This is a genomic window from Pseudomonas sp. zbq_18, assembly GCF_043102245.1.
Taxonomy (GTDB): domain Bacteria; phylum Pseudomonadota; class Gammaproteobacteria; order Pseudomonadales; family Pseudomonadaceae; genus Aquipseudomonas.
This window is the reverse complement of record NZ_JBICIT010000013.1, coordinates 336,481-426,806: the sequence shown is the minus strand read 5'-3', so window position 1 is coordinate 426,806 and position 90,326 is coordinate 336,481. Positions and strand designations below refer to the sequence as shown.

Genomic DNA, 90,326 nt, shown 5'->3' with positions numbered 1-90,326 from the left:
GCCATCGCGGGGCTTTTTGCTTTCCATGTGTCGGTGACCACAACGGGCGAACGACTTCAATTACGAATGGTGAGCTCGGCATTGCCTGAATTCGCGGCCGACGCGGGCTAACGGCAAGCAGGAAGGACTGGATGGCACGCCGCCTTGCCCGTGACGCTCTGTACGACCTGAGTCGCGGCCAAGGCCCCTACCGCAGGAGGAACGCTCCCAGACGCTGAGCGGGAGCGGCTTCAGCCGCGATGCAGGCAACACCACAGCTGCCCCTATCGCGGCTGAAGCCGCTTCCACTGTGCGGTACGCCAAGAACACTCTACCGGGACATCGCAACAAAAAGCCCCGCACCAGGCGGGGCTTTTCATGCAGCCGACAGGATCAGATCGCGCCGCGAGCGCGCAGCAGTTCCAGCACCTGTTTGACGCCCTCTTCTACCGGCACCGACTGGGTATCGATCACCAGATCGGCATCCAGCGGGATATCGTAGGGGAAGGATTCGCCCGGGATATTGTCACCACCGGCAGCATACAGGCCCTGTGGATCGCGCTCACGGCAGGCCTGCGGCGAGGCCTGAACGTAAACGGTGATCAGGCGCTCGGCACCGACCACGGCCTTGGCCTGCTCGCGGCCTTCGGCATCCGGGGCAACGAACGCAGCCAGGGTCAGCAGGCCGGCCTCGTTGAACTGCTTGGCCACCTGGGCGGCGCGGCGCCAGTTTTCGGCACGACCGGCACGGTCCTGCGGCAGGCCCTTGTTCAGGTCATGGCGCAGATTCTGGCCATCCAGTACATACACGGCACGGCCCATGTCGAACAGCTTGCGCTCCACGGCGTAGGCCAGAGTGCTCTTACCGGCGCCGGACAGGCCGCTGAACAGCACGGTGGCCGGCTGCTGACCGAAGCGACTGGCACGCTCCTCGGTGGAGACATGGGTCAGCTGGGTGTGATGACCGCCTGCGCCAACCGGCGCCGCGATGATCATGCCGGCGCCGACGGTGCCGTTGGTCAGGCGGTCGATGACGATGAAGGCACCGGTGGTGCGGTTCTGCTCGTAGCCATCCAGCGCAATCGAGGCGTCCAGGGCAACCTTGACCTTGCCGATCTCGTTGAGCTGCAGGCTGCTCGCCGCGCCCTCTTCCAGGGTGTTCACGTCAACCCGGTGAGTAATGCTGGCAATCGAGCCCGGCACGTAGCTGGTGGCGCGCTTGATGTCGTACTTCTTGCCCGGCAGCATCGGCTCTTCGCCCATCCACACCAGCATGGCGTCGAAGCTGTCGACCACCTGCGGGCGGTTGTCGGCGTGTACCAGCATGTCGCCGCGGGAGACGTCGATCTCGTCTTCCAGGGTGATGGTGATCGCCTGGCCGGGGCCGGCCTGCTCCAGCTCGCCTTCATAGGTGACGATGGACTTGACCTTGCTGCCCTTGCCCGACGGCAGCGCGACGACGTCGTCGCCCTTGCGCACGATGCCGCTGGCCAGGGTGCCGGCGAAGCCACGGAAGTTCAGGTTCGGACGGTTGACGTACTGCACCAGGAAGCGCAGGTCGTCGAAGTTGCGGTCGCCAGCGACCTCGACGGTCTCAAGGATTTCCATCAGCGACTGGCCGGTGTACCACGGCGAGCGCTCGGACTTGTTGACCACGTTGTCGCCCTTGAGCGCCGACATCGGCACGAACTCCAGGGTGCTCGGACGCAGGTTGATCTTGTCGGCAAAGGCCAGGTAATCGGCCTTGATCTGCTCGAACACGCCCTGATCGAAGTCCTTGAGGTCCATCTTGTTGACGGCGACGACGATGTGCTTGATGCCCAGCAGGGAGGCAATGAAACTGTGGCGCTTGGTCTGGGTCTGCACACCGTAGCGAGCGTCGATCAGGATGATCGCCAGGTCGCAGGTGGAAGCACCGGTCGCCATGTTGCGGGTGTACTGCTCATGGCCGGGGGTGTCGGCGATGATGAACTTGCGCTTCGAGGTGCTGAAGTAGCGATAGGCCACGTCGATGGTGATGCCCTGCTCGCGCTCGGCCTGCAGGCCGTCGACCAGCAGTGCCAGGTCCACTTCATCGCCGGTGGTACCGACTTTCTTCGAATCCTTGGTGATGGCTTCCAGATGGTCTTCATAGATCATCTTGGAGTCGTGCAGCAGGCGCCCGATCAGGGTGCTCTTGCCGTCGTCGACGTTGCCGCAGGTGAGGAAGCGCAGCAGCTCTTTACGTTCGTGCTGGGCCAGGTAGGCGAGGATGTCCTCGCTGATCAGATCGGATTGATGACTCATGGCGCGAAATCCTTAGAAGTAACCCTGGCGTTTTTTCTCTTCCATCGAGCCGGCCTGATCGTGGTCGATCACGCGGCCCTGGCGCTCGGAAGTACGGGTCAGGAGCATCTCCTGGATGATTTCCGGCAAGGTGGTCGCGGTGGACTCCACGGCGCCGGTCAGCGGGTAGCAGCCGAGGGTACGGAAACGCACCATCTTCTTGGTGATGCGGGCCTTTTCTTCGTCCGACAGGTGCTCAAGGATGCGCTCGTCGTCGATCATGATCAGCGTGCCGTTCTTCTCGATCACTTCGCGCTCGGCGGCGAAGTACAGCGGCACGATTGGGATCTGCTCCAGGTAGATGTACTGCCAGATGTCCAGCTCGGTCCAGTTGGACAGCGGGAACACGCGGATCGACTCGCCCTTCTTGACCTTGCCGTTGTACACGTTCCACAACTCGGGACGCTGGTTCTTCGGGTCCCAGCGGTGCTTGCTGTCACGGAAGGAGTACACGCGCTCCTTGGCGCGGGACTTCTCTTCGTCACGACGCGCGCCACCGAAGGCGGCGTCAAAACCGTACTTGTCCAGCGCCTGCTTGAGACCCTCGGTCTTCATCACGTCGGTGTGCTTGGCGCTGCCGTAGGTGAAGGGGTTCATATCCTGCGCCACGCCATCGGGGTTGATGTGGGTGAGCAGGTCCAGGCCGTAATCGCTGACCATCTTCTCGCGGAAGCGGTACATCTCCTGGAACTTCCAGCGGGTATCAACATGCAGTACCGGGAACGGCAGCTTGCCAGGGAAGAAGGCCTTGCGCGCCAGATGCAGCATCACGGCGGAATCCTTGCCGATGGAATACAGCATCACCGGGTTGTCGAACTCGGCGGCCACTTCACGAATGATGTGGATACTTTCCGCTTCGAGCTGTTTCAGGTGCGTCAGTTTATCGAGCATGGCTAATCACAGTTCTGGGAATGAACGGCCGGCGGGCCGTGGACGAGGGCGCACTCTAGCACAGCACCCGCTTCTAATCAGGACAGCTATTAGACCGAAAAGATCTAGATATATGCCCGGTAGTCAGACCGGGTTGGGGCAGTCGATGAACAGGTGTTCGACGGCGAAACGCCGCGCCAGATAGTCGCCCAGCGCCTGCACACCATAGCGTTCGGTGGCGTGATGACCGGCCGCGATAAAGCTGACGCCGTTCTCGCGGGCGCTGTGGTAGGTCTGTTCGGAAGCCTCGCCGGTGAGGAACAGATCGACGCCGGCGGCAATGGCGTTGTCGATATAGCCCTGGCCACCGCCGGTACACCAGCCAACCTTGCGCACCATGCCCTGACCTTCCACCAGCAGTGGTTCGCGGCCCAGCACATCCTGCACGCGGCGGGCAAAGTCGCGCGGCGACAAGGGTTCATCCAAGGAGCCAAGAAAGCCAACCACCTTGGGATTGTTCGCATCCAGCGGGCCCTCCACGGTGATATCCAACTGGCGGGCCAACTGCACGTTGTTGCCCACCTCGGGGTGCACGTCGAGCGGCAGGTGGTAGGCCAGCAGACTGATGTCGTTGCCCAGCAGGGTCTGCAGGCGACGGCGCTTCATGCCGGTGATGCAGGCATCCTCGCCTTTCCAGAAATAGCCGTGGTGCACCAGCACCACATCGGCCTCGGCCTCCACCGCCGCATCCAGCAACGCCTGACTGGCGGTGACACCGCTGACGATGCGGCGCACCTGCGGCCGGCCTTCGACCTGCAGGCCATTCGGACAGTAGTCGGATATACGGGCGGCGTTGAGGTAGCGATCGGCTTCCTCCACCAGGGTAGTCAGGGCAATGGCCATGGATATTCCTCACAAAGGATTGCGGGCGCTGCCTTCTTGCCGGGCAGCCCTCTATAATGCCGCCACCTTAAGGGCCGATCCCGCCCCTCGCAACTCCAAGGACCGCACCCCGATGCTCAAGGCCCTGCGCGACTTCGGCTGGCCACTGCTGGCCGGCCTGCTGCTGGCACTGCTGCTGATTCAGAGCTTTCCCCAGTGGGTAGGCCTGCCCAGCAATGAAGTACACCTGCAGCAGGCGCCACGCTACGGCATTGCCCAGGAAGGCCCGGTCTCCTACGCCAACGCGGTGAGTCGAGCGGCTCCGTCCGTGGCCAATCTGTACACCACCAAGATGGTCAACAAGGCCTCCGGCCACCCCCTGCTGGAAGACCCGGTGTTCCGTCGCTTCTTCGGCGACAACCTGCCCAGGCAGCGGCGCATGGAGTCGAGCCTGGGCTCGGCGGTGATCATGAGTCCGGAAGGCTATCTGCTGACCAACAACCATGTCGTGGCAGGTGCCGACCAGATCGTGGTGGCGCTCAAGGATGGCCGCGAGACCCTGGCCCGCCTGATCGGCAGCGATCCGGAAACCGACCTGGCAGTGCTCAAGATCGACTTGAAGAACCTGCCGGCCATCACCCTGGGCCGCTCCGACCAGATCGCAATCGGTGACGTCACCCTGGCCATCGGCAATCCCTTCGGCGTCGGCCAGACAGTGACCATGGGCATCATCAGCGCCACCGGACGCAACCAACTGGGTCTCAACACTTACGAAGACTTCATCCAGACCGACGCCGCAATCAACCCCGGCAACTCCGGCGGCGCCCTGGTCGATGCCCACGGCAACCTGATCGGCATCAATACGGCGATCTTCTCCAAATCCGGCGGATCCCAGGGCATCGGCTTCGCCATCCCGGTCAAACTGGCCCGCGACGTGATGAAGGCAATCATCGAGCATGGCCAGGTGATTCGCGGCTGGCTGGGTATCGAAGTGCAGCCGCTGACGCCGGAACTGGCCGAGTCCTTCAACCTGCAGGGTCGCGCCGGCATCCTGGTGGCCGGTATCTATCGCGGCGGCCCGGCGCAAAAAGCCGGCCTGCAACCCGGCGACCTGATCATGAAGATCGGCGATGAAGAGGCTGTCGATGGCCGCCGTTCGATGAACCAGGTAGCACGCGCCAAGCCCGGCGATTCGATCAGCATCGAAGTGCTGCGCAATGGCGAACCACTGACGCTGACGGCCGAGATCGGCGTGCGCCCACCCGCCGAGATTCAGCAGCAGGAATGAAAAAAGGCGCCGCAAGGCGCCTTTTTTATTCAGCCAGCATTACAACACCTGGCCCAAGGCATCCAGCAAGGCCTGATTCTGCTCCGGTGCACCGATGGTAATACGCAGGAACTGGGCAATACGCTGCTGTTTGAAGTGACGCACGATCACCCCATGCTCGCGCAGGGCCGCCGCCAGCTCGCCGGCATCTCGCTGCAGATGGCGGGCGAAGACGAAGTTGGCCGCCGATGGCAGCACCTCGAAGCCCATGGCAGAGAGCGCCGCCACCAGCTGCTCGCGGCTGTCGATGACCTTCTGGCAGGTCTCGCGGAAATAGGCCTCGTCCTCGAAAGCCGCCGCCGCGCCGGCAATCGCCATGCGATCCAGCGGGTAAGAGTTGAAGCTGTTCTTGATTCGCTCCAGGGCCTCAATCAAATCGGGGTGCCCAACCGCGATACCGACCCGCAGGCCCGCCAGCGAGCGCGACTTGGACAGGGTCTGGGTCACCAGCAGGTTCGGATACTGATCCACCAGCCTGATCGCGGTCTCGCCGCCGAAGTCGATATAGGCCTCGTCCACCACGACCACGCTGTCCGGGCTAGCCTTGAGCATCTGCTCGATGGCCTCCAGTGGCAGCAGGCAGCCGGTCGGCGCATTGGGGTTGGGGAAGATGATGCCGCCATTGGGCCGAGCATAGTCCTCGACGCGAATCTGGAACTGCTCGTCCAGCGCCAGCGCCTGGTAGGGGATGCCATACAGCCCGCAGTAGACCGGGTAGAAACTGTAGGTCACGTCCGGGAACAGCAACGGCTTACCGTTCTGGAACAGGCCATGGAAGGCATGTGCAAGAACCTCGTCGGAGCCGTTGCCAACGAACACCTGGCCAGTGCTCACGCCGTAGTAGTCGGCCACCGCCTGCTTGAGGCGGTCACTGTTGGGGTCCGGGTACAGGCGCAGGTTGTCATTCAGTTCCGCCTGCATGGCGGCCACCGCCTTGGGCGATGGGCCGTAGGGGTTCTCATTGGTGTTGAGCTTGACCAGCTTGGCCAGCTTCGGCTGCTCGCCCGGCACATAGGGCACCAGGCTCTTGACGAAGGGGCTCCAGAATTTGCTCATCTGCCCTTCTCTCCTCGATTTGATACTGGATTGAGGCGCGCACGGCACGCCTGCGGAAATCAGTTCTTGATCCGGTACTCGGCGCTGCGCGCGTGGGCAGTCAGCGACTCGCCACGGGCCAGCACCGAAGCGACCTTGCCCAGCTCGGAGGCACCCTCGGCCGAGCAATGGATGATCGACGAGCGCTTCTGGAAGTCGTACACGCCCAGTGGCGAGGAGAAGCGCGCGGTACCGGAGGTCGGCAGCACATGGTTGGGACCGGCGCAGTAGTCGCCCAGGGCCTCGGCGGTGTAGCGGCCCATGAAGATCGCACCGGCATGGCGGATCTGCGGCAGGTACTGCTCGGGATTCTCCACCGACAGCTCCAGGTGCTCCGGCGCGATGCGGTTGGCCACTTCGATGGCCTGGGCCATGTCGGCGACCTGGATCAGCGCGCCACGGCCTTCCATCGAGGTACGAGCGATGACTTCGCGCTCCAGCGTCGGCAGCAGCCTGGCGATGCTCTCGGCAACGCGGTCGAGGAAGGCGGCGTCCGGGCTGACCAGGATCGACTGCGCATCTTCGTCGTGCTCGGCCTGGGAGAACAGGTCCATGGCGATCCAGTCCGGATCGGTCTGGCCATCACAGACCACGAGGATCTCGGACGGGCCGGCGATCATATCGATGCCGACCTTGCCGAACACGTGGCGCTTGGCGGTGGCCACGTAGATATTGCCGGGCCCCACGATTTTATCGACCGGCGGCACGCTCTCGGTGCCATAGGCCAGAGCGGCCACGGCCTGGGCACCACCGATGGTAAACACGCGGTCGACGCCAGCCACACAGGCGGCGGCGAGGACGATCTCGTTGATCTCGCCACGCGGAGTCGGCACGACCATGACCACTTCCGGCACGCCGGCAACCTTGGCCGGAATCGCGTTCATCAGCACCGAGGACGGATACGAGGCCTTGCCGCCCGGCACGTACAGGCCGGCACGATCCAGCGGGGTGACCTTCTGCCCCAGCACGGTGCCATCGGCCTCGGTGTAGGTCCAGGAATCCTGGCGCTGGCGTTCGTGGTACAGGCGCACACGCTCGGCGGCCTTTTCCAGGGCATCGCGCTGCTCGCTGCTGATGCGGGTCATGGCCAGCTCCAGACGCTCGCGCGGCAGGATCAGGTCGGCCATGGACGCGACCTGCAGGCCGTCGAACTTTTCGGTGAACTCGACCAGCGCAGCATCACCGCGGCTACGCACGGCGGCGATGATATCGAGCACACGCTGGTTGACCGCATCGTCCGACACGCTTTCCCAGCTCAGCAGATGATCCAGGTGTCGGGCAAAATCCTGGTCAGCGGCATTGAGTCGGCGGATGGCAACGGGAGCGGTCATAGCGGGCCTCATGTTTGGCTATTGCTCAGGCGCCCGTAGAGTACCAGCCGCTCCGTGCGGGCACCTGAGAATTCTGGCTATGACACGGATAGGCACGTGCGGCACAGAGCCGCACTGGAGGTATCAGCTTTGGTGGTCGAAAAATGCTCCTGCATTTTCGACATTCCCGCCATCCATGCCGGTCATCGCGCTTCGACCGCAGTGCGCAAGGTCTCGATCAGCGCCTGGATGCGGGCGTGCTGCATCTTCATGGAAGCCTTGTTGACGATCAGCCGCGAGCTGATGTGGGCGATCAGCTCCTGTGGCTCCAGACCGTTGGCACGCAGGGTGTTGCCGGTGTCGACCACGTCGATGATCTTGTCGGCCAGGCCGACCAGTGGCGCCAGCTCCATGGAGCCGTACAGTTTGATCACGTCGACCTGACGGCCCTGCTCAGCGTAATAACGCTTGGCCACGTTGACGAACTTGGTGGCCACGCGCAGGCGACCTTTCGGCTCCGGCGCGCCGACCTTGCCTGCGGTCATCAGCTTGCAGTTGGCAATCTGCAGATCCAGCGGTTCGTACAGGCCCTGGCCACCGTACTCCATGAGCACGTCCTTGCCGGCCACGCCGAGGTCGGCCGCGCCATGTTCGACGTAGGTCGGCACATCGGTGGCGCGCACGATCAGGAGCTGCACGTCATCCTGAGTGGTCGGGATGATCAGCTTGCGGCTCTTCTCCGGGTTCTCGGTCGGCTCGATGCCTGCGGCGGCAAGCAACGGCAGGGTGTCGTCGAGGATGCGGCCCTTGGACAGCGCGATGGTCAGCATGAAACAAATTCCTTAGAACAATGGCCAGCCCGCATAGGCTGGCCCTTGGGCAGCGCTGGACTCAGCCCGGCACACGACGAATCTTGGCGCCGAGCAGCTGCAGTTTTTCCTCGATGCACTCGTAGCCACGGTCGATGTGGTAGATGCGGTCGATCAGGGTCTCGCCCTCGGCCACCAGCGCGGCAATCACCAGACTCGCGGAAGCGCGCAGGTCGGTGGCCATCACCGGAGCGCCTTTGAGCGCCGGCACGCCAGTAACAATGGCGGTGTTGCCCTCGACCAGGATCTGCGCGCCCATGCGGTTCATTTCGTAGACGTGCATGAAGCGGTTCTCGAACACCGTCTCGATCACGGTACCAGTGCCTTCGGCAACGGCATTGAGGGAAATGAACTGCGCCTGCATGTCGGTCGGGAAGGCTGGGTACGGCGCGGTGCGCACGTTGACCGCCTTGGGCTTCTTGCCCTTCATGTCCAGCTCGATCCAGTCCTTGCCGGTGGTGATCTCGGCACCCGCTTCCTGCAGCTTGGCCAGCACGGCCTCGAGGATGGTCGGATCAGTATCTTTCAGTTTGACCCGGCCGCCAGTGGCAGCAGCCGCCACCAGGTAGGTGCCGGTCTCGATACGGTCGGGCATCACGCTGTAGCGACCGCCGCCTAGGCGCTCGACGCCGTCGATGATGATGGTGTCGGTCCCGGCGCCACTGACCTTGCCGCCCATGGCGTTGATGAAGTTGGCCAGGTCGACCACTTCCGGCTCACGCGCGGCGTTTTCCAACACGGTGCGCCCCTTGGCCAGGGCCGCAGCCATCATGATGTTCTCGGTACCAGTCACACTGACGATATCGAAGAAGAAATGCGCGCCACGCAGGCCGCCTTCCGGCGCCTTGGCCTTGATGTAGCCACCTTCCACGTCGATCTTGGCACCCATGGCTTCAAGACCACGGATGTGCAGGTCGACCGGACGCGAACCGATGGCGCAGCCACCCGGCAGCGCCACTTCGGCCTCGCCGAAACGGGCAACCATGGGACCGAGCACCAGGATCGAGGCGCGCATGGTCTTCACCAGCTCGTATGGCGCGACCAGGGTCTTGATGGTGCTGGCATCCACTTCGACGCTGAGCTTCTCGTCGATGATCGGCTGCACGCCCATGCGACCAAACAGCTCGATCATGGTGGTGATATCGTGCAGGTGCGGCAGGTTGCACACAGTGACCGGGGTATCGGCCAACAGGGTGGCAGCCAGAATCGGCAGGGCGGAGTTTTTCGCACCGGAAATGCGGATTTCGCCGTCGAGGCGGATACCGCCGGTGATAATCAGTTTGTCCATTCGCAATCTCGCTGCCCGCAGGCTCAGGAACGCTCGGCCCAGGCGGCCTGGCTGAAGAATTTCATGGTCACGGCGTGGATGGCGCCACTGGCGATCCACTCGTTGAGGTGGGCATAGATCTGTTGCTGACGCTTGACCGGGCTGAGCGCGGCCAGCTCGTCGCTGATCAGGTTGAGCTGGAAGTTGCAGCCCTCGCCTTCCACCTCGACGCGAGTGTTGGCCAGCTTGGCCTCCAGGAGGTTCTTAACTTCTACGGCCTGCATGCTCAACCTCGATCAACGCGAAACAATTCATGGGCGAGCCAAGGCTGGCCCGCGGGTCGGCAATCATACAAAAAAGCCCTCCGCCTGCGAAGCCCGGCAGACGGAGGGCCTTGTATGCATCATGCCGAGAGGTCGAGCAGCTCGTGCAGGCCGGACACCTTGGCAATCTCACGCATGTCCTGGGGCAGGCCACGCACGCTCAGGTGCTTGCTCGCCTTGTGTGCATCGCGCAGGTAGGCCAGCAGCAGCGACAACCCGACACTGCTGGACTTTTCCACGGCAGAGCAATCCAGGACCAGTTCGCTTGCCGTATTCGACGAAATCAAACGCCGCCCGGCCTCGCGCAGCGCCGGACCACTGCGATAGTCGAGCACACCGCTGAGCAACAGCTCTCCAGAGGCGCCCGCACGAATGGCCGTATCGCTCATTGACCGCCTGCCTGCTGACCTTCGGCACTGTCCTTGGCCTTGGCTACAACCTCGGCCCAGCCATCGATGGTCTTGTCCAGATCGTTGCCGTTGCGCTGCATGCTGTCGGCGAACTGATCGCGGAACAACTTGCCGATGTTGATGCCGTTGATGATCACGTTGCGCAGCTTCCACTGCCCACCCAGCTGCACCATGGTGTAGGACACCGGATACACGGTGCCCTTGCTGTCCTTGACCTCCATGCCGACGCTGGCACGCTCATCGCCCTCAGCCTTGGCGGGCAGCACACGGATGTCCTGGTTGTCATATTCGAGCAAGGCGTTGCCGTAGAACTGCATCAGGCTGCGCTTGAAGTTGTCTTCAAAACGCTTCATCTGGGCGTCACTGGCACCGCGCGAATACTTAACGGTCATGATGCTGCGCGAGATGCCCTCACTGTCGACCACCGGGCCAAGAATGCGCTCCAGGCTGTCGTAGAACGCCTGCGGGTTCTGTTTGTAGCTTTCTTTGTTCGCCTTGAGATCGCTGAGCAGCTGATCGGTAGTGCCCTTGACCACGTCATGGGCGGACGGGGCAGCCACCGCCAGCATAGGCAGGCTAACCAGAGCGGCCAGCAGGCCGCGACGCAGAATCGTGAAGAGGGTCATTTGCTTTCCTTGTTCACAGAGTTCATCAGGAATTTGCCAATCAGGTCTTCCAGTACCAGTGCAGACTGGGTGTCATGGATGGTCGAGCCCTCCTTGAGCAGGTCTTCCTCACCACCCACGCTGATACCAATGTACTTCTCGCCCAGCAGGCCAGCGGTCAGGATGGACGCAGTGGAGTCCAACGGCAGGTTGTCGACCCGCTTCTCGACCTCCATGGTCACACGCCCGGTATAACTGTCGCGATCCAGATCGATGGCCGTGACCTTGCCAATGGTGACACCGGCCATGGTGACCTTGGCCCTTACGGTAAGACCGGCAATATTGTCGAAGTTCGCGTACAGCTTGTAGGTTTCACCCGAGCTGGCAGGCGACAGCCCGCTTACGCGCAGGGCCAGCAACAGCAGGGCCAGCAATCCAGCCAGCAGGAACAGGCCGACGCCGATTTCCAGGGAGCGGCTTTGCATCAGAGATCTCCAAACATCAGGGCGGTCAGGATAAAGTCGAGGCCGAGTACGGCCAGGGAGGCATAAACCACGGTCTTGGTGGTGGCGCGGCTGATACCTTCCGAAGTGGGCTCGCAGTCGTAGCCCTGGAACACCGCGATCCAGGTTGCCACGAAGGCGAACACCATGCTCTTGATCACACCATTGAGCACGTCTTCGGTGAATTTCACACTGTTCTGCATGTTCGACCAGAACGAGCCTTCGTAAACACCCAGCCAGTCCACGGCAACCATGGCCCCTCCCCAGATGCCGACCACACTGAAAATGGCGGCAAGTAGCGGCATTGAAATGAAGCCGGCCCACAAGCGTGGCGCAATGATGTACTTGAGCGGGTCGACGCCGATCATCTCCAGGCTGGACAACTGCTCGGTGGACTTCATATTGCCGATTTCAGCGGTCAGCGCCGAACCGGCACGCCCGGCGAACAGCAGGCCGGTCACCACTGGCCCCAGCTCACGCAGCAGCGTCAGGGCGACCATCTGCCCCACCGCCTGTTCCGAGCCATAGCTGGTCAGAATGTTGTAGCCCTGCAGCGCCAACACCATGCCAATGAACAGACCGGCGACAACTATGATCGGCAGCGACAGCACACCAACCGAATACAGCTGACGCACCAATAACTGGCCACCATTGCGCAAACCGCTGCGACCAAACAGGGAGCTGAACAGGAACAGGGTCGAGCGCCCCATCGCCTGCACCACATCGATACCGGCCCGCCCGAGCAGAGCAATACGGTCGAAAAGGGACTTCCTACGCATCAGCGCGCTCCCAACAGATCATCGAGATAATCCGGCGCCGGATAATGGAAAGGCACCGGGCCATCCGGAATGCCTTTCATGAATTGCTGGATGCGCGGATTGTCCGAGTTCATCAACTCTTCGGGGGTACCGTGCCCCAGCACCTGACCGTCGCCGACGACATATAGATAGTCGGCAATACTGGCGGTCTCGGCCAGATCGTGGGAAACCACGATGCTGGTGATGCCGAGGGCATCATTGAGCAGGCGAATCAACCGCACTAGCACGCCCATGGCGATGGGGTCCTGACCGACGAACGGCTCGTCGTACATCAGTATCTGCGGATCCAGAGCGATGGCCCGCGCCAGAGCCACACGTCGCTTCATGCCGCCGGACAGCTCGTCCGGCATCAGTTCGACAGCGCCACGCAGACCGACGGCCTGCAGCTTCATCAGCACGATGTCGCGGATCATTTCATCAGGCAGGCGGGTATGGACACGCAGCGGAAAAGCCACGTTCTCGAACACATCGAGATCGGTGAACAGCGCGCCGCTCTGAAACAGCACGCCGAACTGCTTGCGCATGTCGAACAGGTCTGAGCGGGACAGCGTGGGCAGGTTCTGCCCGTTGACCCATACCTCACCGCTGGCTGGCTTTAGCTGTGCAGCGATAAGACGCAGCAAGGTAGTCTTGCCACAGCCGGAAGGCCCCATGATCCCGGTGACTTTGCCGCGCGGAATGCGGATATCGACATTATCGAAGATGTTGCGTGCGCCTCGCTTGAAGGTCAGCCCCTTCAACTCAACGGCATAGGCATTCTCGGCACTCATCCAAACTCCTTGTGGTACGCCCCTTCCCTAGGCAGACGCAGCAGCCCACTACAGGGACACTCACGCCCAGGTCAGGCCGAACAGGGCGCGAAATATAACATTGCACACCCTGCGACCCAAGGCTCTGTACATTTTTCATTACAAGCCCGCAACCCGCGCGCAAGGCCAGGTGAGCCCCGATCGCTTTACCGGTATACTCTCAGCCTTTTTAGCCGAGCACTCTCCGACTGCCATGAATCGAATCAGCGACCTGACCCAGTCCGCGCAACGCACCATTCGCCTGGAAAGCGAAGCGGTATCCAGTCTACTGAGCCGCATTGACGCCGACTTCATTCGCGCCTGCGAGATGATTCTGGCGTGCAAGGGCCGCGTGGTTGTCGTGGGCATGGGCAAGTCCGGCCATATCGGCAACAAGATCGCTGCCACGCTGGCCAGCACAGGTACTCCGGCCTTCTTCGTCCACCCTGCCGAGGCCAGCCACGGCGACATGGGCATGATCACCAAGGACGACGTGGTGCTGGCCCTGTCCAACTCTGGCTCGACTGCCGAGATCGTTACCCTGCTGCCATTGATCAAGCGTCTGGGTATCCAGTTGATCAGCATGACCGGCAACCCCGGCTCTCCCCTCGCCAAAGCTGCGGAGGTCAACCTGGACGCCAGCGTCGCCCAGGAGGCCTGCCCACTCAATCTGGCCCCCACTTCATCCACCACCGTATCGCTGGTGCTGGGCGATGCCCTGGCCATCGCCCTACTGGAAGCTCGCGGCTTCACTGCCGAAGATTTCGCCTTCTCCCATCCGGGCGGAGCGCTCGGCCGCCGCCTGCTGCTCAAGGTGGAAAACGTGATGCATGCCGGTGATCGCCTCCCCCTGGTGGCGCGCGGCACCAGCCTGCGCGAGGCGTTGCTGGAAATGACCCGCAAGGGCCTAGGCATGACCGTCATCATCGAGGCCGACGGCAAACTCGCCGGCATCTTCACTGACGGTGACCTGCGCCGCACCCTGGACAAGGGCATCGACGTGCGCGAGGCCAGCATCGACCAGGTGATGACCGCCCACGGCAAGACCGCCCGTGCCGAGATGCTCGCCGCCGAAGCCCTGAAAATCATGGAAGACCACAAGATCAATGCACTGGTAGTAGTGGATGACGAGGACAAGCCCGTCGGCGCCCTCAACATGCACGACCTGCTGCGCGCCGGAGTTCTCTGATGAAAACTGACCTACTGCAACGCGCCAAAGCCGTGAAACTGGCCATTTTTGATGTGGACGGCGTACTGACCGACGGTCGCCTTTACTTCCTCACCGACGGCAGTGAATTCAAGACGTTCAATACACTGGATGGCCACGGCATCAAGATGCTGATCAACTCCGGTGTACGCACCGCCATCATCAGCGGTCGCAAGACCCCCGTAGTCGAGCGCCGCGCACAGAACCTGGGCATCCAGCACCTCTATCAAGGCCGCGAAGACAAACTGGTCGTGCTGGATGAACTGCTGGGCGAACTAGGCCTAAGCTATGAACAAGTCGCCTATCTGGGCGACGATCTGCCTGATCTACCCGTGATCCGCCGCGTCGGCCTGGGCATGGCCGTGGCCAGTGCCGACAGCTTCGTGCGCCAGCATGCGCACGGCGTGACCAGCGCCCGCGGCGGTGAAGGCGCGGCACGCGAATTCTGCGAGCTGATCATGCACGCCCAGGGCACCCTGGAGGCGGCGCAGGCCGCCTACCTCTAGGAGCACACCTTGAACGGCAAGCTACGCAACTACCTGATCGGCCTGCTGGTCGTCGCTCTGCTGACAGCAGTCGGCTACTGGAATGTTCGCCCGGAAAGCTTCATGGAAAAGAACACCGGCAAAGATAGCGAAAACCCCATCGATTTCTATGTGGTAGGCGCCAGCACCCAGCAGTTTCAGGCAGACGGCAAGCTGCACTACGAGATGACCGCCAGCAAACTGGAGCACCTCAAGGCCAGCGACGTGACCCTGCTGGAAAAACCTGACCTGAACCTCTACCGAGGCACACAGTATCCCTGGCATGTGCGCAGTGACAAAGGCGAAGTGGCCCCTGAAGGCAAGCAGGTCGAACTGATCGACAACGTGCGGGTTGCGCGCACTGACGCCAAGGGGCGTCCGACCGTGATCACCAGCAGCCGCATGACCGTATTCCCCGACGAGGAATATGCGCAGACCCGGCAAGCCGTTAGAATCGAGGCCGCCAATGGGGTGACCACGGCACAGGGAATGAAAGCGTACATGAACGACGGCAAGATCAACTTGCTGTCCAACGTAAGAGGCCAGCATGAGGTTCGTTAAAACCCTCCCCCTACTGCTCTGCCTGGGCAGCGCGCTCGGAAGCGCCAGCGCCTGGGCCCTGCCCAGTGATCGCGACCAGCCGATCCGGGTACAAGCAGACAGCGCAGAACTGGATGATAAGCAAGGCGTAGCGGTCTACCGCGGCGGCGTGGTGATTACCCAAGGAACCCTGAAGATCACTGGCGACACCGTGACCATCACCCAGGATGCCAATGGCGACATCGACGTCTTCACCTCGGTCGGCAAACCGGCCTACTACGAGCAAAAGCCGGCGGCCGACAAGGACATCGTCAAGGCTTATGGCATGACCATCCAGTATTACGCGAGCAACGAGCGCATCGTACTGATCGACCAGGCCAAGGTAATCCAACAGGGCAATGTCTTCGAAGGCGAGAAGATCGTCTACGACACCCAGCGCCAGATCGTCAACGCAGGCCGCGCCACCGGCAGCAACGTATCGACCCCACGCCCGCGGATCGACATGATTCTGCAGCCGCGCAAGAAAGCAGGCCAGCCGGAGCAAGCCCAGTAATGGCCATCCTCAAAGCTCAGCACCTGGCCAAGAGCTACAAGAGCCGCCAGGTGGTTCGTGATGTCAGCCTGTCCATAGAAAGTGGTCAGATCGTCGGCCTGCTCGGGCCCAATGGCGCCGGCAAGACCACCTGCTTCTACATGATCGTCGGCCTGGTACAGGCCGATCAGGGGCGTGTCCTGATCGACAATCAGGACATCAGCCACCAACCCATGCACGGCAGAGCCCGCGCCGGGATTGGCTACCTGCCGCAGGAAGCCTCGATCTTCCGCAAGCTGTCGGTGACCGACAACATCATGGCCATCCTTGAAACCCGCAAGGATCTCGACCGGGCCGGCCGCGAGAAAGCGCTGGAAGCCCTGCTGCAGGAGTTCCACATTAGCCACATCCGCGACAGCCTGGGCATGAGCCTGTCCGGCGGCGAGCGGCGCCGCGTGGAGATTGCCCGCGCGCTGGCCACCGAGCCCAAGTTCATCCTGCTCGACGAACCGTTCGCCGGCGTCGATCCGATTTCGGTCGGCGATATCAAGCAGATCATCCACCACCTCAAGGCCAAGGGTATCGGCGTACTGATCACCGATCACAACGTGCGCGAAACCCTGGATATCTGCGAGACGGCCTATATCGTTAACGACGGGCAGCTGATCGCCGAGGGCGATGCCCAGACCATCCTGGCCAACCAACTGGTCAAGGAAGTCTACCTGGGTCACGAGTTCCGGCTGTAAAGCGCCCAACATGCAGGGGCTTGCGCAAACGGAAGGAATGATTCAAGGTCAGGCATACAAATTGCTTCCAAGGGCGGCCTTCCGCCCTGCAGTGGATGGCGCAGCGCGCCGGCAAGTGAACAAGGTAACCAGCCCCGCACCATGAAACCGTCGCTAGTCCTCAAGATGGGCCAGCAGCTGACGATGACCCCGCAGCTGCAACAGGCCATTCGACTTCTCCAGCTCTCCACTCTGGACCTGCAACAGGAAATCCAGGAAGCGCTGGAATCCAATCCCATGCTTGAGCGCCAGGAGGAAGGAGAAGACTTCGACAACTCCGACCCCATGGCCGACAACGCCGAGCAGGGCAACTCGGTCCAGCAGGACAGCTCCAGCTTCCAGGACAGCACCGTCGCGGTAAACAACAGCGACAACGCAGAAGACGGCGAATGGCACGACCGCATTCCCAGCGAGCTGCCAGTCGACACCGCCTGGGAAGACGTCTACCAGACCAGCGCCAGCAGCCTGCCAAGCAGCGATGATGACGAGTGGGACTTCACCACCCGCACCTCCGCCGGCGAGAGCCTGCAAAGTCACCTGCTGTGGCAGCTCAATCTTGTACCGATGTCCGATACCGACAAACTGATCGGCGTCACCATCATCGACTGCATCAACGATCAGGGCTACCTGGAAGAAAGTATCGAGGAGATCGTCGACTCCTTCGATCCGGAACTGGAAATCGAAGCCGACGAGGTCGAGGCGGTACTGCACCGCATCCAGCACTTCGAGCCAGCCGGCATCGGCGCCCGCGACCTGCGCGAGTGTCTGCTGCTGCAACTGCGCCAGCTGCCTGCCAACACCCCTTGGCTGACCGAGGCACAGCGCCTGGCCAACGATCATCTGGACATACTCGGCAGCCGCGACTACAGCCAGCTGATGCGACGCATGAAGCTCAAGGAAGACGAGCTGCGCCAGATCATCGAGCTGATCCAGAGCCTCAACCCGCGCCCAGGCTCGCAGATCGAAGCCAACGAACCGGAATACGTGGTGCCCGACGTCATCGTACGCAAGCACAACGATCGCTGGCTGGTGGAGCTGAATCAGGAAGCGGTACCGCGCCTGCGGGTCAACGCCCAGTATGCTGGCTTCGTCAAACGCGCCGACTCCAGCGCCGACAACACTTTCATGCGCAACCAGTTGCAGGAGGCGCGCTGGTTCATCAAGAGCCTGCAGAGCCGCAACGAAACCCTGATGAAAGTGGCGACGCAAATCGTCGAACACCAGCGCGGCTTCCTCGACTATGGCGACGAGGCGATGAAACCTCTTGTGCTGCATGACATCGCCGAGGCGGTAGGCATGCACGAGTCGACCATTTCCCGGGTGACCACGCAAAAATTCATGCACACCCCACGCGGCATCTACGAGTTGAAGTATTTCTTCTCCAGCCATGTCAGCACCGCCGAGGGTGGCGAATGCTCGTCCACCGCGATCCGCGCCATCATCAAGAAACTGGTGGCTGCGGAAAACGCGAAAAAGCCGTTGAGCGACAGCAAGATCGCTGGTTTACTGGAGGCACAGGGCATTCAGGTAGCCCGTCGCACAGTCGCCAAATACCGCGAATCTCTCGGCATAGCGCCATCCAGTGAGCGCAAGCGATTGATGTAAACGGCCCTGAACGGGGGATTTCTGCACTAGCGTATCGCGCCAGCCCTGCATCAGGGGAAGCTCGGCCAGTAGTGCATCAAACCTCCGGCCAACGTGTTACGGCGGCAGGCCCGATAGCCTGTCTCTTACACAAGGCAACAAGGAGATGCGTTATGCAAGTCAACATCAGTGGACATCAACTGGATGTGACCGACGCCCTGCGCGACTACGTCGGGGAAAAACTCAGCCGACTGGAGCGTCACTTCGACAGGATCACCAACGTTCAGGTGACCATGGAAGTGGAAAAGCTGAAACAGAAAATCGAAGCGACCCTACATATTGCCGGCGGTGAAGTCGTGGCCAACGCCGAACATGAAGACATGTACGCCGCCATCGACCTGCTCGCTGACAAACTCGACCGCCAACTGATCAAGCACAAGGAAAAGCAGCTGGACCGCATGCAAGGCGCGGCAGCTCGCTGATACTTACCCCTCACATGATCCGACTCGAAACCATACTGACTCCCGCACGTTCCCTGGTGAACGTGCCGGGAGGCAGCAAAAAGCGTGTACTCGAACAGATTGCCAACCTGGTCGCTCGTGATCTACCCGATCTGGATAGCCAGGACATCTTCGAAAACCTTATTGCCCGCGAGAAGCTCGGCTCTACCGGTTTCGGCAACGGCATTGCGATTCCTCACTGCCGCCTGCCCGGCTGCAACGCGCCGATCAGTGCCGTGCTGCACCTGGATGCGGCGGTGGACTTCGACGCCATCGACGGCGCTCCGGTCGACCTGCTGTTCGTTCTGCTGGTACCGGAAGCAGCGACCGACGAGCACCTGGAGCTACTACGCCAGATCGCCAGCATGCTTGACCGCAGCGAGGTACGGGAACGGTTGCGCCAGGCGCCGAGCAACGAAAGCCTGTACCAGGTCGTGGTCGACGTACAGAACGGCCACTAAAAACGGGAGCCAGCGCCATGCGCCTGATCATCGTCAGCGGACGCTCCGGCTCGGGCAAGAGCACGGCTCTCGATGTCCTTGAGGACAATGGTTTCTATTGCATCGACAACCTGCCTGCCGGGCTGCTGCCGGATCTGGCAGAGCGTGCCCTGCTGCAGACCGAACTGCTGCACCCGCAGGTCGCGGTATCGGTCGACGCCCGCAACCTGCCCAGCCAGCTCAAGCGCTTCCCCGAACTTCTCGATGAAGTGCGTAATCGACACATCCAGTGCGATGTGCTGTACCTGGACGCAGACGAAGAGACGCTGCTAAAGCGCTTCTCGGAAACGCGTCGACGCCACCCGCTGACCAACGAGAACCGCTCCCTGGCCGAAGCCATTCGCGATGAGGCCCAGCTACTGACGCCCATTACCGATCTGGCCGACCTGAAGATCGACACCACCCACCTCAACCTTTATCAGCTGCGCGACAGCATCAAGTTGCGCCTGCTCAACCGCCCGAGCCCCGGCACCGCCTTCCTGGTCGAGTCGTTCGGCTTCAAGCGCGGCATGCCGGTGGATGCGGATCTGGTATTCGATGTGCGCTGCCTGCCCAACCCTTACTGGAAACCGGATCTGCGCGACATGTCCGGCCTGGATCAGCCCGTGGCCGACTACCTGGCCGCCCAGCCAGACGTTGAGGAGATGTATCAGGACATCCTCGGCTATCTCAACAAGTGGCTGCCCCGCTTCGCCGCCAGCAATCGCGCCTATGTGACCATCGCCATCGGCTGCACGGGCGGCCACCACCGCTCGGTCTATCTGGCCAATCGCCTCGGCGAGACCCTGAAACCCATCCTGAACAACGTCCAGATACGCCACCGCGACCTGAGCTAAGGAACGCAATGCCCGCCCGCGAAATCACCATCATCAACAAGCTCGGCCTGCACGCGCGAGCGGCTGCCAAATTCGTCGGCGTAGCCAGCGCATTCCCCTGCCAGGTACGGGTCGGGCGCTCTCCGGAAAGCCAGGTAGACGGCAAAAGCATCATGGCGGTGATGATGCTGGCGGCCGGCAAGGGCACCAGCCTGCTCCTGTCCAGCGAGGGGGAACGTGACGAAGAGGCGCTTGATGCCCTGGTCGAACTGATCAACAACAGGTTCGACGAAGGCGAATAGCTCCCCATGAAAAAAGGGCCCTGAGGCCCTTTTTGCATGCCAGCCAAGCTAGCTGCCGGCCACAGTCATTCTCTCGATCAGCACCGAGCCGGTGCGGATATTGCCGCGCAACTCAAGATCGCTGCCTACCGCGACAATCTGCCGGAACATGTCGCGCAGATTACCGGCGATCGTGACCTCCTGCACCGGGAACTGGATCTCGCCGTTCTCTACCCAAAAACCGGCGGCCCCTCGGGAATAGTCACCAGTGACCATGTTCAGGCCATGGCCCATCAACTCGGTCACCAGCAGCCCGCGCCCCATACGGCGCAGCAGTGCCTGTTGATCCTCGTCACCATGACTGACGAAAAGATTGTGCACGCCACCGGAATTGGCCGTACTGGGCATGCCCAGCTTGCGCCCGGAGTAGGTGCCGAGGACGTAGGACACCAGTTCACCGCCGGCGACGAACGGTTTGGCATAGGTGGCAAGGCCATCACCATCGAAGGCCGCGCTGGCCATTGCCCGCGGAATATGAGGGCGCTCATCGAGGCTCAGCCACTCGGGGAACAGCTGCTGGCCCAGAGCCCCCTCCAGAAAGGATGAGTGCCGGTACAGGTTGCCGCCGGAGATGGCCCCCAGGAAGCTGCCGAACAGACCGGTGGCCAGCTCGGCGGCGAACAGCACCGGCACCTCGCAGGTCGGTACCGGGCGTGCCCCCAGACGCGCCACGCTACGCTCGGCAGCCTTGCGCCCGATCAGCACAGGGTCGGCCAGCAGCTCCCCCTGGCGATTGACGTCATACCAGTAATCGCGCTGCATCTGCCCGTCGCCCTCGGCGATCATCACGCAGCTCAGACTGTGCCGCGAGCTGGCGTAGCCGCCGACGAAACCATGACTGTTGCCATATACGCGGCAGCCCAGATGGGTATTGAGCGTGGTGCCATCGGCATTGCTGATGCGCGGATCATGAGCGAAGGCGGCCTCCTCGCAACTCAGCGCCAGCTCCACCGCCCGCTCCGGCGCCAGATCCCAGGGGTGGTACAGATCCAGCTCCGGCAGCTCGCGAGCCATCAGCGCCGCATCGGCCAGGCCCGCACAGTCGTCCTCGGACGCATGCTGAGCAATGGCCAGTGCCGCCGCGACGGTCTCGCGGATAGCCGCTTCGCCGCTGGCCGAGGTACTGGCCGAGCCCTTGCGCTGCCCCACGTAGAGGGTGATGCCGAACCCCTGGTCACGGTTGAACTCGACCGTTTCCACCTCGCCCTGACGCACCGTGGAGGACAAGCCCTGCTCCACCGATACCGCCACCTCGCAGGCGCTGGCGCCCTGACGACGCGCCTCGGCGATGATCGCCTCGACCTGGCCCTGCAATGTCGGCAGAGCCTGAGGCCCTACTGCTTCAATCGAACTCATGTTGCACTCCAAGATCGGGAGGCGCCATTCGGGACAGCCCTCCTCTGACTGGTTATCATGGCGACGTTTCCATCCGGACCGCCCCCATGGCTGATTCTTACGACGAAGACTTCTCCGGCGAGAAGAGCAAAACCCAGATCAAGCGCGAGCTGCATGCCCTGCAGGATCTCGGCGCTCGCCTGACCACCCTCAAACCCGAGCTGATCGCCAAACTGCCGTTGACCGACGGCCTGCGCAAAGCCCTAGCCGACGCGCCCAAGCACACCGCCAACGCGGCCAAGAAGCGCCACGTCCAGTTCATCGGCAAACTCATGCGCGAACAGGACATCGACGCCATCCTGGCCCTGATCGACCAGGTCGACAGCTCCACGCGCGAATACAACGAGCGCTTCCACAATCTCGAACGCTGGCGCGACCGCCTCATCGCGGGCGATGACAGCACCCTCGAAAGCTTCGTCGCCGACTACCCGGACACCGACCGCCAGCACCTGCGCAGCCTGATCCGTCATGCCCAGCACGAAGCGGCGCGGAACAAACCGCCAACCGCTGCGCGCAAAATCTTCAAATACATCCGCGACCTGGACGAAGTACAGCGCGGCCTGCGTTAAATCTTCATCCTCCGTAGGTTGGGCCGGGCCGCGTAGGCCCGGCCGCGCAGGCGAAGCCCAGCCTACCGTCCGCCCCACTTAAGCGCCCGTGCCGCCCACCGTGATCGCATCGATCTTCAGGGTCGGCTGGCCGACGCCGACTGGCACCGACTGACCGTCCTTGCCGCAGGTCCCCACACCGCTGTCCAAAGCCAGGTCGTTGCCAACCATGGACACCCGGCTCATCGCTTCCGGCCCGTTGCCGATCAGGGTGGCCCCCTTGACCGGCGCAGTGATCCTGCCGTCCTCGATCAGATAGGCCTCGCTGGTGGAGAACACGAACTTGCCACTGGTGATGTCCACCTGGCCACCGCCAAGGTTGGCGCAGTAGATGCCCTTCTTCACCGAACGGATGATTTCTTCCGGGTCGCTCTCGCCGGCCAGCATGTAGGTGTTGGTCATGCGCGGCATGGGCAGGTGTGCGTAGGACTCGCGCCGGCCGTTGCCAGTCGGCGCCATGCCCATCAGGCGAGCATTGAGCTTGTCCTGCATGTAGCCCTTGAGCACACCGTTCTCGATCAGCGTGGTGCAGTGAGTCGGCGTGCCTTCGTCGTCCAGGCTCAGCGAGCCACGGCGGCCACTGAGGGTGCCATCGTCGACGATGGTGCACAGGCTCGACGCCACTTTCTGGCCGATCTTGCCACTGTAGGCCGAGCTGCCCTTGCGGTTGAAGTCGCCCTCCAGACCATGACCGACCGCCTCGTGCAGCAGCACACCGGACCAGCCAGCGCCCATCACCACCGGCAGGGTGCCGGCGGGCGCAGGGATCGCTTCCAGGTTGACCAGCGCCTGGCGCAGCGCCTCGCGGGCGTAGGCCATGGCGCGCTCTTCACCACTGCTGTCACGCTCGAGAAAGTAGCGATAGTCGCTGCGTCCGCCGCCACCATGCCCGCCACGCTCACGGCGCCCGTTCTGCTCGACGATCACGCTGACATTGAAACGCACCAGCGGACGAATATCGGCGCCCAGGCTGCCATCGCTGGCCGCCACCAGCACATGGTCCCAGACCCCGGCCAGGCTCACCGTGACCTGTTTGATACGGGGGTCCAGTGCTCGCGTGGCCAGGTCGATGCGTTTGAGCAGCTCGACCTTTTCGGCGCGCTGCAACACTTCCAGCGGGTTATCCTGAGCGTAGAGTGCCGTCACTTGAGGGCTGACGAACGCCTGTACACGGCCCTGCTGGCCGGCACGGGAAATCGAGCGAGCGGCCTGGGCGGCTTGGTTCAGCGCCTCGGCATGAATGGCATTGCTGTAGGCGAAGCCGGTCTTCTCACCAGACTGGGCACGCACGCCCACGCCCTGATCGAGATTGAAACTGCCTTCCTTGACGATGCCATCCTCCAGCACCCAGGTCTCGGAAACCTGGCTCTGGAAATACAGGTCGGCCGCATCGATGCCGGGACCTGCCAAGTTGCCGAGAATCGCCGGTAGCTGCTCGATGCCAAGGTTGCCAGGAGCCAGCAGATGGTTGCTGACCCGGTCGAGGATAGTGCTCATAACTGCTCCGTGGGCGCCGCCCCGGGTTGGGCCGGCGCAATGAATCGTCTGTGTTGAGCCACCGGCATGCGCTGACGAATGGCTGCCTGCTCGCCGGCATCAGGTTCGGCCAGCAGCACCGCCTCGCCGCTGGCCTGTTCGGCCAGCACGCGCCCCCAGGGGTCGATAATGGCCGAGTGGCCGAAGGTCTCGCGCCCACCCGGATGAATGCCACCCTGCCCCGCCGCCAACAGGTAGCACTGGGTCTCGATGGCGCGGGCGCGGGTCAGCACCTGCCAGTGAGCGGCGCCGGTAACGGCAGTGAAGGCGGCCGGGGCCGTGATCAGCTCGGCGCCAGCCTCGCGCAGGCGGCTGTATAGCTCGGGGAAGCGCAGGTCATAGCAGACGCTAAGGCCCAGGCGCCCGAACGGGGTATCGGCCACCACCACCTGCCCGCCGAAGGCATAGTCGTCGGACTCGCGATAGCGACCGCGGGCATCGGCGACATCCACGTCGAACAGGTGCAGCTTGTCGTAACGAGCAACGCGCTGGCCCTGATCGTCAATCAGCAGCGAGCAAGCATGCGCCTTGGCCTGCGGCTGATCGTCGGGGGGCAAGGGAATGGTACCGGCCACCAGCCAGAGGCCAAGATCGCGGGCAGTCTGGCGCAGCCAAGGCAGGATCGGCCCCTCGCCCAGCGCCTCGGCACGCCCCAGGGCGGCCAGGTCGCGCCGCCCCATGGCGGCGAAATTTTCCGGCAACACCGCCAGGCGCGCGCCACGCTCGGCCGCCTGCTGCAGCAGGCGACGAGCAGCACCCAGGTTGGCCAGGACATCGTCCTGGCTGACCATCTGGATCACGGCTAGGGACATGGCTACTTCCGTCCGGTTCATGCCTGCATGCTACCCCATGTGGCCAAGGCAGGCTTCACCGGGGTTTTTCGAAAGGTTTATCAAAGGTGATCTCGGGGTTCATCCAGGGCCCCTGGACCTTGTATTGCACGCTGGCGAAGCGCGCTACACGCTCGCCCAGCAGCTTGTCGACCACGAACAGCGCGCCGCCGATGGCCGGCGCACCGACGATCAGCGCCGCCAGCGGCAAATTGTTGGAGACCGGCAGGGTTACCAAGAGCGTGGCGTCGATACGTTCATCGGCCATGTCCATCGTGCCGTTCAGCTCCAGGGTACTGGAAGGCCCTTCCACCTTGAGCGGCTCCTGGGTCTTGAACACGCCACGGTCACCCACCAGCAACGCCTTGGTGCGATCGTAGCTGAGACCCTTGCCGAGCAGGTCGGAGAAATCCAGGCGCAGACGGCGGCCGATGGAGTTGAAGTTGAGCAGACCGAAGACGCGCAGGGCGGAAGCCGAGCCCTGCACCTCGACGAACTGACCTTTGCGCAGGCTCGCATCGAGAGTGCCGCTGTAGCGTTTGAGGCTGAGCGCGGCCGGTGAGCCAGGCCAGCGCCCGTCGGCATCCAGACGGAAACGTTCGCTGGTGGCGCTGGGCGCAAAGCCCCAGGCCTTGAGCACGTCCGCCAGATTCTCACCTTCTATGCGCCCTTTGTACCGGGTGCTGGCCGCGTTACCCACTCCTTCCCAGGTAGCACTGCCACCCACCCGCAAACCCTTGAGATTCAACGCCAGCTCGCTGAACTGCACCCCCTGAGGTGTCGGCCGGGCCTTGAACGACCAGGCGCCGAACGGGTCATCGCCTTGCAAGACCTGATCGATCTGCACATCCAGCGCCGGAATCTGCCGCGGGTCGACCTGGGCCAGTGGGTCGGGTTTATCTTCTTCACTGGCCGTCACGGGCTGGGCAGCCGGTAAAGTCAGGCGTGCCAGAGATACCCCAATGGGCGCGCCCGCGGCATCCGGCAGACTGACCTGGCCGTCGAGCAGGGCGCTGGCCAACCCCAACTGCCAGCCAGCCGCGTCTCGCGCCAGTTTGACGGCAAGATTGTCGGCCTCGGCGCCAAAGCCCCGGAAACGACCGATGGTGACATCCGCCCCGCGGAAGAACTGGCGACTCTGATCGCCCCCGGCCACGCCGACATAGGGCTTGATGGCCTCCTGCCAGGCGCTCCAGTCCAGCTCTGCAATACGGCCACGCACCAGCAAACCTTTGGCGGCCGGCAACAGGGCCGGATCGCCGCCCAGGCGCAACAGGCCACGCCCCTCGAGCATCTGCCCGGGCGGTGCGGCGAAGGCCAGGCTGGCCAGCTGGGCGTAGTCCAGCCAGTAACGCCGCTCATTACCCTGCAGGGTCATGCGGAAACTGGCCTGGCGCGACTCGTCTGCCTTTTTCGCGAAGGGGGCCGGCAACGCCACAGCCAGCCCCTTGAGATCGGAGTCGACGCGCAGCTGACTGTCAGCCCCGTCCAGGGTCAGGCTGAGTTTGTAGGGCAGCTCTCCAGACAACGGCAGCGGCTGGGTGGCGCCCAGCCAAGCGGTCAGACTGCCCAGTGGCATGCGGCCGCTGGCCTCGATGCGCGTACGCGAATTGCCACGAACACCCTCAGCCAGGGCACGGCCACGTACGGCATGACCGAGCACCTGAGCGCGGATGTCGGGCGAGCTGAGCCCACTGGCCGTATTGAAGCGGAATGCGCCCTTGAGCTGGGTCAGCTCCAGCACCGGATTGACCAGTTTGAGCGTCGCGCCCTCGGTGGCAAAGTCGACCTGCACTTGCGGCGGCGTGCTCTTGGCCAGCGGAATATCGAGCTTCAGCTTGCCACTCAGCGGCCCCTGGCCCTGCCAGCCGGCAAAAGTCTCGGCGGTGCCGATGGGCGCTTCCTGAAGAATCTTCAGGGCATCGACCAGGCTGCTCTCAACGTCGCCTTCCAGGGTCAGGCGCGACACCTGTCCGGCCGGCACGCGGGGGATAGCAGCCTGCACATTGAGCACCCGGCTATCCAGCAAACGTCCCTGGGACACCCGCACATCGACACCGTCGTCCTCGATCAGCACTTCACCCTGTGCCTCACGCAGCACCGGCCAGCCTGGCTGAAAGGCCAGTTCGGCATCACGCACGCGGAAATACAGGCTGATGCTGCGCGCCGCCTCTTCCGCGCCTTTGGCCAGGGAGCCCTGGTACTGAAACCAGCCCTCATCTATACGGCCGCCGTGAATGGCCGTACGCAGCCATTCATCCAGCGCCGGGCTGAAGCCCGGGGAGCGGCTGGGCAGGTACTTGCCGGCCTTGCTCGCATCACCATCGGCCAGGCCGACGCGCAGATCCATGTAGTCCTCTTCCTCCGGGGCCTTGCGCAGGCGTACCAGGAAGTCGCCGGCGATACGCCCCTCTTCACCCACCACTTGCAGGTAGGGGCTATTCAGAGTCAGGTTGCCGTCCTCCAGCTGCCACTCAAGGCGTGCACCGGCCTGGCGGTACTGCCAGGGCTCGGGGAACAGGTTGGGAAAGTGCAGACTGAAGTGCTCGCTGGCGACCAGTGCCTCGCCACCACTCAGATCGCCACGCACGCTGCCACTGGCATTCTCCACGGCAGGAATACCATTCCAGGCACCAATGCCTGCCTGCTGAAGATTGGCGAAAAACTGCAGGCGCGTGCCGTCGGTCAGCTGCGGGCGGTACTCCACACGCAGGTTATGCACGGTGCCATGTGGCGCCAGGGCGGCCAGCGCCTCGTCGGCCTGCGCCGGCAAAGGTGCCAGGGCGCGCACCACAGGCACCAGCGGTGTCAGATCGAGACGGTCGGCATCCAGCTGCCACAGCGCGGGCTGACCGGCGGCATCCAGGCGCTGGCGCACGGCCAGAGCGACCTCGCCCCAGCGGGTCTCGCCCAGGTTCATGGCCAGCCCATTGAGCAACCATTGCTGGCTATCCGCCTTGCGCTCGTAATAGGCCTGCAGACCCAGGTCGGAAATCTGCACCGGCTTTTTCCCGGCATGGCTACCACTGAGCTCTGGCATATGCAGACGTGCCGCACCACGCTGCACCCGCCCCTGGCCCCATACCAGCCACAGCTCACCGCCGGCCTGTGCCTTGTCCAGAGCCCAGGCCCCGGTCAGCTCCCCTGGCAGCCAGGTGGCCCAGTCACTTTGCGGCAGACTCAGATAGACCTCGGCATTGCTCTGCTGCCAGTCCTGTTCATGCAACTTGACGCGCAGGCGCATGGCCAGAGGCTGGCCATCCGGTAAACGCATGCGCAGATCCAGGCGCTGGCGCACCCGACCACTGCGCAAGGTCGTTTCGATGTAGGTGAGGCTGAGCGGTTCACGCCCCTGCAACTCAAGCGTCAGCTGGCTGTCCAGCAGAGATACCTTGCTGACATGCTCAAGCAACCTGATCACCTGCTGTGGCTGCAGAGGCTGCCTGTTTTCCTGCACGGGCAGCCCCTCGACCGCCCACTGACCATTCTCGTCCTGGCGCAGGCTCAGTTGCAGACCTTCCACCTGCAGGTTGGCCAAACGCAACTGGCGCGCCAGCAGGCTGCCGAATACATCCGGGACCAGGCGTACCTGATCCAGGCGCACCGCACTGGCACCTTCGCCCAGCTGCACGTCATGGGCCGTCAGAACAGGATCAAAGCCACTCCAGCCGCCTTCAAGGCTGCCGATGGACAGTGGCATGCCCAGGGCTTCACGCGCCTTGTCCTGCACCTCATCGCGGTACTCCGCCAACAGCGGCGCCAACTGCCGGCCCAGACTGACGTACAGCGCAGCCAGCACCAGCAGCAGGGCACAGAATCCCAGCGCCCAACGCAGCAGCCGCATCAGCAGGCCCATTCAGAGCAGCACCACGTCGTACTGCTCCTGGGAATACATACTCTCGACCTGGAACTTGATGGGGCGGCCGATAAAGGCTTCCAGCTCGCCCACATTGCCCGACTCCTCGTCGAGCAGGCGGTCGATCACCTTCTGGTTGGCAAGCACCAGATAGCCCTCGGCCTGGTAGGCGCGCGCCTCGCGCAGGATTTCACGGAAAATCTCGTAGCAGATGGTTTCCGCGGTGCGCAGCTTGCCGCGCCCCTGGCAGGCCGCGCAGGGCTCGCACAGCACCTGTTCCAGGCTCTCGCGAGTGCGCTTGCGGGTCATCTGCACCAGGCCCAGTTCGGTGATGCCGATGATGTTGGTCTTGGCGTGATCGCGCTCCAGCTGCTTTTCCAGGGTGCGCAGCACCTGGCGCTGGTGCTCTTCATCTTCCATATCGATGAAGTCGATGATGATGATCCCGCCCAGGTTGCGCAGGCGCATCTGCCGGGCGATGGCGGTGGCGGCCTCGAGGTTGGTCTTGAAGATGGTTTCCTCGAGGGTACGGTGGCCGACGAAGGCGCCGGTGTTGACGTCGATGGTGGTCATCGCCTCGGCCGGGTCGACCACCAGGTAACCACCGGACTTGAGCGGCACCTTGCGCTCCATGGCGCGCTGGATTTCGTCCTCGACGCCGTACAGGTCGAAGATCGGCCGTTCGCCAGGGTAATGTTCAAGGCGGTCGGCCACTTCCGGCATCAGCTCGTCGACGAACTGAGTGATCTTGCCGAAGGTTTCCCGCGAGTCGATGCGGATCTTCTCGATCTTCGGGTTGACCAGATCGCGCAGGGTGCGCAGGGCCAGGGACAGGTCTTCGTAGATCACCGAAGGCGTCTTGGCCGTCTGCATCTGCCCGGCAATCTGCTCCCACAGGCGGCGCAGATAGCGGATGTCGGCAAGGATCTCGTCGCTGCCCGCGCCCTCGGCGGCCGTGCGCAGGATGAAGCCACCGGCCTCCTCGATGCCTTCTGCGGCCACACAATCGGCCACCACCTGCTTGAGGCGCTCGCGCTCGGCTTCGTCCTCGATCTTCAAGGAGATACCGACATGCGCGGTTTTCGGCATATACACCAGGTAACGCGAGGGGATAGACAGCTGGGTGGTCAACCGCGCGCCTTTGGTGCCGATCGGGTCCTTGGTCACCTGTACCACCAGGCTCTGCCCCTCGTGCACCAGGGCGCCAATGGGTTCTACCGCGCTGCCTTCACGGCTGGAGATTTCCGCCGCATGGATGAAGGCCGCACGATCCAGGCCGATGTCGATGAACGCCGCCTGCATGCCCGGCAGCACCCGCACCACCTTGCCCTTGTAGATATTGCCGACGATGCCACGCTTCTGCGTGCGCTCGACATGCACTTCCTGCAGTACGCCGTTCTCCACCACGGCCACGCGCGACTCCATCGGCGTGATATTGATCAGGATCTCTTCGCTCATGCGTCCTACTCTGCGCGTCGCGGTAGCTGGCCAGGGGCCGCCACCTCCTATTGTGGGCTGCCAGGCACGGCCTGCCAGCACGGAATCCCGAATGCCTCCAGCATCTGCGCGGTTTCGCACAGGGGCAGTCCGACGACTGCCGAATAACTGCCCTGCAACTGGCTGACGAACACCGCCGCCAGCCCCTGAATACCATAACCGCCGGCCTTGTCTTGGGGCTCGCCACTGGCCCAGTAGGCTTCGGCCTCACCCGCCCGCAGAGCACGGAAAAGTACCCGACTGGTGACCACCTGCGACTCGATGCGCCCGGCCGCGGCCAGCGCCACGGCGGTCAGCACCTGATGCTCGCGCCCCGCCAGGGCAGCCAGCATGCTCAACCCTTCTGCGCGATCCGCAGGCTTGCCCAGGATACGTCCGTCCAGCACCACCGCCGTATCGGCGCCCAGCACCACAGCAGCGCCGGTCTGCTCAAGCGTAGCCAATCCGGCCAGCGCCTTCTCCCGCGCCAGGCGCTCTACATAGCCATGTGCAGGCTCGTCGGGCAAAGGAGTTTCATCTATGGAGGCGATCAGCGGAGTGAAAGAAACACCGATCTGTGCCAGCAGTTCACGCCGGCGGGGGGAACCCGAGGCCAGGTAAAGCGTGGCCATGCAGACATCTCCCTGTCGAGGAATGGAGGAGCGGCCTTGTCAGTTGACCGCAAAGCGTTGCTGCAGCCCACGCAGAATGGCGAACACCCAGGGCCAGAGCAAGGCGCTGATCAGTGCCGGCAACACAAACAGAAGTGTGGGCAGGCGGTTTCCAGTCAGCGCGTTAAGCCACAACTGCACAAGTTGGGCCAAACCGAATACCACCAGCAACACCAGACTCTGCTGCCACATGGGAAACATGCGCAAGCGGCGCTGCAGGGACAGCACCAGGAACACGATCAGGGTCAGGATCAGGGCGTTCTGGCCGAACAAGGAGCCGTACAGCACATCCTCCACCAGGCCCAGCCCCCAGGCACTGACCATGCCCAGGCGGTGCGGCAGAGCCAGCACCCAGTAGCTCAACACCAACGCCAGCCACAGCGGGCGACCGACCTCCATGAACTGCGGCATGGGCGCCACGCTGAGCAGCAGCGCGAGCAACAGACTGCACCAGATTACCCAGCCATTGCGCGAGCGGGCCACCATCACTGACTCTCCTGTGTGGTTGCCGGTACGGCAGGCTCATCACGCCCCGGCACCGGTGCAACTTCACCCGGCGTCACGGCCGGCACTGCAGCATCAATTGCCTCCTGGGCCTCGGCGGCCTCGGTGGCGCGTTCTTCAGGGCTGCGCGCATCGGTGAACACCAGCAGCATGTAGCGGCTGCGATTGAGCGCCGCCGTGGGAATGGCGCGCACAATGGCGAAGGGCTGACCAGAGTCATGAACCACCTCGCTCACCGAGGCCACCGGATAACCGGCCGGGAAACGCTGCCCCATTCCGGAGCTGACCAGCAGATCGCCTTCCTTGATATCCGCCGTGTCGGCCACATGGCGCAGCTCCAGGCGCTCCGGGTTGCCGGTACCAGCAGCGATGGCGCGCAGGCCATTGCGATTCACCTGCACCGGAATGCTGTGGTTGGTATCGGTCAGCAGCAACACGCGCGAGGTGTAGGGCATGACTTCGACCACCTGCCCCATCAGGCCGCGAGCATCGAGCACCGGCTGGCCAAGGAACACGCCATCCTTCTCGCCCTTGTCGATCAGGATACGGTGGGTAAAGGGGTTGGGATCGACGCCGATCAGTTCGGTGACCAGCACCTTCTCATCAACCAGGGCCGCCGAGTTGAGCAACTCGCGCAAGCGCACGTTCTGCTCGGTGAGGGTCGCCAGCTTCTGCAGGCGGCCCTGCATCAGCAGCCCCTCGGCCTTGAGCCTCTCGTTCTCCGCCAGCAGTTCGCTGCGACTGCTGAACTGCTGCGCCACACCTTCCCACAGGGTCAGCGGCAAACGGGCAACCTGATAAGCCGGTGCGGTGATCACACCCAGCTGAGCGCGCAACGGCTGCAGCACATCGAGCCGCGCATCCACCACCATCAGCACGGCCGATAGCACGACCAGCACCAGCAGTCGTACGCCCAGCGAGGGCCCCTTGGCGAATAGCGGTTTGATAGCGCGTCCCCTTATGCAACGGCGGAAAGTGCGACAGCCAGAAAACAGAAAGCCGGAAGAAAGAGCTTCCGGCTTCCACAGCTTACCTCAGGCTCACTCGGTGGAGAGCAGGTCCATGGAATGACGATCCATCATCTCCAGGGCACGGCCACCACCACGGGCGACGCAGGTCAGCGGGTCTTCGGCCACGATCACGGGCAGGCCGGTTTCCTGGGCCAGCAGCTTGTCCAGATCGCGCAGCAGGGCGCCACCACCGGTCAGCACCAGGCCGCGCTCGGCGATGTCGGAGGCCAGCTCCGGCGGAGACTGCTCCAGGGCGCTCTTCACGGCCTGAACGATGGTCGCCAGCGACTCCTGCAGAGCCTCCAGCACCTCGTTGGAGTTCAGGGTGAAGCTGCGCGGCACACCTTCAGCCAGGTTACGACCGCGGACATCGACTTCACGTATTTCGCCGCCGGCATAGGCGGTGCCGATTTCCTGCTTGATGCGCTCGGCAGTGGATTCGCCGATCAGCGAACCGTAATTGCGGCGCACGTAGGTAATGATGGCTTCGTCGAAGCGGTCACCACCGACCCGCACGGATTCGGCGTAGACCACGCCGTTGAGCGAGATCAGGGCGATTTCGGTGGTGCCACCACCGATGTCGACGACCATCGAGCCGCGGGCCTCTTCGACTGGCAGCCCGGCACCGATGGCGGCTGCCATCGGCTCTTCGATCAGGAACACTTCGCGGGCACCGGCGCCCAGCGCGGATTCACGGATGGCACGGCGCTCGACCTGGGTCGACTTGCACGGCACGCAGATCAGCACGCGCGGCGACGGCTGCAGGAAACTGTTCTCGTGAACCTTGTTGATGAAGTACTGCAGCATCTTTTCGCAGACGCTGAAGTCGGCGATCACGCCATCTTTCATCGGGCGGATCGCGGAGATGTTGCCCGGGGTACGACCCAGCATGCGCTTGGCCTCGGTACCCACGGCAACCACGCTCTTCTGGTTGTTGCCGCTGGTACGAATGGCGACCACGGATGGCTCATTGAGGACGATGCCGCGCTCGCGCACATAAATCAGGGTATTGGCAGTGCCCAGATCGATCGACAGATCGCTGGAAAACATGCCACGCAGTTTCTTGAACATGGGGAGAAAACCCTAGACAGAGCGTGGTGAAAAACGCTGGGTAAAAAAGTGCGGCAAACTCTAACAACGAGCAGCCTTTTGGGCAAGGCGGCGGTTGTGCTAAATTGCCCGCTTTTCCGGGCCTTATAGGCCCCAAAATCGCGGCCTTTGACCACCTCAAGCGGCATCCGTTCCCGCCCGCTCCCGCCCGGTCACCGCTCGTCCCTGGAGAATCACGATGGCGCTCGAACGCTCCGACGTGGAAAAAATCGCCCATCTGGCCCGCCTGGGCCTGACCGAGGCGGAAATTCCGCAGACCACCGCCACCCTCAACAACATCCTCGGCCTGATCGACGCCATGCAGGCGGTCGACACCGCGGGGATCGAGCCGCTGGCCCATCCGCTGGAAGCCACCCAGCGCCTGCGTGCCGACACCGTCACCGAGCAGAATCAGCGCGATGCCTACCAGGCCATCGCCCCGGCCGTGGAAAGCGGCCTGTTCCTCGTGCCGAAAGTCATCGAATAAAAGGAAAGGGTTTCCCATGCATCAACTGACCCTGGCCGAGATCGCCCGCGGCCTGAAGGACAAGACCTTCTCTTCCGTCGAGCTGACCGAGAGCCTGCTGGCGCGCATCGCCCAGCTCGACCCACAGCTCAACAGCTTTATCACCGTCACCGAAGAGCTGGCCCGCGAGCAGGCGAAAGCCGCCGACGCTCGCCGCGCGGCGGGTGAAGACGGCGCCCTGCTCGGCGCGCCGATCGGTCACAAGGACCTGTTCTGCACCCAGGGCGTGCTGACCAGTTGCGCCTCGAAGATCCTCACCGGCTTCAAGGCGCCCTACGACGCCACCGTGGTCGACAAGCTGACCGCCGCCGGCAGCGTGACCCTCGGCAAGCTGAACATGGACGAGTTCGCCATGGGCTCGGCCAACGAGTCCAGCCACTACGGCGCGGTAAAGAACCCCTGGGACCTGACCCGCGTACCGGGCGGCTCCTCCGGCGGCAGCGCTGCGGCCGTGGCCGCGCGCCTGCTGCCGGCCGCCACCGGCACCGACACCGGCGGCTCGATTCGCCAGCCAGCGGCGCTGACCAACCTCACCGGGATCAAGCCGACTTACGGCCGCGTCTCCCGCTGGGGCATGATCGCCTACGCCTCCAGCCTCGATCAGGGCGGCCCGTTGGCGCGCACCGCCGAGGACTGCGCGCTGCTGCTCGGTGCCATGGCCGGCTTCGATCCGAAGGATTCGACCAGCGTCGATCAACCGGTCGACGACTACCTGGCCAGCCTGAGCCAGCCGCTGGCCGGCCTGCGCATCGGCCTGCCCAAGGAATACTTCGGTGCCGGCCTGGATGCGCGCATCGGCGAGAAGGTCATGGCCGCGGTCGAGGAACTGAAAAAGCTCGGCGCCACGGTCAAGGACATCAGCCTGCCGAATATGCAGCACGCCATCCCGGCCTACTACGTGATCGCCCCGGCCGAGGCCAGCTCCAACCTGTCGCGCTTCGATGGCGTGCGCTTCGGCTACCGCTGCGAGAACCCGAAAGACCTGCAGGACCTGTACAAGCGCTCGCGCGGCGAAGGCTTCGGCGCGGAGGTGAAGCGGCGCATCATGGTCGGCACCTATGCGCTCTCTGCCGGCTACTACGACGCCTACTACATCAAGGCCCAGCAGATTCGCCGCCTGATCAAGAACGACTTCGTCGCCGCCTTCAACGACGTCGACGTGATCCTCGGCCCGACCACGCCCAATCCGGCCTGGAAGCTCGGCGAGAAGAGCGCCGACCCGGTCTCGGCCTATCTGGAAGACATCTACACCATCACCGCCAACCTGGCCGGCATCCCGGGCCTGTCCATGCCCGCCGGCTTCGTCGACGGCCTGCCGGTCGGCGTGCAGCTGCTGGGTAACTACTTCCAGGAAGCACGCCTGCTCAACGTTGCCCATCAGTACCAGCAGGTCACTGACTGGCACACCCAAGCACCGACTGGTTTCTGAGGAATAGACAGATGCAATGGGAAACCGTGATCGGGCTGGAAATCCACGCCCAGCTCAGCACCCAATCGAAGATCTTCTCCGGCAGCGCCACCACCTTCGGCGCCGAGCCCAACACCCAGGCCAGCCTGGTTGACCTAGGCATGCCCGGCACCCTGCCGGTGCTGAATGCCGAAGCGGTGCGCATGGCCTGCAAGTTCGGCCTGGCCATCGACGCGCATATCGCGCCGAAGAACGTCTTCGCCCGCAAGAACTACTTCTACCCGGACCTGCCCAAGGGCTACCAGACCAGCCAGATGGACGATCCCATCGTCGGCAAGGGCCACCTGGACATCACCCTGGAGGATGGCACCACCAAGCGCATCGGCATCACCCGCGCGCACCTGGAAGAGGACGCCGGCAAGAGCCTGCACGAAGACTTCCACGGCATGAGCGGCATCGACCTGAACCGTGCCGGCACGCCGCTGCTGGAGATCGTCTCCGAGCCGGACATCCGCTCGGCCAAGGAGGCCGTGGCCTATGTGAAGGCCATCCACGCCCTGGTGCGTTACCTCGGCATCTGCGACGGCAACATGGCCGAAGGCTCGCTGCGCTGCGACTGCAACGTCTCGGTACGGCCGAAAGGCCAGGCCGAGTTCGGCACCCGCGCCGAAATCAAGAACGTCAACTCGTTCCGCTTCATCGAGAAAGCCATCAACCATGAAGTGCAGCGCCAGATCGAACTGATCGAGGACGGCGGCAAGGTGGTGCAGGAAACCCGCCTGTACGACCCGAACAAGGACCAGACCCGCTCCATGCGCAGCAAGGAAGAAGCCAACGACTACCGTTACTTCCCCTGCCCCGACCTGCTGCCGGTGGTGATCGAGCAGAGCTTCCTCGACGAAGTGCGCGCCAGCCTGCCGGAGCTGCCGGTGCAGAAGCGCGAGCGCTTCGAGGCGCAGTTCGGCCTGTCCAGCTACGACGCTACCGTCCTGGCCGCCAGCCGCGAGCTGGCCGACTACTTCGAGGCGGTCAATGCCGTGTGCGGCGACGCCAAGCTGGCCGCCAACTGGGTGATGGGCGAGCTGTCCAGCCTGCTCAACAAGGAAGGCCTGGAGATCGAGCAGTCGCCGGTCTCGGCCGAACAGCTGGGCGGCATGATCCTGCGCATCAAGGACAACACCATCAGCGGCAAGATCGCCAAGATGGTGTTCGAGGCCCTGGCCGCCGGCGAAGGTGCAACGGCCGACGAGGTGATCGAGAAGAAGGGCCTCAAGCAGGTCACCGACTCCGGCGCCATCGAGAAGATGCTCGACGAGGTGCTGGCGGCCAACGCCGAGCAGGTCGAGCAATACCGCGCCAGCGACGAAGCCAAGCGCGGCAAGATGTTCGGCTTCTTCGTCGGCCAGGCGATGAAGGCCTCGAAAGGCAAGGCCAACCCCGGTCAGGTGAACGAACTGCTGAAAAAGAAGCTCGAATCCTGAGTCACACACAACGCCGGGCCTGCCCGGCGTTGTGTCATCTACCGCCAGGGAATGCTTATGCACCGTGTTCTGCTACCCCTCGCCATCCTGCTGCTGAGCGGTTGCGCCAGCCAGGGCCAGATCAATCCTCACGGCTACCGCGCCGAAGGCCAGGCCTCCTGGTACGGGGCAAAGCACCAGGGCAAACCGACCGCCAGTGGTGAGCGTTTCGACCAGAACGCCCTGACCGCCGCCCACCGCCAGTTGCCGTTCGGCACACGTGTACAGGTCACCCACCTGGGCAATGGCCGCCAGGTCACGGTACGCATCAACGACCGCGGCCCGTTTACCAAGGGCCGCATCATCGACCTGTCGCGCCGTGCTGCCGAGCAGCTGGGCATGCTGCGCCAGGGTGTAGCCCCCGTGCGCATCGAAGCCCTCGCCGACTGACACAAAGCGATACACCCGGCGCTGGCGCCGCCGGAGCCAATGAATAAGCTATGCCGACTTTTTTGGAGCCTCAGCATGACCCTGATGACCTTTGTCTACCTGATCGCCGGCCTGGTGTTGCTGGTCGCCGGTGCCGAGGTGCTGGTACGTGGCGCCGCCAAGCTGGCCGCGCAGTTCGGCATCCCGCCGCTGATCATCGGCCTCACCGTGGTCGCTTTCGGCACCAGCGCGCCGGAAACCGCAGTCAGCGTCCAGGCAGCCTGGAATGGCAGCGGCGACCTGGCCATTGGCAACGTGATTGGCAGCAACATCGCCAACGTCCTGCTGATCCTCGGTGTCACCGCCCTGGTCGCGCCGCTGCTGGTCTCGCGCCAGCTGATCCGCCTGGACGTACCGATCATGATCGGCGCCAGCCTGGTGACCTATGCCCTGGCCTATGACGGCCAGCTCAGCCGCCTGGACGGCGCCCTGCTGTTCGCTGGCGTGGTGTCCTATACCGCCTTCCTGATCATCAGCAGCCGCCGCGAGAAGAAAGCCGAAGGCGCCGACGAGTTCGAAGACGAGTACGGCCTGCGCGAGCCTGCCAAGCCCCATGCCTGGGTCATCAACCTGGGGCTGGTGATCGCCGGTCTGGTGCTGCTGGTCAGTGGCTCCAACTTTCTGGTTGAAGGTGCGGTGCAGCTGGCACGCGCCCTGGGCATGTCCGAACTGGTCATCGGCCTGACCGTGGTCGCCATCGGCACCTCGTTGCCGGAGCTGGCCACCTCGGTGATGGCTGCGTTCAAGGGCGAGCGAGACATCGCCGTGGGCAACATCGTCGGCAGCAACCTCTTCAACCTGCTCTGCGTCCTGGGCCTCGCCTCGCTGGTGGCGCCCAGCGCGATTCCGGTCGCCGCCAACGCCCTGGCCTTCGACTTCCCGGTGATGATCGCCGTGGCCATCGCCTGCCTGCCGATCTTCTTCAATGGCTACAGCATCAACCGCTGGGAGGGCGCGCTGTTCGTCGTCTACTACGCCATCTACACCACCTACCTGATTGCCAACAGCAATGAAGCGCCCTGGCTCGACGCCTTCCAGCACGCCATGCTGACCTTCGTCCTGCCGCTGACCGCCATCACCCTGATGGTGATCGGTGCCCGCGCCTGGCACAAACAACGCTAAGGAGAACGCCGCATGTCCGACCATGCCAAACAGGGTGAGCAGGTTCGCCGCGAAGTGATGGGCGATGCCTTCGTCGATCGCGCACTCGGCAACGCCACCGAATTCACCCAGCCGCTGCAGGACTTCGTCAACGAACATGCCTGGGGCGGCGTCTGGACGCGCGGCGTGCTGGAACGCAAGACCCGCAGCCTGATCACCCTGGCCGCACTGACTGCGCTGAAGTGCCCACAGGAACTCAAGGGCCATGTACGTGGCGCACTGAACAACGGCTGCAGCGTGGAGGAGATCCGCGAGGCCCTGCTGCACTGCGCCGTATACGCCGGCGTACCGGCCTGCATCGACGCCTTCCGCGCCGCTCAGGAGGTGATCGACGCCTGGCAGGCCGAGCAGGCGTAAACCGCAGGCAAAGTCAGACTTCGCCCGCAAGCGCCTCGCTGTTCTGCGCCGGGCTCGGCAGCTCTAGCCGCTGCGCCGGGTCGTCCAGCCGGGTCAAGGTGCCCTCCACCAGGGCACCGTTCTCCATACTCAGCTGGCGGTAACAGATATTGCCGCGCACCCGCGCATTGGAATGCAGCTCCAGCAGGTGCTCGACCACCAGGTCGCCGACGATGCTGCCGTCGATCAGCGCATCGTGACTGCTGACATTACCTTCGATACAACCGCCCGCACTCAGCGCCAGCAGGCTGGCGGTGCCCGGTTTGTGCCGTACATTGCCGCGCACCTTGCCGCTGACCTTGAGACCGCCCTCGAACTCCAGATCGCCATTCAGCGCCAGGTTGTCGGAAATCAGACTGGAAAATTTGTCGACGGACACCCGCGGTGCCGCTTTCTTGCTGTTGAACATCCCTAAACTCCCGGATGGTGATTAACGCTCTTGCTGCTTCCGGAAGAACGCCAGATCGGTTTTCAGTTTTTTCACTTGCGCCGCCAGGTCGCCATTGCGCCGCACCAGCTGCTGCTGAATGCCCACGGCCTCGCGCTGCTGCATGTCGAGTTGCGCCAGGCGAGCCTTGAGTTGCCGGTTTTCCTCCTGCACAGCCTCCAGGCGCCGCAGCTGCTCACTGTCCTGGCGCAGGTGCAGACTGAAGGCCAGCCCCAGAAAGGCCAGCAACAGCAGGAAGAGCAAGGCACTGCGCCAGCGCCCACGACCATGCCCAATCTGCAGGCGGTGCTCGCCGCGCAACAGCTCACGGGTCGACAGTGCCTTAGTCATGCGCCTGCGCATCGCTGTCGTAAGGCATGTCAGCCAGTGCCAGGAAACGCTGCGGGTCGACGAAACGGCCATGGCGCATCACTTCGAAATGCAGGTGCGGCCCGGTAGAGCGCCCGGTGGATCCGACCGCTGCGATGCGCTGGCCCGGAGTGACCACATCCCCGGCCTTCACATAGAAACGCGACAGGTGCGCGTAGCGGGTGACCAGACCATTGCCGTGGTCGATTTCCAGCAGCTTGCCGTAACCGTTGTGCCATCGCGCGGAGCGCACCCGCCCACCGGCGGCAGCCAGCACCCGAGTGCCGCTCGCCACAGAGAAATCCAGGCCGGAGTGGAAAGCCAGACGCTTGTTGAACGGATCGACACGATTGCCGAAGGATGAGCCCAGGCGTGCACCCTCCACCGGGCGATGCGAGGGAATCGCCATCAGCGCCGCATTACGGTTGGCGACCCGCTCCAGCAGATGATCGAGCGCACCACGCAGGCAACGGGCAGTTGTCTCGCTGCGCCGCAGGTCTTCCAGGGACTGGCTGTCTCGCGGCAGACTGGCCGCGGCACAGCCGCGCGGCGGCAACAGCACCCCCCCCTTGCCGCCTACGGGAATGGCCGGCGCCAGCTCAGGTATCAATGCCGGATCGAGCGCGGAGACCTGTTCGCTCAGGCTCTTGTGCTCGATCAGCATGCGGCGCAGCAGCAAAGCATCCGCTTCCAGGGAACGCAGGCGACCCACCAGCTCACCCACGCGGGCCAGGGCAAAGCGCTCCTCGGCTGGCGCCGCAGCACTTACCGCGCCATCCGCATGGACCTCAGGCGCGCCAAGGCCCTGCCCCAGCCAGACGCCACCGGCAAACGCACCGATATTGCACAACAGCAGCAGCGCCAGCCCCGGTAGTAGCAGGCGGCGCGGGTTGACGACCCGAATGGTGTCGCGGGTAAGAGACCGACTAGACGGCGAGATGAACTTCATAGTGGCTTCCCGGAAAACAGTTCGGTCTGCCTAGTGAGGCAGCCCGTCGAATGGCGCACGGGAATTTGCCGTAAATCGAAGATCGTTTCTGCGGCCTGCTGGGCGATTATGACAATTAACCGGCGTTGGTTTGCCGGCACCCAGTTCACCTCAGGCTCAGATCCAGCCGCCCCACTGCAGCACCAGCAGACCGATATTGATGGTCAGCACCGCCATCAGCGTGGTGATGACGATGATGGTGCTGGCCAACACGTGGTTGCCGCCGCTGGCCTTGGCCATGACGAAACTGGCCGCCGCCGTGGGGCTGGCGAAATAGAGGAACAGGATGCCCAGCTCAGCATTGCGAAAGCCGCACAGGAAGGCCCCCAGGGTAGCCAGCAACGGCAGCCAGACCATCTTCATCAGGCTGGCACTCAGGGCCAGGCTACTGCCCTCGCGCAGGGCCGCCAGCGACAGCGTGCCACCGATGCAGATCAGCGCCAGCGGCAGGGTCATGCTGGCGAAGTAGTCGCCCGAGGTAAGCAGCCAGGCCGGCAGCTTGACCTGCCAGTAAGCGAAGGGAATGGCAGTCACCACGCCGATGATCAGCGGGTTGGTCAGGATGCTCCTGAGAATGCTGCGCAGGTCGGCCTTGGCCTCACGGCTATAGACCGCCAGGACGATGGCCGACAGGGTGTTGTAGGCCAGGATCACCACGCCACCGAGCACGCCGCCGACCGACAGGCCATAGTCGCCATACAGGCTGGTAGCCAGGGCCAGGCCGAGGATGCCGTTGTTGCCGCGAAACGCACCCTGGGTGTAGACGCCGCGCTCCGGGCGCGGCACCCGCAGGATGGCCCAGCCCCAGGCCAACAGGAAGGTGAAGATGGTCGCCAGCAGGAAGTAGCCAAGCAGCGCCGGCTGCAGTGCAGCCTGCAGGTCGGCATGCAGGATGGCGAGAAACAGCATGACCGGCATGGTGCCCTTGAACACCAGGCTGGACGCGGTGTCGATGAAGCGCGTGTCGATCCAGCCCAGACGCTTGAGCGCCACGCCGACAAACAGCATGGCGAAGACCGGCGCAGTGACGGCAAGGGTCTGCTGAACGACAGCGAGCATAGTGGCCCCACGTATTTGATTAGGGGGCTAATGATACTCGCCGAATGCGGAAAAAACCTTTCGCCAGGCTTTCGACTTAGGTCGGGGTGGTGCGCTCAGCGCCTGACCGGGCGCTTCTGCAGTTTGCGCTGCAGGGTGCGCCGGTGCATGCCGAGCGCTCGCGCGGTGGCGGAGATATTGCCCTCGTGCTCGGCCAGCACGCGCTGGATGTGCTCCCATTGCAGGCGGTCCACCGACATCGGGTTTTCCGGCACCAGGGTTTCCAGGTCGGCATGCTCGGAGAGCAGCGCGGTCAGCACGTCGTCGGCATCGGCCGGCTTGCACAGGTAATTGGTGGCGCCACGCTTGATCGCTTCCACGGCGGTGGCGATGCTGGAGTAACCGGTGAGAATCACCACACGCATTTCGGCATCCAGCTCCAGCAGCTTGGGCAGCAGCACCAGGCCGGAATCGCCCTCCATTTTCAGATCGAGCACGGCGTAGTCCGGCAGGTCCTCCTTGGCCAGGGCCAACCCCTCTTCCGCCGAGTTGGCCACGCTCACGCGCAGACCGCGACGATCCATCGCGCGCGCCATCACTCGGGTGAAGGTGGGATCGTCGTCCACCAGCAGCAGGTGCGGCTGCTCTTCCTGTTCGTGCAGTAGTTCGTCAGACATGCTCATCTCCAAGCCGGGGCAGCCGCAGTTCCGTCAGCGTGCCGCCTTCTTCGTGGTTGTAGAGTTTCACCGAACCGCCGGCCCGCGTCACGCTGGCCTGGCTGAGGAACAGGCCGAGGCCGAACCCCTTGCCCTTGGTGGTAAAGAAGGGTTTGCCAAGCTGTTCCGCAATGGCCAGTGGCACTCCGGCCCCCAGATCGCGGATGCTCAGGTTGATCCAGTCCTCGTCCCAGTCCAGGCGGATATCCAGCTTGTCCGGGCAGGCATCGGCGGCGTTGTTCAGCAGGTTGAGCAGCGCCTGGGTCAGGTCGGCCGGCGGCAACAGGCGCGGCACCGCGCCGGAACCCAGGCACTGGAAACGGTAGGTGGCCTCGGGGCGCATCAGGTGCCAGCGATTGAGGGTGCTCTCCAGCCATTGCACGGCGGTCTGCTCGAATACCGCCTGACGGCGGTCGGCCTCGGCGGCGCGCACCAGTTGCTGCAGGGTTTCCTTACACAGCTTGACCTGCTCCTGGAGCAGCGCCAGATCGTCCTGCAACACCGGCTTGTCGCGATATTCCTGGCGCAGCTCCTTGAGCAGCACGCTCATGGTCGCCAGCGGCGTGCCCAGCTCATGGGCGGCGCCGGCGGCCTGGGTGGCCACGGCCAGCAGTTGCTGGTCGCGCATACCCTCTTCGCGGCGCAGCGCCAGCAACTCATCCTGGCGACGTAGCGCACCGGCCATCTTGGCGGCGAAGAAGGTGATCAGCACCGCCGCCATCGCCACCGACAGCCACATACCGTAGATCAGCAGCGACTCGCGCTGCCCCAGCGGGATATCCAGCGGATGCGGCCAGAACAGCAGTACCGTGTAGCCGGCCAGGCCCAGGCCACAGAGCGCCATGGTGTGCAGCCAGGGCAGGGTCGCCGCGGCGATGGTCAGCGGCACCAGGTAATAGGACACGAAGGGGTTGGCCGGCCCGCCCGAGTAGTACAGCAGCACGCTGTGGATCACCAGGTCGCAGGCCAGCTGGATGGTGTATTCCAGCTCGGTCACCGGCCACGGCCCGCGCAGGCGCAGGGCGGTGAACAGGCACAAGGCCAACGACACGGCGAGGGTCACGCACAGCGCCAGCCAGGGCAGCGGCACCATACCGGACAGATAGGCGATACCCACCGAGCCGGCCTGGGCAGCCAGGACCAGCAGGCGGATAAGGGTCAGGCGCCAGAGGTTCTGCCGGCTGGCGGACAGTAATTGCACCGGGGCATAGATAGAGGTCGTTGGCATGCCCGCGAGTATAACCAGAGGGCCGGGGCAGCCGCCTGCCTGCGGCAACCGGACGCACAGGCTGCCAGCCTCAATAGGGGGCGGTAGCAACTGCCACCCGCGGATCTGTTAAATCGCGGCTGAAGCCGCTCCCACGGGGCATATCCGGTTTTTGTGGGAGCGGCTTTAGCCGCGATGGACTCCCGGATAACACCGTTCGGATGAAACGGCGTACCGCTCAGTGCCATCCTCAGAACACAGGGTCTGAAACAAACGCCGCACAAATCCTGCGAACCGCCGTTAACCCGAACAGTCTGATCGTTTCGTCAACTACCAGGACAACCACCCGCAAGGAGTCCCCATGCCCCCATTCAACCGCCTCGCCGCCACCTTTGCCCTCGGCCTGGCCACGTTCGCCAGCCTGCCGGCCCTGGCCGACGAGCCCCACTACAACCAGGTGTCGCTGCGCGCCGAAGTCAGCCAGGAAGTGGCCCACGACCGCATGGTCGTCACCCTCTACACCGAAGCGCAAAGCGACGACCCGGCCGAGCTGGCCGCTGGTGTGAGCAAAACCCTCAATGCCGCCATCGAGCAGGCGCGCAAGGTGCAGGGCGTGAAGGTCAGCCTGGGCAGCCGGCAGAGCTACCCGGTGTACGAGGACGAAGGCCGCAAGATCGGCGCCTGGCGCGAGCGTGCCGAACTGCGCCTGGAAAGCGCCGAGTTCGCCCGCCTGTCGCAGCTGTCCGCCGATCTGCTCGGCGAGCTGAAGATGGCCGACATGAGCTTCGCCGTGGCCGAAGACACCCGCAAGACCAGCGAGGACGCACTGATCAAGCAAGCAGTCGAAGCCTTCAAGGCCCGTGCCCAACTCGCCACCGAAGCCATGGGCGGCAAGAGCTACAAGGTGGTCAACCTGGCCCTCAACGGTGGCGGATTCCAGCCGGTGATGCCGATGCGCGCCATGGCCATGGACCGCGGCAGTTTCAGCAAGAGCGAGGCGGCTCCGCAGATCGAGGCCGGCACCAGCCGCATCCAGCTGAGCGCCGACGGCACCATCGAAGTGCAGCTGCCCTGACCGAACGGACAGGTGTCACCGCCGCAAGCGCGGTGCCACCTGTTGCGCAACCGACCGATCCTGTCGAGATTGCGACACGCGCTTACAACTTCATCACAACTACTAAACTGACCGACGCTCCAGGCTTGCGACAGGCACATGCCCTGCATAGCTTCACGCAAGGTGCTCACAAGGCACCCCTCACGATGACAACCACAACAAACATGAGGTCGACATGCGTAAGAACGCCGTTATCCAGGCTCTCCTCGCCGCTGGGCTGATCGCCAGCGCGCCCCTCGCCAGCGCCGCCAGCAGCCTGGTGTTCTGCTCCGAAGGCAGCCCCGCCGGGTTCGACCCGGGCCTGTACACCACCGGCACCGACTTCGATGCCGCAGCCGAGACCGTCTTCAATCGCCTGACCCAGTTCGAGCGCGGCGGCACCGCCGTGATCCCCGGCCTGGCCGAGAAGTGGGAGGTCACCCCGGATGGTCTGACCTACACCTTCCACCTGCGCCCGGGCGTGAAGTTCCACAGCACCGATTACTTCAAGCCGAGCCGCGAGTTCAACGCCGACGACGTGCTGTTCACCTTCGGCCGCATGCTCGACAAGGAGCACCCCTTCCGCAAGGCCTACCCCTCCGAGTTCCCCTATTTCACCGACATGGGCATGGATGCCAACATCGCCAAGCTCGAAAAGCTCGACGACCTGACCGTGCGCTTCACCCTCAACGAGGTGGACGCCGCCTTTATCCAGAACCTGGCGATGAGCTTCGCCTCGATCCACTCCGCCGAGTACGCCGACCAGTTGCTCAAGGCCGGCAAGGCCGCCGACATCAACCAGAAGCCGATCGGCACCGGCCCGTTCGTGTTCAAGCGCTACCAGAAGGACGCGCAGATCCGCTTCACCGGCAACCAGAACTACTGGAAGCCGGATGATGTGAAGGTCGATAACCTGATCTTCGCCATCAACACCGACGCCTCGGTGCGCATGCAGAAGCTCAAGGCCGGCGAATGCCACATCACCCTCAACCCGCGTCCAGCCGACCTCGACGCGCTGGCCAAGGACCCGAACATCGTCATGCCCTCGCAGCCGGGCTTCAACGACGGCTACATCGCCTACAACGTGACCCACGCCCCGCTGGACAAGCTGCAAGTGCGCCAGGCGCTGGACATGGCGGTGAACAAGCAGGCGATCATCGACGCCGTTTACCAGAGCGCCGGCCAGCTGGCCGTCAACGGCATGCCGCCGACCCAGTGGTCCTACAACGACAGCATCAAGGACGCCGGCTACAACCCGGAAAAAGCCAGGGAACTGCTCAAGGCCGCTGGCGTCGCCGAGGGCACCGAAATCACCCTGTGGGCCATGCCGGTGCAGCGCCCGTACAACCCCAACGCCAAGCTGATGGCCGAGATGCTGCAGGCCGACTGGGCCAAGGTCGGCATCAAGGCCAAGATCGTCACCTACGAGTGGGGCGAGTACCTCAAGCGCTCCAAGGCCGGCGAGCATGACGCCATGCTGATCGGCTGGAGCGGCGACAACGGCGACCCGGACAACTGGCTGGGCACCCTGTACGGCTGCGATGCGGTCGATGGCAACAACTTCTCCAAGTGGTGCTACGAGGACTACGACAAGCTGATCAAGGCCGCCAAGCGCACCACCGACGTGGCCGAGCGCACCCAGCTGTACAGGCAGGCCCAGGTCATCCTCAAGGAGCAGGTGCCGATCACCCCGATCGCCCACTCCACCGTGTACCAGCCGATGCGCAAGAACGTGCAGGACTTCAAGATCAGCCCGTTCGCACTCAACTCCTTCTATGGCGTGGGCGTCGGCAAGTAAGCCGGCCACCGGGCGGCATGCGCCGCCCGGCTCCGCCACAGAAGGACGCACTCATGCGCAGCGAGTAGCACGGATGCAATCCGGGAAGCACTCCCCCGGATTGCATCCGGCTACAGGCTCACCGCCCTAAGGACCCCCGATGCGTCGAGACCTGCTCTCCCTCGTCCTTTGTCTCCCCTTCTACGCCCACGCGCAGTCCCTGGTGGTCTGCAGCGAGGCCAGCCCGGAGGGCTTCGACATCGCCCAGTACACTGCCGCCACCACCGCCGACGCGTCGGCGGAAACGGTGTACGAGCGCCTGGTGCAGTTCGCGCCCGGCAGCACCCGCCTGGTACCGGCCCTGGCCGAGCGCTGGGAGATCAGCGACGACGGCCTGCGCTACACCTTCGAGCTGCGCCGCGGCGTGCAGTTTCACCAGACGCCCTGGTTCAAGCCCACTCGCGACTTCAATGCCGATGACGTGCTGTGGAGCTTCCAGCGCCAGCTGGACAAGCAGCATCCCTGGCACGCGCTGTCGCCGCGCGGCTTTCCCTATTTCGAGGCGATGAGCTTCGGCGAGCTGATCGACAAGGTCGAAAAGCTCGACGACTATCGCGTGCGCTTCACCCTGAAACACCCCGAAGCCCCCTTCCTGGCCGACCTGGCCATGGGCTTCACCTCCCTCTATTCCGCCGAGTACGCCGGGCAGCTGCTCGCCGCCGGCACGCCGGACAAGCTCAACATCCAGCCCATCGGCACCGGGCCCTTCGTCTTCCAGCGCTATGCCAAGGATGCCCAGGTGCGTTTCACCGCCCACCCGACCTACTGGGCCGGCAAGCCGGAGATCGACAAGCTCATCCTGGCAATCACCCCCGACCCCAACACCCGCCTGCAGCAACTCAAGGCCGGCGTCTGCCAGATCGCCCTGCACCCGCGCCCGACGGATATCCCGGCACTGCGCCAGGAGCCCGGGCTCAAGGTGCTGGAGCTGGACTCGCTGCTCACCGCCTACGTGGCCCTCAACACCCGGCACAAGCCGCTGGACGACGTGCGCGTGCGCCAGGCCATCAATCTGGCCTTCGACCGCCAGGCCTACCTGCGCGCCCAGTACGGCGAGGGCAATGCCAGCCTGGCCGTGGCGCCTTATCCGGCCACCCTGCCTGGCTTCGACCAGGGCCAGCAGCCCTGGCCGCTGGACCCGGCTCGCGCACGCCAGCTGCTGAGCGATGCCGGTCATGCCCAGGGTCTGAAACTGTCGATCTGGACCCGCCCCGGCGGCGGCCCGACCAACCCCAACCCGGGGATCGGCGCGCAGATGCTGCAGGCCGACCTGGCCGCCATCGGCATTCAGAGCGAAATCCGCGTGTTCGAGTGGGGCGAGCTGATCAAGCGCGCCAAGAACGGCGAGCACGACCTCGTCTTCATGGGCTGGGCCGGCGACAACGGTGACCCGGACAACTTCCTTACGCCCAACCTGTCCTGCGCCGCCGCCGAGTCCGGTGATAACCAGGCCGGCTGGTGTCACAAGGAGTTCGACCTGCTGGTGCGTGAGGCCCGCCGGCTGACCCAGCCCGAACGCCGCGCCGCCCTGTACCGCGAGGCCCTGGCGATCTTCCACGAGCAGGCTCCCTGGATTCCCCTGGCCCATCCCAAGCAGTTCGCCGTGCTGAACAAGGATGTCGAAGGTTTCATCCTCAACCCCATGGGCTCGAACAATTTCGCCCAGGTGCGCAGAGTGAAGTGAACCCAAGAGCACGATTTGCCCCTATAACCATCAGCCCCACAAGGGCACCGACCTGATGATGCGGAGTACCACCACGCAATGCTGTCGTTCATAGCCAGACGCCTGGGGCTGCTGATCCCCACCTTCTTCGGCGTCACCCTGCTGACCTTCGCCCTGATCCGCCTGATTCCCGGCGACCCCGTGGAAGTCATGATGGGTGAGCGCCGGGTCGACCCCGAAATGCACGCCGAAGCCATGCACCGCCTGGGCCTGGATCAGCCGCTACCGGTGCAATACCTGAACTACATCGGCCAGCTCGCCCAGGGCGACCTGGGCCAGTCGCTGCGCACCCGCGAAGGGGTGTGGGACGAATTCCTCACCCTGTTCCCCGCCACCCTGGAGCTGGCCCTGGCCGCGCTGCTGTTCGCCGGCACCCTGGGGGTCATCGCCGGGGTGGTCGCCGCGCTCAAGCGCGGCTCGCTGTTCGACCACGGGGTCATGGGCCTCTCGCTGACCGGCTACTCCATGCCGATCTTCTGGTGGGGCCTGCTGCTGATCATGTTCTTTTCCGTGTACCTGGGCTGGACCCCGGTGTCCGGGCGTATCGACCTGCTCTACGACATCGAACCGAGAACCGGCTTCATGCTGATCGACAGCCTGCTCAGCGAAGAAGAAGGCGCGTTTGCCGATGCGCTGATGCACCTGATCCTGCCGGCCATCGTGCTGGGTACCATTCCCCTGGCGGTGATCGCCCGGATGACCCGCTCGGCCATGCTCGAAGTGCTGCGCGAGGACTACATCCGTACCGCCCGTGCCAAGGGCCTCTCCCCCGCCCGCGTGGTGTTCGTCCACGGCCTGCGCAATGCGCTGATCCCGGTGCTCACCGTGTTCGGCCTGCAGGTCGGCGCCCTGCTGTCCGGCGCAGTGCTGACCGAGACCATCTTCTCCTGGCCAGGCATCGGCAAATGGCTGATCGAGGCCATCGGCGCCCGCGACTACCCGGTGGTGCAGAACGGCATCCTGCTGATCGCCTGCCTGGTGATCCTGGTCAACTTCGTCGTGGACATCCTCTACGGCCTGGTCAATCCACGCATCCGCCACCAGCGCTGAGGAGCATGCCGATGAATTGCTTGCTATGGGATCGTTCCAGGCCGAAGTACCTGAGCATCGACACGCCACTAAGCTCCTTGCATCACGTGGGAGCGGCTTCAGCCGCGATTGTCAGCACACACATCGCATCGCGGCTAAAGCCGCTCCCACAAGGAGACGGCCACCCCGTCGATTGGGTCGGGCCACGCAGGTTGAGCGCAGCGAAGTCCAACGGACGAGGTGCGCTATGACGGCTTCGACCACCCCGATCGACCAAAGCCTGCTCTACCCCTCGCCGCTCAAGGAGTTCTGGCAGGCCTTCGCCCACAACAAGGGCGCCGTCGGCGGCCTGCTGTTCATGCTGCTGATCGTGTTCTGCGCGCTGTTCGCGCCCTGGGTCGCGCCCTTCGACCCCAGCGAGCAGTTCCGCGACGCCCTGCTTACGCCGCCGGCCTGGTTGGAAGGCGGCCAGGCGCGCTTCCTGCTGGGCACCGACGAAGTCGGCCGCGACATCCTCTCGCGCCTGATCCACGGTGCGCGGCTGTCGCTGCTGATCGGCCTGGCCTCGGTGGTCATGTCGCTGCTGCCGGGCATCCTCCTCGGCCTGGTCGCCGGGTTCTATCCGAACCTGCTCGGCCCTTCGATCATGCGCCTGATGGACATCATGCTGGCCCTGCCCTCGCTGCTGCTGGCCGTGGCCATCGTCGCCATCCTCGGCCCCGGGCTGATCAACACGGTGATCGCCATCGCCATCGTCTCGCTGCCCTCCTACGTGCGCCTGACCCGCGCCGCGGTGATGAGCGAGCTGGGCCGCGACTACGTCACCGCCGCGCAGTTAGCCGGCGCAGGAAGAATGCGCCTGATGTTCATCACCGTGCTGCCCAACTGCATGGCGCCGCTAATCGTGCAGGCCACATTGAGCTTCTCCTCGGCCATTCTCGACGCCGCCGCCCTGGGTTTCCTCGGCCTGGGCGTACAACCGCCGACTCCCGAGTGGGGCACCATGCTGGCCTCCGCGCGCGACTACATCGAGCGTGCCTGGTGGGTGGTCTCGCTACCGGGCCTGACCATTCTGCTCAGCGTGCTGGCGATCAACCTGATGGGCGACGGGCTGCGCGATGCGCTCGACCCAAAACTGAAGAATGCGCAGTAAGGAGCCCGCCATGCGAAACCCAGTAGCCCGGACTTCAGTCCGGGACAACCCGACCAGCGCTCCCGGACTGAAGTCCGGGCTACAGCTGCCGCTAGTCACCTGGTGCAACGCACCGCGGCAGGAGCACCGCCCATGAGCCTGCTCGACATCCGCAACCTCTCCGTGCGCTTCGGCGCCGCCGATGCCGTGCCGGTGGTCGACAGCCTCGACCTGGCCGTGGGCAAGGGCGAAGTACTGGCCATCGTCGGCGAGTCCGGCTCCGGCAAGTCGGTGACCATGATGGCGCTGATGGGCCTGATCGACGCTCCCGGCCGGGTCAGCGCCGACAGCCTGCGCTTCGACGGTCACGACATGCTCACGCTCAAGGGCCGGCAGCGCCGGACGGTGGTCGGCAAGGACCTGGCCATGGTGTTCCAGGACCCCATGACTGCGCTCAACCCCAGCTACACCGTGGGCATGCAGATCGAGGAAGTGCTGCGCCAGCACCTTGGCCTCAAGGGCAAGGCCGCCCGTGTGCGCGCCCTGCAGCTGCTGGAGCGGGTGGAGATCCCCGCCGCCGCCAGCCGCCTCGACGCCTACCCGCACCAGCTCTCCGGCGGCATGAGCCAGCGCGTGGCGATTGCCATGGCTATCGCCGCCGAGCCCAAGCTGCTGATCGCCGACGAACCGACCACCGCGCTGGACGTGACCATCCAGGCGCAGATCATGGACCTGCTGCTCGATCTGCAGCGTGACGAAGGCATGGGCCTGGTGCTGATCACCCACGACCTGGCCGTGGTCGCCGAAACTGCCCAGCGCGTGTGCGTGATGTACGCCGGGCAAGCGGTGGAGATCGGCAGCGTGCCGCAGCTGTTCGACGCCCCCACCCACCCCTATACCGAGGCGTTGTTAAAAGCCATCCCCGAGCACAGCCTGGGCGCCGAACGCCTGGCCACCCTGCCCGGTATCGTGCCTGGTCGCTACGACCGCCCCGCCGGATGCCTGTTGGCGCCACGCTGCCCCTATGCCCAGCCGCATTGTCGCGAACAGCGCCCGGCGCTGGAGCCGCACGAGCGCGGCGCGGTGCGTTGCTTCTACCCCCTGAATCTCAACGCGGAGGTGGCCTGATGAGCAACGTACTCGAAGCCCGCGACCTGACCCGGCACTACGAAATTTCCCGCGGCCTGTTCAAGCCCAGCGCCGTGGTGCGCGCACTGAACGGCGTGTCCTTCAGCCTGCAAGCCGGCAAGACCCTGGCGGTGGTCGGCGAGTCCGGCTGCGGCAAGTCGACCCTGGCCCGCGCTCTGACCCTGATCGAGGAGCCCAGCGCCGGTAGTCTGCAGATCGCCGGGCAGGACGTTGCCGGCGCGGACAAGCGCCAACGCAAGCAGCTGCGCCGCGATGTGCAGATGGTGTTCCAGAACCCCTACGCCTCGCTCAACCCACGGCAGAAGATCGGCGACCAGCTGGCCGAACCGCTGCTGATCAACACGGGGCTGTCGCGCAACGAACGGCGGGAAAAGGTGCAGGCGATGATGCAGCAGGTCGGCCTGCGCCCCGAACATGCCCAGCGCTACCCGCACATGTTCTCCGGCGGCCAGCGCCAGCGTATCGCCCTGGCCCGCGCCATGATGCTGCAACCCAAGGTGCTGGTGGCGGACGAGCCAACCTCGGCGCTCGATGTGTCGATCCAGGCCCAGGTGCTCAACCTCTTCATGGACCTGCAGGAGCAGTACCAGACCGGCTACGTGTTCATCTCGCACAACCTCTCGGTAGTGCGCCATGTCGCCGACGACGTACTGGTGATGTACCTCGGTCGCCCGGCCGAGATGGGCCCCGCCGACCTGATCTACCAGCGGCCGCTGCACCCCTACACCCGCGCCCTGCTCTCGGCCACGCCGGCCATCCACCCGGACCCGGCCAAACCGAAGATCAAGATCGCCGGCGAGCTACCCAACCCACTCGATCCGCCGCCCGGCTGCGCCTTCCACAAACGTTGCCCGTATGCCAGCGAACGCTGCCACAGCGAAGTGCCCGAACTGCGCCTGCTCGATGCCCGCCAGGTGGCCTGTCACCACGCAGAGGACATCGCCCTTTAACAGGCTTAGCGCATCTGCTGCACCGGCACTGCGCGACCGCCTTCGACTCGCGTGAGGTAGACGGCGTCCGATCCTTGATGATCGCCAGGGGCGAACGCCACACGAAACCCGCCCAGATCGACATCCAGCGACTCCAGCACCTCAACGAGGCGGGCGCGCGTTGGCTGTGGCCCGCTACGGCGCAAAGCCTCGACCAGCACCGCAGCATCTATATAGCCTTCCAGCGAGGCATAGCCTCTTGGCACGCGCCCCATGGCCGCCTGATATTCGCGCACCAGCGGCAACGATGCGTCATGGGGTGAAGGCACCACCTGAGAGATGTACACGCCCTCGCCGGCAGCCCCCGCCTCGGCAATGAAATCCTCGGTACCGACGAAGGACACGCTAAAGAAGCGTGCCGGCATATCCAGTTCCCGGGCCTGGCGCACCGCAGCCGCCATCTGCCTGTAGGTCCCCACGAAGAAGATCGCTTGCGGCTGCGACGCGCGCAGGGCCTGTAGCGCCGGACCGACCTCCAATGAATTGCGCAGGAAACGCTGCTCGGCACTGACCGTCAGATCGCGCTTGTGCAGCGCACCCGCCAACCCACTCTTGACCGTCTCGCCAAAGGAGTCGTCCTGCATCAGCAAGGCGACGCGCTGAAAACCAAGATCGTCGGTGATCCCGGCCACCAATGCTTCGATCTCATCGAAATAGGAGGCCCGCACATTGAACACCCAGCGATGCACCGGCTCGCGCAACACCTTGGCTCCAGTGAACGGAAACAGATAAGGCACGCGCGCCGCCAGGACGCCGGGCATGGCCGCGCGCGAGGTCGGGGTGCCGACAAAACCGAGCAGCGCAAATACTTCACCGGAGTCAATCAACTCCTGACTCAGCCTGGCGGTGTTCTGTGGCTCGTAGCCGTCGTCGCGCAGCGACAAGGTCAGTTTCCGACCGTGCACACCGCCGGCGACATTGATCTTGTGGAAATACGCTTCGACCCCGGCGCGAACACCACGCCCCAATCCGGCTGCGGGCCCGCTTTGGGCATTGACCATGCCCAGGCGCACCTCACCGACTGAAACGCCCTCCTCGGCACGCAGCGAAGTGCAGAACAGCAGGCAGACAGAAACAGAGAAACCGCACAACAACTGCCGCAACATCTTCGACATCCCAACTGGACTCATCAGTGGAGGCCCTTCTCTTATCTACGTCCCTGGCAAAGCAGCGGGCTGACACCAGCGGCGAGCACTGTGCTCCAGCTTAGCGTTGCTGGCGGCAAGACTCACGCGAGATGCGCACGAAAAAATCTAATTTATTGATCATGGAGCCTTGAGCAAACTTACACGAGAAGCGGCTTTTCAAGCCTTACTAAAACCCCGCCCCCCTAGATAATACTGGGCCAGACAAACTATCAACAGCATCGATTAACACCATTGCCAGCTTCAAATTTTCTATCGAATTTATCTAATTAACATGGGCCCCGTAGTTAGATTCCAGCCCAATAAGGAGCCCCCATCATGAAAAAGCAAATTCTCGCCGCCCTGTTCATCTCCACCGTCACCCTCAGCGGCCTGAGCTTGGCCGAAGACGGATACGACCGCACCATTGCCGAGGACGGTTTTGATCGTACTGGTATCAAGGTCGCCGAAGACGGCTTCGACCGCACTGGCATCAAGGTCGCTGAGGACGGCTTCGACCGCACCGGCATCAAGGTTGCCGAAGACGGCTCCGACCGCACTGGTATCAAGGTCGCCGAAGACGGCTTCGACCGCACTGGCGCCAGCCAAATCGGCTGAGCGCTCCCACACAGTCAAGGCACAGGCAACAATGCAGCTGATTGCGCTCCCGCCGAAGGCGCCCTCATGGCGTCTTCGGCATGTCCGGCTCAGCGGCCAAAGAAACGGTAGAACTCGCGCAGGTCACGCTGCACATCACCGACACCGACCAGGGTAAAGCTCAGGCTCTGCCGCGGCCTACACTGCGCCAGACGCCACTGATCCAACGGGTGCAACCAACCCAGGATCGGGTAGCCGCCCATGGTCTGATGATCCGCCTGCAGGATGATCGGCTGCCCATCTGGCGGCACCTGAATGCAACCGCGCACCACACCCAGCGACCACTCGCGCTGCGGTGCCTGCAATGGCTCGCCGTGCAGCCGTGCGCCCATGCGGTCACTTTGCGGCTCGAGCCGCCAATGCTGAGTGAAAAAGGCCTTTAGCTGCTCCGGCGCGAATGCTGCGGCATCCCCCCCGGTCATCACCCGCAGCGATGCAACGGCCTGATAATCCGGCCGGTAACACCAGGGCACGCTGGCGCCACGCGAGAAATTGCCACTATCCGCGACCAGCAGATCCCCCACTTGCAGTGCCTCGCCTCGGCCTTGTAAACCGCCGAGCCCCTCACGCGCCTGGGTGGCGACACTGCCCAGCACCCGGGGCGCGCGGAAGCCGCCTGCCGCCGCGAGGTAGGCACGCTGGCCACTAGGCGCATAGCCAAACTGCAAATGCTGCCCGGCACGCACACGAAAGCGCGACCAGTTCATCACCGGCCTGCCATCCAGACTCACCGGCAAATCGGCCCCGCTCACGGCCAGCCAGAGTTCGCCCTCAGCCTCGAACTGTAGGCCTCCCAGGGCCATTTCCAGTACACAGGTTCCCCAGGCATTACCCAGCAGACGATTGGCCCAGGCCGCGGCATGCCAGTCCAACGGACCACTGGGCGATACGCCCAGGTGCTGCCAACCCGTGCGCCCGGCATCCTGCAGCAGGCTCAGCGGCCCCGGCTTGACCACACGCAGAGCACTCAAAGGGCCAATTCCCGTCGGTAACCCCGCTCGTCCACCGCCACGAAACGTACCCGATCCCCCAACGCCAGCGGGCAGGGTGGATTGCGCCCGGCATCAAACAGACGCCAAGGGCACAGCCCCAGCAGGTGCCAGCCACCGGGAGAGGCCTGCGGATAGATGGCCGTCTGCCGTTCGGCAATCGCCAGGCTGCCGGCTGGCACCTGGGTACGTGGCGTCGCCCGGCGCGGCAGCGCCAGTGCTTCGGGCAGCTCGCCCAGGTAGGCGAAGCCCGGCGCGAAGCCAATAGCACCGACCCGATACTCCACCGCGCCGTGCAACTCGATCACCCGCTCGACCGTCAGGCCACAACGCCGCGCGACCTCGTCCAAATCGGCGCCGGCATACCACACCGGAATCTCGTGCAGGGCACCGGCAGCGCTCGTCTCATCGGCCTGCTGCCACTGCTGCAGCAGCGGCGCCAGGCGCTCGGCCAGGGCCAGATGGTCGGTTCGCTGCAGGTCATAGTGCAGCAGCAGGCTGGTCCACCCCGGCACCAGATCGGTCAGCAGCGGCCCCAGCTCAGCGCGGATACGCTCGGCCAACCGGGCGATACGCAGCGGCAAGCCGGCATCCGGCTGCTCGGCCAGCACCAGCAAAAGTGCCTCGGCGCCAGCCGGCTCGAAGCGGATCACAGGGCGTCCAGCTGGGCTCGCAGCCGCCGCAGTACCGCCAGCGACTCGGCGTTGTCGCCATGCACGCAAAGACTGTCGGCACACAACTGCAGCGGCTTGCCGTCGATATCGGCGAAAGCTTCGCCACGGGCGATGGCCAGCGCCTGGTCGAGAATCCGTGCGGGCTCATGATGCACGGCACCAGCCAGGCGCCGCGGCGCCAGCCGGCCATCGGCCTGGTAGGCGCGGTCGGCGAAGGCCTCGAACAGCAGCGGCACGCCGGCCGCCTCGGCCAGGCGCCGCTCGCGGGCATTGTCGGCCAGGGCCAGCACCATCAGCGGCAGCCCTTCGCGGTAGCGGGCGCAGGCGCTCAGCACGGCAATCAGCAAGGCATCGTCGCGTACCAGGTCGTTGTACAGCGCGCCGTGCGGCTTGACGTAGGCGACCTGGGTGCCGGCGGCGCGGCAGAAGGCGTCCAGCGCGCCGAGCTGGTACAGCACCAGGGCGCTGACCTCCTCCGGCGTGCAGCTCAGATGGCGGCGGCCGAAGCCCTGCAGGTCGGGATAGGACGGATGGGCGCCGATAGCCACGCCGTGTTGCCGCGCCAGTAGCACACTGCGCTGCATGATCAGCGGGTCACCGGCGTGGAAGCCGCAGGCCAGGTTAGCCTGGTCGACCAGCGGCATGGCGTGCTCGTCGTCGCCCATGCGCCAGGCGCCGTAGCTTTCGCCCATGTCGCAGTTGAGGAGGATACGTGTCTTCATGCCAGCAGCTTAAAGCCCTGCCGGATGATGGGAAAGCCGTAGGAGGCGACAAGAAGGGCTGCAGAGGTTCGCGGCCAAGGCCCCTCCCACACAAACAAAACCCCGCCGAAGCGGGGTTTGTCTGCAAGCGCAAGCACTCAGATATAGAAGGCCTTCAGCGGCGGGAAGCCGTTGAACTCCACCGCGCTGTAGCTGGTGGTATAGGCGCCGGTGGACAGCCAGTACAGGCGGTCTTCGGCGGACAGGTTGAGCGGCAGGCCGTACTTGTAGTTCTCGTACATGATGTCGGCGCTGTCGCAGGTCGGGCCGGCGATCACCACCTCTTCCACCTCGCCCTTCTTCTCGGTCCAGATGGGGAACTTGATGGCCTCGTCCATGGTTTCGATCAGGCCGCTGAACTTGCCCACGTCGGTGTACACCCAGCGCTCGACGGCGGTACGCGACTTGCGCGCCACCAGCACGACTTCGCTAACCAGGATGCCGGCGTTGGCGATCAGCGAACGCCCCGGCTCCAGGATGATTTCCGGCAGTTCGTCGCCGAAATCTTCCTTGAGGAAGCGGGTGATTTCCTCGGCGTAGGTTTCCAGGTCATTGGTGCGCTGGATGTAGTTGGCCGGGAAACCGCCGCCCATGTTGATCATCTTCAGGGTGATGCCGTCTTCTTCCTTGAGGCGCTCGAAGATCACCTTGACCTTGGCAATGGCGGCATCCCACACGTCGATGTCGCGCTGCTGGCTGCCCACATGGAAGGAGATGCCGTAGGGCTCCAGGCCCAGCTGCTTGGCCAGCACCAGCAGGTCCAGGGCCATGTCCGGGTTGCAGCCGAACTTGCGACTCAGCGGCCAGTCGGCGGAAGTGGAACCCTCGGTGAGGATGCGCACGTAGATCTTCGAGCCCGGCGCGGCCTTGGCGATGTTGCGCAGGTCGGCTTCCGAGTCGGTGGAGAACAGGCGCACGCCCTTCTCGTAGAAGTAGCGGATGTCGCGGGCTTTCTTGATGGTGTTGCCGTAGCTGATACGCTCCGGGCCGACGCCGGCGCTCATCACCTTGTCCAGCTCGTAGATCGAGGCGATGTCGAAGCTGGAGCCTTTGTCGCGCAGCAGCTCGGTGATCTCGATGGCCGGGTTGGCCTTCACCGCGTAGTAGATCTTGGCGAACGGAAAGCAATTGACCAGCTGATCATAGGCATCGGCGATGGTCTGCTTGTCGATCACCACGAAGGGGGTTTCCTTCTGATCGGCAAGCGCCTTCATGCGCTTGAAAGTTTCGGGTGCGAAATAGTCTTCGACCTTGATCGACATGCGTGGGACTCCCTTTGGGCAAAACCAGGAACACTGTTATTCGGGCAGCTGAACCAGCCACAGGTTCAATTGCCCGTCGGGGGTGGCCGTGGAAGGCCGGAACGTCTGATCAGTTTCCCCACTTTGGTTCGCCTACTTCCCAAGGCATGTCGCCGAGTCGCTGCTCGTTACAGCTGCAGCACCGGAGAGCCTTGCAGAATCATCATGGCTAGGCGCTTCGCCGCCGACAGTAGATTGACTACGGCAAGGCGGAGCAACAACGCCAGGGTGGTTCTGCAAGGCTCTCCGAGTCTCTCGTCGTCAGTACTTGAGCCGGATGGATCGTTGCCAGCATGGACGTTCGGGCGCGAACTTTAGGACCAAGAAACCCTGTTAGCAATCAAAAATTGCCGCAGTTTTACACTCGATTGTCGCTTGTCCGATTGATTGTTTTTTATCCCAAACAAAACGTCCGAAATGCTGCACAAAACCAGCATTGACGCGGCTCGCCGGCCGGCCGCCGCAGGCCTCTCCTTTATCGGTATAATCGCCGCCTTTTTTGACACTCCGACGAGTCCGTCGACAGGTTCCCCGCATGAGCATCCAGGCCAAAGAAGTCGCCAAACGCCGCACGTTTGCGATCATCTCCCACCCCGACGCCGGTAAGACCACCATCACCGAGAAGCTGCTGCTGATGGGCAAGGCGATCGAGGTCGCCGGTACGGTGAAGTCGCGTAAATCCGACCGCCATGCCACGTCCGACTGGATGGAAATGGAGAAGCAGCGCGGCATCTCCATCACCACCTCGGTGATGCAGTTCCCCTACCGCGAGCACATCATCAACCTGCTCGACACCCCCGGCCACGAAGACTTCTCGGAAGATACCTACCGCACCCTGACCGCGGTGGACTCGGCGCTGATGGTGCTCGACGGCGGTAAGGGTGTGGAACCGCGCACCATCGCCCTGATGGATGTGTGCCGCCTGCGCGACACGCCCATCGTCAGCTTCATCAACAAGCTCGACCGCGACATCCGCGACCCCATCGAACTGCTCGACGAAATCGAAGCGGTACTGAAGATCAGGGCCGCGCCGATCACCTGGCCGATCGGCTGCTACAAGGACTTCAAGGGCGTCTACCACCTGACCGGCGACTACATCATCGTCTACACCCCCGGTCACGGCCACGAGCGCACCGAAGCCAAGATCATCCAGAACCTCGACTCCGATGAGGCCCGCGCTCACCTGGGCGACATGTACGAACGCTTCGTCGAGGAGCTGGAGCTGGTGCAGGGCGCCTGCCACGAGTTCGAGCCGGACGCCTTCCTCAAGGGCGAGATGACCCCGGTGTTCTTCGGCACCGCCCTGGGCAACTTCGGCGTGGATCACGTGCTCGACGCCGTGGTCGACTGGGCGCCCAAACCGCTGGCCCGTGTGGCTAACGAGCGCAGCGTGGAGCCGGAGGAAGAGAAGTTCAGCGGCTTCGTGTTCAAGATCCAGGCGAACATGGACCCGAAACACCGCGACCGCATCGCCTTTATGCGCATCTGCTCGGGCAAGTACAGCCAGGGCATGAAAATGCGCCACGCACGCCTGGGCAAGGACGTGCGCGTCGGCGACGCCCTGACCTTCTTCTCCAGCGAGCGCGAGCAGCTGGAAGAGGCCTACGCCGGCGACATCATCGGCCTGCACAACCACGGCACCATCCAGATCGGCGACACCTTCACCGAAGGCGAGAGCCTGGGCTTCACCGGCATCCCGCACTTCGCCCCGGAACTGTTCCGCCGCGTGCGCCTGAAGGACCCGCTGAAGTCCAAGCAGCTGCGCCAGGGCCTGCAGGAGCTGGCCGAGGAAGGCGCGACCCAGGTGTTCTTCCCCGAGCGCAACAACGACATCATCCTCGGCGCCGTCGGTGTGCTGCAGTTCGATGTGGTCGCCAGCCGCCTCAAGGAGGAATACAAGGTCGAGTGCGCCTACGAGGCGATCAACGTCTGGTCGGCGCGCTGGATCGAGTGCAGCGACGAGAAGAAGCTCAAGGAGTTCAAGGACAAGGCTTTCGAAAACCTGGCCGTGGACGGCGGTGGCCATCTCACCTACCTGGCGCCGACCCGCGTCAACCTGAGCCTGATGGAAGAGCGCTGGCCGGACGTGAAATTCCGCGCCACCCGCGAACACCACTGACAGCTCCAGCAAAACGCAAAGGGCGCGCTCCGCAAGGACCGCGCCCTTTTTTGCGCCCGGCCCTCGGTGAGTCCGTAGGTTGGGTCGGGCCGCGTAGGCTGAGCGCAGCGAAGCCCAACACACTGCGCTGCCAAGCATCGCGGCTGAAGCCGCTCTGTGGGAGCGACTTCAATCTGTAGGTTGGGCTGAGGAGTAAAGCGACGAAGCCCAACGTGACCAGCTGTTGGGCTTCGCTGCGCTCAACCCAACCTACACGGTCCGCCCCAGACTACAGCTCTGGAGCCTCGTCATATTTAGCTTCTGTGGGAGCGACTTCAGTCGCGATTGGCGCCCCCAAGCAAAACACCCCCACGCCAAACCGGCAGCCAACTATCACGTTAGCGTCACGTTCGAAGAACTTTCCAGAACTTGACCGACAAAGGTTGCACACAGACAGAAGACTTGTTTAAGGTTGTTTTTAATTGAACGTTCAATCAATAAAAATATGCCTAAAGTCGGAATCAAAGAAACCCGTCGCCAGCAGCTGATCCAGGCCACCCTGGAGTCCATCGCCGAGCTGGGCCTGCAGGACACCACCATCCTTAGCATCAGCGGCAAGGCGCGCCTGTCGTCGGGGATCATCAGCCACTACTTCGGTGGCAAGCAGGGCCTGATCGAGGCCGCCCTGCGCCACCTGCTGGAGCAACTGCGCCAAGACCTGCTCAAGCGCCTGGGCGACGGCCAGGTCAGCGCCGAGCAGCGCCTGCTGGCCATCGTCGAGGCCAACTTCAGCGAGTTTCAGCGCTCCGAACTGGCCGGGCGCACCTGGCTCAGCTTCTGGGCCCGCGCCGCCCATGAACCTGGTCTGGCGCGCCTGCAACGGATCAACAACCGCCGCCTGTACAGCAACCTGCGCTACGCCTTCGGCCTCTGCCTGCCGACCGCAGCCGCCAGCGACGCCGCCAGCCAGGCCGCCGCGATGATTGATGGCTTCTGGCTGCGCAGCACCCTGGGTAATGCCCCGGCCGCCGACTTCGCCGCCGCCGAGCGCCTGTGTAAGGGCTTCGTCATGGCCTGCCTGCGCGCCCACTCTGCCAAGGAGACCCCGACCCCATGAACCTGCCCCGCCACCTCAACTACATTCACGGTCGCCCACTGGCCAATGCCAGCGGCGAAACTTTCGACGTGATCAACCCCGCCACCGGCGAGGTGATCTACCAGGTGGAAGTGGCCGACGAGACCATCCTCGCCGCCGCCCTGGACAGCGCCGCCGAAGGCCAGCGCCAGTGGGCCGCACTCGGCGCCGTGGAGCGCAGCCGTATCCTGCTGCGCGCCGTGGCCCTGCTGCGCGAGCGCAACGACGAGCTGGCCGCCATCGAAGTACGCGACACCGGCAAGCCGTGGCAGGAAGCCGCGGTGGTGGACGTGCAGACCGGGGCCGACTCCATCGAGTTCTTCGCCGGCCTGGCGCCGATGATCGAAGGCAACCAGCAGGACCTGGGCGGCGACTTCTACTACACCCGCCGCGAACCGCTGGGCATCTGCGCCGGCATCGGCGCCTGGAACTACCCGCTGCAGATCGCCTGCTGGAAGTCGGCACCAGCACTGGCCTGCGGCAACAGCATGATCTTCAAGCCGTCCGAGGAAACCCCGCTGGGCGCGCTGAAACTGGCGGAGATCTTCAGCGAGGCCGGCGTGCCCGCTGGCGTGTTCAACGTGGTGCAGGGGGCCGGCAAGGTCGGCGCCTGGCTGGCCGAGCAGCCGCAGATCGCCAAGGTATCCTTCACCGGACAGATCAGCACCGGGCAGAAGGTCATGGCCGCCGCCGCCGGCTCGCTCAAGGAGGTGACCATGGAGCTGGGCGGCAAGTCGCCGCTGATCATCTTCGACGACGCCGACCTGGACAACGCGGTGTCCGCCGCCCTGCTCGGCAACTTCTACACCCAGGGCGAAATCTGCACCAACGGCACCCGCGTGTTCGTCCACGACAGCCTGCACGACGCCTTCCTCAAACGCCTGCTGCAACGCGTGCGCGACAACATCCGCATGGGCGACCCGATGGACCCGGCCACCAACTTCGGCGCGCTGATCTCGGGCAACCATCGCGACAAGGTGCTCGGCTACATCGCCAGCGGCCTGGAGGACGGCGCGCGCCTCGCCTGCGGCGGCCACGCCGCCCATCCGGCCTCGGCGCCCAATGGCTACTTCGTCGAGCCCACGGTATTCGTCGACTGCCGCGACGACATGCGCATCTGCCGCGAGGAAATCTTCGGCCCGGTGATGAGCGTGCTGCGCTTCCACGACGAAGCCGAAGTGCTGCGCCGCGCCAACGACACCGACGCGGGCCTGGCCGCCGGCGTGTTCACCCGCGACATCCGCCGCGCCCACCGCATGGTCGCCGGCCTGCAGGCCGGCATCTGCTGGATCAACGCCTACGGCGCCTCGCCGGCACAGATGCCGGTCGGCGGCTACAAGCTGTCCGGCATCGGCCGCGAGAACGGCCTGGCCACCCTCAACCATTACACCCAACTCAAGGCCGTCTATGTCGGCATGGAGGACCTGCAGAGCCCTTTCTAAGGGCCGGGAGTCACGCATGACTTATTCTTCTGAGTACGACTACATCATCGTGGGTGCCGGCTCCGCCGGCTGCGTCCTGGCCAACCGCCTCAGCGCGGACGGCGCCCACCGCGTGCTGTTGCTGGAAACCGGCGGCAGTGACAAGAGCATCTTCATCCAGATGCCCACCGCGCTCTCGATTCCGATGAACACCCGCAAGTACGCGTGGCAGTTCACCACCGAACCCGAACCCTACCTGGACAATCGCCAGATGCACTGCCCGCGCGGCAAGGTGCTGGGCGGCTCGTCGTCGATCAACGGCATGGTCTACGTACGCGGCCACGCCAGTGACTTCGACGAGTGGCAGCAACTCGGCGCCCAGGGCTGGGACTACGCCCATTGCCTGCCCTACTTCCGCAAGGCCGAGAGCTGGGCCTTCGGCGGCGACGACTACCGCGGCGCAGACGGCCCGCTCGGGGTGAACAACGGCAACAACATGCAGAACCCGTTGTACCGCGCCTTCATCGATGCTGGCGTACAGGCCGGCTACCCGGCCACCAGCGACTACAACGGCGCGCAGCAGGAAGGCTTCGGCGCCATGCACATGACCGTCAAGAACGGCCGCCGCTGGTCCACCGCCAACGCCTACCTGCGCCCGGCCATGGCCCGCGACAACCTCAAGGTGATCACCCACGCGCTGGTCGAGCACGTGTTGCTGGACGGCCAGCGTGCAGTCGGCGTGCGCTTCCAGCAGGGCGGCAAGGTGCAGGAAGTCCGCGCCCGCCGCGAGGTCATCCTCAGCGCCGGCCCCATCGGCTCGCCGCACCTGCTGCAGCTGTCCGGCATCGGCCGCGCGGATGTGCTCAAAGCCGCCGGCATCGCCGTGCAGCATGAGCTGCCGGGCGTTGGCGAGAACCTGCAGGATCACCTGGAGTTCTATTTCCAGTACCGCTGCCAGCAGCCGATCACCCTCAACGGCAAGCTCGACCTGTGGAGCAAGTTCCTTATCGGCACGCGCTGGCTTCTGAAGAAGGACGGCCTGGGCGCGACCAACCACTTCGAGTCCTGCGCCTTTATCCGCTCCACGGCCGACAGCCCCTGGCCGGATATGCAGTACCACTTCCTGCCGGCGGCCATGCGCTACGACGGCAAGGAGGCCTTCGACGGCCACGGCTTCCAGCTGCATGTGGGGCACAACAAGCCGAAGAGTCGCGGCTTCGTGCGCGTACGCAGCGCCGACCCGAGCGAAGCACCGCAGATCCGCTTCAACTACCTGCAGCACGAGGACGACCGCGCCGGCTTCCGTGCCTGCGTACGCCTGACCCGCGAGATCATCGCGCAGCCGGCGATGGACGCCTATCGCGGTGACGAGATCCAGCCCGGCGCCGAGGTGCAGAGCGACGAGCAGATCGACCGCTTCGTCCGCCAGGCCGTGGAGAGCGCCTACCACCCCTGCGGCACCTGCCGCATGGGTGAGGACGAACTGGCGGTGGTCGATTCCGAGACCCGCGTGCGCGGCCTTCAAGGCCTGCGTGTCGTGGATTCCTCGCTGTTCCCGAGCATCCCCAACGGCAACCTCAACGCGCCGACCATCATGCTCGCCGAGCGCGCCGCCGACCTGATCCTCGGCCGCCAGCCGCTGGCACCGAGCCGCGCCCCGGTGGCGCTGGCCGAACGCAGCGGCCAGCAGCAACGCCCGCACGCACCGCAGCGCCGCGTCAACTGATCCCCCGGCGCGCCTCCCACGAGGCGCGCCGCATAACGCCAATTACAGGAGGAGCACCCCCATGCTATTGATCAAAGAACCCGTTGCAGCGACCAGGAGGGCGGCATGACTCTCTGGTTATCGATCGGAATGCTGTTCACCTTCGCCGCGATTGCCGCGGTGCTGCTGAAATGGGGCAACCTGCGCTGCATCGGCGTGACCCCGGTAAGAACCTTTACCTTCATCGCGATTCTCTTCACCTCGGGCCTGGATGTCGGCCTGATCATGTTTCCCCTCACCGAGTTCGCCGGCTACAGCGACCCGGCCAGCCCCGAATATGCCTTCGCCAACCCGCTGGCCATCGAGTTCGGCTTCTGGGGCTTCCTCATCTGGGGCTTCTATTTCCTCACCTGCTTCTACTTCTGCGTGATCGAGCCGCGCGTACGCTTCTTCGAGCTGCCGCTGGTCAAGCTGCTGAACAACCTGGTGATCATCGGCACCTGTGCCTTCACCGCCTTCCTGCTGCTGAAGAACCTGCCCTGGTACCTGCCGCAACTGGGCGACGGTGAGCAGCTGCAGCCGAGTTTCTACCTGATCGTGCTGCTGTCGATCGCCATCGCCGTGTATTCCAGTACCCAGCTGCGTTATGTGCGCCTGCTCAGCCTCGGCACCAGCTGGCTGTTTATCGGCCTGATCGCCTACATGTGGGGCGCTGCCTTCCTCGGTGAACAGGGCAGCGTCGGTGACTTCTTCGCCACCGCCGGGCTGATCGGCGACTACTTCAACCACCTGGACAGCTTCCTGCTGCCGATCAACGACTACCACGCCTTCTACCTGTACTGGTGGTTCTCCTGGAGCATCATGATCGGCCAGTTCACCGCGCGCTTCGCCGGCGGCCTGCGTACCTGGCAGCTGCTCGGTGCGATGCTGGTGTTCCCCTCGCTGGCCATCGGCGTGTGGTTCAGCGTGCTGTACTTCTACCACCAGCAGGCGCTGAACATCGGCGGCCTGCTCAACCTGGCGATGGTGGTGGTCGGCGTGAGCATGGTGGTCAACTCGCTGGACTCGCTGATCCGCCTGTACACCGACAACCTCGGCCTCAGCGTCGCCCGCTACGGGCGCACGACCTACATCCTCGGCAACCTGGTCGCGCTCAGCGCGCTGACCCTGCTGTTCCAGCTGGAGTTCCTGCAGATCGAGTGGGTCGGCGCCCTGGTGATCGCCCTGTACCTCGGCTGCTTCGCCTACATCCTGCGCTACAAGCTCCACGCCGTGATGGCCATCGAGGGCTCGCCGAAGGAGAACCGCATCGACTACGGCAAGCTGGAGCTGGCGGGTTGAGTGATGCGCAGCGGCTGGGCATGCGTAGGTTGGGTTGAGCACAGCGAAGCCCAACGGCGAGCCCTCCGGTCACTCCGCTATTGGGCTTCGGCGCTTCGCACCTCAACCCAACCTACGTAGGCCTTAGCTGGCGGCCCGCAGCAGCGCGCGCACCTTGGCCGCCGAGAGCTTCTGCAGGCCGCACAGGTAGGTGTGGTCGGCCTCGATGGCATGCCGCTCGCGCAGCAGATCCTGCAGGTGCAGGGTCAGGTTGGCCGCCATCTCGGCATCGGCCAGCGCACGGTGAGCCTGGCCGGTGCTGGGCAGGCCCACCCAGCTGTTGAGGTTGCCCAGCTTGTGGCTGGGCGCCTCCGGCAGCAGGCGCCGCGAGAGCAGCAGCGAACAGGCGAAGTCGCGTTGACGGCGACGGCCAAGCAGATCCAGCTCGGCATCCCAGAACTTGGCATCGAACGCCGCGTTGTGCGCCAGCAAGGGCGCGCCACCGATAAACTCGGCCGCCTCAGCCATCACTTCGACCACCGGCGGCGCGCGGCGCACCATGGCGTTGCTGATGCCGGTGAGCTGCTCGATGAAGGGCGGCACCCAGGCGCCGGCATTCATCAGGCTCTGGTAGCGACCGACGATGCGCCCCTCGGCGATCAGCGCCACGCCGATCTCGGTCGGCCGCGCGCCCTGGCTCGGCGACATGCCGGTGGTCTCGAAGTCGATCACGGCAATGGGTTCGGACATCACTTACCTCAGCTCTTCAACAACAAGGCGCCTTCGACCGGCACGAAGCGGTCGGCGGCGCGAATCAGGGAATTGGCGGTGAGCCCAGCGACGCCATACACGGCGCTGCTCACCCCATGACGGGCGCGGATGCGTTCGAGCAGCAGGTCGAAGTCGCCATCGCCGGAGGCCAGCACCACCTCGTCGACCCGCTCGGCGGCTTCCATCACGTCCAGGGTGATGCCCACATCCCAGTCGCCCTTGGCCGAACCGTCGCTGCGCTGGATATAGGGTTTGAGCATTACCTGGAAGCCGAGGTTGCGCAGGATCTGCTGGAACTGACGCTGTTTGGCGTCGCCGCGGTCAATGGCATAGGCGCGCGCCTCGACGATCTCGCCCAGCGCCGCCACCTGTCGCCACAGTTCTGCGTAATGGAAGTGGCAGCCATGGGCCTGGCGCACGGTGTAGTAGAGGTTCTGCACATCGGCGAACAGGGCGATCTTCTTCACGGCAGGACCATAGGCAAAATGAGCGGCGATTATGCGACATGCTCAGGGTCATGTCCTCGCCCACGGCGATCGACTAAAGTGAATGGCAGTAGTCTTCTGGTGAAATCTGCCGATGAATCCGCTCAGCGTCCTGCGCGACTCCGCCCACTTCTTCAGCCGCAACCTGCCGTTCATCGCCACGCTGTGTCTGCCGCTGATCGCCGCCGAATGCCTGGCCCGCGCCATCGTCGCCAGCCTCACCGACAGCAGCCAATCCCCCGCCTACGAACTGCTGGTCGGCCTGCTGTTCTACCCGCTGTACAGCGCTGCGCTGATTCTCTATCTCGACGCTCGCAGCCAGGGCCAGCGCCCGGCCGTACGCGACCTGCTGGCCGGTTCCCTGCAGCTGTGGCCGGTCTTTGCCGTGCTGGCCGGACTGACCACCCTGCTGATCATGCTCGGCGGCGCGCTGTTCCTGCCGCTGGCCCTATACCTGATGGTCAAGCTGGCCTTCGCCGAATACCTGCTGGTGCTGCGCGGGCTGGCGCCGCTGCAGGCGATGCGCGAAAGCGTGCTGCTCAGCATCGGCCACTTCTGGTCGCTGCTGGCCTGCGTGCTGCTGGTCATCGTGCCGCTGTGGCTGCTGGACGACTGGACCCTGCAGCTGCTGGGCGAGCAGCCGGACGCCATCAGCAGCCTGGTGCTGGATATCGTCAACGGCTTCCTGCAGCTGTTCTCCACCGTGGTGCTGTTCCGCTGCTTCATGCTGTGCAGCCAGCGGCCGACCGAGGACAGCCACAGCAGCTGATTCGCTGGACAAGAAAAGCGCGAAACAGCTGCTAGGCTTGGGCGCTTCCGCGTCCATCAGGGAAGAATCCTCATGCCCGAGCAGAATCCCAGCATCCTCTCCCACGTGTCCATCGGCACCAATCAGTTCGACCAGGCCGTGGCCTTCTATGACCGCGTCCTGGCCACACTGGGCTGCAAGCGCATCCTCGAGCACGCTGGCGCCGTCGCCTGGGGTCGCGAGTACCCGGAGTTCTGGGTACAGACACCAATTGATGGCCAGCCGGCCACTGTCGGCAATGGCACGCACTTCGGCTTCGTCGCAAACAGCAAGGCTCAGGTGCACGCCTTCTTCACGGCCGCCGTGGCTGCCGGTGCCACCCCGGATGGCCCGCCCGGCCCGCGTCCGCACTATGGCGAGCCCTACTACGGCTGCTTCGTGCGCGACCTCGACGGGCACAAGATCGAGGCCGCCTACTGGGACATGGCCTGACCTGGCATCGGCTCAGTGGCAAGCCTCGCCCGCGTGTTGTAGCCAGCCTTGGCGCAGCAGCCGCTGCCAGGTATCGACCGGCAGATCACGCTCGTCGCTGCGCCCAGACACCGCGCTGCAAGGCAGCAACAGGAGCCAGCGCAACATGGCTCAGCGCGCCGTAGAACCAGGCTTGAGCCCGGACAGCCGCGGCAGCAGCACGCGCTCGAACAGGCGCGGGAAGAAGCGCGCCAGCAGCCGGGCACGCCAGTTGACGTTGGACAGCACCAGCAGGCGCCTTCGACGCAGCGCCGCCTGATAGATCGCCTCGGCCACATCCTGCGCCGAGGCGACTTTACCGATGGCCAGCGGCGGTTGCTGGCTTACCGAGCCATCGCCGACCAGTGCGTTCTTGCGCAGATCAGTGGCAGTAAAGCCGGGGCACACCAGCATGACGTTGACCCCGGAGCCCTTGAGCTCGGCACGCAGCGTCTCGAACAGCCCGTGCAAGGCATGCTTGCTGGCGTTGTAGGCGCTGCGGTACAGCAGCGGTGCGAAGCCGGACAACGAGCTGAGCACAATGACCTGGCCGCGCCGGGCGATCAGCCCCGCCAGCGCCGCCTTGGTGCAGTGCACGGCACCGAAGTAGTTGACCGCCATGATGCGCTGGAACACCGCCAGCTCGGTCTCGGCAAAGGTGCTGCGATGAGTGATGCCGGCGTTGTTGAGCAGCAGGTCGATGCCACCGAAACGCTCCTCGATCAGCCCCATCGCCTGCTGCACGGCCTGCGCATCGGCGACATCGCAGACCAGGCCGATGGCCTCGCAGCCCAGGTGATCGCCCAGATGCTGCACCAGGCTTTCCAGTGCCTCTTCCTGCAGGTCGAGGATGGCCAGCCGCGCACCGGCCTGGGCGAAGCGCATCACCAGCGCCCGGCCGATCCCTGCACAGCCGCCCGTCACGACCACTACCTTGCGCTCGAATACCTTGTTGGCGAAGACCTTGCGATACATGAACGCTCCCGTTTTCTGCCGCTGTGTGCGCCAAATACCTCTTGCAGCATAGTCTCAGCCACTCACGACCACAGGCGCCAGAAACACCCGGCGTCCTCGTCGCCGCCGCTCGACCAACCGGTCGCCCGCTCGGCTGGACAAAGTCAGGTCGCGCCGCCATGCTCACAGTCGAACTCACAACAAGACGGCCAAGAGCCGCGAAATAGACGATGCGCAGCTCCCTTCTGACTGCACTACTGGCCTGCCTGTATTCCATCACCTGCTGGGCGCAACCCGCCACCGACAGCCAAACCATTAACGTTGGCTACTACGAGTTCCCGCCCTATTCCTGGACAGACGACAACGGCCAGCCGCAGGGCTCGATCCTGGCCCTGACCGAACGCCTGCTGCGCCACGCCGGTTACCGTGGCGAATACCGCTCACTGCCGGGAGCGCGCCTGTACATGGCCCTGCAGAATGGCAGCGTGCAGCTCTGGCCCGGTGCCGGCGGCAAGATCGAGCTGGCCGGGCACACCTATGAAGCGCGCAACAGCCTGGGTGACTTCAACCTGGTGCTGTACCGCCGCCAGGACACGCCGGCACCGCGCATTCCAGAAGGGCTACGCGGCCGGGATGTGATCCTGATCAGCGGCTACAGCTACTGGAAGCAGGTCAACGATATGTTCGCCGATCCGAACCTGGGCATCCTCACCCACCGCACCAGCACCCATGCTTCAGCCCTGGAGATGCTCCTGCGCAAGCGCGGCGACTTCCTGCTCGACTATCAGGCTCCAGTGGAGCAGACCCGCAAATCCCTGGGCCTCTCTCCCCTGCCCTACACCCTGCTGCAAGCCATGCAGCTGCGCCTGATCGCCTCGCGGCATGCACCTGGCAGCCAGCGCCTGCTGGATGATCTGGATCACGCCTATGAGGAGCTGCGGGCTGCCGGTGAGGACCTCAGCCTGGACTGACAGGCGAGCAGCAGATCGTCAGTCACGGCGCTGCAGGCTCAGCACGCGATTGCGCCCCTGTTCGGCCAGCAGATACCGCCCTGGCGCGGTTTGCACAATGGTCTGCGCAGAACGCAGGTGTGACAGCACCGTGTGTTGCCGACCACCGGCGATCAGCAACAGCAAGCGGGCCATGTGGGTGGCGTCCTCGGTGATCCACAGCCCATCGGCGGTACACAGCAGATAGCCGGGCTGGTTCAGCCCTTCCAGCACCAGCGGATCGTTTCCCTCGGCTACAAGCTGGCGTACCTGGCCCTTGGCTTTCTCGCTGTAGTACAGGCGGCCGTCCGGACAGGCCGTGATCGCCTCGGCCTCGTCAAGATCGCTGCGCAAGACCAGGGTAGTGTCGGTTTCCGGGTCATAGCGCAGCAGATGCCCATCACCGTGGCGGTCCTCGATCGCGTAGAGAAAACGCCCGTCGCTGGCCAGCCCTTCGATATTGCGCCCACTGAACAGCGTGCGAGTGCCGTCGCGGCCGTACCAGCGCACGGGCTCGGTATCCTGCTCCTGACTGAACACCACACCACCACGGAAGGTCGCCATGCCATCGGGCTTGGACAGGCCGAGCTCTACCTCGGTCAAGCTGCCGTCGGCGTTGCGCTGCAGAATACGCCCCTGGCCATTCTGCAGCTCCTGGCTGAGCAGCAGCTGGCCCTGGCTGTCGATGGCCAGCGCACTGACCTTTTCCACATCATCCAGATACACCTCGTAGCGCCAGCCGGCCTCCGCCTGAGGCGGCGCGAGATGGCGCCAGGCGGCCAGGGCCAGTGCCCCCAACGCAATGCTGCAGACGATGCCGAGCAACGCGCGCCAGTAACTGCCGGCCCTGCCGGGCTGCGTTGAAGCACCAGGTGAATGGGTTCGAAATAACGACATCAGTCCTTGCCCCGCCATATCCAGTTCGTCATGCCTATACAGTCGGGAAAGCTCATGGCGCGCGCAGGGCCGTCATGGCCTTGGTATTGCCGGCCCGGCAGTTTTTGAAGAGATCTTTCTCGGGCCGATACACCCGTGTCTGCACGTCCATCAACCCCAGCACCGAGTGATACAGGTTGTCCTGCGAGACCAGCTCTTCAGTGCGCTGACGCATGCACTGGGCATCGAGCCCCGCACTGCGCTGCAGACCGCTGGAGAACCACATAAGCATGGGAATATGGATCTGCTCGCTGGGCGCCAGCGCATAGGGCATGCCATGCAGATAGACGCCGCTCTCACCGAGCGACTCACCGTGGTCGGACAGGTACAGCATGGCACTGTCCAGGCGCCCGGCGTTGCGCTGCAACAGATCGATGGCCGCCGCCAGCACATGGTCGGTATACACCAGGCTGTTGTCGTAGGCATTGAGGATGCTGTTTCGACTGCAACGGTCAAGCTGGCTGTCCGCGCAGGTCGGGGTAAACACCTCGAAGGCTGCCGGGTAACGCTTGTAATAGGCCGGGCCATGGCTGCCCTTCATGTGCAGGACGATCACCGCATCGCGGTCGAGCGTGTCCAGATAGTCCTGCAAGCCACTCAACAACACCTCGTCATAGCACTCGCTGCCGCTGCAGTCTCCGTCGACCTGCAGATGTGAAACATCCTCATAGGCCACCCGGTCGCACACATCCTTGCAGCCTGAGTTGTTGTCACGCCAGAGCACCTGCACGCCGGCGCGTTGCAGGACGTCCAGCAGATTCTCGCGGCCTTTGGCCATGTCGTCCTTGTAACCACCCCGTCCGACGTCCTGGAACATGCAGGGCACCGAAACCGCAGTGGCCGTGCCGCAGGACGTCGCCTGGGTGAAGTTGATGACATCGCGCTGGGTCAGCTCGGGGTTGGTGTTGCGGGCATAGCCATTCAACGCGAAGTTGGCCGCCCGTGCAGTCTCGCCGACCACCAGCAGGGTCACTCGCGGCCGGGTCGTACTCGAGACCGGCTGGATGCGATGGGCATCCTTCCCCACCACTTCAAGCTGCTTCGGCCCGCTCAGCTCGCGTTTGAGATAACCGTGCACCGCCGCCACCACATTGGAGGGCACCAGCAGCAACCGCACCTCGCGGTGGTTACGCAGCAGGGAGGCATACGGCTTGTACAGGCTCATGACGATGCCGACCATGCACAGCAGCAGCAGCGCCATGCTGCCCAGTTTGGCCAGCGTCTCGCGGCGCCAGCCGCGCTGCAGCAACTGCACCCGCGACAACAGCAGCACGGGGATCACGCCCAGCCCGAGCATCCACAGCGCCAGCCGCCAGGTGAGCAGGTCCAGCACCTCGGCACTGTCGGTCTGCACCACGTTGGCCAGCATCGAGTAGTCGATGACGATGCCGTAGCTGTCGATGAAGTAGCTGGCGGCAGCAGACACAATTAGCACCAGGCTCAGCACTGGCTTGGTCAGGCGCCCCCAGGCCAGCAGGCTGAGCAACAGATACAGCCAGATGAAGACGAACGCCGGCAGGCTGACGAGGAAGAACAGGCTGGACTGATTCAGGTGACCAAGCCCATCCACTACGGCGCGCCAGAACGGCAGATTCATGATCAGCATCAGCCACAAGGCGACCAGCATGGTCAGTACGCTGCGGCTGAGGGGGAGGGTCCAGCGCTGGGGCTGAAGTTCAGGCTGGGCCTGCAGGGGCTTGCTCACGATGGTGCTCGGCTGATGGCTAGAGGATCGGCCGTCAGGCTATGGCGCCGGGTGTGAAGCCTCCGTCATGGCAATGTGAAAATGCTGTCAATGGAGGATTGCGGGCAACACAAAAAGTGCATCGGGCAGGGAACCTGAAGCTCATGAGCAGACACCAAGCTCGGTGCTACTATCGCGCTGACCGCTCAGTGCCAGACCGCCCAAGTCACGGGGTCTGCCACCAAGCCCTGAAACACCATCCCCACGCATCCGCCGGAAGAACCTATGGAAATGGATTGGAGCCAGGCACTACAAGAAAGCCTGGGCTGGCTCGCTGTCGCCACCATCATCACCTTCATCTCCTTTACCGCCGTGGCCACCCTGGCCATCCGCTATACCCGTTGGGGCAGGCAGTTCTGGCAAATCGCCGGCCCCTACCTCAGCCCCAGCAACAGCTGGCGCCCCGCGCTGGTGTTTGCCTTGCTGCTGGTGCTGGCGCTGTTCTCGGTGCGCATGAACGTGCTGTTCTCGTTCTGGTACAACGGTTTCTACAGTGCCCTGCAGGGTCTGGATCAGAAGGCCTTCTGGTTCCTTCTGGGGGTGTTCGCCGTGCTGGCGACCATCCATGTGCTGCGCGCCCTGTTCAACTACTACGTGACCCAGGCCTTCAGCATCCGCTGGCGCATCTGGCTGACCGAGCGCCTGACCGCCGACTGGACGAACGGTGACGCCTACTACCGCGGCCAGTTCCTCGACAGCCCGGTAGACAACCCGGACCAGCGCATCGAGCTGGATGTGAATGCCTTCGTCAGCTACTCGGTAAGCCTGGCCCTCGGCGCCGTCAGTGCGCTGGTCTCGCTGGTCGCCTTCACCGCCATCCTCTGGGGCCTGTCGGCACCGCTGACCGTGGCCGGCGTGGAGATTCCGCGGGCGATGGTGTTCGCCGTGTACATCTACGTGATCATCGCCACCTGGATCGCCTTCCGCCTCGGCCGCCCGCTGATCCGCCTGAACTTCCTCAACGAGAAGCTCACCGCCAACTTCCGCTACGCCCTGATGCGCCTGCGCGAATACGCCGAGAACGTGGCCTTCTACCAGGGCGCAGCGATCGAACGGAATACGTTGATGGGCCGATTCGCGGCCCTGATCGGCAACGTCTGGGCGCTGGTCTACCGCAGCCTGAAGTTCGACGGTTTCAACCTGGCCGTCAGCCAGGTGGCGGTGGTGTTCCCCTTTATCCTGCAGGCACCGCGCTTCTTCAGTGGCGCGATCAAACTGGGCGATGTGATGCAGACCTCCCAGGCCTTCGGCCAGGTCCAGGATTCGCTGTCGTTCTTCCGCTCCTCCTACGACACCTTCGCTCAGTACCGCGCCACGCTGGATCGTCTGACCGGCTTCCTCGACGCCAACCAGCAGTCGCGCGACCTGCCGCGCGTGGCGCGCATCAGCCAGTCCCAGACCCTGGACATCATCGGCATGCAGGTGCAGCGCCCTGACGGCCACCTGCTGCTGAAGGACCTCAACCTTAACCTGCAGCCGGGCCAGGCATTGCTGATCAAGGGCCCGTCCGGCAGTGGCAAGACCACTCTGTTGCGTGCCCTGGCCGGTCTGTGGCCCTACGCCGCAGGCGAAGTGAGAGGCCCCGCTGGCACTGAAGCCCTGTTCCTGTCCCAACGCCCCTACCTGCCGCTGGGCGACCTGCGCACCGCCATCGCCTACCCCAGCACCAGCGCGCCGGGCGACGACGAGCGTCTGCAGCAGGCCCTGCGCCAGGTCAACCTGGCTCACCTGACCGACCGCCTGGATATCAGCAGTGACTGGTCGCGCATCCTCTCCATCGGCGAGCAGCAGCGCCTGGCTTTCGCCCGGGTGCTGTTCAACCGGCCGCGCATCGTCTTCCTCGACGAGTCGACCTCGGCCATGGACGAGGGACTGGAGCACGCGCTGTATTCACTGCTACGCAACGAGATGCGCGACAGCATGCTGGTCAGCGTCGGCCACCGCACTAGCCTGGCCGGCTTCCACAGCCACCGCCTGGAACTGGATGGCCAGGGCGCCTGGCTGATGACCGAGCAGAGCAACGCGTGAGCCGCGTCAGCCGCCGGCTCCGCGCCGGCGACTGAGCCCGACACGTCCGGTCTATCGCGGATTCAGGGAAAGAGGCAACTTGCGAGCAGGCAAATGCATGTCAGCTCGCTTGTTGTAGACGGAGCAAGGCCGGCCTTTGTGGGAGCGACTTCAGTCGCGACGAAGTCAGCGCAAAGCATCGCGGCTAAAGCCGCTCCCACGGTGTCCTTGGGTTCGGGCGGGCCGCGCCACCACAACCTTGCCGATCCGCTACACCTCTCCACGCTCCGAACCTCAACGCACTCCTTGCTCAGAGTCCGCGAGAGCATTACTTCCTGGGCTTGGCCCGCGCCGTCGGCTCGGCTACCAGCGGGTTATCGGGCCAGTAGTGCTTGGGATAACGGCCCTTGAGATCCTTCTTCACCTCGGCATAGGTGTTGGCCCAGAAGCTGGCCAGGTCCTGGGTCACCTGCACCGGCCGCCGCGCCGGTGACAGCAGGTGCAACAGCACGCCCTGCCGGCCACCGGCGATGCGCGGCGTGGCGGCCAGGCCGAACAGCTCCTGCAGGCGCACCGCCAGCACCGGCGGCGTTTCCGAGTAATCGACCGAGATGCGCGAGCCGGACGGTACCTGTAGCTGTTTCGGCGCCAGCTCGTCCAGGCGCTGCGGCAACGGCCAGGGCAGCAGGCCCTGCAGGATGCTTGGCAGGTCGAGGTTGGCGAAGTGACTGAGACGGCTGACCTTGCCCAGATAGGGCTGCAGCCAGTCCTCGAGGGATGCCAACAGCGCCGCATCGCTCAGGTCCGGCCATTCGCTGTCGCCCTTGTGCTGCAGATCGAGACGGCGCAGCAGTGCCACCCGTGCCTGCCACTGGCGCAGCTCCGGCGTCCAGGGCAGCAGTTCCAGGCCCCTGCGCCGCACCAGACCGAGCAGGGCGCGACTGCGCGCCGCCTCGTCCAGGCCGCTCAGGGCCTCACGACTGAGCACCAGCTCGCCGACCCGGCGCTGGCGCTCGGCACGCAGCACGCCCTCGCGTTCGTCCCACTCCAGCTCCTCGCGCACGCTGACCTGCTCGGCCAGCACCGAATCGAACAAGGCGGGATCGAGGTCGGCGGCCAGGTAGATGCGCTCCTCGCGCTGGCCCTGGCGACTGCCGAGGTCGGCGATCACCAGCCACTCGTGCTTCATCAGCGCATCCGGCTCGCCGAACTGCGCGGCGCGGCCGTTGGCCAGGCGATAGTCGCCACCGCCGGCCTTGCGCTGGCGGGCGACGCGATCCGGATAGGCGAAGGCCAGCAGCGCGCCGAGCCAGCGCGGATGCTCGGGATCGGCCACCGCTTCATCCCGTGCCCCCTTCAGATAAGAGCGGAACTGCCGCGCCAGCTGCCGGGCGCGCTGCACGCCACCGCGCGAGCCACCGGTGGCGCGCGACTCCCCGGCCAGCAGGCTCATGCGGCTGTGCAGGTCGGCACCGCCGCCGCGCAGGATGTCACGTTCGCCCAGCAGCGCCGCCAGGTCCGCCGCCAGCGCACCGAGGCCCAGGGCCTGGCCACGCAGCAGCAGATGGGCGATGCGCGGATGCGCCGGCAGCTCGGCCATGGCCTGGCCGTGGGGCGTCAGCACGCCGCGCTCGTCCAGCGCACCGAGGCGCGCCAGCAGGTCACGCCCCTGGGCAAAGGCCGCCGCCGGCGGTGCGTCGAGAAAGGCCAGCTCGCCGGGGTCGACGCCCCAGCGCGCCAGTTGCAGGGCCAGGCCGGCCAGGTCGGCGGCAAGAATCTCCGCGGCGCCATAGGGCGCCAGCTGCTCATGCTGGGTCTGCGACCACAGCCGATAGCACACACCCGGTTCCAGACGCCCGGCGCGGCCGGCGCGCTGGGTGGCCGAGGCGCGGGAGATGCGCTGGGTATCCAGGCGGGTCATGCCGCTGGCCGGATCGAAACGCGGCACCCGCGCCAGGCCGGCGTCCACCACCACGCGCACGCCGTCGATGGTCAGGCTGGTCTCGGCAATGTTGGTGGCCAGCACCACCTTGCGCATGCCGGCCGGCGCCGGCTCGATGGCGGCGCGCTGGGCATTCAGCTCCAACTCGCCGTGCAGCGGGCAAAGCAGCACGGCGGGGCGATTGCCCAGGCTCTCCTGCAGTTGCTCATGCACGCGGCGGATCTCCGCCTGGCCGGGCAGAAACACCAGCAGACTGCCCGACTCGTCGGCCAGCGCCTGCAGCACGGTCTGGGTAACCCGCGGTTCGATGCGCTCACCCGGCTGCCAGGGCGCGCCCCAGCGCATCTCCACCGGGTGCATGCGGCCTTCGCTGGACACCACCGGCGCATCGTCGAGCAGCGCGGAGAGGCGCTCGCCCTCCAGCGTGGCGGACATCAGCAGTACCTTGAGCGGCGGCTCGTCGCGCAGCAGTTCGCGGCCGTTGAGGCACAGTGCCAGGGCCAGATCGGCGTCGAGGCTGCGCTCGTGAAATTCATCGAAAATCACCAGGCCGACGCCTTCCAGCGCCGGGTCGTCCTGCAGGCGGCGGGCGAGAATGCCCTCGGTGACCACCTCGATGCGGGTATTCGGCCCGACCTTGCTGTCCAGGCGAATGCGGTAGCCCACCGTCTCACCGACCTTCTCACCCAGCTCGCTGGCCAGGCGCTCGGCCGCAGCGCGGGCGGCCAGGCGACGCGGCTCCAGCATCAGGATCGATTGCCCGGACAGCCAGGGTTCATCCAGCAAGGCCAGGGGTACGCGGGTGGTCTTGCCGGCGCCGGGCGGCGCTTCCAGCACCGCCTCATGGCGCTCGGCCAGGGCGGCCCGCAGGGCAGGCAAGACGTCGTCGATGGGCAGGCGGTTCATGCAATCTCCAAATGGGCCGGCGATTATAAGTATGAACCGACACCGTTCGTCGGCATCCAACTGCAACAGCGGCTTGCTATAGTGCCGCCCCCATTGTCAGGAGGTGCATATGCGCACGTTTTCCCGTGTTACCGGTGGTGTTCTCGCTCTGACCCTGATTGCCCAGCTGACGGCCTGTGGCACCATCCTGTACCCGGAACGCCGTGGCCAGATCGACGGCAAGGTCGACATCGCCGTGGTCGGCATGGATGCCATCGGCATCCTGTTCTTCGTCATCCCCGGCCTGATCGCCTTCGGCATCGACTTCGCCACCGGTGCCATCTACCTGCCCGGCGGAAAATACAGCTTGGCTCCCGAGGTGCTGCAAGAAGCCATAGGTGCCGATGGCCAGGTCGACCGTGCCCAGCTCAAGGCTATCCTGCACCGCGAACTGGACCGCGACCTGCCGCTGGACGACCCGCGCCTGATCCAGCACAGTGGCGGCATCGAGCAACTGGCCGCCCTCGGCCTGCGCACGGAGGCCTGATGCCACACCCGCTCGCCACCCACCTGCAACGCCTGCTGGCCTACCACGGCTGGGCCTATGCACGCTTGCTCGGCGAGCTGCAGCCATTGACCGAAGAGCAGTACCGCGCCCCTTGCGGACTGTTCTTCAAGAACATCCACGGCACCCTCAACCACCTGGCGGTGGTCGACCGCATCTGGCTGGCACGGGTGCGCGGCGAACCGCAGCCCTTTACGCAGCTGGATGCCGAGGCAGTGAACGAACGCACGGCGTTCGAGAACTATCTGGAGGTCGGCGTCGCCGCCTGGCGCAACCAGCTCGATGGGCTCACGGATGTCGAGCTGCTGGCTCCGATCAGCTACCGCAACATGGCCGGCGAACCCTTCCAGCGACCGTTGCTGGATATCGTCACGCACCTGGTCAACCACGGCACCCACCACCGTGGCCAGATCACTGCAGCACTGACCGCACTGGGCCGCCCGGCGCCGAAGCTCGACTATATCTACGCCCTGCCCGAACTGCCATGACCGCATCCCCCAAGCACGCCCGCCTGATGCGCCTGGCCACCTCGGCCGCCCTGGCCACCGCCCTGCTGCTGGCCCTGGCTAAAGCCGTGGCCTGGTGGCTGAGCGGCTCGGTCAGCCTGCTCGCCGGCCTCACCGACTCATTGCTCGACGGCGCCGCCTCGCTGCTCAACCTGATCGCCGTGCACTACGCCCTGCGCCCGGCCGACGAGGATCACCGCTACGGCCACGGCAAGGCCGAAGCCCTGGCCGGCCTGGCCCAGGCGCTGTTCGTCGGCGCCAGCGCCGTGCTGGTGGCACTGCAGGCTGTCGAACGCCTGCAACACCCGCAACCACTGGGCGCCCAGGCCTTGGGCATCGCGGTGATGCTGCTGTCGCTGGCGATGACCGTCGCCCTGCTGTTGTTCCAGCACCACGTCATCCGCGAAACCGGCTCCACGGCGATTCGCGCCGACTCCCTGCACTACCGTTCGGACCTGCTGCTCAACAGCAGCATCCTGCTGGCCCTGGTGCTGGCCGCCTTCGGCTGGCACCGACTGGACCCGCTGTTTGGCTTGGGGATCGCCGTCTACATCCTGTGGAGCGCCATTAGCATCGTGCGTGAAGCAGTGGCGGTGCTGATGGACGAGGCCCTGCCACCGGACGTCAACGAACGCATGCATGATCTGGCCTGCGCGGTTCCCGGCGTGCTCGGCGCGCACGATCTGCGCACCCGCGTTTCCGGCACCCGCTGGTTCGTTCAGCTGCATCTGGAGCTACCCGGCACACTTAGCCTCAGCGAGGCGCATCAGCGCTGCGAAGCGGTCGAGCAAGCGATCCGGAAGGCCTACCCGCGCGCCGAAGTGCTGGTGCATGCCGACCCCAGCGAAGTGGTAGGCCACTGACGTCCTGGCTGGCAGTTAACGCGGCCCTGCCTTCTGCTGGCAAGGCCGGCACTGCTGCCGGGTCTAGCGAACCCCTTGGTTTCTGAGTGCCGCCGGGGTGAACTCGGAGGCCGATACCTCGATCCCGAACTCGATGCCGTGTTTTTCCTCGTTCTTCATGCCGATGGCCAGATAGCGGCCGGAGGTCAGGTCATTGAGCGTCTCGAAGGCGTACATCGGCACCTGCGCGGCGTAGTGCTGCAGGTGCATGACCTGGCCCACGCGCCATAGCTCACCACGGGCGTCGTATTGCTCGGAGAGCGCGATTTGCCAGGAGTCTTCGTCGATGAAGAAGCGCCGCTTCGAATAGATATGGCGCTCGCCCGGCTTGAGGTTTGCCTCGACTTCCCAGACCCGGTGCAGCTCATAACGAGCCAGGTCCTGATTGGTGTGGCCAGGCTTGACGATGTCGCCGTACCTCAGGCTCGGCGAGTCGATCCGGTAGTTGTTATAGGGGATGTACAACTCGCGCTTGCCGACCAGCTTCCAGTCATAGCGGTCGGGGGCACCGTTGAACATGTCGAAGTTATCGATGGTCGCCAGGCCGTCGGCCGCGGTTCCCGGGGCGTCATAGGCAATCTGCGGCGCACGGCGCACACGGCGCTGTCCCGAGTTGTACTGCCAGGCCATGCGCGGCAGGGCAACCTGGTCGATGGACTCGTGCACCAGCAGCACGTTACCCGCCAGACGCGCCGGTGCAGTGACCCGCTGGATGTAGAAAAACAGGGCATTGGAGGCTTGCTTGGCCTTGAGGTCATCCAGACCGTCGGGGAAGGCGATCCTGTCCTCGAAGCGGATCAGCGTGTAGTCGCCGGAAGCCTGCGGCGTCACCTGCACGATGTTGCGGCGCAGCGTGCGTCCGCGATAGCGGGTGATGTGGTTCCAGACCACTTCCAGGCCGTTTTTCGGCAACGGGAAGGCGTAATAGCGGCTGCCCGTGAAACCCTGCAGGCCCGTGCCGTTCTCGATCAGCGTGGTATTGACCGCACTGATCTTGATGGCCGCATAGATGTCGTCCGGCAGCGCCGTGGTGCGGTGGCTCTTATAGACCGGCATGCGATAGGTATCCGGGTAGCGCTTGAACATGGCCAGCTGCCCGACGGACAGCTGGCCCCTGTATTGCTCCAGGTTCTCGATGGTGATGGTGAACAGGGGCGACTCGCTCGCAAAGGGGTCTTGCAGGAAGCCATCCTCACTCAACACCCCGGCGTCGCGTGGCAGACCGCCCGTCCATTGGGGGACGGTGCCGGCGTCATTGCCGGCTCTTTCCGCGCCGGTCGGGGTGAGTAAAGTCCCCAGGCGCTGAGCCTCCTCGGGGGTAACCGCTGCGATTGCCTGGGCCGTCATGACGCCCATGGATAATGCAAATAACAGGCAGGTGATCTTGTTCATTGTCTATGGCTCTGGAGGTTGATTGCCTTGGCAGCAATTTTCTTGGGCAAAACCGGCCGGGCTGGATAGCCCGCCAGGCTCGACGAGCGTTATCCAGTCACGGGCATGGCCGGCTGGGTTTGGGTCGACTTACTGGCGCACAGCGGCGCGCCTGCCCCGTCGAGGCCAGAACAGCTGGCGCAGCAGAGCACGCACTGAAACGCGGTCTTGCCAGAGCAGAATGCGGCCGTCGCGAAAGCGGAATACGGCTGCCACCTCAAGCTCAACAGTGCGTCCCAGCACCCGGAGGCGCTCCACTCGCTCGACATACAGTGCATCGCCGATAGGCATGGTTCGACTGATGCCCAGCACCCTGAACTCGCTCACCCACCACAGCAGGACTCGCAAGTGCCGCCGCACCGACGACAGACCACGGGCAGCCGTCCACTCGGGCAGAGGCTGGGTATGAAAGACACAGCGTTCATGCAGGCAGGCGACGAGTGCGTGCTCATCCAGTTGTTCAGCCGCGACGAACAGACGCTGCACTAGCTCGATCGACATGCTTTGTCACCCTCCTGTGCAACGCCCAGATCACCGACAGGACGCTGCCACTCCGGAGGCCCCCACAGGTGCTTGAGGCGCTGCGACAACGGCCCGGGGCGGGCCACGTCACGGAAGATCGCCGCAAATTCGCGAAAGGTCAGGGTCAGCAGGTTGTAGCTGTGCACCTGACGTACCACGCCGTACTCCGGCGGCTCGCTGGGGTCTTCGGCGGCATAGGTGCCGAACAGGTGATCCCAGAGCATCAGCACGCCGCCCATGTTGCGGTCGATATAGCGCGGGTTACGGCCGTGATGCACGCGGTGGTTGGACGGTGTGTTGAACAGCCATTCGATTACCGCCGGCAGCCGTCCAACCCATTGGGTGTGCGGGAAGATCTGCAGGGTCATGTTCGCCGCCAGCATGGTCAGCACCCACTCCGGCGGGTAGCCGAGAAGCACCGCGGGCAGGAAGAAGGCATACACTCCGGTGACCGCATACATCAGGCTCTGACGGAAGGCCACGGTGAAGTTGAAGTACTCCGAGGCATGATGCACCTCATGCACAGCCCAGAAGAGGCGAATGCGATGCGCCGCCAGGTGGAACAGGTAGAAGCAGAAGTCGACCAGGACGAACAACAGCAGCAGCGACCAGAGGTTGATCGGCATCGTGGTCAGGCGGAAGCCGTAGACCCAGTCGAAGGCCGGCACTACCACGGCGAGCACCATGAAGCCCTCGGAGATCAGCACATAGGCGCCGCCCAGCAGGGTGCTGGCCAGACTGTCCTTGAGGTTGTACTGGTCGCCATGGCGAAAGTGCCACCACTCCAGCGCGGCCAGGCTCAGGGTCAGCGGCAGGGCCAACAACATCAGCATCTGGCTGGGCGCCAGCGTACCCAGGAGCTGCTCCAGAGCAGCCCCCAACCCAGTCAAGAGTGAAATCTCCATCGGATTTTCCTCGAACGTTTGCTACGTGAGGAAAGCCTATTCAGGGACGCTGAAACGGTCTTGATAATCCGTGCCAATTCAACGTAGGGGATGTCTTGGCGCGGTGCCATACCAACGCTGATAGGCATGGTTGAATGCGCTCTGCTCGGCGTAGCCAAGGAGAAAGGCGACTTCCTTGAGGCTCAGTGTCGGATCGTCGAGCAAGTGCCGCGCATGACACTGGCGGACCGCATCGAGCAGTTGCCGGTAGGCGCAGCCGGACTCGTCCAGACGCCGCTGCAGGGTGCGCCGCGACAGATGCAGACGCGCCGCCACCGCATCGATGGAGGCGCCCGTGGGCAAGGTCTGCAGTATCGCCTCGCGCACCGCACGCACCAGCTCGGTCGCGTTTGGCAGCGTTTCGCGCAGGGTGCGCTGGCGGCTGTCCCAGGCCGGGCTGAGCATGGCCGCGCTGAGATCAATGGGAGCCTGCAGGGCCTCGGCGGCGAAGCTCAAGCGCAGCGCCGGCTGGGCAAAGCGCAGTGGACAACCGAAGGCTTCCCGGCAGGCTTGTTCCTCGCCTTCGGCGGCCCCCATCAGGTCGATATGCAGCGGCTGACCGGCGCCCGGGCAGACGCTGCGCAACACGCTGAGCAGGGCCATCGCATGCAGCTGCTCCAGTACGCGGTCGGGGCGCCCGAAGCGCTGGTCCCAGGCGATGACCACCCGCTCATCCACACGGCTTAGCTGCGCCCACTGGCGACCGTAGAACCAGCGTTCCAGCAACAGGTAGGTGTCGAGGAGCTCACCCAGGGTACGGGTGTTGACCAGCAGGTAGCCGAGCGGCCCGGCATGTTGCAGCCGCACATGGCGGCCGATGTCCAGCCCGCGCGCAGGCCCGGGTGCCAGGGCGATGGCTGCCTGCACCTGCGCCTCCCATTGCTCCAGCGTCAGCGCCGCCGCTCCACGCCGGGTGCTGGCTGGCCGGGTCAGACCGAGGCTGGCCAGCCAGTCGTCGAGGATGGCGTCGAAGGCGCTGGGCACCACGATCACATTGCCGGCCTCAGGCGAAGGCGCATGTCACCTCGCCTAGCCCACCGACGCTGAAACTCAGCTGGTCGCCCCGGGCCACGTCGGCAATAGGTGCCTGCGTTCCGGTCAGCAGCACGTCACCGGCTCTCAGCGGCTGGCCCAGTGCAGCCATCTTGCGCGCCAGCCACAGGGCGGTGGCCAACACCTCGTTCAGCACGATGGTCACGTCCTCGCGCAGCGGCTGGCCATTGCACAGCAGCGTGCCGATCAGCGTCTGGCTCTGCAGCTGCGCCAGCGGTACTACCGACTCGCCCAGCACATAGAGCCCGGACGAGAGATTGTCAGCGACTGCGTCGAGCAGGGTCAGCTGCCAGCCTTCGATGGCCGAGTCGTTGATCTCCAGCGCCGGCACCACGCCGGCAATGCTGGCCAGCAGTTGCTCCTGACTGATCTCGCCGCCCGGCAAATCGCGCTCCAGCAGCAGTGCCAGCTCGACTTCCACCTTGGGCTGCAGCAGACGCTCCCAGGCGATGTTCGCGCCCGACTGACAGGCGCTGTCGGTCAGCAGCCAGCCGTACAGCGGCTCCTCGACCTTGAGCGCCGCGCGCAGCGCGGCCGAGGTCAGCCCGGCCTTGGCGCCACTCAGGCAGCGCCCTTGCGCCAGGGCCTGCTGGATGCCGGCGGCCTGCACCTGATAGGCCTCGTCCAGATTGACCAGGGCGAAGCTTTCACTGACCCGAGGCCCGGGCTGGCGCTGACCGCGCGCCAAGGCCAGGGCACTGGCGGCAGCCAGCAGGCGCGTATCGCGGATCGCGCGGTGCAGGCTCATCGGCTCGGCACCTCGCCAACCACGGTGGTGCGGAACATTTCTCGGCGCATGCCGTGGTAGTCGGAAATCGGCAGGTGCCAGGTGCTGCGGTTGTCCCAGATCGCCAGGGTGCCCTGGCGCCAGCGCATGCGGCAGGTGAAGGCTGGGGCGGTGGCCAGCTTGAACAGGTAGTCGAGCAGCGGTCTGGCTTCCTCCGAACGCAGCCCCTCGATACCGACGGTGTAGGCGGGATTGACGAACAGCACCTTTTGCCCGGTTTCCGGATGACGGATCACCAGGGGATGCGCGCGGGTGTCTTCGGCGGTGTCCTTGCCGTAGTTGATCGCCATGTTTTCCAGCAGCGCATTGTGATTGGCGTTGACCCCATAGGCCATTTCCGGGCTGTGCACCGCGTTGAGGTTGTCCAGCAGCGCCTTCATCCCTGGCGACAGCCACTCGTAGGCCAGGGCCAGGTTGGCGTAGCAGGTATCACCGCCAAAGGGCGGGATGTCGTGCCCGTAGAGCAGGGTGAAGGCCGGCGGGCGCTCCTGGAAGGTCCAGTCGGTATGCCAGGCACCGCCGAAGACGAAGGGCGCCTTCTCATCGGCTTCCTTGACCACGTGCACCACATGCGGGTGCTCGGCCATGGTCTGCACATAGGGCTCGCGACCGAACTCGCCAAGCTGCTGGGTGACCCGCTCCAGGTCGGCGGGGCTCAGGTTCTGCCCGCGGATGAAGATCACCTTGTGCGCCAGCAGGGCCTGGCGCAATTCGGCGAAGCCTTCCTCTCCCAGGCGGTTCAGGTCGAGATCCTCGATGTCCGCACCAATGGCGCCGGTGGTCGGGGTGACGCGGAAATGTTGGTAGTCGGCGGCACGGTTGTGGCTGGGCAGGGCGTAGATGAATTCACTCATGGCGGCAGCTCTCTTGTTGTGAGTGGCCCCAGCATGCGACACGGGCGTGCGGCCAATCTATGATAATGACTGCCACAAATTGATAATGACTGCCAAAGGATGCCTATTCGATGAACTGGCGCCAGAGCCGCCCGCTGACCGGCGTGCGCTACCTGCTCGACGTCGCCCGTAGCGAGGGCGTGGATGCCTCGGCCTGTCTGATCGGCAGCGCCATCGCCGCAGAGGCGCTGCAGCAGGCCAATGCGCAGATCGAGGCCTGGCAGGAACTGGCGGTGATCCGCAACCTGATCGAGCACGCCGGCCGGCCCGGCCTGGGCTTCGTCGCTGGCCAACACTACCACCTGACTTCCCTGGGCCTGCTCGGCTTCACCATGCTGGCCAGCCGCACCCTGGACGAAGCCTTCGCCGCCTTCCGCCGCTACCAGCTGCTGGCCCTGACCCTGTGCCCGGCGCGCATCGAGACGGAGCGCCGCGGCACCTGGCTGCTGTTCGATGCCAGCGTTTTGCCGCAGGATGCGCGCCGCTTCGTGATCGAGCGCGGCCTGGCCGGTTGCCTGAGCGTGAGCGCCGAACTGCTGCAGCGTCCGGTCACGCCCCTGGCCGTGGAGATGACGGCCGAGGCGCCGACTGACCTGACTGCACTGCAGCGCGACTTCCCCTACCCGGTACGCTTCGGCGCGACGCGCGACGGCATCCTGTTCAGCAACGCCGAGCTGCAGCTCGACCTGCCGCAGGCGCATATCAGCACCCAGCTCGAAGGCGAGCAGCTGTGCGAGCGCCTGTGCACGGAGATCTCCCACGATCTGGTCACGCCGCCCACCGCGCGCCTGGTGCAGCAGGTGCTGATCCGCGACTCGGCCAGCCTGCTCGCCAGCCGCACCGTGGCCCAGCGCCTGGGCCTGTCCGAGCGCACCCTGCATCGACGCCTGGCAGCCGAGGGGCATGCCTTCCAGCAGCTCAACGAGCAGATCAAGCGGCGCCTGGCCGAGCGCCTGCTGCTCGACTCGCGCCTGGATCTCGGCGGCATCGCGCAAAGCCTGGGCTATGCCGACGCGGCCAGTTTCTCGCGGGCCTTTGCACGCTGGAACGGCAGCTCGCCCGGACAGTGGCGCAAACGGGCCGGCGCCCCCGAAGTCGGCTTGGCGGCGCCGAAGCCTGACTAGAGTATTTACTCTAGAAACTCTAAGCTGGCGACGCTTCGCCCCCACAACAACAACCACAAGGAGCCGCCATGTCCCTCTCCCCCTCCGCCGTCGCCCTGCTCGGGCTGGTCGCCTGGACCCTGTTTCTCGCTCTGCTGCTGCTCAACCAGCGCGGCCTGCTGGTACTCAGCGGGCGCATGAAGGTCAACGCCTTCGCCCCCGATGGCAGTAACACCCCGGGCGCCTTTGGCCAGCGCCTGGTACGCGCCCATGCCAACTGCCTGGAGAACCTGCCGATGCAGGCCGCCGTGCTGCTCTACGCCATGCAGGCGGGGCTCACCACGGTGACCGACCCGCTGGCCTGCACCCTGCTGGGCGCGCGCGTGTTCCAGTCGCTGATGCACCTGATCAGCACCAGCCCGTTGTTCGTCTGGCTGCGCTTCGCCGGCTGGCTGGTGCAATTGGTCATCCTGATCTGGTGGTTGCTCAAGCTCAGCGGCCTGACCTAAATCGCAGGCAAGAAAAAGGGGAGGCTCCAGGCCTCCCCTTTTTCATGTCCGTCGCGTGCAATCGTGTCGCCGCTTCTTTCCTCGCCTGCCTGGTTGGGCAGTGCGGACCCGGGTGCCTGCACGATCCGGTAGGACCGCCGGCGCCGCGACACCTGATTGGGCGTGGCGGGTGGACATCAACGTCCGGGCCTTGAAACTGAGGGAAAGCTTAACGGCGCAGCGCCGGCACAGGATTGCGAATATTGCTCACCGATGCATTACTTGCGCAATTTTTCACCCCTGATAGAGTTCAAATCGCAATCAATTAAGAAAAAGACACTTTCATGAACAAGCTTGATCGTTATGACCTGCGCATTCTCGCCGAACTGCAGCGCGACGCGCGCATCTCCAACCAGGAGCTGGCCGAACGCATCGGCCTGTCGCCCTCGCCCTGCTCGCGACGGGTCAAGCAGCTGGAGGACGACGGCTATATCGCCCGCCAGGTGGCCCTGCTGGACAGCAAGAAGCTCGGTCTGAGCCTGACCGCCTTCGTCCTGATCGGCATGGACCGCCACACCCCGGAGCGCTTCGAGCACTTCCAGGCGGTGATCCGCCAGTGCCCGGAAGTGCTGGAATGCAGCCTGGTGACCGGGATGGACGCCGACTACCAGCTCAAGGTAGTGGTGCCGGACATGGACCACTACCAGAAATTCCTCCTCGGTCAGCTGACCCGCATCGAGGGCGTGACCAGCGTGCGCTCCAGCTTCGTGCTCAACCAGGTGCTGTCCAGCACCGAGCTGCCGCTGGAACACCTGCGCGGCTGATCGCCGCAGGGCCGACCGGCGTGTGCCGCCTGGCGGGTCGGGTTGCGTATAATCGCCGCCCCGTTGTCCGCCAGTGCCACAGAGGTCCCCACCATGGAAACCGAACAGTTCGAAAGCCTGATGATGTACGTCCTGGTCGGCGGCCTGATGCTGTTCATGTTTTTCATCATCTGGGACCTGGCGAAGAAGTCCAAGGCCGGCCGCCTCGGCACCGCCATCCTGTTCCTCGGCCTGGGCCTGTGCCTGTTCGCCTTCCTGGCCAAGCCGCTGATCACCTACATCATCGAGATGAGCCGCGGCATTCACGGCTGATTGCAGAGCGGCAGACTCGTAGCCCGGATGCAATCCGGGATTTCCCACCCGCTCGGCGAGGCCTGCCCCGGATTTCATCCGGGCTAGGGCAAACCCCTTCCTACAGCTGCGGCTCCAGCTCGCGCCACTGCCCCGGCGGCAGATCGCCCAGGCTCCAGGGACCTATCCGCACCCGCACCAGCCTGAGCGTCGGCAGACCCACCGCTGCGGTCATGCGCCGCACCTGGCGGTTGCGCCCCTCGCGGATCACCAGTTCCAGCCAACGGGTCGGCACGCTCTTGCGAAAACGCACCGGCGGATTCCTCTCCCACAGGTGCGGCTCTTCCAGGCGGCGCGCCTCGGCCGGCAGGGTCGGGCCATCATTGAGCTGCACACCCTCGCGCAGCTGGCGCAACTGCTCGTCGCTCGGCTCGCCTTCCACCTGCACCCAGTAGGTCTTGGCCAGCTTGTGCTTGGGATCGGCAATGCGCGCTTGCAGGCGCCCGTCGTTGGTCAGCAGCAGCAAGCCCTCGCTGTCGCGATCCAGGCGTCCGGCCGGATAGACGCCGGGCACGGCGACGAAGTCCTTGAGGGTGGCGCGGCCCTGCTCGTCGTTGAACTGGGTGAGCACGTCGAACGGCTTGTTGAGCATGATCAGCCGCGGTTCGGCCGGCGGCGCCTTGGCCACGCGGCGCGGGGCGGGACGGCGAGTGGCGGAGGGGCGAGGTGGACGCGACATGCTAATGACCGGAAGCAGTGAACAGGCCGGCAGTTTAACCGAGCACTATCAGCCGCGCTGATGATGCACGCAGACGGCCTCGCGACAGCTAAGCTGCTCCCGTCGAATCATCAGTCACGAGGACGCGTCATGAGCAACGAACTCGCCACCTTCACCGGCTGGGCGGCCACCGCCGCCGGCGCACCGCTGGAGCGCTTCAGTTACGATCCCGGCCCGCTGGGCGCCGAAGAAGTCGAGGTGGCTGTTGAGTACTGCGGCATCTGCCACTCCGACCAGTCGATGATCGACAACGAGTGGGGCAATGCGCGCTACCCCTTCATCCCCGGCCATGAAGTGGTCGGCACCATCGTGCGCGTCGGCGAACAGGCGCGCGGCCTCAAGCTCGGCCAGCGCGTCGGCATTGGCTGGTACAAGGGCAGCTGCATGCACTGCGGCTCGTGCATGGAAGGCTCGCACAACCTCTGTCGCACGGTGAAGCCGACCATCGTCGGCAGCCACGGCGGCTTCGCCGATCGCCTGCGCTCGCACTGGGCCTGGGCCGTGCCGCTGCCGGAAGGCCTCGACCCGGCGCTGGTCGGCCCGCTGTTCTGCGCCGGCTCCACGGTGTTCAGCCCGCTGCTGGAATTCGACGTCAAGCCCACCGACCGCGTCGGCGTAGTCGGCATTGGCGGTCTCGGCCATCTGGCGCTGCGTTTCCTCAATGCCTGGGGCTGCGACGTCACCGCCTTCACCTCCTCGCTGAGCAAGCAGGACGAGGCCAAGCGCCTGGGCGCGCACAAGGTGGTGGCCTCCACCGACAGCGCGGCGATGAAGGCGATCGCCGGCACCCTGGATTTCCTTCTGGTCACCGCCAGCGCCGACCTGGACTGGAACGCCCTGCTCGCCACCCTGCGCGGCAAGGGCCGCCTGCACTTCGTCGGCATCGTGCCGAGCGCCATTCCCACCCATGTGTTCAGCCTGATTCCGCAGCAGAAGAGCCTGTCCGGCTCGCCGGTCGGTTCGCCAGCCAGCATGAAAACCATGCTCGAGTTCTGCGCCCGTCACCAGATCCTGCCGCAGGTCGAGCAGTTCGCCATGAGTCAGGTGAATGAAGCACTTGATCACCTGCGTGCAGGCAAGGCGCGCTACCGGGTGGTGCTGGACGCCAGTCGATGACGGAGCTGTTCCACTGGCGCCGTAACGGCGCCTGGCACCTGGGCGCGGTGGACGGCACCGACCGGCCACGCCTGCTGGACCTGTGGGAGGCCGCGGTGCGCGCCACCCACCACTTCCTCGCCGAGGAGGACATCCAGTTCTACCGGCGGATGCTCG

91 protein-coding genes (1 of these 91 running past the window's edge) are annotated in these 90,326 nt (G+C 64.6%); 44 read left to right on the top strand and 47 right to left on the bottom strand.

Going from position 1 to position 90,326, the window contains the following annotated elements; translation table 11 throughout:
* Positions 1-372: 372 nt before the first annotated feature.
* From cysN to ACF8C6_RS11585, 3 genes are all read right to left on the bottom strand, one after another.
* On the bottom strand, positions 373-2,265 hold the full coding sequence (cysN, locus tag ACF8C6_RS11595; RefSeq protein WP_392499411.1) for a sulfate adenylyltransferase subunit CysN: 1,893 nt from the start codon (positions 2,263-2,265) through the stop codon (positions 373-375).
* Between the two features lie 12 nt (positions 2,266-2,277).
* Positions 2,278-3,195 (bottom strand): sulfate adenylyltransferase subunit CysD, encoded by a 918-nt coding sequence (cysD, locus tag ACF8C6_RS11590; protein WP_392499410.1) that lies wholly within the window; start codon positions 3,193-3,195, stop codon positions 2,278-2,280.
* A gap of 123 nt (positions 3,196-3,318) precedes the next feature.
* A complete protein-coding gene (locus tag ACF8C6_RS11585) occupies positions 3,319-4,077 on the bottom strand; it encodes a Nif3-like dinuclear metal center hexameric protein (RefSeq protein WP_392499409.1) in 759 nt (252 codons plus the stop codon).
* 112 nt (positions 4,078-4,189) lie between these two features.
* Here ACF8C6_RS11585 and algW point away from each other — a divergent pair, with 112 nt between their 5' ends.
* Entirely contained in the window at positions 4,190-5,344 is a 1,155-nt protein-coding gene (gene algW, locus ACF8C6_RS11580; RefSeq protein WP_277689175.1) for a Do family serine endopeptidase AlgW, read from the top strand.
* 39 nt (positions 5,345-5,383) lie between these two features.
* Here the strand turns inward: algW and hisC are convergent, their stop codons facing one another.
* The 10 genes from hisC to ACF8C6_RS11530 all read right to left on the bottom strand — a co-directional run bounded on the left by hisC (position 5,384) and on the right by ACF8C6_RS11530 (position 13,353).
* Entirely contained in the window at positions 5,384-6,439 is a 1,056-nt protein-coding gene (gene hisC / locus ACF8C6_RS11575) for a histidinol-phosphate transaminase (RefSeq protein ID WP_392499407.1), read from the bottom strand.
* A 59-nt stretch (positions 6,440-6,498) separates the two neighbouring features.
* A complete protein-coding gene (hisD, locus tag ACF8C6_RS11570) occupies positions 6,499-7,809 on the bottom strand; it encodes a histidinol dehydrogenase (RefSeq protein ID WP_392499406.1) in 1,311 nt (436 codons plus the stop codon).
* 182 nt (positions 7,810-7,991) lie between these two features.
* Complete coding sequence (hisG, locus tag ACF8C6_RS11565) at positions 7,992-8,618, bottom strand: ATP phosphoribosyltransferase (RefSeq protein WP_392499405.1); 627 nt, start codon at positions 8,616-8,618, stop codon at positions 7,992-7,994.
* A gap of 61 nt (positions 8,619-8,679) precedes the next feature.
* On the bottom strand, positions 8,680-9,945 hold the full coding sequence (gene murA, locus ACF8C6_RS11560) for a UDP-N-acetylglucosamine 1-carboxyvinyltransferase (protein ID WP_392499404.1): 1,266 nt from the start codon (positions 9,943-9,945) through the stop codon (positions 8,680-8,682).
* Positions 9,946-9,968: 23 nt separating this feature from the next.
* Positions 9,969-10,208: a BolA family protein gene (locus ACF8C6_RS11555; RefSeq protein ID WP_068829547.1), complete on the bottom strand. Its 240-nt coding sequence runs from the start codon at positions 10,206-10,208 to the stop codon at positions 9,969-9,971.
* Between the two features lie 119 nt (positions 10,209-10,327).
* Positions 10,328-10,636, bottom strand: a complete 309-nt coding sequence (locus ACF8C6_RS11550) for a lipid asymmetry maintenance protein MlaB (protein WP_392499403.1) — start codon at positions 10,634-10,636, stop codon at positions 10,328-10,330.
* Positions 10,633-11,283 carry a phospholipid-binding protein MlaC gene (locus ACF8C6_RS11545; protein WP_392499402.1) on the bottom strand — a complete coding sequence of 217 codons (651 nt, stop codon included), beginning with the start codon at positions 11,281-11,283 and terminating at the stop codon, positions 10,633-10,635. Before ACF8C6_RS11545 ends, ACF8C6_RS11550 begins: the two co-directional genes overlap by 4 nt.
* On the bottom strand, positions 11,280-11,747 hold the full coding sequence (gene mlaD / locus ACF8C6_RS11540; protein ID WP_341688153.1) for an outer membrane lipid asymmetry maintenance protein MlaD: 468 nt from the start codon (positions 11,745-11,747) through the stop codon (positions 11,280-11,282). Before mlaD ends, ACF8C6_RS11545 begins: the two co-directional genes overlap by 4 nt.
* Positions 11,747-12,544, bottom strand: a complete 798-nt coding sequence (mlaE, locus tag ACF8C6_RS11535) for a lipid asymmetry maintenance ABC transporter permease subunit MlaE (protein WP_392499401.1) — start codon at positions 12,542-12,544, stop codon at positions 11,747-11,749. The genes mlaD and mlaE overlap by 1 nt, the downstream gene beginning before the upstream one ends.
* On the bottom strand, positions 12,544-13,353 hold the full coding sequence (locus ACF8C6_RS11530) for an ATP-binding cassette domain-containing protein (protein WP_392499400.1): 810 nt from the start codon (positions 13,351-13,353) through the stop codon (positions 12,544-12,546). The genes mlaE and ACF8C6_RS11530 overlap by 1 nt, the downstream gene beginning before the upstream one ends.
* A gap of 232 nt (positions 13,354-13,585) precedes the next feature.
* Here ACF8C6_RS11530 and ACF8C6_RS11525 point away from each other — a divergent pair, with 232 nt between their 5' ends.
* The 10 genes from ACF8C6_RS11525 to ACF8C6_RS11480 all read left to right on the top strand — a co-directional run bounded on the left by ACF8C6_RS11525 (position 13,586) and on the right by ACF8C6_RS11480 (position 20,660).
* Positions 13,586-14,560, top strand: a complete 975-nt coding sequence (locus ACF8C6_RS11525; protein WP_277689165.1) for a KpsF/GutQ family sugar-phosphate isomerase — start codon at positions 13,586-13,588, stop codon at positions 14,558-14,560.
* On the top strand, positions 14,560-15,084 hold the full coding sequence (locus ACF8C6_RS11520) for an HAD family hydrolase (protein WP_277689164.1): 525 nt from the start codon (positions 14,560-14,562) through the stop codon (positions 15,082-15,084). Before ACF8C6_RS11525 ends, ACF8C6_RS11520 begins: the two co-directional genes overlap by 1 nt.
* Before the next feature lie 9 nt (positions 15,085-15,093).
* Positions 15,094-15,663: an LPS export ABC transporter periplasmic protein LptC gene (gene lptC / locus ACF8C6_RS11515; protein ID WP_392499399.1), complete on the top strand. Its 570-nt coding sequence runs from the start codon at positions 15,094-15,096 to the stop codon at positions 15,661-15,663.
* Positions 15,650-16,195: a lipopolysaccharide transport periplasmic protein LptA gene (gene lptA, locus ACF8C6_RS11510; RefSeq protein WP_277689162.1), complete on the top strand. Its 546-nt coding sequence runs from the start codon at positions 15,650-15,652 to the stop codon at positions 16,193-16,195. Before lptC ends, lptA begins: the two co-directional genes overlap by 14 nt.
* Positions 16,195-16,920: an LPS export ABC transporter ATP-binding protein gene (lptB, locus tag ACF8C6_RS11505; RefSeq protein WP_392499398.1), complete on the top strand. Its 726-nt coding sequence runs from the start codon at positions 16,195-16,197 to the stop codon at positions 16,918-16,920. The genes lptA and lptB overlap by 1 nt, the downstream gene beginning before the upstream one ends.
* Positions 16,921-17,061: 141 nt before the next feature.
* Positions 17,062-18,564: an RNA polymerase factor sigma-54 gene (locus tag ACF8C6_RS11500; RefSeq protein ID WP_277689160.1), complete on the top strand. Its 1,503-nt coding sequence runs from the start codon at positions 17,062-17,064 to the stop codon at positions 18,562-18,564.
* Between the two features lie 152 nt (positions 18,565-18,716).
* Positions 18,717-19,025 (top strand): ribosome hibernation-promoting factor, HPF/YfiA family, encoded by a 309-nt coding sequence (hpf, locus tag ACF8C6_RS11495; RefSeq protein ID WP_277689159.1) that lies wholly within the window; start codon positions 18,717-18,719, stop codon positions 19,023-19,025.
* 14 nt (positions 19,026-19,039) lie between these two features.
* Complete coding sequence (gene ptsN / locus ACF8C6_RS11490; RefSeq protein ID WP_392499397.1) at positions 19,040-19,504, top strand: PTS IIA-like nitrogen regulatory protein PtsN; 465 nt, start codon at positions 19,040-19,042, stop codon at positions 19,502-19,504.
* A gap of 17 nt (positions 19,505-19,521) precedes the next feature.
* A complete protein-coding gene (gene rapZ / locus ACF8C6_RS11485) occupies positions 19,522-20,379 on the top strand; it encodes an RNase adapter RapZ (protein ID WP_392499396.1) in 858 nt (285 codons plus the stop codon).
* Between the two features lie 8 nt (positions 20,380-20,387).
* A complete protein-coding gene (locus ACF8C6_RS11480) occupies positions 20,388-20,660 on the top strand; it encodes an HPr family phosphocarrier protein (protein WP_277689156.1) in 273 nt (90 codons plus the stop codon).
* Positions 20,661-20,708: 48 nt separating this feature from the next.
* On the opposite strand, the gene pmbA is transcribed toward ACF8C6_RS11480, so the two are convergent.
* A complete protein-coding gene (gene pmbA / locus ACF8C6_RS11475) occupies positions 20,709-22,055 on the bottom strand; it encodes a metalloprotease PmbA (protein ID WP_392499395.1) in 1,347 nt (448 codons plus the stop codon).
* Positions 22,056-22,141: 86 nt separating this feature from the next.
* On the opposite strand from pmbA, the gene yjgA reads away from it, so the two are divergent.
* Positions 22,142-22,663 (top strand): ribosome biogenesis factor YjgA, encoded by a 522-nt coding sequence (gene yjgA, locus ACF8C6_RS11470; RefSeq protein ID WP_277689154.1) that lies wholly within the window; start codon positions 22,142-22,144, stop codon positions 22,661-22,663.
* Positions 22,664-22,741: 78 nt separating this feature from the next.
* Here yjgA and tldD read toward each other — a convergent pair whose 3' ends face one another.
* The 8 genes from tldD to mreB form a co-directional block, all read right to left on the bottom strand.
* Entirely contained in the window at positions 22,742-24,199 is a 1,458-nt protein-coding gene (gene tldD, locus ACF8C6_RS11465) for a metalloprotease TldD (RefSeq protein WP_392499394.1), read from the bottom strand.
* The gene (locus ACF8C6_RS11460) at positions 24,196-25,050 is read right to left on the bottom strand and encodes a carbon-nitrogen hydrolase family protein (RefSeq protein ID WP_277689152.1); all 855 of its coding nucleotides are present in this window, start codon (positions 25,048-25,050) and stop codon (positions 24,196-24,198) included. The genes tldD and ACF8C6_RS11460 overlap by 4 nt, the downstream gene beginning before the upstream one ends.
* 55 nt (positions 25,051-25,105) lie before the next feature.
* Complete coding sequence (locus ACF8C6_RS11455) at positions 25,106-28,924, bottom strand: YhdP family protein (protein WP_392499393.1); 3,819 nt, start codon at positions 28,922-28,924, stop codon at positions 25,106-25,108.
* Positions 28,925-30,382: a ribonuclease G gene (rng, locus tag ACF8C6_RS11450; RefSeq protein ID WP_392499392.1), complete on the bottom strand. Its 1,458-nt coding sequence runs from the start codon at positions 30,380-30,382 to the stop codon at positions 28,925-28,927. It lies immediately after the preceding gene.
* Between the two features lie 47 nt (positions 30,383-30,429).
* Positions 30,430-31,032 (bottom strand): Maf family protein, encoded by a 603-nt coding sequence (locus tag ACF8C6_RS11445; RefSeq protein ID WP_392499391.1) that lies wholly within the window; start codon positions 31,030-31,032, stop codon positions 30,430-30,432.
* A gap of 39 nt (positions 31,033-31,071) precedes the next feature.
* Entirely contained in the window at positions 31,072-31,557 is a 486-nt protein-coding gene (gene mreD, locus ACF8C6_RS11440; RefSeq protein WP_392499390.1) for a rod shape-determining protein MreD, read from the bottom strand.
* Positions 31,557-32,474 (bottom strand): rod shape-determining protein MreC, encoded by a 918-nt coding sequence (mreC, locus tag ACF8C6_RS11435; protein WP_392499389.1) that lies wholly within the window; start codon positions 32,472-32,474, stop codon positions 31,557-31,559. Before mreC ends, mreD begins: the two co-directional genes overlap by 1 nt.
* A 141-nt stretch (positions 32,475-32,615) precedes the next feature.
* On the bottom strand, positions 32,616-33,656 hold the full coding sequence (gene mreB / locus ACF8C6_RS11430) for a rod shape-determining protein MreB (protein ID WP_277689147.1): 1,041 nt from the start codon (positions 33,654-33,656) through the stop codon (positions 32,616-32,618).
* A gap of 217 nt (positions 33,657-33,873) precedes the next feature.
* Here mreB and gatC point away from each other — a divergent pair, with 217 nt between their 5' ends.
* The 6 genes from gatC (at position 33,874) to ACF8C6_RS11400 (ending at position 39,075) form a co-directional block, all read left to right on the top strand.
* A complete protein-coding gene (gatC, locus tag ACF8C6_RS11425) occupies positions 33,874-34,161 on the top strand; it encodes an Asp-tRNA(Asn)/Glu-tRNA(Gln) amidotransferase subunit GatC (RefSeq protein ID WP_392499388.1) in 288 nt (95 codons plus the stop codon).
* Positions 34,162-34,177: 16 nt separating this feature from the next.
* The gene (gatA, locus tag ACF8C6_RS11420; protein ID WP_392499387.1) at positions 34,178-35,629 is read left to right on the top strand and encodes an Asp-tRNA(Asn)/Glu-tRNA(Gln) amidotransferase subunit GatA; all 1,452 of its coding nucleotides are present in this window, start codon (positions 34,178-34,180) and stop codon (positions 35,627-35,629) included.
* A gap of 11 nt (positions 35,630-35,640) precedes the next feature.
* On the top strand, positions 35,641-37,089 hold the full coding sequence (gatB, locus tag ACF8C6_RS11415) for an Asp-tRNA(Asn)/Glu-tRNA(Gln) amidotransferase subunit GatB (protein WP_392499386.1): 1,449 nt from the start codon (positions 35,641-35,643) through the stop codon (positions 37,087-37,089).
* A gap of 57 nt (positions 37,090-37,146) precedes the next feature.
* On the top strand, positions 37,147-37,518 hold the full coding sequence (locus ACF8C6_RS11410) for a septal ring lytic transglycosylase RlpA family protein (protein WP_392499385.1): 372 nt from the start codon (positions 37,147-37,149) through the stop codon (positions 37,516-37,518).
* Between the two features lie 75 nt (positions 37,519-37,593).
* The gene (locus ACF8C6_RS11405) at positions 37,594-38,679 is read left to right on the top strand and encodes a calcium/sodium antiporter (RefSeq protein WP_392499384.1); all 1,086 of its coding nucleotides are present in this window, start codon (positions 37,594-37,596) and stop codon (positions 38,677-38,679) included.
* 12 nt (positions 38,680-38,691) lie between these two features.
* On the top strand, positions 38,692-39,075 hold the full coding sequence (locus ACF8C6_RS11400) for a carboxymuconolactone decarboxylase family protein (RefSeq protein ID WP_392499383.1): 384 nt from the start codon (positions 38,692-38,694) through the stop codon (positions 39,073-39,075).
* Between the two features lie 13 nt (positions 39,076-39,088).
* Here ACF8C6_RS11400 and ACF8C6_RS11395 read toward each other — a convergent pair whose 3' ends face one another.
* The 6 genes from ACF8C6_RS11395 to ACF8C6_RS11370 all read right to left on the bottom strand — a co-directional run bounded on the left by ACF8C6_RS11395 (position 39,089) and on the right by ACF8C6_RS11370 (position 43,865).
* The gene (locus ACF8C6_RS11395; RefSeq protein ID WP_277689140.1) at positions 39,089-39,523 is read right to left on the bottom strand and encodes a polymer-forming cytoskeletal protein; all 435 of its coding nucleotides are present in this window, start codon (positions 39,521-39,523) and stop codon (positions 39,089-39,091) included.
* A gap of 21 nt (positions 39,524-39,544) precedes the next feature.
* Positions 39,545-39,892: a hypothetical protein gene (locus tag ACF8C6_RS11390; RefSeq protein WP_392499381.1), complete on the bottom strand. Its 348-nt coding sequence runs from the start codon at positions 39,890-39,892 to the stop codon at positions 39,545-39,547.
* Positions 39,885-40,859, bottom strand: a complete 975-nt coding sequence (locus ACF8C6_RS11385; protein ID WP_392499380.1) for a M23 family metallopeptidase — start codon at positions 40,857-40,859, stop codon at positions 39,885-39,887. Before ACF8C6_RS11385 ends, ACF8C6_RS11390 begins: the two co-directional genes overlap by 8 nt.
* Before the next feature lie 156 nt (positions 40,860-41,015).
* A complete protein-coding gene (locus ACF8C6_RS11380) occupies positions 41,016-41,957 on the bottom strand; it encodes an AEC family transporter (protein WP_392499379.1) in 942 nt (313 codons plus the stop codon).
* 95 nt (positions 41,958-42,052) lie between these two features.
* Complete coding sequence (locus tag ACF8C6_RS11375; protein ID WP_277689136.1) at positions 42,053-42,613, bottom strand: response regulator transcription factor; 561 nt, start codon at positions 42,611-42,613, stop codon at positions 42,053-42,055.
* Positions 42,606-43,865: an ATP-binding protein gene (locus tag ACF8C6_RS11370; RefSeq protein ID WP_277689244.1), complete on the bottom strand. Its 1,260-nt coding sequence runs from the start codon at positions 43,863-43,865 to the stop codon at positions 42,606-42,608. The genes ACF8C6_RS11375 and ACF8C6_RS11370 overlap by 8 nt, the downstream gene beginning before the upstream one ends.
* A gap of 355 nt (positions 43,866-44,220) precedes the next feature.
* On the opposite strand from ACF8C6_RS11370, the gene ACF8C6_RS11365 reads away from it, so the two are divergent.
* The 7 genes from ACF8C6_RS11365 (at position 44,221) to ACF8C6_RS11335 (ending at position 52,772) form a co-directional block, all read left to right on the top strand.
* On the top strand, positions 44,221-44,934 hold the full coding sequence (locus ACF8C6_RS11365; protein WP_392499378.1) for an SIMPL domain-containing protein: 714 nt from the start codon (positions 44,221-44,223) through the stop codon (positions 44,932-44,934).
* Positions 44,935-45,148: 214 nt separating this feature from the next.
* Positions 45,149-46,750 (top strand): ABC transporter substrate-binding protein, encoded by a 1,602-nt coding sequence (locus ACF8C6_RS11360; protein ID WP_392499377.1) that lies wholly within the window; start codon positions 45,149-45,151, stop codon positions 46,748-46,750.
* A 139-nt stretch (positions 46,751-46,889) separates the two neighbouring features.
* Complete coding sequence (locus tag ACF8C6_RS11355; RefSeq protein WP_392499376.1) at positions 46,890-48,473, top strand: ABC transporter substrate-binding protein; 1,584 nt, start codon at positions 46,890-46,892, stop codon at positions 48,471-48,473.
* 78 nt (positions 48,474-48,551) lie between these two features.
* A complete protein-coding gene (locus ACF8C6_RS11350; protein ID WP_392499374.1) occupies positions 48,552-49,562 on the top strand; it encodes an ABC transporter permease subunit in 1,011 nt (336 codons plus the stop codon).
* Positions 49,563-49,788: 226 nt separating this feature from the next.
* Positions 49,789-50,694 carry an ABC transporter permease subunit gene (locus ACF8C6_RS11345; protein ID WP_392499373.1) on the top strand — a complete coding sequence of 302 codons (906 nt, stop codon included), beginning with the start codon at positions 49,789-49,791 and terminating at the stop codon, positions 50,692-50,694.
* Between the two features lie 132 nt (positions 50,695-50,826).
* Positions 50,827-51,801, top strand: coding sequence for an ABC transporter ATP-binding protein (locus tag ACF8C6_RS11340; RefSeq protein ID WP_392499371.1), 975 nt, complete (start codon positions 50,827-50,829; stop codon positions 51,799-51,801).
* Positions 51,801-52,772 (top strand): peptide ABC transporter ATP-binding protein, encoded by a 972-nt coding sequence (locus ACF8C6_RS11335; protein WP_392499370.1) that lies wholly within the window; start codon positions 51,801-51,803, stop codon positions 52,770-52,772. The genes ACF8C6_RS11340 and ACF8C6_RS11335 overlap by 1 nt, the downstream gene beginning before the upstream one ends.
* A gap of 5 nt (positions 52,773-52,777) precedes the next feature.
* On the opposite strand, the gene ACF8C6_RS11330 is transcribed toward ACF8C6_RS11335, so the two are convergent.
* The gene (locus ACF8C6_RS11330) at positions 52,778-53,917 is read right to left on the bottom strand and encodes an ABC transporter substrate-binding protein (RefSeq protein WP_392499369.1); all 1,140 of its coding nucleotides are present in this window, start codon (positions 53,915-53,917) and stop codon (positions 52,778-52,780) included.
* Between the two features lie 357 nt (positions 53,918-54,274).
* Here ACF8C6_RS11330 and ACF8C6_RS11325 point away from each other — a divergent pair, with 357 nt between their 5' ends.
* The gene (locus ACF8C6_RS11325; protein WP_392499368.1) at positions 54,275-54,553 is read left to right on the top strand and encodes a hypothetical protein; all 279 of its coding nucleotides are present in this window, start codon (positions 54,275-54,277) and stop codon (positions 54,551-54,553) included.
* Positions 54,554-54,642: 89 nt separating this feature from the next.
* Here ACF8C6_RS11325 and ACF8C6_RS11320 read toward each other — a convergent pair whose 3' ends face one another.
* The 4 genes from ACF8C6_RS11320 to ACF8C6_RS11305 all read right to left on the bottom strand — a co-directional run bounded on the left by ACF8C6_RS11320 (position 54,643) and on the right by ACF8C6_RS11305 (position 58,278).
* Positions 54,643-55,563, bottom strand: a complete 921-nt coding sequence (locus ACF8C6_RS11320; protein WP_392499366.1) for a biotin-dependent carboxyltransferase family protein — start codon at positions 55,561-55,563, stop codon at positions 54,643-54,645.
* On the bottom strand, positions 55,560-56,234 hold the full coding sequence (gene pxpB, locus ACF8C6_RS11315) for a 5-oxoprolinase subunit PxpB (protein ID WP_392499365.1): 675 nt from the start codon (positions 56,232-56,234) through the stop codon (positions 55,560-55,562). The genes ACF8C6_RS11320 and pxpB overlap by 4 nt, the downstream gene beginning before the upstream one ends.
* Entirely contained in the window at positions 56,231-56,977 is a 747-nt protein-coding gene (locus tag ACF8C6_RS11310; RefSeq protein ID WP_392499364.1) for a 5-oxoprolinase subunit PxpA, read from the bottom strand. The genes pxpB and ACF8C6_RS11310 overlap by 4 nt, the downstream gene beginning before the upstream one ends.
* A gap of 137 nt (positions 56,978-57,114) precedes the next feature.
* On the bottom strand, positions 57,115-58,278 hold the full coding sequence (locus ACF8C6_RS11305) for a type III PLP-dependent enzyme (protein ID WP_392499363.1): 1,164 nt from the start codon (positions 58,276-58,278) through the stop codon (positions 57,115-57,117).
* 574 nt (positions 58,279-58,852) lie between these two features.
* On the opposite strand from ACF8C6_RS11305, the gene ACF8C6_RS11300 reads away from it, so the two are divergent.
* The 5 genes from ACF8C6_RS11300 to ACF8C6_RS11280 all read left to right on the top strand — a co-directional run bounded on the left by ACF8C6_RS11300 (position 58,853) and on the right by ACF8C6_RS11280 (position 66,017).
* On the top strand, positions 58,853-60,436 hold the full coding sequence (locus ACF8C6_RS11300) for a peptide chain release factor 3 (protein WP_392499362.1): 1,584 nt from the start codon (positions 58,853-58,855) through the stop codon (positions 60,434-60,436).
* Between the two features lie 484 nt (positions 60,437-60,920).
* The gene (gene betI / locus ACF8C6_RS11295; RefSeq protein ID WP_392499361.1) at positions 60,921-61,532 is read left to right on the top strand and encodes a transcriptional regulator BetI; all 612 of its coding nucleotides are present in this window, start codon (positions 60,921-60,923) and stop codon (positions 61,530-61,532) included.
* A complete protein-coding gene (gene betB / locus ACF8C6_RS11290) occupies positions 61,529-62,992 on the top strand; it encodes a betaine-aldehyde dehydrogenase (RefSeq protein WP_392499360.1) in 1,464 nt (487 codons plus the stop codon). The genes betI and betB overlap by 4 nt, the downstream gene beginning before the upstream one ends.
* A 16-nt stretch (positions 62,993-63,008) precedes the next feature.
* Positions 63,009-64,697, top strand: a complete 1,689-nt coding sequence (betA, locus tag ACF8C6_RS11285; RefSeq protein WP_392499359.1) for a choline dehydrogenase — start codon at positions 63,009-63,011, stop codon at positions 64,695-64,697.
* Between the two features lie 105 nt (positions 64,698-64,802).
* Positions 64,803-66,017 carry a BCCT family transporter gene (locus tag ACF8C6_RS11280; RefSeq protein ID WP_392499358.1) on the top strand — a complete coding sequence of 405 codons (1,215 nt, stop codon included), beginning with the start codon at positions 64,803-64,805 and terminating at the stop codon, positions 66,015-66,017.
* Positions 66,018-66,140: 123 nt separating this feature from the next.
* Here the strand turns inward: ACF8C6_RS11280 and ACF8C6_RS11275 are convergent, their stop codons facing one another.
* Both ACF8C6_RS11275 and ACF8C6_RS11270 read right to left on the bottom strand, forming a co-directional pair.
* Positions 66,141-66,746 carry a PolC-type DNA polymerase III gene (locus ACF8C6_RS11275; RefSeq protein ID WP_392499357.1) on the bottom strand — a complete coding sequence of 202 codons (606 nt, stop codon included), beginning with the start codon at positions 66,744-66,746 and terminating at the stop codon, positions 66,141-66,143.
* Positions 66,747-66,754: 8 nt separating this feature from the next.
* Positions 66,755-67,234: an NYN domain-containing protein gene (locus ACF8C6_RS11270; protein WP_392499355.1), complete on the bottom strand. Its 480-nt coding sequence runs from the start codon at positions 67,232-67,234 to the stop codon at positions 66,755-66,757.
* Between the two features lie 112 nt (positions 67,235-67,346).
* Here ACF8C6_RS11270 and ACF8C6_RS11265 point away from each other — a divergent pair, with 112 nt between their 5' ends.
* Positions 67,347-68,021 carry a hypothetical protein gene (locus ACF8C6_RS11265; protein ID WP_277689115.1) on the top strand — a complete coding sequence of 225 codons (675 nt, stop codon included), beginning with the start codon at positions 67,347-67,349 and terminating at the stop codon, positions 68,019-68,021.
* Between the two features lie 72 nt (positions 68,022-68,093).
* Positions 68,094-68,492 (top strand): VOC family protein, encoded by a 399-nt coding sequence (locus ACF8C6_RS11260; RefSeq protein WP_392499353.1) that lies wholly within the window; start codon positions 68,094-68,096, stop codon positions 68,490-68,492.
* A 12-nt stretch (positions 68,493-68,504) separates the two neighbouring features.
* On the opposite strand, the gene ACF8C6_RS11255 is transcribed toward ACF8C6_RS11260, so the two are convergent.
* Both ACF8C6_RS11255 and ACF8C6_RS11250 read right to left on the bottom strand, forming a co-directional pair.
* Positions 68,505-68,639 carry a hypothetical protein gene (locus ACF8C6_RS11255; protein WP_392499352.1) on the bottom strand — a complete coding sequence of 45 codons (135 nt, stop codon included), beginning with the start codon at positions 68,637-68,639 and terminating at the stop codon, positions 68,505-68,507.
* A gap of 3 nt (positions 68,640-68,642) precedes the next feature.
* Positions 68,643-69,485 (bottom strand): SDR family oxidoreductase, encoded by an 843-nt coding sequence (locus ACF8C6_RS11250; protein WP_392499351.1) that lies wholly within the window; start codon positions 69,483-69,485, stop codon positions 68,643-68,645.
* Positions 69,486-69,694: 209 nt separating this feature from the next.
* Here ACF8C6_RS11250 and ACF8C6_RS11245 point away from each other — a divergent pair, with 209 nt between their 5' ends.
* Positions 69,695-70,435 carry a substrate-binding periplasmic protein gene (locus ACF8C6_RS11245; protein WP_392499350.1) on the top strand — a complete coding sequence of 247 codons (741 nt, stop codon included), beginning with the start codon at positions 69,695-69,697 and terminating at the stop codon, positions 70,433-70,435.
* 18 nt (positions 70,436-70,453) lie between these two features.
* On the opposite strand, the gene ACF8C6_RS11240 is transcribed toward ACF8C6_RS11245, so the two are convergent.
* Positions 70,454-71,350 (bottom strand): hypothetical protein, encoded by an 897-nt coding sequence (locus ACF8C6_RS11240; RefSeq protein WP_392499349.1) that lies wholly within the window; start codon positions 71,348-71,350, stop codon positions 70,454-70,456.
* Positions 71,351-71,402: 52 nt separating this feature from the next.
* On the bottom strand, positions 71,403-73,094 hold the full coding sequence (locus ACF8C6_RS11235; protein ID WP_392499348.1) for a phosphoethanolamine transferase: 1,692 nt from the start codon (positions 73,092-73,094) through the stop codon (positions 71,403-71,405).
* A 264-nt stretch (positions 73,095-73,358) separates the two neighbouring features.
* On the opposite strand from ACF8C6_RS11235, the gene ACF8C6_RS11230 reads away from it, so the two are divergent.
* On the top strand, positions 73,359-75,161 hold the full coding sequence (locus tag ACF8C6_RS11230) for an ABC transporter ATP-binding protein/permease (protein ID WP_392499347.1): 1,803 nt from the start codon (positions 73,359-73,361) through the stop codon (positions 75,159-75,161).
* 307 nt (positions 75,162-75,468) lie between these two features.
* On the opposite strand, the gene hrpB is transcribed toward ACF8C6_RS11230, so the two are convergent.
* A complete protein-coding gene (gene hrpB / locus ACF8C6_RS11225; RefSeq protein WP_392499346.1) occupies positions 75,469-77,988 on the bottom strand; it encodes an ATP-dependent helicase HrpB in 2,520 nt (839 codons plus the stop codon).
* A 109-nt stretch (positions 77,989-78,097) separates the two neighbouring features.
* On the opposite strand from hrpB, the gene ACF8C6_RS11220 reads away from it, so the two are divergent.
* From ACF8C6_RS11220 to ACF8C6_RS11210, 3 genes are read left to right on the top strand one after another with little or no spacing between them, the layout of a single operon-like run.
* Positions 78,098-78,514 carry a polyribonucleotide nucleotidyltransferase gene (locus tag ACF8C6_RS11220; protein ID WP_392499345.1) on the top strand — a complete coding sequence of 139 codons (417 nt, stop codon included), beginning with the start codon at positions 78,098-78,100 and terminating at the stop codon, positions 78,512-78,514.
* On the top strand, positions 78,514-79,020 hold the full coding sequence (locus ACF8C6_RS11215; protein ID WP_392499344.1) for a DinB family protein: 507 nt from the start codon (positions 78,514-78,516) through the stop codon (positions 79,018-79,020). The genes ACF8C6_RS11220 and ACF8C6_RS11215 overlap by 1 nt, the downstream gene beginning before the upstream one ends.
* Positions 79,017-79,901 (top strand): cation diffusion facilitator family transporter, encoded by an 885-nt coding sequence (locus ACF8C6_RS11210; protein WP_392499343.1) that lies wholly within the window; start codon positions 79,017-79,019, stop codon positions 79,899-79,901. The genes ACF8C6_RS11215 and ACF8C6_RS11210 overlap by 4 nt, the downstream gene beginning before the upstream one ends.
* A gap of 63 nt (positions 79,902-79,964) precedes the next feature.
* Here the strand turns inward: ACF8C6_RS11210 and ACF8C6_RS11205 are convergent, their stop codons facing one another.
* The 6 genes from ACF8C6_RS11205 to ACF8C6_RS11180 all read right to left on the bottom strand — a co-directional run bounded on the left by ACF8C6_RS11205 (position 79,965) and on the right by ACF8C6_RS11180 (position 85,531).
* A complete protein-coding gene (locus ACF8C6_RS11205; RefSeq protein WP_392499342.1) occupies positions 79,965-81,332 on the bottom strand; it encodes a DUF1329 domain-containing protein in 1,368 nt (455 codons plus the stop codon).
* Positions 81,333-81,461: 129 nt separating this feature from the next.
* Complete coding sequence (locus ACF8C6_RS11200; protein WP_392499341.1) at positions 81,462-81,872, bottom strand: limonene-1,2-epoxide hydrolase family protein; 411 nt, start codon at positions 81,870-81,872, stop codon at positions 81,462-81,464.
* On the bottom strand, positions 81,857-82,798 hold the full coding sequence (locus ACF8C6_RS11195; RefSeq protein WP_392499340.1) for a sterol desaturase family protein: 942 nt from the start codon (positions 82,796-82,798) through the stop codon (positions 81,857-81,859). The genes ACF8C6_RS11200 and ACF8C6_RS11195 overlap by 16 nt, the downstream gene beginning before the upstream one ends.
* Before the next feature lie 78 nt (positions 82,799-82,876).
* Positions 82,877-83,830, bottom strand: a complete 954-nt coding sequence (locus ACF8C6_RS11190) for an AraC family transcriptional regulator ligand-binding domain-containing protein (protein ID WP_392499339.1) — start codon at positions 83,828-83,830, stop codon at positions 82,877-82,879.
* Between the two features lie 10 nt (positions 83,831-83,840).
* Positions 83,841-84,638: a 2-keto-4-pentenoate hydratase gene (locus tag ACF8C6_RS11185; RefSeq protein WP_392499338.1), complete on the bottom strand. Its 798-nt coding sequence runs from the start codon at positions 84,636-84,638 to the stop codon at positions 83,841-83,843.
* Positions 84,635-85,531, bottom strand: a complete 897-nt coding sequence (locus ACF8C6_RS11180) for a TauD/TfdA dioxygenase family protein (protein ID WP_392499337.1) — start codon at positions 85,529-85,531, stop codon at positions 84,635-84,637. The genes ACF8C6_RS11185 and ACF8C6_RS11180 overlap by 4 nt, the downstream gene beginning before the upstream one ends.
* A gap of 110 nt (positions 85,532-85,641) precedes the next feature.
* Between ACF8C6_RS11180 and ACF8C6_RS11175 the strand changes: the two genes are divergently transcribed.
* From ACF8C6_RS11175 to ACF8C6_RS11160, 4 genes are all read left to right on the top strand, one after another.
* Complete coding sequence (locus ACF8C6_RS11175; RefSeq protein ID WP_392499336.1) at positions 85,642-86,694, top strand: AraC family transcriptional regulator; 1,053 nt, start codon at positions 85,642-85,644, stop codon at positions 86,692-86,694.
* 68 nt (positions 86,695-86,762) lie between these two features.
* Positions 86,763-87,182, top strand: coding sequence for an MAPEG family protein (locus tag ACF8C6_RS11170; RefSeq protein WP_392499335.1), 420 nt, complete (start codon positions 86,763-86,765; stop codon positions 87,180-87,182).
* A 323-nt stretch (positions 87,183-87,505) separates the two neighbouring features.
* On the top strand, positions 87,506-87,985 hold the full coding sequence (locus tag ACF8C6_RS11165) for an Lrp/AsnC family transcriptional regulator (RefSeq protein ID WP_068830434.1): 480 nt from the start codon (positions 87,506-87,508) through the stop codon (positions 87,983-87,985).
* Positions 87,986-88,078: 93 nt separating this feature from the next.
* Positions 88,079-88,297 carry a DUF2788 domain-containing protein gene (locus tag ACF8C6_RS11160; protein WP_392499334.1) on the top strand — a complete coding sequence of 73 codons (219 nt, stop codon included), beginning with the start codon at positions 88,079-88,081 and terminating at the stop codon, positions 88,295-88,297.
* A gap of 100 nt (positions 88,298-88,397) precedes the next feature.
* On the opposite strand, the gene ACF8C6_RS11155 is transcribed toward ACF8C6_RS11160, so the two are convergent.
* A complete protein-coding gene (locus ACF8C6_RS11155; protein ID WP_392499425.1) occupies positions 88,398-88,964 on the bottom strand; it encodes a pseudouridine synthase in 567 nt (188 codons plus the stop codon).
* Between the two features lie 180 nt (positions 88,965-89,144).
* On the opposite strand from ACF8C6_RS11155, the gene ACF8C6_RS11150 reads away from it, so the two are divergent.
* Positions 89,145-90,170 carry an NAD(P)-dependent alcohol dehydrogenase gene (locus tag ACF8C6_RS11150; RefSeq protein ID WP_392499333.1) on the top strand — a complete coding sequence of 342 codons (1,026 nt, stop codon included), beginning with the start codon at positions 89,145-89,147 and terminating at the stop codon, positions 90,168-90,170.
* Positions 90,167-90,326, top strand: the 5' portion of a protein-coding gene (locus tag ACF8C6_RS11145; RefSeq protein ID WP_392499332.1) for a GNAT family N-acetyltransferase. It continues 320 nt past the right edge of the window; 160 of the gene's 480 nt are visible here — the first part of the coding sequence; its start codon is at positions 90,167-90,169; its stop codon lies off the right edge, out of view. Before ACF8C6_RS11150 ends, ACF8C6_RS11145 begins: the two co-directional genes overlap by 4 nt.

Bases quoted from the DNA above. Each gene is read 5' to 3' on its own strand.
- gatA (WP_392499387.1), top strand. From the start codon at position 34,178: ATGCATCAACTGACCCTGGCCGAGATCGCCCGCGGCCTGAAGGACAAG.
- ACF8C6_RS11390 (WP_392499381.1), bottom strand. From the start codon at position 39,892: ATGACTAAGGCACTGTCGACCCGTGAGCTGTTGCGCGGCGAGCACCGC.
- tldD (WP_392499394.1), bottom strand. From the start codon at position 24,199: ATGAGCACTATCCTCGACCGGGTCAGCAACCATCTGCTGGCTCCTGGC.
- ACF8C6_RS11545 (WP_392499402.1), bottom strand. From the start codon at position 11,283: ATGACCCTCTTCACGATTCTGCGTCGCGGCCTGCTGGCCGCTCTGGTT.
- ACF8C6_RS11400 (WP_392499383.1), top strand. From the start codon at position 38,692: ATGTCCGACCATGCCAAACAGGGTGAGCAGGTTCGCCGCGAAGTGATG.
- gatB (WP_392499386.1), top strand. From the start codon at position 35,641: ATGCAATGGGAAACCGTGATCGGGCTGGAAATCCACGCCCAGCTCAGC.
- hisC (WP_392499407.1), bottom strand. From the start codon at position 6,439: ATGAGCAAATTCTGGAGCCCCTTCGTCAAGAGCCTGGTGCCCTATGTG.
- ACF8C6_RS11265 (WP_277689115.1), top strand. From the start codon at position 67,347: ATGAATCCGCTCAGCGTCCTGCGCGACTCCGCCCACTTCTTCAGCCGC.
- ACF8C6_RS11180 (WP_392499337.1), bottom strand. From the start codon at position 85,531: ATGAGTGAATTCATCTACGCCCTGCCCAGCCACAACCGTGCCGCCGAC.
- mreD (WP_392499390.1), bottom strand. From the start codon at position 31,557: ATGGTGGCCCGCTCGCGCAATGGCTGGGTAATCTGGTGCAGTCTGTTG.
- hrpB (WP_392499346.1), bottom strand. From the start codon at position 77,988: ATGAACCGCCTGCCCATCGACGACGTCTTGCCTGCCCTGCGGGCCGCC.
- mreB (WP_277689147.1), bottom strand. From the start codon at position 33,656: ATGTTCAAGAAACTGCGTGGCATGTTTTCCAGCGATCTGTCGATCGAT.
- ACF8C6_RS11525 (WP_277689165.1), top strand. From the start codon at position 13,586: ATGAATCGAATCAGCGACCTGACCCAGTCCGCGCAACGCACCATTCGC.
- ACF8C6_RS11395 (WP_277689140.1), bottom strand. From the start codon at position 39,523: ATGTTCAACAGCAAGAAAGCGGCACCGCGGGTGTCCGTCGACAAATTT.
- ACF8C6_RS11350 (WP_392499374.1), top strand. From the start codon at position 48,552: ATGCTGTCGTTCATAGCCAGACGCCTGGGGCTGCTGATCCCCACCTTC.
- ACF8C6_RS11200 (WP_392499341.1), bottom strand. From the start codon at position 81,872: ATGTCGATCGAGCTAGTGCAGCGTCTGTTCGTCGCGGCTGAACAACTG.
- betB (WP_392499360.1), top strand. From the start codon at position 61,529: ATGAACCTGCCCCGCCACCTCAACTACATTCACGGTCGCCCACTGGCC.
- ACF8C6_RS11585 (WP_392499409.1), bottom strand. From the start codon at position 4,077: ATGGCCATTGCCCTGACTACCCTGGTGGAGGAAGCCGATCGCTACCTC.
- ACF8C6_RS11335 (WP_392499370.1), top strand. From the start codon at position 51,801: ATGAGCAACGTACTCGAAGCCCGCGACCTGACCCGGCACTACGAAATT.
- ACF8C6_RS11260 (WP_392499353.1), top strand. From the start codon at position 68,094: ATGCCCGAGCAGAATCCCAGCATCCTCTCCCACGTGTCCATCGGCACC.
- betA (WP_392499359.1), top strand. From the start codon at position 63,009: ATGACTTATTCTTCTGAGTACGACTACATCATCGTGGGTGCCGGCTCC.
- ACF8C6_RS11230 (WP_392499347.1), top strand. From the start codon at position 73,359: ATGGAAATGGATTGGAGCCAGGCACTACAAGAAAGCCTGGGCTGGCTC.
- ACF8C6_RS11210 (WP_392499343.1), top strand. From the start codon at position 79,017: ATGACCGCATCCCCCAAGCACGCCCGCCTGATGCGCCTGGCCACCTCG.
- ptsN (WP_392499397.1), top strand. From the start codon at position 19,040: ATGATCCGACTCGAAACCATACTGACTCCCGCACGTTCCCTGGTGAAC.
- ACF8C6_RS11220 (WP_392499345.1), top strand. From the start codon at position 78,098: ATGCGCACGTTTTCCCGTGTTACCGGTGGTGTTCTCGCTCTGACCCTG.
- ACF8C6_RS11555 (WP_068829547.1), bottom strand. From the start codon at position 10,208: ATGCAGGCCGTAGAAGTTAAGAACCTCCTGGAGGCCAAGCTGGCCAAC.
- ACF8C6_RS11150 (WP_392499333.1), top strand. From the start codon at position 89,145: ATGAGCAACGAACTCGCCACCTTCACCGGCTGGGCGGCCACCGCCGCC.
- mlaE (WP_392499401.1), bottom strand. From the start codon at position 12,544: ATGCGTAGGAAGTCCCTTTTCGACCGTATTGCTCTGCTCGGGCGGGCC.
- lptB (WP_392499398.1), top strand. From the start codon at position 16,195: ATGGCCATCCTCAAAGCTCAGCACCTGGCCAAGAGCTACAAGAGCCGC.
- ACF8C6_RS11240 (WP_392499349.1), bottom strand. From the start codon at position 71,350: ATGTCGTTATTTCGAACCCATTCACCTGGTGCTTCAACGCAGCCCGGC.
- ACF8C6_RS11360 (WP_392499377.1), top strand. From the start codon at position 45,149: ATGCGTAAGAACGCCGTTATCCAGGCTCTCCTCGCCGCTGGGCTGATC.
- ACF8C6_RS11185 (WP_392499338.1), bottom strand. From the start codon at position 84,638: ATGAGCCTGCACCGCGCGATCCGCGATACGCGCCTGCTGGCTGCCGCC.
- ACF8C6_RS11250 (WP_392499351.1), bottom strand. From the start codon at position 69,485: ATGTATCGCAAGGTCTTCGCCAACAAGGTATTCGAGCGCAAGGTAGTG.
- ACF8C6_RS11325 (WP_392499368.1), top strand. From the start codon at position 54,275: ATGAAAAAGCAAATTCTCGCCGCCCTGTTCATCTCCACCGTCACCCTC.
- yjgA (WP_277689154.1), top strand. From the start codon at position 22,142: ATGGCTGATTCTTACGACGAAGACTTCTCCGGCGAGAAGAGCAAAACC.
- ACF8C6_RS11375 (WP_277689136.1), bottom strand. From the start codon at position 42,613: ATGTCTGACGAACTACTGCACGAACAGGAAGAGCAGCCGCACCTGCTG.
- mlaD (WP_341688153.1), bottom strand. From the start codon at position 11,747: ATGCAAAGCCGCTCCCTGGAAATCGGCGTCGGCCTGTTCCTGCTGGCT.
- ACF8C6_RS11460 (WP_277689152.1), bottom strand. From the start codon at position 25,050: ATGTCCCTAGCCGTGATCCAGATGGTCAGCCAGGACGATGTCCTGGCC.
- ACF8C6_RS11500 (WP_277689160.1), top strand. From the start codon at position 17,062: ATGAAACCGTCGCTAGTCCTCAAGATGGGCCAGCAGCTGACGATGACC.
- ACF8C6_RS11410 (WP_392499385.1), top strand. From the start codon at position 37,147: ATGCACCGTGTTCTGCTACCCCTCGCCATCCTGCTGCTGAGCGGTTGC.
- hpf (WP_277689159.1), top strand. From the start codon at position 18,717: ATGCAAGTCAACATCAGTGGACATCAACTGGATGTGACCGACGCCCTG.
- pmbA (WP_392499395.1), bottom strand. From the start codon at position 22,055: ATGAGTTCGATTGAAGCAGTAGGGCCTCAGGCTCTGCCGACATTGCAG.
- ACF8C6_RS11310 (WP_392499364.1), bottom strand. From the start codon at position 56,977: ATGAAGACACGTATCCTCCTCAACTGCGACATGGGCGAAAGCTACGGC.
- ACF8C6_RS11520 (WP_277689164.1), top strand. From the start codon at position 14,560: ATGAAAACTGACCTACTGCAACGCGCCAAAGCCGTGAAACTGGCCATT.
- ACF8C6_RS11215 (WP_392499344.1), top strand. From the start codon at position 78,514: ATGCCACACCCGCTCGCCACCCACCTGCAACGCCTGCTGGCCTACCAC.
- ACF8C6_RS11330 (WP_392499369.1), bottom strand. From the start codon at position 53,917: ATGTTGCGGCAGTTGTTGTGCGGTTTCTCTGTTTCTGTCTGCCTGCTG.
- lptA (WP_277689162.1), top strand. From the start codon at position 15,650: ATGAGGTTCGTTAAAACCCTCCCCCTACTGCTCTGCCTGGGCAGCGCG.
- cysN (WP_392499411.1), bottom strand. From the start codon at position 2,265: ATGAGTCATCAATCCGATCTGATCAGCGAGGACATCCTCGCCTACCTG.
- ACF8C6_RS11530 (WP_392499400.1), bottom strand. From the start codon at position 13,353: ATGAGTGCCGAGAATGCCTATGCCGTTGAGTTGAAGGGGCTGACCTTC.
- betI (WP_392499361.1), top strand. From the start codon at position 60,921: ATGCCTAAAGTCGGAATCAAAGAAACCCGTCGCCAGCAGCTGATCCAG.
- ACF8C6_RS11445 (WP_392499391.1), bottom strand. From the start codon at position 31,032: ATGGCCACGCTTTACCTGGCCTCGGGTTCCCCCCGCCGGCGTGAACTG.
- ACF8C6_RS11355 (WP_392499376.1), top strand. From the start codon at position 46,890: ATGCGTCGAGACCTGCTCTCCCTCGTCCTTTGTCTCCCCTTCTACGCC.
- hisD (WP_392499406.1), bottom strand. From the start codon at position 7,809: ATGACCGCTCCCGTTGCCATCCGCCGACTCAATGCCGCTGACCAGGAT.
- ACF8C6_RS11455 (WP_392499393.1), bottom strand. From the start codon at position 28,924: ATGGGCCTGCTGATGCGGCTGCTGCGTTGGGCGCTGGGATTCTGTGCC.
- cysD (WP_392499410.1), bottom strand. From the start codon at position 3,195: ATGCTCGATAAACTGACGCACCTGAAACAGCTCGAAGCGGAAAGTATC.
- hisG (WP_392499405.1), bottom strand. From the start codon at position 8,618: ATGCTGACCATCGCGCTGTCCAAGGGCCGCATCCTCGACGACACCCTG.
- ACF8C6_RS11255 (WP_392499352.1), bottom strand. From the start codon at position 68,639: ATGTTGCGCTGGCTCCTGTTGCTGCCTTGCAGCGCGGTGTCTGGGCGC.
- ACF8C6_RS11280 (WP_392499358.1), top strand. From the start codon at position 64,803: ATGACTCTCTGGTTATCGATCGGAATGCTGTTCACCTTCGCCGCGATT.
- ACF8C6_RS11305 (WP_392499363.1), bottom strand. From the start codon at position 58,278: ATGTCGATCAAGGTCGAAGACTATTTCGCACCCGAAACTTTCAAGCGC.
- ACF8C6_RS11480 (WP_277689156.1), top strand. From the start codon at position 20,388: ATGCCCGCCCGCGAAATCACCATCATCAACAAGCTCGGCCTGCACGCG.
- ACF8C6_RS11160 (WP_392499334.1), top strand. From the start codon at position 88,079: ATGGAAACCGAACAGTTCGAAAGCCTGATGATGTACGTCCTGGTCGGC.
- ACF8C6_RS11385 (WP_392499380.1), bottom strand. From the start codon at position 40,859: ATGAAGTTCATCTCGCCGTCTAGTCGGTCTCTTACCCGCGACACCATT.
- ACF8C6_RS11380 (WP_392499379.1), bottom strand. From the start codon at position 41,957: ATGCTCGCTGTCGTTCAGCAGACCCTTGCCGTCACTGCGCCGGTCTTC.
- gatC (WP_392499388.1), top strand. From the start codon at position 33,874: ATGGCGCTCGAACGCTCCGACGTGGAAAAAATCGCCCATCTGGCCCGC.
- ACF8C6_RS11205 (WP_392499342.1), bottom strand. From the start codon at position 81,332: ATGAACAAGATCACCTGCCTGTTATTTGCATTATCCATGGGCGTCATG.
- rapZ (WP_392499396.1), top strand. From the start codon at position 19,522: ATGCGCCTGATCATCGTCAGCGGACGCTCCGGCTCGGGCAAGAGCACG.
- ACF8C6_RS11300 (WP_392499362.1), top strand. From the start codon at position 58,853: ATGAGCATCCAGGCCAAAGAAGTCGCCAAACGCCGCACGTTTGCGATC.
- ACF8C6_RS11365 (WP_392499378.1), top strand. From the start codon at position 44,221: ATGCCCCCATTCAACCGCCTCGCCGCCACCTTTGCCCTCGGCCTGGCC.
- ACF8C6_RS11170 (WP_392499335.1), top strand. From the start codon at position 86,763: ATGTCCCTCTCCCCCTCCGCCGTCGCCCTGCTCGGGCTGGTCGCCTGG.
- ACF8C6_RS11340 (WP_392499371.1), top strand. From the start codon at position 50,827: ATGAGCCTGCTCGACATCCGCAACCTCTCCGTGCGCTTCGGCGCCGCC.
- ACF8C6_RS11165 (WP_068830434.1), top strand. From the start codon at position 87,506: ATGAACAAGCTTGATCGTTATGACCTGCGCATTCTCGCCGAACTGCAG.
- ACF8C6_RS11245 (WP_392499350.1), top strand. From the start codon at position 69,695: ATGCGCAGCTCCCTTCTGACTGCACTACTGGCCTGCCTGTATTCCATC.
- ACF8C6_RS11275 (WP_392499357.1), bottom strand. From the start codon at position 66,746: ATGTCCGAACCCATTGCCGTGATCGACTTCGAGACCACCGGCATGTCG.
- algW (WP_277689175.1), top strand. From the start codon at position 4,190: ATGCTCAAGGCCCTGCGCGACTTCGGCTGGCCACTGCTGGCCGGCCTG.
- ACF8C6_RS11195 (WP_392499340.1), bottom strand. From the start codon at position 82,798: ATGGAGATTTCACTCTTGACTGGGTTGGGGGCTGCTCTGGAGCAGCTC.
- rng (WP_392499392.1), bottom strand. From the start codon at position 30,382: ATGAGCGAAGAGATCCTGATCAATATCACGCCGATGGAGTCGCGCGTG.
- ACF8C6_RS11345 (WP_392499373.1), top strand. From the start codon at position 49,789: ATGACGGCTTCGACCACCCCGATCGACCAAAGCCTGCTCTACCCCTCG.
- ACF8C6_RS11405 (WP_392499384.1), top strand. From the start codon at position 37,594: ATGACCCTGATGACCTTTGTCTACCTGATCGCCGGCCTGGTGTTGCTG.
- murA (WP_392499404.1), bottom strand. From the start codon at position 9,945: ATGGACAAACTGATTATCACCGGCGGTATCCGCCTCGACGGCGAAATC.
- ACF8C6_RS11175 (WP_392499336.1), top strand. From the start codon at position 85,642: ATGAACTGGCGCCAGAGCCGCCCGCTGACCGGCGTGCGCTACCTGCTC.
- ACF8C6_RS11550 (WP_392499403.1), bottom strand. From the start codon at position 10,636: ATGAGCGATACGGCCATTCGTGCGGGCGCCTCTGGAGAGCTGTTGCTC.